This window comes from Streptomyces sp. 17_S59 (assembly GCF_056930295.1).
In genome coordinates this window covers 6,599,085-6,713,849 of record NZ_JBXOWD010000001.1, presented here as the reverse complement: position 1 = coordinate 6,713,849, position 114,765 = coordinate 6,599,085, and the positions used below count along the sequence as shown (strand labels likewise).

At 73.5% G+C, this 114,765-nt stretch carries 91 protein-coding genes, 1 tRNA gene and 2 pseudogenes; 38 read left to right on the top strand and 56 right to left on the bottom strand.

Features of this window, described 5'->3' with window-relative positions:
- Nucleotides 1-138: 138 nt before the first annotated feature.
- From AC1Z4A_RS30295 to AC1Z4A_RS30280, 4 genes are all read right to left on the bottom strand, one after another.
- On the bottom strand, nt 139-831 hold the full coding sequence (locus AC1Z4A_RS30295; protein WP_483683069.1) for a VC0807 family protein: 693 nt from the start codon (nt 829-831) through the stop codon (nt 139-141).
- Nucleotides 832-947: 116 nt separating this feature from the next.
- The gene (locus tag AC1Z4A_RS30290) at nt 948-2,201 is read right to left on the bottom strand and encodes a cytochrome P450 (protein WP_483683068.1); all 1,254 of its coding nucleotides are present in this window, start codon (nt 2,199-2,201) and stop codon (nt 948-950) included.
- 170 nt (nt 2,202-2,371) lie between these two features.
- On the bottom strand, nt 2,372-3,718 hold the full coding sequence (locus AC1Z4A_RS30285) for a flavin monoamine oxidase family protein (protein ID WP_483683067.1): 1,347 nt from the start codon (nt 3,716-3,718) through the stop codon (nt 2,372-2,374).
- A gap of 70 nt (nt 3,719-3,788) precedes the next feature.
- A tRNA-Lys gene (locus AC1Z4A_RS30280) sits at nt 3,789-3,862 on the bottom strand.
- 93 nt (nt 3,863-3,955) lie between these two features.
- Here AC1Z4A_RS30280 and AC1Z4A_RS30275 point away from each other — a divergent pair.
- From AC1Z4A_RS30275 to AC1Z4A_RS30260, 4 genes and pseudogenes are all read left to right on the top strand, one after another.
- Nucleotides 3,956-5,515, top strand: coding sequence for a N,N-dimethylformamidase beta subunit family domain-containing protein (locus tag AC1Z4A_RS30275; RefSeq protein WP_483683066.1), 1,560 nt, complete (start codon nt 3,956-3,958; stop codon nt 5,513-5,515).
- 100 nt (nt 5,516-5,615) lie between these two features.
- Nucleotides 5,616-7,166, top strand: coding sequence for an AMP-binding protein (locus tag AC1Z4A_RS30270; protein WP_483683065.1), 1,551 nt, complete (start codon nt 5,616-5,618; stop codon nt 7,164-7,166).
- Nucleotides 7,167-7,266: 100 nt separating this feature from the next.
- A pseudogene (locus AC1Z4A_RS30265) lies at nt 7,267-7,818 on the top strand (TerD family protein); the annotation flags it as partial.
- A 246-nt stretch (nt 7,819-8,064) separates the two neighbouring features.
- A complete protein-coding gene (locus AC1Z4A_RS30260) occupies nt 8,065-9,186 on the top strand; it encodes a WD40/YVTN/BNR-like repeat-containing protein (RefSeq protein ID WP_483683064.1) in 1,122 nt (373 codons plus the stop codon).
- Between the two features lie 32 nt (nt 9,187-9,218).
- Here the strand turns inward: AC1Z4A_RS30260 and AC1Z4A_RS30255 are convergent, their stop codons facing one another.
- The 8 genes from AC1Z4A_RS30255 to AC1Z4A_RS30220 all read right to left on the bottom strand — a co-directional run bounded on the left by AC1Z4A_RS30255 (nt 9,219) and on the right by AC1Z4A_RS30220 (nt 16,264).
- The gene (locus tag AC1Z4A_RS30255; protein ID WP_483683063.1) at nt 9,219-9,722 is read right to left on the bottom strand and encodes a hypothetical protein; all 504 of its coding nucleotides are present in this window, start codon (nt 9,720-9,722) and stop codon (nt 9,219-9,221) included.
- 56 nt (nt 9,723-9,778) lie between these two features.
- Nucleotides 9,779-11,002, bottom strand: coding sequence for an aminotransferase class I/II-fold pyridoxal phosphate-dependent enzyme (locus AC1Z4A_RS30250; protein ID WP_483683062.1), 1,224 nt, complete (start codon nt 11,000-11,002; stop codon nt 9,779-9,781).
- A gap of 171 nt (nt 11,003-11,173) precedes the next feature.
- Nucleotides 11,174-12,121: a DMT family transporter gene (locus tag AC1Z4A_RS30245; RefSeq protein ID WP_483683061.1), complete on the bottom strand. Its 948-nt coding sequence runs from the start codon at nt 12,119-12,121 to the stop codon at nt 11,174-11,176.
- A 168-nt stretch (nt 12,122-12,289) separates the two neighbouring features.
- The gene (locus tag AC1Z4A_RS30240) at nt 12,290-13,435 is read right to left on the bottom strand and encodes an RNA polymerase sigma factor (RefSeq protein WP_483683060.1); all 1,146 of its coding nucleotides are present in this window, start codon (nt 13,433-13,435) and stop codon (nt 12,290-12,292) included.
- An 8-nt stretch (nt 13,436-13,443) separates the two neighbouring features.
- Nucleotides 13,444-13,851, bottom strand: coding sequence for a YciI family protein (locus AC1Z4A_RS30235; protein ID WP_483683059.1), 408 nt, complete (start codon nt 13,849-13,851; stop codon nt 13,444-13,446).
- A gap of 229 nt (nt 13,852-14,080) precedes the next feature.
- Nucleotides 14,081-14,812 carry an SDR family oxidoreductase gene (locus AC1Z4A_RS30230; protein ID WP_483683058.1) on the bottom strand — a complete coding sequence of 244 codons (732 nt, stop codon included), beginning with the start codon at nt 14,810-14,812 and terminating at the stop codon, nt 14,081-14,083.
- 57 nt (nt 14,813-14,869) lie between these two features.
- Nucleotides 14,870-15,289 (bottom strand): nuclear transport factor 2 family protein, encoded by a 420-nt coding sequence (locus AC1Z4A_RS30225; RefSeq protein ID WP_483683057.1) that lies wholly within the window; start codon nt 15,287-15,289, stop codon nt 14,870-14,872.
- Between the two features lie 75 nt (nt 15,290-15,364).
- Entirely contained in the window at nt 15,365-16,264 is a 900-nt protein-coding gene (locus AC1Z4A_RS30220) for a DUF2867 domain-containing protein (RefSeq protein ID WP_483683056.1), read from the bottom strand.
- A 163-nt stretch (nt 16,265-16,427) separates the two neighbouring features.
- Here AC1Z4A_RS30220 and AC1Z4A_RS30215 point away from each other — a divergent pair, with 163 nt between their 5' ends.
- From AC1Z4A_RS30215 to AC1Z4A_RS30205, 3 genes are read left to right on the top strand one after another with little or no spacing between them, the layout of a single operon-like run.
- On the top strand, nt 16,428-16,829 hold the full coding sequence (locus AC1Z4A_RS30215) for a hypothetical protein (protein WP_483683055.1): 402 nt from the start codon (nt 16,428-16,430) through the stop codon (nt 16,827-16,829).
- A gap of 19 nt (nt 16,830-16,848) precedes the next feature.
- Complete coding sequence (locus AC1Z4A_RS30210; RefSeq protein WP_483683054.1) at nt 16,849-18,720, top strand: glycoside hydrolase family 15 protein; 1,872 nt, start codon at nt 16,849-16,851, stop codon at nt 18,718-18,720.
- A gap of 44 nt (nt 18,721-18,764) precedes the next feature.
- Nucleotides 18,765-19,976 (top strand): FUSC family protein, encoded by a 1,212-nt coding sequence (locus tag AC1Z4A_RS30205; RefSeq protein WP_483683053.1) that lies wholly within the window; start codon nt 18,765-18,767, stop codon nt 19,974-19,976.
- An 11-nt stretch (nt 19,977-19,987) separates the two neighbouring features.
- On the opposite strand, the gene AC1Z4A_RS30200 is transcribed toward AC1Z4A_RS30205, so the two are convergent.
- From AC1Z4A_RS30200 to AC1Z4A_RS30175, 6 genes are all read right to left on the bottom strand, one after another.
- Nucleotides 19,988-22,375 carry a glycoside hydrolase family 65 protein gene (locus AC1Z4A_RS30200; protein ID WP_483683052.1) on the bottom strand — a complete coding sequence of 796 codons (2,388 nt, stop codon included), beginning with the start codon at nt 22,373-22,375 and terminating at the stop codon, nt 19,988-19,990.
- Complete coding sequence (locus AC1Z4A_RS30195; protein ID WP_483683051.1) at nt 22,372-23,115, bottom strand: HAD family hydrolase; 744 nt, start codon at nt 23,113-23,115, stop codon at nt 22,372-22,374. Before AC1Z4A_RS30195 ends, AC1Z4A_RS30200 begins: the two co-directional genes overlap by 4 nt.
- Nucleotides 23,112-24,572, bottom strand: a complete 1,461-nt coding sequence (gene zwf, locus AC1Z4A_RS30190; protein WP_483683050.1) for a glucose-6-phosphate dehydrogenase — start codon at nt 24,570-24,572, stop codon at nt 23,112-23,114. Before zwf ends, AC1Z4A_RS30195 begins: the two co-directional genes overlap by 4 nt.
- Before the next feature lie 93 nt (nt 24,573-24,665).
- Complete coding sequence (locus AC1Z4A_RS30185) at nt 24,666-26,213, bottom strand: CocE/NonD family hydrolase (protein ID WP_483683049.1); 1,548 nt, start codon at nt 26,211-26,213, stop codon at nt 24,666-24,668.
- 203 nt (nt 26,214-26,416) lie between these two features.
- Nucleotides 26,417-27,652, bottom strand: coding sequence for a cytochrome P450 family protein (locus AC1Z4A_RS30180; protein WP_483683048.1), 1,236 nt, complete (start codon nt 27,650-27,652; stop codon nt 26,417-26,419).
- Between the two features lie 275 nt (nt 27,653-27,927).
- Entirely contained in the window at nt 27,928-28,692 is a 765-nt protein-coding gene (locus AC1Z4A_RS30175; RefSeq protein ID WP_483683778.1) for a DUF72 domain-containing protein, read from the bottom strand.
- Nucleotides 28,693-28,783: 91 nt separating this feature from the next.
- Between AC1Z4A_RS30175 and AC1Z4A_RS30170 the strand changes: the two genes are divergently transcribed.
- From AC1Z4A_RS30170 to AC1Z4A_RS30145, 6 genes are all read left to right on the top strand, one after another.
- Entirely contained in the window at nt 28,784-29,206 is a 423-nt protein-coding gene (locus AC1Z4A_RS30170; RefSeq protein WP_483683047.1) for an HIT family protein, read from the top strand.
- A 154-nt stretch (nt 29,207-29,360) separates the two neighbouring features.
- Entirely contained in the window at nt 29,361-30,725 is a 1,365-nt protein-coding gene (locus tag AC1Z4A_RS30165; RefSeq protein ID WP_483683046.1) for a phosphoribosyltransferase family protein, read from the top strand.
- 56 nt (nt 30,726-30,781) lie between these two features.
- Nucleotides 30,782-31,051: a dsRBD fold-containing protein gene (locus tag AC1Z4A_RS30160; protein ID WP_483683777.1), complete on the top strand. Its 270-nt coding sequence runs from the start codon at nt 30,782-30,784 to the stop codon at nt 31,049-31,051.
- A 273-nt stretch (nt 31,052-31,324) separates the two neighbouring features.
- A complete protein-coding gene (locus AC1Z4A_RS30155) occupies nt 31,325-32,317 on the top strand; it encodes a trypsin-like serine peptidase (RefSeq protein WP_483683045.1) in 993 nt (330 codons plus the stop codon).
- 145 nt (nt 32,318-32,462) lie between these two features.
- Nucleotides 32,463-32,747 carry a DUF1876 domain-containing protein gene (locus AC1Z4A_RS30150; protein ID WP_483683044.1) on the top strand — a complete coding sequence of 95 codons (285 nt, stop codon included), beginning with the start codon at nt 32,463-32,465 and terminating at the stop codon, nt 32,745-32,747.
- A gap of 169 nt (nt 32,748-32,916) precedes the next feature.
- Nucleotides 32,917-33,552: a response regulator gene (locus AC1Z4A_RS30145; protein ID WP_483683776.1), complete on the top strand. Its 636-nt coding sequence runs from the start codon at nt 32,917-32,919 to the stop codon at nt 33,550-33,552.
- A gap of 50 nt (nt 33,553-33,602) precedes the next feature.
- Here the strand turns inward: AC1Z4A_RS30145 and AC1Z4A_RS30140 are convergent, their stop codons facing one another.
- Together AC1Z4A_RS30140 and AC1Z4A_RS30135 are read right to left on the bottom strand one after the other, a co-directional pair.
- The gene (locus AC1Z4A_RS30140; RefSeq protein WP_483683043.1) at nt 33,603-35,300 is read right to left on the bottom strand and encodes a sensor histidine kinase; all 1,698 of its coding nucleotides are present in this window, start codon (nt 35,298-35,300) and stop codon (nt 33,603-33,605) included.
- Nucleotides 35,301-35,379: 79 nt separating this feature from the next.
- Nucleotides 35,380-35,832 (bottom strand): Crp/Fnr family transcriptional regulator, encoded by a 453-nt coding sequence (locus AC1Z4A_RS30135; protein WP_483683042.1) that lies wholly within the window; start codon nt 35,830-35,832, stop codon nt 35,380-35,382.
- Nucleotides 35,833-36,002: 170 nt separating this feature from the next.
- Between AC1Z4A_RS30135 and AC1Z4A_RS30130 the strand changes: the two genes are divergently transcribed.
- Nucleotides 36,003-39,677 carry a hydantoinase B/oxoprolinase family protein gene (locus AC1Z4A_RS30130; RefSeq protein WP_483683041.1) on the top strand — a complete coding sequence of 1,225 codons (3,675 nt, stop codon included), beginning with the start codon at nt 36,003-36,005 and terminating at the stop codon, nt 39,675-39,677.
- 7 nt (nt 39,678-39,684) lie between these two features.
- Here the strand turns inward: AC1Z4A_RS30130 and AC1Z4A_RS30125 are convergent, their stop codons facing one another.
- Together AC1Z4A_RS30125 and AC1Z4A_RS30120 are read right to left on the bottom strand one after the other, a co-directional pair.
- Entirely contained in the window at nt 39,685-40,884 is a 1,200-nt protein-coding gene (locus AC1Z4A_RS30125; RefSeq protein ID WP_483683040.1) for a glycosyltransferase, read from the bottom strand.
- Nucleotides 40,885-40,907: 23 nt separating this feature from the next.
- Nucleotides 40,908-42,938: an NACHT domain-containing protein gene (locus AC1Z4A_RS30120; protein ID WP_483683039.1), complete on the bottom strand. Its 2,031-nt coding sequence runs from the start codon at nt 42,936-42,938 to the stop codon at nt 40,908-40,910.
- Between the two features lie 122 nt (nt 42,939-43,060).
- Here AC1Z4A_RS30120 and AC1Z4A_RS30115 point away from each other — a divergent pair, with 122 nt between their 5' ends.
- Nucleotides 43,061-43,483, top strand: coding sequence for a nuclear transport factor 2 family protein (locus AC1Z4A_RS30115; RefSeq protein WP_483683038.1), 423 nt, complete (start codon nt 43,061-43,063; stop codon nt 43,481-43,483).
- Nucleotides 43,484-43,517: 34 nt separating this feature from the next.
- Here AC1Z4A_RS30115 and AC1Z4A_RS30110 read toward each other — a convergent pair whose 3' ends face one another.
- The 14 genes from AC1Z4A_RS30110 to AC1Z4A_RS30045 form a co-directional block, all read right to left on the bottom strand.
- Entirely contained in the window at nt 43,518-43,943 is a 426-nt protein-coding gene (locus tag AC1Z4A_RS30110) for a hypothetical protein (RefSeq protein WP_483683037.1), read from the bottom strand.
- Between the two features lie 121 nt (nt 43,944-44,064).
- Nucleotides 44,065-44,250, bottom strand: a complete 186-nt coding sequence (locus AC1Z4A_RS30105; RefSeq protein ID WP_483683036.1) for a hypothetical protein — start codon at nt 44,248-44,250, stop codon at nt 44,065-44,067.
- A gap of 101 nt (nt 44,251-44,351) precedes the next feature.
- On the bottom strand, nt 44,352-46,916 hold the full coding sequence (locus AC1Z4A_RS30100) for a sensor histidine kinase (RefSeq protein WP_483683035.1): 2,565 nt from the start codon (nt 46,914-46,916) through the stop codon (nt 44,352-44,354).
- A 265-nt stretch (nt 46,917-47,181) separates the two neighbouring features.
- Nucleotides 47,182-49,695, bottom strand: a complete 2,514-nt coding sequence (locus AC1Z4A_RS30095; protein ID WP_483683034.1) for an aldehyde dehydrogenase family protein — start codon at nt 49,693-49,695, stop codon at nt 47,182-47,184.
- Entirely contained in the window at nt 49,695-50,870 is a 1,176-nt protein-coding gene (locus AC1Z4A_RS30090; RefSeq protein WP_483683033.1) for a LuxE/PaaK family acyltransferase, read from the bottom strand. Before AC1Z4A_RS30090 ends, AC1Z4A_RS30095 begins: the two co-directional genes overlap by 1 nt.
- Entirely contained in the window at nt 50,867-52,009 is a 1,143-nt protein-coding gene (locus tag AC1Z4A_RS30085) for an N-acetyltransferase family protein (RefSeq protein WP_483683032.1), read from the bottom strand. The genes AC1Z4A_RS30090 and AC1Z4A_RS30085 overlap by 4 nt, the downstream gene beginning before the upstream one ends.
- Complete coding sequence (locus AC1Z4A_RS30080; RefSeq protein ID WP_483683031.1) at nt 52,006-53,385, bottom strand: MFS transporter; 1,380 nt, start codon at nt 53,383-53,385, stop codon at nt 52,006-52,008. Before AC1Z4A_RS30080 ends, AC1Z4A_RS30085 begins: the two co-directional genes overlap by 4 nt.
- Nucleotides 53,382-54,653, bottom strand: coding sequence for a phenylacetate--CoA ligase family protein (locus AC1Z4A_RS30075; protein WP_483683030.1), 1,272 nt, complete (start codon nt 54,651-54,653; stop codon nt 53,382-53,384). Before AC1Z4A_RS30075 ends, AC1Z4A_RS30080 begins: the two co-directional genes overlap by 4 nt.
- 280 nt (nt 54,654-54,933) lie before the next feature.
- Entirely contained in the window at nt 54,934-55,587 is a 654-nt protein-coding gene (locus AC1Z4A_RS30070) for a response regulator (protein ID WP_483683029.1), read from the bottom strand.
- 46 nt (nt 55,588-55,633) lie between these two features.
- On the bottom strand, nt 55,634-57,343 hold the full coding sequence (locus AC1Z4A_RS30065) for a sensor histidine kinase (RefSeq protein WP_483683028.1): 1,710 nt from the start codon (nt 57,341-57,343) through the stop codon (nt 55,634-55,636).
- A 100-nt stretch (nt 57,344-57,443) separates the two neighbouring features.
- Nucleotides 57,444-57,893, bottom strand: coding sequence for an MscL family protein (locus tag AC1Z4A_RS30060; RefSeq protein WP_483683027.1), 450 nt, complete (start codon nt 57,891-57,893; stop codon nt 57,444-57,446).
- A 142-nt stretch (nt 57,894-58,035) separates the two neighbouring features.
- The gene (locus tag AC1Z4A_RS30055; RefSeq protein WP_483683026.1) at nt 58,036-58,305 is read right to left on the bottom strand and encodes a DUF1876 domain-containing protein; all 270 of its coding nucleotides are present in this window, start codon (nt 58,303-58,305) and stop codon (nt 58,036-58,038) included.
- A gap of 116 nt (nt 58,306-58,421) precedes the next feature.
- Nucleotides 58,422-59,156 (bottom strand): Mut7-C RNAse domain-containing protein, encoded by a 735-nt coding sequence (locus tag AC1Z4A_RS30050; RefSeq protein ID WP_483683025.1) that lies wholly within the window; start codon nt 59,154-59,156, stop codon nt 58,422-58,424.
- 84 nt (nt 59,157-59,240) lie between these two features.
- A complete protein-coding gene (locus AC1Z4A_RS30045; RefSeq protein ID WP_483683024.1) occupies nt 59,241-60,053 on the bottom strand; it encodes a uracil-DNA glycosylase family protein in 813 nt (270 codons plus the stop codon).
- Nucleotides 60,054-60,206: 153 nt separating this feature from the next.
- Between AC1Z4A_RS30045 and AC1Z4A_RS30040 the strand changes: the two genes are divergently transcribed.
- Entirely contained in the window at nt 60,207-61,853 is a 1,647-nt protein-coding gene (locus AC1Z4A_RS30040; RefSeq protein ID WP_483683023.1) for an amidohydrolase family protein, read from the top strand.
- A 19-nt stretch (nt 61,854-61,872) separates the two neighbouring features.
- On the opposite strand, the gene AC1Z4A_RS30035 is transcribed toward AC1Z4A_RS30040, so the two are convergent.
- Nucleotides 61,873-62,925, bottom strand: a complete 1,053-nt coding sequence (locus tag AC1Z4A_RS30035) for an NAD(P)-dependent alcohol dehydrogenase (RefSeq protein ID WP_483683022.1) — start codon at nt 62,923-62,925, stop codon at nt 61,873-61,875.
- A gap of 118 nt (nt 62,926-63,043) precedes the next feature.
- On the opposite strand from AC1Z4A_RS30035, the gene AC1Z4A_RS30030 reads away from it, so the two are divergent.
- Nucleotides 63,044-63,919: a helix-turn-helix transcriptional regulator gene (locus tag AC1Z4A_RS30030; protein WP_483683021.1), complete on the top strand. Its 876-nt coding sequence runs from the start codon at nt 63,044-63,046 to the stop codon at nt 63,917-63,919.
- 15 nt (nt 63,920-63,934) lie between these two features.
- Here AC1Z4A_RS30030 and AC1Z4A_RS30025 read toward each other — a convergent pair whose 3' ends face one another.
- Complete coding sequence (locus tag AC1Z4A_RS30025; protein WP_483683020.1) at nt 63,935-65,008, bottom strand: S1 family peptidase; 1,074 nt, start codon at nt 65,006-65,008, stop codon at nt 63,935-63,937.
- Between the two features lie 336 nt (nt 65,009-65,344).
- A complete protein-coding gene (locus AC1Z4A_RS30020; RefSeq protein ID WP_483683019.1) occupies nt 65,345-65,929 on the bottom strand; it encodes a CGNR zinc finger domain-containing protein in 585 nt (194 codons plus the stop codon).
- Between the two features lie 102 nt (nt 65,930-66,031).
- Between AC1Z4A_RS30020 and AC1Z4A_RS30015 the strand changes: the two genes are divergently transcribed.
- A complete protein-coding gene (locus AC1Z4A_RS30015; protein WP_483683018.1) occupies nt 66,032-67,009 on the top strand; it encodes a phosphotriesterase family protein in 978 nt (325 codons plus the stop codon).
- On the opposite strand, the gene AC1Z4A_RS30010 is transcribed toward AC1Z4A_RS30015, so the two are convergent.
- The 5 genes and pseudogenes from AC1Z4A_RS30010 to AC1Z4A_RS29990 form a co-directional block, all read right to left on the bottom strand.
- Nucleotides 66,979-69,927 carry an AfsR/SARP family transcriptional regulator gene (locus tag AC1Z4A_RS30010; RefSeq protein WP_483683017.1) on the bottom strand — a complete coding sequence of 983 codons (2,949 nt, stop codon included), beginning with the start codon at nt 69,925-69,927 and terminating at the stop codon, nt 66,979-66,981. The two genes, AC1Z4A_RS30015 and AC1Z4A_RS30010, sit on opposite strands and share 31 nt — an antisense overlap.
- Before the next feature lie 58 nt (nt 69,928-69,985).
- Nucleotides 69,986-70,927 (bottom strand): TIGR04222 domain-containing membrane protein, encoded by a 942-nt coding sequence (locus AC1Z4A_RS30005; RefSeq protein ID WP_483683016.1) that lies wholly within the window; start codon nt 70,925-70,927, stop codon nt 69,986-69,988.
- Nucleotides 70,924-72,193, bottom strand: a pseudogene (locus tag AC1Z4A_RS30000) (multinuclear nonheme iron-dependent oxidase). Before AC1Z4A_RS30000 ends, AC1Z4A_RS30005 begins: the two are co-directional and overlap by 4 nt.
- Before the next feature lie 191 nt (nt 72,194-72,384).
- Nucleotides 72,385-73,401, bottom strand: a complete 1,017-nt coding sequence (locus tag AC1Z4A_RS29995) for an isopenicillin N synthase family dioxygenase (protein ID WP_483683015.1) — start codon at nt 73,399-73,401, stop codon at nt 72,385-72,387.
- A 346-nt stretch (nt 73,402-73,747) separates the two neighbouring features.
- The gene (locus tag AC1Z4A_RS29990) at nt 73,748-74,062 is read right to left on the bottom strand and encodes a putative quinol monooxygenase (RefSeq protein ID WP_483683014.1); all 315 of its coding nucleotides are present in this window, start codon (nt 74,060-74,062) and stop codon (nt 73,748-73,750) included.
- A 343-nt stretch (nt 74,063-74,405) separates the two neighbouring features.
- Here AC1Z4A_RS29990 and AC1Z4A_RS29985 point away from each other — a divergent pair, with 343 nt between their 5' ends.
- The 5 genes from AC1Z4A_RS29985 to AC1Z4A_RS29965 all read left to right on the top strand — a co-directional run bounded on the left by AC1Z4A_RS29985 (nt 74,406) and on the right by AC1Z4A_RS29965 (nt 78,500).
- Nucleotides 74,406-74,801 (top strand): rodlin, encoded by a 396-nt coding sequence (locus AC1Z4A_RS29985; RefSeq protein WP_483683013.1) that lies wholly within the window; start codon nt 74,406-74,408, stop codon nt 74,799-74,801.
- A 313-nt stretch (nt 74,802-75,114) separates the two neighbouring features.
- Nucleotides 75,115-75,858, top strand: coding sequence for a DedA family protein (locus AC1Z4A_RS29980; RefSeq protein ID WP_483683012.1), 744 nt, complete (start codon nt 75,115-75,117; stop codon nt 75,856-75,858).
- A complete protein-coding gene (locus AC1Z4A_RS29975; protein WP_483683010.1) occupies nt 75,855-76,484 on the top strand; it encodes a phosphatase PAP2 family protein in 630 nt (209 codons plus the stop codon). Before AC1Z4A_RS29980 ends, AC1Z4A_RS29975 begins: the two co-directional genes overlap by 4 nt.
- Complete coding sequence (locus AC1Z4A_RS29970) at nt 76,481-77,152, top strand: phosphatase PAP2 family protein (RefSeq protein WP_483683009.1); 672 nt, start codon at nt 76,481-76,483, stop codon at nt 77,150-77,152. Before AC1Z4A_RS29975 ends, AC1Z4A_RS29970 begins: the two co-directional genes overlap by 4 nt.
- Before the next feature lie 55 nt (nt 77,153-77,207).
- Complete coding sequence (locus tag AC1Z4A_RS29965) at nt 77,208-78,500, top strand: exo-beta-N-acetylmuramidase NamZ family protein (protein WP_483683008.1); 1,293 nt, start codon at nt 77,208-77,210, stop codon at nt 78,498-78,500.
- Nucleotides 78,501-78,507: 7 nt separating this feature from the next.
- On the opposite strand, the gene AC1Z4A_RS29960 is transcribed toward AC1Z4A_RS29965, so the two are convergent.
- The 3 genes from AC1Z4A_RS29960 to AC1Z4A_RS29950 form a co-directional block, all read right to left on the bottom strand.
- Nucleotides 78,508-79,497: a polysaccharide deacetylase family protein gene (locus AC1Z4A_RS29960; protein ID WP_483683007.1), complete on the bottom strand. Its 990-nt coding sequence runs from the start codon at nt 79,495-79,497 to the stop codon at nt 78,508-78,510.
- 195 nt (nt 79,498-79,692) lie between these two features.
- The gene (locus tag AC1Z4A_RS29955; RefSeq protein ID WP_483683006.1) at nt 79,693-80,769 is read right to left on the bottom strand and encodes a YncE family protein; all 1,077 of its coding nucleotides are present in this window, start codon (nt 80,767-80,769) and stop codon (nt 79,693-79,695) included.
- A 140-nt stretch (nt 80,770-80,909) separates the two neighbouring features.
- A complete protein-coding gene (locus AC1Z4A_RS29950) occupies nt 80,910-81,665 on the bottom strand; it encodes an SDR family oxidoreductase (RefSeq protein WP_483683005.1) in 756 nt (251 codons plus the stop codon).
- 143 nt (nt 81,666-81,808) lie between these two features.
- Between AC1Z4A_RS29950 and fhuB the strand changes: the two genes are divergently transcribed.
- Nucleotides 81,809-84,055, top strand: coding sequence for a Fe(3+)-hydroxamate ABC transporter permease FhuB (gene fhuB / locus AC1Z4A_RS29945; RefSeq protein WP_483683004.1), 2,247 nt, complete (start codon nt 81,809-81,811; stop codon nt 84,053-84,055).
- Nucleotides 84,056-84,283: 228 nt separating this feature from the next.
- Complete coding sequence (fes, locus tag AC1Z4A_RS29940) at nt 84,284-85,519, top strand: enterochelin esterase (RefSeq protein WP_483683003.1); 1,236 nt, start codon at nt 84,284-84,286, stop codon at nt 85,517-85,519.
- Here fes and AC1Z4A_RS29935 read toward each other — a convergent pair.
- From AC1Z4A_RS29935 to AC1Z4A_RS29925, 3 genes are read right to left on the bottom strand one after another with little or no spacing between them, the layout of a single operon-like run.
- Nucleotides 85,496-86,914 carry a DHA2 family efflux MFS transporter permease subunit gene (locus AC1Z4A_RS29935; protein ID WP_483683002.1) on the bottom strand — a complete coding sequence of 473 codons (1,419 nt, stop codon included), beginning with the start codon at nt 86,912-86,914 and terminating at the stop codon, nt 85,496-85,498. The genes fes and AC1Z4A_RS29935 overlap by 24 nt on opposite strands.
- Nucleotides 86,911-87,111 carry an MbtH family protein gene (locus AC1Z4A_RS29930; protein WP_483683001.1) on the bottom strand — a complete coding sequence of 67 codons (201 nt, stop codon included), beginning with the start codon at nt 87,109-87,111 and terminating at the stop codon, nt 86,911-86,913. The genes AC1Z4A_RS29935 and AC1Z4A_RS29930 overlap by 4 nt, the downstream gene beginning before the upstream one ends.
- Before the next feature lie 4 nt (nt 87,112-87,115).
- Nucleotides 87,116-94,348: an amino acid adenylation domain-containing protein gene (locus tag AC1Z4A_RS29925; RefSeq protein ID WP_483683000.1), complete on the bottom strand. Its 7,233-nt coding sequence runs from the start codon at nt 94,346-94,348 to the stop codon at nt 87,116-87,118.
- Nucleotides 94,349-94,503: 155 nt separating this feature from the next.
- Between AC1Z4A_RS29925 and AC1Z4A_RS29920 the strand changes: the two genes are divergently transcribed.
- Nucleotides 94,504-95,634, top strand: a complete 1,131-nt coding sequence (locus AC1Z4A_RS29920) for a M20 family metallopeptidase (protein ID WP_483682999.1) — start codon at nt 94,504-94,506, stop codon at nt 95,632-95,634.
- A 315-nt stretch (nt 95,635-95,949) separates the two neighbouring features.
- Here the strand turns inward: AC1Z4A_RS29920 and AC1Z4A_RS29915 are convergent, their stop codons facing one another.
- The 3 genes from AC1Z4A_RS29915 to AC1Z4A_RS29905 form a co-directional block, all read right to left on the bottom strand.
- Nucleotides 95,950-96,960 carry an ABC transporter substrate-binding protein gene (locus AC1Z4A_RS29915; protein ID WP_483682998.1) on the bottom strand — a complete coding sequence of 337 codons (1,011 nt, stop codon included), beginning with the start codon at nt 96,958-96,960 and terminating at the stop codon, nt 95,950-95,952.
- Nucleotides 96,961-97,158: 198 nt separating this feature from the next.
- Nucleotides 97,159-97,356, bottom strand: a complete 198-nt coding sequence (locus AC1Z4A_RS29910; RefSeq protein ID WP_483682997.1) for a hypothetical protein — start codon at nt 97,354-97,356, stop codon at nt 97,159-97,161.
- 88 nt (nt 97,357-97,444) lie between these two features.
- On the bottom strand, nt 97,445-97,819 hold the full coding sequence (locus AC1Z4A_RS29905; RefSeq protein ID WP_483682996.1) for a hypothetical protein: 375 nt from the start codon (nt 97,817-97,819) through the stop codon (nt 97,445-97,447).
- Between the two features lie 214 nt (nt 97,820-98,033).
- Here AC1Z4A_RS29905 and AC1Z4A_RS29900 point away from each other — a divergent pair, with 214 nt between their 5' ends.
- The 6 genes from AC1Z4A_RS29900 to AC1Z4A_RS29875 all read left to right on the top strand — a co-directional run bounded on the left by AC1Z4A_RS29900 (nt 98,034) and on the right by AC1Z4A_RS29875 (nt 102,941).
- The gene (locus AC1Z4A_RS29900) at nt 98,034-99,248 is read left to right on the top strand and encodes a serine hydrolase domain-containing protein (RefSeq protein WP_483682995.1); all 1,215 of its coding nucleotides are present in this window, start codon (nt 98,034-98,036) and stop codon (nt 99,246-99,248) included.
- Nucleotides 99,249-99,332: 84 nt separating this feature from the next.
- A complete protein-coding gene (locus AC1Z4A_RS29895) occupies nt 99,333-100,691 on the top strand; it encodes a type I glutamate--ammonia ligase (protein WP_483682994.1) in 1,359 nt (452 codons plus the stop codon).
- Complete coding sequence (locus tag AC1Z4A_RS29890) at nt 100,691-101,836, top strand: amidohydrolase family protein (protein ID WP_483682993.1); 1,146 nt, start codon at nt 100,691-100,693, stop codon at nt 101,834-101,836. Before AC1Z4A_RS29895 ends, AC1Z4A_RS29890 begins: the two co-directional genes overlap by 1 nt.
- Nucleotides 101,837-101,984: 148 nt before the next feature.
- Nucleotides 101,985-102,296: a hypothetical protein gene (locus AC1Z4A_RS29885; protein WP_483682992.1), complete on the top strand. Its 312-nt coding sequence runs from the start codon at nt 101,985-101,987 to the stop codon at nt 102,294-102,296.
- A 96-nt stretch (nt 102,297-102,392) separates the two neighbouring features.
- A complete protein-coding gene (locus AC1Z4A_RS29880; RefSeq protein ID WP_483682991.1) occupies nt 102,393-102,680 on the top strand; it encodes a hypothetical protein in 288 nt (95 codons plus the stop codon).
- An 18-nt stretch (nt 102,681-102,698) separates the two neighbouring features.
- Entirely contained in the window at nt 102,699-102,941 is a 243-nt protein-coding gene (locus AC1Z4A_RS29875) for a hypothetical protein (protein WP_483682990.1), read from the top strand.
- On the opposite strand, the gene AC1Z4A_RS29870 is transcribed toward AC1Z4A_RS29875, so the two are convergent.
- Nucleotides 102,929-104,116: an aminotransferase class V-fold PLP-dependent enzyme gene (locus AC1Z4A_RS29870; protein WP_483682989.1), complete on the bottom strand. Its 1,188-nt coding sequence runs from the start codon at nt 104,114-104,116 to the stop codon at nt 102,929-102,931. The genes AC1Z4A_RS29875 and AC1Z4A_RS29870 overlap by 13 nt on opposite strands.
- Nucleotides 104,117-104,303: 187 nt before the next feature.
- On the opposite strand from AC1Z4A_RS29870, the gene AC1Z4A_RS29865 reads away from it, so the two are divergent.
- From AC1Z4A_RS29865 to AC1Z4A_RS29850, 4 genes are all read left to right on the top strand, one after another.
- Nucleotides 104,304-105,848 carry an alpha/beta hydrolase gene (locus AC1Z4A_RS29865; RefSeq protein ID WP_483682988.1) on the top strand — a complete coding sequence of 515 codons (1,545 nt, stop codon included), beginning with the start codon at nt 104,304-104,306 and terminating at the stop codon, nt 105,846-105,848.
- Nucleotides 105,849-105,914: 66 nt separating this feature from the next.
- Nucleotides 105,915-107,159, top strand: coding sequence for a glycosyltransferase (locus AC1Z4A_RS29860; RefSeq protein WP_483682987.1), 1,245 nt, complete (start codon nt 105,915-105,917; stop codon nt 107,157-107,159).
- A 48-nt stretch (nt 107,160-107,207) separates the two neighbouring features.
- Nucleotides 107,208-108,497, top strand: coding sequence for a wax ester/triacylglycerol synthase domain-containing protein (locus AC1Z4A_RS29855; protein ID WP_483682986.1), 1,290 nt, complete (start codon nt 107,208-107,210; stop codon nt 108,495-108,497).
- A 103-nt stretch (nt 108,498-108,600) separates the two neighbouring features.
- Nucleotides 108,601-109,539, top strand: coding sequence for an alpha/beta fold hydrolase (locus AC1Z4A_RS29850; RefSeq protein WP_483682985.1), 939 nt, complete (start codon nt 108,601-108,603; stop codon nt 109,537-109,539).
- A 79-nt stretch (nt 109,540-109,618) separates the two neighbouring features.
- Here AC1Z4A_RS29850 and AC1Z4A_RS29845 read toward each other — a convergent pair whose 3' ends face one another.
- Nucleotides 109,619-110,554: a D-alanyl-D-alanine carboxypeptidase family protein gene (locus tag AC1Z4A_RS29845; protein WP_483682984.1), complete on the bottom strand. Its 936-nt coding sequence runs from the start codon at nt 110,552-110,554 to the stop codon at nt 109,619-109,621.
- Between the two features lie 152 nt (nt 110,555-110,706).
- Nucleotides 110,707-112,326, bottom strand: coding sequence for a phospholipase D-like domain-containing protein (locus AC1Z4A_RS29840; RefSeq protein WP_483682983.1), 1,620 nt, complete (start codon nt 112,324-112,326; stop codon nt 110,707-110,709).
- Nucleotides 112,327-112,640: 314 nt separating this feature from the next.
- Here AC1Z4A_RS29840 and AC1Z4A_RS29835 point away from each other — a divergent pair, with 314 nt between their 5' ends.
- Together AC1Z4A_RS29835 and AC1Z4A_RS29830 are read left to right on the top strand one after the other, a co-directional pair.
- Nucleotides 112,641-113,666, top strand: coding sequence for a tetratricopeptide repeat protein (locus AC1Z4A_RS29835; protein WP_483682982.1), 1,026 nt, complete (start codon nt 112,641-112,643; stop codon nt 113,664-113,666).
- On the top strand, nt 113,663-114,736 hold the full coding sequence (locus tag AC1Z4A_RS29830; RefSeq protein WP_483682981.1) for a polyprenyl synthetase family protein: 1,074 nt from the start codon (nt 113,663-113,665) through the stop codon (nt 114,734-114,736). The genes AC1Z4A_RS29835 and AC1Z4A_RS29830 overlap by 4 nt, the downstream gene beginning before the upstream one ends.
- Nucleotides 114,737-114,765: the final 29 nt, after the last annotated feature.

Below are 114,765 nucleotides of genomic sequence, written 5' to 3'. Positions count from 1 at the left end.
CCCGGCCATCTGCCATACGTATTCACGCACCTGGGCCCGTGCCCGGAGCGCGGTCGGGGTCCAGGGCGGCGGAGCCGCATATCGATACGGCCGGGAAGGGGCGGGTAGGGGAAAGCTCCCCGGCCGCCCCGCCCTTGCCTACGCGGCCACAGCCACCTCGGCCTCCGCCGCGGCCCGCGCCGCCGCGCCCTTCGCGCGCGTCCGCTTCGAGTGCGTGATCGTCCAGGCGATCAGCACGGCCGGCAGCCCGTACGCCAGCACGGAGTTCACTCCGACCATGGCGTCCGTCGACAGCACGTACGACAGGCCGATCCGGGCCACCGCCTCGGCGATGTAGCCCACTCCCCACACCAGCGTGATCGTCTTCATCGAGTTGCGGAACAGCTCGTACTGCCACAGCCCGTTCCAGTGCTCCGCGCCCGCCTTCGTCCCGTCGGTGCCGAACTTGCGGCCCAGGTAGAACATCAGGGGCCGGGGTGCCGCCAGGCTGGCCAGGCAGACCACGCCGAACAGGCCGGTGATGGCCGAGTCCTTGACGAGCAGCAGTCGCGCCGAGTGCGGCCCGATGGCCGTGACGATCAGGGTCAGAACCATGAAGATCATGGTCATGATCGCGAATTCGTCGATCCGTCGGTGCCAGATCAGGTAGATGACCACGTCGACCAGCGGCCACACGCCGGACACGGCGAGGGCGGAGAACTCGCTCCAGTGCGCGTCGGTGAGCTGGTTGTACGTGACGATCGGCAGCACCACGTTGCAGACGATGGAGACGACCAGGCCGGCGACTCTGGTCGCGCCCGAGCTGCGTGATGCGGGTGTGTGAATGGACACCGTTTCCCCCGAGATCAAAGAACCAAAACGGGGGGACCCTAAGCGAAGGGATCATGACAAGCAAAGCGGATGGAAACCCTCCGCTCGGTGCCCGGCGACCGGCCCCGGAGGGCCGCTCACCAGACGACCGGCAGCGTCTCCGGCCCGCGGTTGATCGAGCCCCGCCGCCACCTCATCTCCTCCTCGTCCACGGCCAGCCGCAGGCCGGGGAAGCGGTTCAGCAGCGTCGACAGCATGACCTCCGCCTCCATCCTGGTCAGCAGCGCACCCACGCAGTAGTGCGCGCCGTGGCCGAAGGACAGGTTGGGGGCCTCGTCGCGGCCGAGGTCGAGCCGGTCCGGGTTCTTGAAGACGGTGGCGTCGCGGTTGGCCGCCAGGTACGACACGTACACCACTTCGCCACTGCGAATGACCTTCCCGCCGACCTCCAGGTCCTCGGTGGCGATGCGCGGCAGGCCCACGCCGTTGCGGTGCGGGATGTACCGCAGCAGCTCCTCCACGGCCTGGGGCAGCAGGGTGGGGTCGGCGCGCAGGCGGGCCAGCTGGTCCGGGTGGGTGAGGAGCGCGTAGACCATGTTGGACACCTGGTTGCGCACCGCGTCCATGCCGTTGAGCACGAGCATCACGGCGAGGGAGATCAGCTCCGGAGGGCTCAGCTCGCCCTCCAGCCGGGCCGCGACCAGGGCGCTGAACAGGTCGTCGCCGGGGTGCTCGGCGCGGTGCTCGGCCAGCTCCCGGAAGTAGCCCGCGATCTCGCGCTTGACCGCCTCGCTCTGCTCCTGGGAGTGGTTGCTGGAGAGGATGACGGACCGCCAGCCCTGGAGGCGGTCGAGGTCGTGCTCCGGAACGCCGAGCAGATCGCCGATGAGCTGGGCCGGGAACGGGTCGGTGAGACATTCCGTCAGATCGGCGGGCGGGCCCTGCTGGGCCATGCGCTCGACCATCCGGTCGGCCAGTTGCTGGGCCCGGTCCCGCAGGGACGCCACGCGCTTGCGCCCGAAGGTCTGGGCCACCAGGCGCCGCAGCCGGGTGTGGTCGGGCGGGTCGGTACGGCCGATGCCGCCCGCGGGGGCCACCACGTGCGGGGTCATGCTGGTGACGGGCCGGTCCACGGTGAGGGCGCGGCTGAGCCGGGGGTCCGCCGCCACCGTCTTGACGTCCTCGTACCGGGTCACCAGCCAGGCGTCCCCCTCACCGAAGCGCATGCGGATGCGGGCGACGGGCTCATCGCGCAGCAGCCGGTGGAGGAGTGGGTCGAACTCCAGGGCGGGCAGGTGGTCCACGGCCCAGTCGTGCACCGTCCCGGTGGGCGCCGGTCGGGCGGGGCAGGAGTCCGCGGCCGTGGAGGGCTTCGGAGATGTGCTGGTCATGCGGTCGCTCCCTGTCTCGTGCCGGCATCGGGCCCCGCAGGGGGTGCAGGTGTGCAGGTGCAGGGCGGCAAGGCCCGTACTGATGACTGTTCCCGCCCGGCCGGAACACGTTCGTCCGGAGCGGGAATGCACCCGCACGGGTGAGTCGGCCGTCCGCCCTCGGAGAGCTGTCAGGAAGCCGTCAGAGAGCCGTCAAGGAGCCGTCGTCCCGCCCGCCTCCCGATGATGCGGCGGGCCTCGCGCGCCCCGGAGATCAGGGCGCCGTGCACGGTGCTGCTGTACTCGGCGGTCGTGGCCTCGCCCGCGAAGAAGAGCCGGCCGCCCACGGGAGCCGCCAGGGCGTCGTGGTCGCCGGGGAGGGTGGTGACGGAGGGGAACGAGTAGGAGCCCCGGGCGTACGGGTCGGCGCCCCAGCGGGTGATGCGGTGGGCGACGGGGTCGGGCACGCCGTCGCCGTAGATGCCGCGCAGGGAGTCCAGGGCCGCGCGGACGAGCGCGGTGTCGTCCAGTTCCTGGAGGCGGCGGGCGGCGGGGCCGCCGTTGAGGGCGAGCAGCACGGGGGCGGCCACGATGTGCCGGAGGTTGTACCAGTTGGCGAAGGCGCCGTGCGGGGCGTCCTCCCGGCCGATGACCTCGCTGTCGTCCCAGAACACCCGGGGGAAGCGCAGGTAGAGCTTGTCGTAGAGGCCCATGCCCAGCCGCCCGGCGGCCGCCGTCTTGGCCTCGGGCAGAGCCGGGGCGAAGGTGACCGCGCCCTCCTTGAGCACCCCCAGCGGGAGGGTGAGCAGCACCCGGTCCGCGACGAAGTCGCCCCGGTCCGCGGTACGGACGGTGACGCCGTCGCCGTCGTGCTCCACATGGGTGACCCGGTGGCCCGTCCGGACGTCCAGCCCCTCGGCGAGACGGTCGGTCAGCTGCCCGTAGCCGTGCGGGAAGACGACCTCGTCGCCCTCGAAGTCCTCGCTCGCGGCCATGCCCGCGAGGGACAGCTCCTCGGCGCCCGCGCCCCAGTCGTCCTCGGCCATGCGGCTGTACGAGGCGAGGACCCGGCGGGCGCGCAGCGGGTCCGCGCCGGCGTCCGCCAGCGCCCTGCGCAGGCCGCTCGCCAGGGACTCCGCCGGGTCGGCGGTCCTTGCGAGAGCGGCCAGCCGGCCGCGGACGGCCTCCTGGTCCGCCTGCCGCTCGCGGCACTCGTCCGGACCGAGCCTGCGGCCCCCGGCGCCGTAGGAGACGGCCGCGCTCCGGTCTCCGTAGTCCAGGGTCCCCACGTTGTTGACGACGGTGGCGGCGCCCGCCTCCCCGGCGAGGTCCGCGACCGGGTTGCCCCGGACGCCGTGAATCCAGGACGCACCCAGGTCGATGCGCGTGCCCTCCCACTCCTCGGTCCACACCCGGCCGCCGATGCGGTCCCGGGCCTCCAGGACGGTGACGTCGTGTCCGGCGCGGTGCAGCTCGCGGGCCGCGTACAGGCCCGCCATCCCCGCCCCGACGACCAGGGTCCTGCCGGGCACGGACATGGCGGGGCCTCTCTCTCACGGGAAGATGCGACGAGGGCCTTCACTGATCAGTGAAGGCCCTCGTCGTCAGTGCGCCACCAGGGACTCGAACCCCGGACCTGCTGATTAAGAGTCAGCTGCTCTGACCAACTGAGCTAGCGGCGCGAAAGAAATACTACCCGATCGGAGTAATGGTCATCGCACTGGTGGACGACCGGCGGTTGCGGGACACCCCGAGCCGGGTCGTAATGGGGCGTAATGGGCAAGGAGACGGACGGGCACCCATGGGACCGGCGGCACTTCCTCGGCGCGGCCGCCGGAGTGGGAGCGGGTGCGCTCGTGGCCGGCTGCTCACGCGCCGGACATGACGGGGCGTCGGCGGGCGGCCGGGCGGTGGCCGCGGAGAACGAGCTGCCCGGCGACCGCGACTGGGGGCTCCGGCGGCGCGGCGCCGACCGGGCGATCGAGGGCTACGCCGACCGGGCGAGCGTGCGCCCCGGCGAGGAGCTGCTGCTCAGCGTGTCCAGCACCGCGCCCGGGTTCCGCGCCGAGGCCTTCCGCATGGGCTGGTACGGGGGCGCGCAGGCGCGCCGGGTGTGGGCCTCGGAGCGGGTGCCCGGCACCGCCCGGCCGCTCCCCCGGGCCGCCGGCGACACCCGCACGGTCTCCGCATCGTGGGAGCCGTCGCTGCGGGTCCCCACCCACGGCTGGCCCGAGGGCGCCTACCTCATCCGCCTCACCGCCGACTCGGGCGACCAGCGCTACATACCCGTGACCGTGCGCTCGGCGAGCACCGCGGGCCGGCTGGTGCTGGTCAACGCGGTCGCCACCTGGCAGGCGTACAACACCTGGGGCGGGCACAGCCTCTACCACGGCCCGGGCGGCAAGGACGACTACTCCGGCCGGTCGCTCGCGGTCTCCTGCGACCGGCCGTACGACGGCGACGGCGCACCGCTGTTCATGACGTACGAGCAGCCGGCCGTCGCCCTCGCCGAGCGGCTGGGCCTGCCGCTCGCGTACGCGACGTCCATGGACCTCGACCGCGAGCCGGACCTGCTGCACGGCGCGCGCGGCATCGTCTCGCTGGGCCACGACGAGTACTGGACCCCGGCGATGCGCGCGCGGGTGACGGCGGCCCGGGACGCGGGCGCCAATGTGGCCTTCCTGGGCGCGAACGCCTGCTTCCGGCGCACCCGCCTGGAGCCCTCGGGCGGCGGCGACCGGCGCCTGGTCGTCTGCTACAAGACCGACTGGGAGCACGACCCGCTGTACGGCACGGACGACGCGGCCGTCACCACCGACTGGCGCGAGCCCCCGCACGCGGACCCCGAGAACTCCCTGACGGGGACGCTCTACGAGTCCAACCCGACCACCGCCGACTACGTGGTGGCCGACCCCGGGCACTGGCTCTTCGACGGCACGGGCGTCACACAGGGCTCCGCGTTCCGGAACCTGGTGGGCACTGAGTACGACCGGGCCGGCGCCGGGGCGGCCACGCCGCGCCCCATCGAGGTCGTCGCCCATTCCCGGCTGGTGTGCCGGGGAGTGCGGACGTTCGCGGACTCCGCCTACTACACGACGCCGGGCGGTGCCGGGGTGTTCAACACCGGCACCATGCGCTGGGTGGAGTCGCTCACCGGCAGCGGCGCCCACGGCATACCGCCGGAGACGGCCCGCTTCACCGCGCGGGTGACCGCGAACGTCCTGCGGGCCTTCGCCGAGGGTCCGGCCGGGCGCGAACACCCGGCGCGGGACACCCTGGAGTCCTTCCATCCCTACGACGGCGACCCCATCCAGTCCCGGCACGACCTGTGGTGAGACCGGGGCGGCACGGTATTCCCATTGATCAGGAATACCCTCTTCCATATAATTGCCTCAGGAAACTATTTGGCCTCGACGGCCAAGAGGAGGCACCGCCGTGCAAGCCACCGCCACCCCCGTCTACCGCCACCCCGTGGAGACCGTCCTCGACAGGCTGAACGCCACCCCGGAGCGCGAGGTGTTAGTCCATCAGGACCGGCGCGTGACCGCGGGCGAGTTCCGCGCGCTCGTCCACCGGCTCGCCCAGGCCCTGGAGGCGCAGGGCATAGGCCGGGGTGACACCGTCACCCTGCTGAGCGGGAACCTGCCCGAAACGGTCGCCGTCCGGTACGCGGCCCACCTGGTCGGCGGCCGGGTCAACCACCTCTACAACAAGCTGTCGGCCGAAGCCCAGGCCGCGATCGTCCGGGACGTGGAGACCCGCGCCCTGATCGTCGACCCCCGCTTCGCGGAGCGGGCCGCCGAGCTGACGGCGCAGGCCCCGGTGGAGTCCGTGCTCGTGCTCGGCCCCGCGAAGGAGGGCGCCGACCTGCTGGAACTCGCCGCCGGGCAGTCCGCCGAGCACTTCCCGGGCCGGGGCCGCCCCGAGGACGTCTACAGCATCCGGCACACCGGAGGCACCACCGGCCGTCCCAAGGGCATCTGCATGACCTACGCTCAGGCGAGCGCCTTCCAGAACAGGCCCGCGTCGGACCCCCTGGGCCGCGGGCGCCGGCAGCTCGTGTGCACCACCCTCGCCCACGCCGCCGGCATGTTCACCGACGCCACGCTGCACGCGGGCGGCACCGTGGTGCTCCAGGAGGACTTCGAGCCCGGCGCGGTGCTCGCCGCCGTCGAACGCGAGCGCATCACCCACCTCTTCCTCCTGCCGCCCCTCCTCTACCGCCTCCTGGACCACCCGGCCCTGGCCGCCACCGACACCTCCTCCCTGCGCGCCCTGACCTACGGGGGCTGCCAGGCGTCCCCGGCCCGGATCGCCGACGCGGTGCGGCGCCTCGGCCCCGTCCTGGTGCAGTTCTACGGGCAGAGCGAGGCCGGCGGCATCAGCCTGCTGACCGCCGAGCAGCACGACCTCGAACGGCCCGAGCGGCTGCGGTCGGCCGGCGTCCCGATGCCCGGGGTCGAGGTGGCCGTGCTCGACGGATCAGGGCGGGCACTGCCCCGCGGCGAGCACGGGGAGATCTGTGTGCGATCCCGCTCCGTCATGCAGGGGTACTGGAAGCAGCCCGGCCTGACCGCCGAGGTGCTGCACGACGGCTGGCTGCACACCGGCGACGTCGGATACCTCGACGAGGACGGCTTCCTGACGGTCGTGGACCGCCTCAAGGACATGATCATCGTGGTGGGCGGGCACGTCTACACGTCCGAGCTGGAGGACCTGCTCAACTCGCATCCGGACGTGCTCCAGAGCGCCGTTTTCGGCGTCCGGGACACCGACCGCATGGAGCAGGTGCACGCCGTGGTCGTCCCCCGGCCGGGCGGCGACGTCGACGAGGCGCAGCTGCGCGAACTGGTGCGCCGCGAGCGGGGCGAGATGTACGAGCCCGCCCGCATCGCCTTCACGGAGTCGCTGCCGCTCACCGAGGCGGGCAAGCCCGACAAGAAGGAGCTGCGCCGCATCGAGGAGGAGCGGTCCGCGGACCGCTGAGCCGGTCCCGGCCGAGCAGACAGGCCCTCCCCCGACGGCCGCGCGACCGTGGCACCATGGCCTAACCGGCCGGTGAAAAAGCCCGGTTGACGTCCGTTTCCGAGGAGGGGAGAGCCCGGTGAGCAGTCTCAACAAGGGGATCGGGAAGGTCCAGGTGTCCCTCCGGTGGGACCCGAGCCCCACCGGCGCCCCGGACCACGACCTCGACCTCATCGCCGCGACCTACCCGGTGAACGCCCCCTACGGCGCGCCCGCCTACCTCGTGCACTTCGGCAGCCGCTCCCCGGACGGGACCATCACCCTCAACCGGGACAGCCGGACCGGCAAGGGATTCGGGGCCGACGAGATCATGACCCTGGAACTCGACCGGCTGGGCAGCGGCTACGGGCGCGTCGTCGTGGGCGTGGCCATCCAGCAGAGCGGCGGGCGGACGACCTTCGGCGACGTCGCCCAGGCCGACGTCCGGATAGCCGAGGGGTACCGCGAGCTGGCGCGGGAGGAGTTCGCCGGCGTCGCCGGGGCGACGGCCGCGACCGTCGCGGAGTTCCTCCGCAACGGCTCGGGCGCGTGGGAGTTCCACCGCTCCGTCCGCGGCTTCGACGCCGATCCGGCGTCGTTCGCGAGGCTGATGGGCGGACGGCCCGCCGGATGAACGAGCCACTCCTGCTCCTCCTGTGACGGCTGAGGCCCCCATCGACCGATGGGGGCCTCAGCCGTTTCGGCCGGTTCCCGACGGAACACGGACGTACGGCAAGTTTGTCGTTCAACCTCATTTTTTCCGTCAAGCACCTTTCAGGGCGGAAAGTTTGGCGGCGAAACGCGTTCCGCGCCGCAGGCCCGGCGGTCTAGAACATGATCGTCAACCGACCTCATGCCTGTACCCCACAAGGGAGAGACCATGAAGAAGCGGATCCGAGCGGCCGTCACCACGGCTGCGGCCGCCGCTGCGTTCGTCCTCGTCCAGTCCCCCGGCGCCGTAGCGGCGGGCCCGGCCGGCTGGTCGGCCCCGGCCTGCGCCCGGATCTCGGGCGACGGCGGGGTCACCTTCACGACCGACGACGGCGCGAGCCTGGCACCGACGACCGGCACCCTGAAGCCGGTCAGCTACACCCACGGCCTGGTGGCACTGGACACGCCCAACACCCTGCTCGCCACGCGCAACAGCGAGTTGCAGCGCTCGACCGACGCGGGCTGCACCTGGAGCCGGATCGCGACGCTCGGCAGCGGCACCACGCGGCTGACCGCGGCCGCCGGCGGGCGCGCCTTCGCCTGGGAGCCCAGCGGCACGTACCTCGCCCGGGTGGACGGCAGGACCGTCACCAAGCTGGCCTCCCCGGCCGCGGACATCGCCGGCGTGGGCACCGACCGGAACCGGCCGGACCACGTGCGCCTCGCGGGGAGCGACGGGCAGCTGTACGAGTCCACGGACGGGGGCGCCGGCTGGCGGCGCATCGGGACGAAGCCGTTCGGCGACGGGGCCAGCCTCTACACGGTGTCCTTCGACCCCACCGACCTCGGCCACGCCGTCGCGGGCGGCATGGCGACCGGCGGGGCGGTGACCACCGACGGCGGGGCCTCGTGGACCCCGGCCGCCGGCCTGTCGCGGGCGGGCGGCTCCGCCAACCTCTTCCGGGCGGTGGTGTCCCCGGCCGACCCCAAGGTGGTCTACGCGCTGGGCATCGACCTGGTGGAGGCCGCACCGGGCTCGTCCTCCGAGGGCCGCCACCTCTACCGGTCCGCCGACGGCGGCCGCACCTTCGCGAAGATCGTCGACGACTCGGCGGAAACCAAGCTGACCAACGGCACCATGCTGGCCCCGAGCCCGGTCGATGCCGGAGTCCTGTACTTCGCGTACGGCACGTACTTCCAGAACTACGGCACCGACCTGTTCCGCTACGACTCGGCCACGGGCCGGATCGGCAAGACGCACAACGCGTACGACGGCATCTCCTCCGTCGCCTTCAACCCCGCCCGGCCGTCGGTGATGTACCTGGGCGTGGAGGAAGTGAAGGTCGACTGAGGGCGCCGGCCCCGCCCGAGGGCCCGTGCCGCCTAGGAGATGGACCCGCCCGTGGGGATGGAGTTGACGGCCACGGACGGCAGGATCCTGATCTTCTTCCAGTCGAAGTAGTACTTGTCCATCGCCTGCGGGCTCGTGATCCAGCGCTTGATCCCGTTGCTGAACAGGTACACCTCGGGCCGGTCGGACGACTTGCCGAGGAAGGCACCGTCGGACAGCGCGCCGCCGTCGGTGATACTGCCGATGTCGATGACCGACTGCACGCCGTTCCAGTCGCGGAAGAGGTTGTTGTACGTGGTCGGATTGGGTATCCAGCGCCGCTTGCCGTCGAGGACGAGGTAGATCGCGGGGCTGTTCACGCCCTTGATGCGCAGGCCGTTCAGCTCGGGGTGGGTGCCCTGGAGCTGGACGGCCGTGCCGGGTCTCGCCGATACCTCGGGTGCCGTGGTCGCGGCCAGGGCCGCCGGTGCGGCGGCCAGGCCGGTGGCGGAGGCGAGCGTCAGGGCGAGGGCTGCGCACCACGTGCGTCCGGTCACGGTTCCTCCTACGGGTCGGGGACTCGGCGGGAGGACGCCGGCTCGTGCGGGCCCCCTCACCGCCGATTGACGCTCGGCACACTCGTGCCGGTGACCCCGCTTGTCAATCGGACGGACTGCCGCACCGGCGATTCCCCGCCAAGGCCGGGGAGGCCCAGCTCGCTCCACGTCTGCCGCAGGACCCGCGCGAAGCGGTAGACGTCGACGATCCGGTGCGCCGCGGACGGCGTGACCCGCAGGCGCTCGGTGCCGCGCGGGACGTCGGGGTGACCGACCGGCTGGACGAGGATCCCGTACCGCTCCAGCAGGACGGCGGCGAGCCGCCCGCACTGCCACGGGTCGCCCACGCGGATCGGCACGATGTGGCTCTGCTCGCTCGCCTGCGGAATGCCGGACTGCCGCAGCAGGGAACGGAGCAGGCGGACGCGGGAATTCAGGACCTCGCGCTCGGTGTCGCGGGCCCGCAGGTGCCGCACGGCGGCCAGGGCCCCGGCCGCCAGGACCGGCGGGAGGGCCGGGGTGCCGACCGCTCCCCCGGCGAGGGCGCGCACGGCGGCCACCAGGGGTGCGGGTCCGGCCAGGTATCCCCCGGCCGTTCCGTATCCCCGCGCGAAGGAGCCCGTCAGGACGGTGACTTCGGCGGTGATGCCCAGCAGCGCGGCCATGCCCGCGCCCTCCGGCCCGTACAGGCCGGCGGTGTCGGACTCGTCGACGTGGACGAGGGCGTGGTGCCTCCTGGCGACGGCGCACAGTTCGGCCATGGAGGCGAAGTCGCCGTCCAGGGGGTGCAAGGCCGCGAAGGAGACGGCTTTCGGCCGGCCCGGGGCGATCGCGTCCAGCCGCCGGTCGAGGTCGGCGGGGTCGGTGCCGGTGAGGAACACACAGCCGGGCAGGGCCGTTTCCAGTGCGTGGCGCAGTGTGTCGAGGGCCGTGGACTCGCCGGCGAAGGCGCAGGCGCTCTCCTTGCCGTGCAGCTCGGCGACTTCCCGCTCCAGGGCGGCGAGGCAGGGAGTGGTGCCGGTGGCGGCGGCCGCGCCGCCGGCCGTGGCGCCCGAGCCGTCGAGCGCCCGACGCATGGCCTTCAGCACCTTGGGGTGCTGCCCCATGGCCAGTTGGTCGTCGCCGCACCAGACGGTCACTTCCCGGATGCCCTCGGGCCGGTGGTGCAGGGCCTGCGGGAAGCGTCCCGCGAGGCGTTCGATCTCGGCGGGCGGGCGGAGCCGTCCCGTCCGCTCCAGGCTTGTCATGAGTTCGGCGAAGCAGCCGATGTAGTCGGACACGTGCGATCCCCCGTGGTGAGGCGCGGTTGCCCGCGCCGTACAGCTCAGTGAGCATTCACAGGATCGCGCGCAAGCGGAGCGCGGCGCATCACCGCAGAGTACGGGCGGGACGTCCGCCGAACGTCCCGCCTGCGTCCATGTGGGTGATGACCCTGAGGAGGAGAGCGCGTCTCAGACGGCCGAGCCGGTGCCCGCCCCGGCGTGCTGTGCGCGCTCCGGCGCTTCCGGCTGCTCCGGCCCGGAAGCCGCTGGTCCGCCCCGGACGACGGTCCTGGACGGGCCGGCCGGTGCCCTGCGGGCGGCGGCGATGCCGACTCCGGCCAGCACGATCAGCCCGCCGAGGCCGGCCACCGGGGTGGGCACGGCGCCGAGCAGCGCGGCGTCGAGGGCCAGGGCGGCGACGGGCACCGCGTAGAGGACGAGCGAACTGGTCGACGCCGGGGCCGCGTTCAGCACCCGCGACCAGGTGCCGAAGGCCAGGACGGTGCAGGCGAGACCCAGCCACACCGCCGCGGCGCTCTGCTGCCAGCCGGCCGACAGGGCCTGGGTGGCGGCGTCCGGGGCGAGGGCCAGCAGGGGAAGAAGACCGAAGAGGCTGCCGTAGAAGATGCAGTCGATGCCGGAGTAACGGCACAGCAGCGGCTTCTGGAGGATGAACGAGGTCGCCTGCGCGGCCGCCGCGGCCACGATCATCACCATGCCGGATCGGGAACCGCCCCCGCCGCCTCCGCTCAGGGCGACCACGAGCGCCCCGCTCAGGGCCACGAGCAGGCCCGCGATCCCCCAGGCGCCGGGGCGCTCCCGGAGCACGAGCATGCCGAGCACGGTGGCGAACACCGGGGAGGTGGCCACGAGCATGGCGGCCGTGCCGCCCTCGACGTGGCGCTCGCCCGCGTACAGCAGCAGCTGGTACGCGGTCATGCCGGTGATGCCGAAGCCCGCCATGCGCAGGATGTCACCCCGCCGCAGCCGGCCGACGCGGCCGGTGAGCACGCACGGGAGGAGGAAGAGCAGGGCGAAGGCGAGGCGCAGGACGGCGATGGCCGTCGGGGAGTAGCCCTCGAGCGCAATGCGGATCGCGGGGAAGGCCGATCCCCAGAGAACGGCCGTCGCGGCCATGAACTTCCAAGGAGTCGCCGGTCGGCGCTCGCCCACCACGGAATACACCGCCTGTTCGGGTTGGGGTTCGCTTTGGACCCTGCCGAAGGTAGCGAGCTTTCCATTATAAGTCGAATAATGAATTTGAGCACTTCCCCAAAGGATTCCTTGGGGCCGAGCGCGACCCCGTCAGCGGCATCGGCGGGCGTTGAGCCGGGCGGCCTGGCGCGTCAGGTGGTCGCGCTCGGCGAGGTTGGGTGACTTGTGGGCCGCCTCGGCGTACAGCCGTGCCGCCGTCACCGGATCGCCGTCGCGCTCGTGGAGGTACGCCGCCACCGCGGCGTGGCGGGGCAGTGAGTCGTCCAGCTCCGCGAGCGCCGCCAGGCCGGCGCGCGGTCCGTCGGCCTCGCCGACGGCGACCGCGCGGTTGAGCCGGACGACCGGGCTGTCGGTGAGGCGCGCGAGCTCGTCGTACCACTCGACGATCTGCACCCAGTCGGTCTCCGCTGCGGTGGGCGCGTCCGCGTGGAGTGCCGCGATGGCGGCCTGGGCCTGGAACTCGCCCAGCCGGTCGCGGGCGAGGGCCGCCTGCAGGATCCCGACGCCCTCGGCGATCAACGCAGTGTCCCACCGGCCGCGGTCCTGCTCCGCGAGCGGCACCAGGCTGCCGTCGGGCGCGGTCCGGGCGGCGCGCCGGGCGTGGTGGAGCAGCATGAGGGCGAGCAGCCCGGCCACCTCGGGGTGGTCGATGCGGGCCGCGAGCTGCCGGGTGAGCCGGATGGCCTCGGCGGCGAGGTCGACGTCGCCGGAGTAGCCCTCGTTGAAGACGAGGTAGAGGACGCGCAGCACGGTGGCGACGTCGCCGGGCCGGTCGAAGCGCACGCCGGAGACGGTGCGCTTGGCCCGGCTGATGCGCTGCGCCATCGTCGCCTCGGGCACCAGGTAGGCCTGGGCGATCTGGCGGGTGGTCAGCCCGCCGACGGCGCGCAGCGTGAGCGCGACCGCCGATGCCGGGGTCAGCGACGGGTGGGCGCAGAGGAAGTAGAGCTGGAGGGTGTCGTCCACCGCGGACGCGGGCCCGGGCGCCGGTTCCTCCTCGACGCGGTCCTCACGCCGGCGGCGGGCGGCGTCGGCGCGCGTCGCGTCGAGGAACTTGCGCCAGGCCACGGTGACCAGCCAGCCCTTCGCATCCCGCGGAGGGTCGGCCGGCCAGACGCGGAGCGCCTCGACCAGAGCGTCCTGCACGGCGTCCTCGGCCGCCGCGAAGTCGGCTCCGCGGCGGACGAGGACGGTGAGCACGCTCGGCGTGAGGCTCCTGAGCAGGACCTCGTCCATCGGTGATGTCACTCCGTGATGCAGGGCTTCGCGGCCAGGAACGGGCGCACCTCGAGCCACTCGTGGATCGGCTTCCCGCCCGCCCCGGGGGCGGCCGACAGCTCCCCGGCCAGCTCGACGGCGCGCTCGTAGCTGTTGACGTCGATCACCATCCAGCCGGCGATGAGGTCCTTGGTCTCGGCGAACGGGCCGTCGGTGACCGGCGGGCGCCCCTCGCCGTCGTAGCGGACCCACGCCCCCTCGGGCGCGAGCGCCTGACCGTCGACGAACTCGCCGGTCTTCTCCAGCCGGGCCGCGAAGTCCTTCATGTACTGCACGTGCGCCGAGATCTCCTCCGGCGTCCACTGGTCCATCGGCACGTCGTTGACCGGAGCCGGGGCGCCGCGGTAGTGCTTGAGCAGCAAGTACTTGGCCATCGTGTTTCTCCTCGCTGGTGCGACCCGTTGCGGTCGCGTTCATTGCGGGGACGGAGCCGGTCACGGGTTCTCGACATCGCCGTCCGATTTTGTTCGGGCTCTCGTGGACGAGCCTAGGTGAGCCGTTGCCTGACAAGATCGCTTCTCACTCGAACGGAGCAGTGACCAGGCTCCTGGCAGTGCGCTTCATGATCATCGGTGCGGGCGCCGTCGGCGGGGTCGATCTGGGCTACAGGCCGCCCGCCACGCGCAGAATCGTTCCTGTGGTGTAGGAGGCGTCGGGCGAGAGCAGCCAGGAGACGGCCCCGGCAATCTCCTCCGGCTGTCCGGCCCGGCCCATGGGGATGTTGGCGGCGACCTTCGCCGGCCGCTGCGGATCCTCGTGGAAGCCGGTCCAAATGGTCCCCGGCGCCACGCAGTTGACGCGGATACCGTCGGCCGCAACCTCCTTGGACAGCCCGATGGTCAGGGCGTCGACGGCGGCCTTGGCGGCGGCGTAGTGGACGTACTGGCCGGGACTGCCGAGAGTGGCCGCGGCCGAGGAGATGTTGACGACAGCCCCGCCGCCGGTCCGGGACATGTCGCGGACGGCGCGGCGGGCGCAGAGGAGATAGCCGATCACGTTCACGTCGAGAGCGCGGCGCATGGCGGCCGCGTCGGCCTGGACGAGCCGGCCGTTGGGGCCGCTGACCCCCGCATTGTTGACGAGCCCGGTGACGGAGCCGAGTTCGGCGGCAGCGTCGAAGAGCCGGTCGACGGCGGCCTCGTCAGTGGTATCGACGCGCACGGCAGTGCAGCGGCGGCCGGCCGCGCGGACGGCCTCCGCGACGGCTTCGGCCGCGGAGGCGTCAGCGCGGTAGCCGAGGACGATGTCGTGGCCGTCGGCCGCGAGGCGGGTACAGGTCGCGGCGCCGATGCCGCGGCTGCCGCCGGTCACGACGGTGACGAATTGCTGGTGCAAGGCAGGAACTCCGGTACTTGTGTGATCACCGCGTCGGACGCGCTTGGTTGCCGCTGTTCAGTTGTCCGGTCCAGCCGTTGTCGCACCGATGAGCTCGCCGGGCGCCATCGCGGCCTGCATCGCCACTCCGTCGACGTAGGAGTGCTTCTCCTTCACCGCCCCGTTCTCGACCAGGACGAAGTCCGCGAGGTCGACGTCGAGTGCGGTGCCGGACGCAGACGTTCCGGTCAGCTTGAACTGGACGACCCAGAAGTCCTCTCCGACACGCAGCGAGACACGGTCGAACGTCAGGTCCGGGACAAGCTCGAACATGCCGGCCGCCGCCTCACGGACGGCCGCCTGCCCGCGCGCGGGGGCTTGGCCCGAGTGGAGATGGAACACCGAGTCGGGCGTGTGGAGTTCGGCAACCCGATCAGGGTCACGGGCCTCCCAGCAAGCGTGGTAGCGCTCGAACAGTTCGCGGGTGGTGGCGCTCATCGTCTGGCCTCCGATCCGTAGACAAACAGATAGCCTGATGCAACCTCCCGACCAGTCGAGCGTCAAGATCTCACGCTACATTTGATCGATCACAGAGGTCGGCTCCCGCTCGCCCGCGCTCGGCGTCCTCAGCGCCAGCCTTCGGTGCGTGCGCCGCAGCATCGCGCGGGCCATGAAGGGGTGCACCCGCTTCGCCGCCGCGAAGTAGAGTCGGCCGACCGCGTTGTGCGTCCGCACCACCGTGCTCAGCGTGACACCGTCCCCCTCCACCAGCACCGACGCCCGGAAGTCCAGGTGCCGGGCGTCCTTGCCCAGCAGCACTTCACCCCCTTCGCGCGCCACCACGGGGAAGGCCAGCACGCCCTCCCACGCCCGCGGGTCGCGCGGCATCCCCGGCCGGAGTTCCAGCCGCCACGCGTCCGCGAAGTCCGTGCGGCCGAAGGCCGTCCGGGCCAGCCGGGCGCCCTCGGGGACGGCCGTCGCGACCGGCCGCGGCCAGATGACCCGGTTCACCAGGCGGACCCGCGGGGACCGGCGGACCGAACGGCGCGACAGGGCGCCCGTCGCCGCGCGCTCGAGATTGTCGAGGATTTCCTCGACCACGGTGTCGTGCGTGTGATGGATCGCCAGCACCCAGATCAGCCGCTGCCTGCCCCGCTGCGTCTGCTCCAGGACGTGCCGCACCCGGCAGCGCCCCGGCCCCACGGGCGTCACGGTCAGCTCGTGGAAGCCGTTCGACGGCGGCGTGAAGTCGAAACGCACCCGGCGCCCGGGCTCGTACGCCGTGACGCGGTAGCGGACGAAGGCGTGGCCGCCGTCGGCCCCCACCCCCAGGGGACGGTCGAAGCGCATCGGCGGCCAGGCCGGGGTGGGAAAGGCCGGGTCGTCCTCGGCTGACAGCCGGTCGAGCAGGGCGCCGACCGCTTCGGCGGGAGCCTCGATGACGCGTTCATGGATGTTGCGTACCTTGCGCATTGCCCCTCCATACGCTTGCGTACGGTCCACCATACGCCAGCGTATGGAGGGCGGTACGGCGGCCCCCACGGATGGCCCCGCCACCGCGCCGGGCCGCCCGCCCTCCCGTACCGTCGAAGGAGACCCGGCCCATCGGCATCCCCGACGGCAGAGGAGCACCGTGATGACCGGCCCCGAGACTGCGGACCACGTCAGTGTTCACCTGACCGGCTGCGGCCAGGCGAACGCCGACGCGGTGTTCGGCGCGCTGGAGAGCGCGTTCCCGGCCGTCACCGCGCCCGCGAAGAGCGAGGTCCGCGGCGCGGCCGCCGGCGCGGCGAAGCCCACGGTGTGGTGCACGGTCGTCGACGCCCGGACCCGCGGCGTGCCCGGGGCGTCCGCCCCGGCCCGGCTGGACGGCGAGGTCACGGTGGACCTCTTCGGCGCCGCCGACCCCGTGCGCCAGGTGCAGGAGGAGCTGACGGCGGCCTTCGGCGTCGAGCACCAGGGCACCGTGCCCGGTGAGCACGAACTGGAGGTGCGGCTCGTGCTCACCTCGCACCCGGGCAGCGCGCCGCCCGGCTGACGGCGGGGACGGACGGGCCATGAAGCACCCGGTCGGGCCGCAGCAGCCGGAGCAGCCGAACAAGGCTGCCTACCTGCCGATCGAGGACCACGGGGTCATCGGCGACCTCAACACCGTGGCCCTGGTGGGCGTCGACGGCACGATCGACTGGTGCTGCCTGCCGCGCTTCGACTCCCCGTCCGTGTTCGGCTCGCTGCTCGACGCCGGGCGCGGCGGCTCGTTCTCGGTCCGGGTGCGCGAGGTGGAGCGCACCAAGCAGATGTACCTGCCGGACTCCAACGTGCTGCTGACCCGCTTCCTCGCGCAGGACGCCGTCGCGGAGCTGTACGACTTCATGGTGCCCGACCATCCCTCGTGCACCGGCGCCCGGGAGATCGTCCGTCAGGTGCGGATGGTGCGCGGCCGGGCCACCGTCGAGGTGGCCTGCCGCCCGGCCTTCGACTACGCGCGTGCCCCGCACGAGGTCTCGCTCGCCGCGGGCGTCGGGGCCGTGTTCAGCAGCCCGGCCGGCACCCTGGTGCTGCGCTCCTCCGTCCCGCTGACGGCGGACGGCGACGGGGTCCGGGCGACCGTCGTGCTGGAGCCCGGCCAGACGCTGGAACTGGTCGCCCAGTGGGACGGCGACGTGCGACCGCTCACCCGCGAGGAGGCGCACCGGCTGCTGGACGAGACGCTTGCGTACTGGGACGGCTGGCTGCGCCGCTCCACCTACCGGGGCCGCTACCGGGAGGCGGTCGAGCGGTCGGCGCTCGTGCTGAAGCTGCTCGTCCACCAGCCGACGGGCGCGCTCGTGGCGGCGCCGACGACCTCGCTGCCCGAATCCCTGGGCGGGGAGCGGAATTGGGACTACCGCTACACCTGGGTCAGGGACGCCGCCTTCACCCTCTACGCGCTGATGCGGCTGGGCTTCACCGAGGAGGCCGCCGCGTTCATCGACTGGCTGCACCGGCGCTGCGTCGAGGTGCCGCCGGGCGCCGGGCTCCAGGTGCTGTACGGCATCGACGGCCGGTCCGAGCTGCCGGAGACCGTGCTCGGACACCTCTCGGGCTACTGCGACTCCCGCCCGGTGCGCATCGGCAACGCCGCGGCGACCCAGCTCCAGCTCGACATCCACGGCGAGCTGATGGACTCGGTGTACCTGTACAACAAGCACGGCGAACCCATCTCCTACGAGCTGTGGGAGGCCCTGAGCCGGCAGCTCGACTGGCTGGAGAAGCACTGGGAGGAGCCCGACGACGGCATCTGGGAGACGCGCGGCGGCCGCCGGCGCTTCACCTACTCGGCGCTGATGACCTGGGTGGCGTTCGAGCGGGCGATGCGCATCGCCCGCCACCGCGGCATGCCCGCCCCCGTCGAGACCTGGCGCGACGCCGCGGCCGCCGCCTACCGCTATGTGCAGAACCACTGCTGGGCGCCGGACCTCGGTGCCTACGTCCAGTACCCGGGCAGCCCGACGCTGGACGCCTCGCTGCTGGTCATGCCGCTGGTCAAGTTCGCCGGGCCGTCGGACCCCCGGTTCCTGTCCACGGTGCGGCGGATCGAGGAGCAGCTGGTCAGCGACAGCCTGGTGCACCGCTACCGGTCCGGCGAGGGCGGCTTCGCCGACGGCTTCACCGGCCCGGAGGGCACCTTCAACCTCTGCTCGTTCTGGTACGTGGAGGCCCTGGCCCGCGCGGGCCGGGTCGGCGAGGCCCGGTACATCTTCGAGAAGATGACCACGCACGCCAACCACCTGGGCCTGTACGCCGAGGAGATCGGTCCGGCGGGCGAGGCGCTCGGCAACTTCCCGCAGGCGTTCACGCACCTCGCGCTGATCAGCGCCGCGACGAACCTGGACCGGGCGGTCGCCACCCATCGCTCCGTCGCCGCCCGGCAGTGCCGCCCGCGGTGAGCGCCTGGCGGGAGCGGCCTGAAGTGGCCGGTATCACGGAGCCCTTGACCACCCTGGTCCAGCGCGGCCGGGAGCCCGCGGTCGTCCAGGCCGTGCGGTCCACCCTGGCCGCGGTGATCTCGTACGTGGTCGCCCTCGCGCTGAGCAGCGAGCCGCTGCCGCTGACGGCACCGCTGACCGCGCTGCTCGTGGTGCAGGTCACCCTCTACTCCACGCTCACCACCGGCATCCGCAGGGTGAACTCCGTGGTGGCGGGCGTGCTGATCGCCATCGGCTTCAGCGTCCTGGTGGGGCTGACCTGGTGGAGCCTGGGCCTGATCATCCTGGCCTCGCTGATCATCGGGCGCATGGTCCGCGTCGGGGAGTTCGTCCCCGAGGTGGCGATCAGCGCCATGCTGGTACTGGGCGTGACGCGGGTGGCGGCGAGCGCGTGGGACCGGGTGCTGGAGACGTTGATCGGCGCCGTGGTGGGCCTGTTGTTCGACGTTCTGTTCGTGCCGCCCGTGTGGGTGCAGCCGGCCGGCGAGGCCATCCAGGACCTGGCGCGCCGTATGGGCCGGCTGCTGCAGCACATCGGCGAGGAGGTCACCGGCCACACGCCCGTTGCGGAGGCGGCCGCCCGGCTCCACGAGGCCCGCCGGCTGGACAACGACATCACCCAGGTGGACGCCTCGCTCCGGCAGGCCGAGGACAGCCTGAAGCTCAACCCGCGGGTGAAGGAAGGACTCCTGCTGCGGATCGTGCTGCGGACCGGGCTCGACACGCTGGAGATCGCCGCCGTGGTGCTCCGGGTGATCTGCCGCACGCTCACCGACCTGGCCAAGGAGCGGGAGCGCACCGAGGAGCCGCTGTTCGCCCCGGACGTGGCGGCGGCCCTGGCGGAGGTCTTCCGCCATCTGGCCAGGGCCGTGGAGAGCTTCGCCGTGCTGATCACCACCCAGGTGACCACCAGCGCGGAGCGGGCCGAGGACCGGCTCCTGGAGGAGCTGGCGGAGGGCCGGGCGAGCCGGGACCGGGTCGCCGGGCTGCTGCTGACCGGGGTGCGGGCGCATCCGCGCCACTGGCAGCTGCACGGGGCGCTGCTCGCGGAGATCGACCGGATCCTGGACGAGCTGGACGTGGAGAAGCGCACCGAGCGCCTGGCGGAGGAACTCGACCGGCACTCGCGCGAGCAGCGCGAGCGGCACCCGCTGCTGAACCGCTTCGTACAGCGCCTGCGCAGGAGCGGCTACGGGTGGCGCAGCAGCCGCGGCTGACGCCCGGCTGCTTAGTGGGCGGCCTCGGCCGCCGTCTCCGGGTGCCCGGCCGCGCGGCCCCGGCGGGCCGGGGAGCGGCCGGCCGGCTGCTCCGGCGCCGGCCCCGTGGGGATGGGCGGCACGTCGCGGGACTCCGGTGCGCCCCGGGAGAGGGTCAGCCGCTCGCCGCAGTGCCGGATGCCCAGCGTCTCGCCCTCCAGCAGGGTGTACGTCGCGGTGGTGCCGGTGATCTCCACCCGCAGCCGGCACCGGCGGAACTGCACCGTGAAGGCGAGGCGGCCGAGCTGCTCGGGCAGGCGGGGGGTGAAGGCGACCAGTCCGTCGTCCTCCCGCATCCCGCCGAAGCCGATGACGAGGGCGAACCAGGTGCCCGCGAGGGAGGCGATGTGGATGCCGTCCCGGGTGTTGCCCTCCAGGTCGGAGAGGTCCATCATGGCCGCTTCGCCCAGGTAGTCGTAGGCCAGGCGCATGTGGCCGACCTCGGCGGCCATGACCGCCTGGCCGCAGGCGGACAGCGAGGAGTCGCGCACGGTGAGCTGCTCGTAGTAGGCGAAGTTGCGGGCCTTCTCCTCCGGGGTGAAGGCGTCGCTGCGCAGGCACATGGCGAGGACCAGGTCCGCCTGCTTGACGACCTGCTTCCGGTAGAGGTCGAAGTACGGGAAGTTCATCAGCAGCGGGTACTGGTCGTCCCGGGTGCGGGCGAAGTCCCACAGCTGGTGCCGGGTGAAGCCCTCCGACTGCTCGTGCACGCCGAGTTCGGCGTTGTACGGCAGGGTCATGCGGGCGGCGGCGTCCCGCCAGGCGGCCGTCTCCTCGTCGTCCACGCCGAGCGCGGCGGCGCGGTCGGGGTGGCGCTCGGCCGCCGTGGCGGCCGCCCGCAGATTGTGCTGCGCCATCAGGTTCGTGTAGACGTTGTCGTCCGAGACGGCGCTGTACTCGTCCGGGCCGGTCACCCCGTCGATGTGGAAGTCGCCGTGGTGGTCGTGGTGGCCCAGGGAGCGCCACAGCCGGGCCGTCTCCACCAGCAGGGGCAGGCCGACCTCCTGCTCGAAGACCACGTCGTCGGTGGCGCGGGTGTAGCGCACCACCGCGTCGGAGATGTCGGCGTTGATGTGGAAGGCGGCCGTGCCGGCGGGCCAGTAGCCGGAGCACTCGCTGCCGTTGATGGTCCGCCAGGGGAAGGCCGCGCCCTGGAGGCCGAGCTGGCGGGCGCGCTCGCAGGCCGCAGGCAGGGTGCTGTAGCGCCAGCGCAGGGCCTGCTCCACCGCCTGCGGGGCGGTGTAGGTCAGCACGGGCAGGACGAACGTCTCGGTGTCCCAGAAGCAGTGCCCGTCGTAGCCGGGCCCGGTCAGTCCCTTGGCGGGCAGCGCCCGCGCCTCGCCCCGGGCGCCCGCCTGGAGCACGTGGAAGAGGGCGAACCGGACGGCCTGCTGGATCTCGGCGTCGCCGTCCACCTCGACGTCGGCCCCGGCCCAGAAGTCCTGGAGGTAGCCGCGCTGGTCGTCGACCAGGCCCTGCCAGCCGGTGCTGGCGGCGGCCGCGAGGGCGGCGTCGACCTGGTCGTGCACGGCCGGGGCCGAGCGGACCGCCGACCAGCCGTGGGCGACGATCTTCTCCACGCGCAGCCGGCGGCCGGGCCGCAGCCGGGAGGTCACGGTGACCCGGGCCAGGTCCTCGCTGCTCTCCGACGACGACTCGGTCTTCTCGCCGCCGGTGATGAAGTGGTGGGCAGCCGCGCCGAGCCGCAGACCGCTGCGGGAGGTGCGGTGCAGCAGTCGGATGCGCGGGCCGTGCGCGGCGTGCTGCTCGGGGTCGAGCGGGGACTCGAGCACGGCGGCGGCCCGCGGGTCGCCGCCCGCGTGGGGCAGCTGCTCGTTGGCGACCAGCTCCGACTGGATGACGACGCGCATCTCCGCGTCGAGCGGCTCGACTTCGTAGGCGACGGCGGCCACGGCGCGCTGGGTGAAGGAGACCAGCCGGGTCGACCGCACGCGCACGCTGCGGCCGCTCGGGGAGGTCCACTCGGCGGTGCGGTGCAGCAGGCCGGTGCGGAAGTCCAGCACCCGCTCGTGGCTCAGCAGCTTTCCGTAGCGCAGGTCGAAGGGCTCGTCGTCGACCAGGAGGCGGATCACCTTGCCGTTGGTGACGTTGATGACGGTCTGCCCGGACTCCGGGTAGCCGTAGCCGGCTTCCGCGTAGGGCAGCGGGCGGAACTCGTACACGCCGTTGAGGTAGGCGCCCGGGAGGCCGTGCGGCTCTCCCTCGTCGACGTTGCCGCGCCAGCCCACGTGCCCGTTGGAGAGGGCGAAGACGGACTCGCTCTGGGAGAGCACGTCCAGGTTGAGTTCGGTCTCGCGCAGGCACCAGGGCTCGACCATGTAGGCCGGATGCGTGATCACGGGCGCTCCCCCAGCAGGTCGGCCAGGTCGTCCACGACGACGTCGGCGCCGTGCCGGCGCAGGGCCTCGGCCTGGTCCGCCCGGTTCACTCCGACGACGAACCCGAACCGCCCGGCGCGGCCGGCCTCCATGCCGGCGAGGGCGTCCTCGAAGACGGCGGCCTCGGCGGCCGGCACGTCCAGGGCGCGGGCGGCGGCGAGGAAGGTGTCGGGGTGGGGCTTGCCGGGCAGGTGCTGCTCGGCCGCGACGATGCCGTCGATCCGCACGTCGAAGAGGGCGTCGATGCCCGCCGCGACCAGGACGTCGTGGCAGTTGGCGCTGGAGGAGACCACGGCCCGGGGCAGGCCCGCCGCCCGTACGGCCTCGGCGTAGCGGACGGAGCCCGGGTAGGCCTGCACGCCCAGTTCCTTGATCTTCTCCAGGAGCAGCCGGTTCTTGCGGTTGCCGAGGCCGTGCACGGTGTCGCGGTCCGGGGGGTCGTCCTCGGCGCCCTCGGGGAGGTGGATGCCGCGCGAGGCGAGGAAGGAGCGGACGCCGTCGGCCCTGGGCATTCCGTCGACGTACTCGTCGTAGTCGGTGACGGGGTCGAACGGCCGGAAGTCCGCGCCCTCGTGCCGGCGGAGGAAGGCGTCGAAGGCCTCCTTCCAGGCGGCGGCGTGCACGGTGGCCGTGCGGGTGAGGACGCCGTCCATGTCGAACAGGCAGGCGCGGATCCCGTCGGGCAGGCCGAGCTTCGTCATGCGGTGCCCCTTCCCGGATCGTCCGAGTCGCTGTCGGGAAGGTACCAGCGGTGGGGGGCGACGAGGTCGTCGATGCCGTCCGGGCCCCAGGAGCCGGGGGCATAGGGCCGGACCGGGGGCGGGGCTTCCAGGAGCGGGGCGGAGACTTCCCACAGGCGTTCGATGCCGTCGGCGCGGGTGAAGAGGGCCTGGTTGCCGAGCATGGCGTCGAGGATCAGCCGTTCGTAGCCCTCCAGCCCCTGTTGGCGCTGCACGGAGTCCGCGTAACGGAACGTCATCCGGGCCGGGCTCAGGCTCATGGCCGGGCCGGGCTCCTTCACGAGGAAGCGCGCGGCGATCCAGCCGGGGTCGTCGAAGTCGACGACGAGGGTGTTGCGGCGGAGGTCGCGCCCCCGGTGCGCGGCGAGGGGGAACATGCGCAGCGGCGGGGCCTTGAAGTGGAGCGTGACGACCTGGCGGCGCTGCCCCAGCGACTTGCCGGAGCGCAGGTGGAAGGGGACGCCCGCCCAGCGCCAGTTGTCGATCTCGGCGCGCAGGGCGACGAAGGTCTCGGTGCCGGAGTGCGGGTCGACGCCGGGCTCCGTGCGGTAGCCCTCGTACTGGCCGCGGACGACGTGTGCCGGGTCGATGGGCCGCATCGCCTCGAAGACCTTGCTCTTCTCGTCGCGGAGGGCCTTGCCGTCAAGGGAGGTGGGCGGTTCCATGGCGACGAAGCCGAGCACCTGGAAGAGGTGCGTCACGATCATGTCCCGGAAGGTGCCGGTCTCCTCGAAGAAGGCGGCACGGCCCTCGATGCCGATGGTCTCGGGCACGTCGATCTGGACGTGGCTGATGTGCTGGCGGTTCCAGACGGGTTCGAAGAGCCCGTTGGCGAAGCGGAGGGCGAGGATATTGTCGACGGACTCCTTGCCGAGGAAGTGGTCGATGCGGAAGACCCGGGACTCGTCGAAGACGGAGTGGACCGTCTCGTTGAGCGCGCGGGCGGATGCGAGGTCCGCGCCGAAGGGCTTCTCGATGATGACGCGGGCGTTTTCGGCGAGCCCGGTGCAGCCCATCGTCTCGATCACGGACGCGAAGGCGCTGGGGGGCACGGCGAGGTGGCACAGCCGCCGGGGGCTGCCGCCGACGGCCCGTTCGGCGTCCCGTACGGCGGCGAGCAGCGGCTCGGGGGCCCCGGGGTCGGCGGCGCCGAAGCTCAGTGCGCTCGCGAAGGCGTCCCAGGGCTCGTCGGCGGGCTCGGCCGGGCCGAACTCGGCGATCGCCGCCTTGGCATGGGCGCGGAACTCCTCGTCGGTGAGCGAGGCCGCGGCGGGCGCCGAGCCCACGATCCGGTAGCGGGCGGGCATGAGGCCGGCCCGGGCGAGGCGGAACAGCCCGGGCAGCAGCTTGCGTCGGGCGAGGTCGCCGGTGGCCCCGAAGAGCACGACGACATGGTCGTCCGGCCGGGTGGGCTTCACGTTCCCACCTTCGGGCAGTCCGGTCGCGTGCGCGATTCGCACCACCCGTTCGGAGGAGCCCGGCCGTTCGGAGGAGTCGGGCGGCCCCGGCGGTCAGGGGGCGCGCGGCCGGGTGCCGAGCGGAAGGGTCATCGCCGTGGCCGCCGTGTCGAAGGCGAGCGAGGCGAGGGGCGGGTTCCGGGCGGTGTACATCGGGTCGACGCCGTCGACGACCAGCGCCAGCCGGTGCCCGGCGGGCATGTCGTAGGCGGTTGCGAAGAGGTCGAGGTCGACGTCGAAGCGGGCCCCGGGGGTGCGATGGGCGAACGAGAACGGGGCGTGGGTGACCAGCGCGGCGTCGCCCGAGGGGGCCACGTCGTAGAGGTAGGCGAAGAAGGTGCCCTCCGGGGCCGAGGGGGTGACCGACGTGCGCAGGGTGGCTATGCCGCGCAGGTGCCGGGTCCGGTCGGCGGCGGACGTCCGCCAGACGGCGGCGGCCGCAGGGCCCGTGCCGCCCCGTCGGACCCCCTCCAGGAGACCGGGGACGAACACCGCGCCGGCATCCGCTGCAGAGTTCAGGTCGGTGCGGACGACGGGGCGCGGTCCGGTCAGCGGCTCCAAGGGCGGTGTCTCGGCTCCCGAGGCCGTCGCCGGCAGGCTCTCGTGGTACTCCTCGCGGTGTACCGCTCCCGTGCCGCGGGGTTCCAGGAGCACCGGGGGCTCGCTCTCGAGGCCGTTGCGGACGCCTTTGAGGTGGCAGTCGAACCAGCGCCGGGCACTCTCCGCCATCCGGGCGGGCACCACGGGGAAGCCGGGAGTCTCCAGGGCGGGGCGCTCCCCTCGGCGGAACTCCAGGCGCTTGGGCACGGTGAGCCCGGTGAAGAAGAAGGCGGTGCGGTTGGGGGTCTGCACCGTGTCCAGCCAGGTCTGCGCCAGCAGCAGGCGGGGCCGCTGCGCGTTCAGCCGGTCCAGGTGGGCAAGGGGGGAGCGGGCGCGGGCGAAGGAGCGCAGCCGGGGTGTCGGTTCAGGGCGGGCGGCGAAGTCCGCCATGGCGTCCGTGACTTCCCGGCTGGGCCGGGCCCCGGCGCGCCCGGCCGCGAGCCGGATCAGCGGGTCCCGGAGGCGGCGGGTCCCGCCGCCCTCCAGCACGTCGAGCAGGTCGACCCAGCCGGCCAGCGCGGCCACGGCCTTCACGCGCGGGTCCGCGGCTGCGGCCAGCAGGCCGACGGCGGCCCCGTACGAGACCCCGCACAGGCCCACCCGGTCCGGGTCGGCCGTCGTGTGCCCGAGCGCCCAGGTGATCATCCGGTCGGCGTCCGCCACGTCGTCCGGCCCCGCCAGGCCGAACTCCCCGTCCGATCCAGGGAAGCCGCGCGGCTGGTAGCCGACGACGACGAACCCGGAGGCCGCCAGCAGACGGGCGAGCACGGGGGGCGACCCGCCGGGCAGGAGGAACGGCCCCGGCATCACGATCAGGGGATGCGGGCCGGGCCCGGCGGGCTGGTGCACATGGGTCCGCAGGCGCACGCCCGGTGCGACCTCGACGCCGGTGACGTACGACGCACCGGATGCCGCCCGCCGGGCGGCGGGGGCGGTCACCGCCGACGCCAGGACCACGAAGGCGGCCAGCGCGGCGGCAAGCAAGGACCTGACGGCTTGCATCGAACCTCCCCCTGGTTCGCAGGCACAGCACGGGAGTTCACCGGACGGGCACCATACATTACCCTCCGCATGGTTACGAACACGGAGGGTGACGCGCAAGACGGGGCCCGCAGCTGCCACACGTGTTGGTGAACAACGGCGCTGCGAGGATTGCCGGTTGGCGAACGGGGGCAGCATCGCGGTTCGGCGCAGCGGGGAGCGGGCTACCCTCCGGTGACCGGCACGTGCCGCGGTCCTCGCACCAACAGCCCCGGCCGGTACGGAAGTTCCTCCGGAGCCGCGGTCAGCGCCAGGCCGGGAACCGCTGCGAAGAGGCGGGGCAGGGCGACCGCCGCCTCCAGCCGGGCCAGCCGCGAGCCCAGGCAGAAGTGCGGCCCGTGCCCGAAGGCCAAGTGCGGTGCGGGGCGGCCTTCCCGGGCCGTCCAGCGGGCCGGGCGGAAGGCGTCCGGGTCGGGGAAGTGCTCCGGGTCCCGGGCGGCCGCGGCGAGGACGACGAGCACGGACTCCCCGGCCGGCACGACCGTTCCCCCGCCGACGTCCACCGGCTCCGTCGCCCGCCGCCACGTAGTGCCCTCGAGCGGGCTCGCGTGCCGCAGGGTCTCCTCGACGACCGCCGCCCAGCGCCCGGGCCCGCCGAGGCGGGCCGCGGCCAGCTCCTCGGGGTGCGTGAGCAGCAGCAGGGACGCCGAGGCGAGCAGGTTCATGGTCGTCTCGTAGCCCGCGAACAGCAGCAGGAAGGCCATGGCGAGCAACTCCCCGTCGTCCAGGCCGCCCTCGCCCGCGTCGTGGACGAGGGCGCTGAAGAGGTCGTCGCCGGGTGCCCGCCGCTTCCGGGCTATCAGCCCGGTGAAGTAGCCGTGCAGCCGGGTCCACGCCTCGTCCACCGCGCCCGGCGCGAGCGCGTCGGCGGGCGAGCCGACCCGGTACGTCCAGTCGCGCAGGTCCGCGCGGTCGGCCTCCGGCACGCCCAGGACCTCGCCGATGACCAGCACGGGCAGCGGGAAGGCGAAGGCGTCCACCAGGTCGGCGGTCCCCTCCCGCGCCAGCGTCCCGGTCAGCTCCGCCAGCAGCCCGTCGGTGAGCCGCTCGATGCTCGGGCGCAGGGCGTCGACGCGGCGCGGTGTGAACGCGGCCGTGGTCAGCCGGCGCAGCCGGACGTGGTCCGGCGCATCCGTGTTGAGCATGTGGCGGGCCAGGCAGGCGCGGGCGCGCTGCGCCGGGGAGTCGGGCTTGGGGCGGCCCGCGGCCTGGGCCGGCACGTTCGAGAAGCGGGGGTCGGAGAGGACGGCGCGCGCCTGCTCGTAGCCGGTGACGAGCCACGCGTGCGTCCCGTTGCCCAGTGCCACTCGTGCCACGGGGGCCTCGGCGCGCAGCCGTGCGTAGTACGGGTACGGGTCGCGGGCGAAGGCCGGGTCCGCGGGGTTCAGTGGTTCGGGCACCCGCCCATCCTCACCGATGCCGGTGCGGGCCCGGCACCGGGGTCCCGGCAGTCGCGCGCCCGAGCGGGGCCGCTAGGGGGTGTCTGATGGATCTCCGCGGGGAAGGAGCGGCGTCCGGTGCGTGCTCTCGGCGTGCCGGCCGGAAGCCCTCGTACTGGGCGTACTTGGGCTTTCGGCCGGTGCGCCGAAGGGGGCACCTCCCTGCTCGAGCGAAGCCGAGAGCTTGGGGGCGCGTGCCGGGCGTCGCGACGCCGCGGAGATCCATCAGACACCCCCTAGCCGTGCAGGTCCGGGGTACGGCTGACCGTGCGGCCCCGCGCGCCCGCGGCCCGGGCGAAGACGACCGCGTCGTGGACCGCGGCGCCGCCCGGGTCGTTGTTGAAGTACGCGTAGACGTCGGCGCGGTCGGGCCAGGCGTCGGCGATCCGCCCGGCCCAGCTCGCCAGGGCCTGCCGCCCGTACCGGGGCCACGGCGTGGCCCTGCCGCAGTGGAACCGCACATAGCCCCAGTCCGCGGTCCGCCACAGCGGCGTGACGGGCCGGGAGTCGTGATCGGCCCAGCACAGGGCGGCGTTGCGGCGTTCCAGCACCGCCCTGACCTCGTCCGTCCACCACGAGTCGTGGCGGGGCTCGACGGCGACCCGGGTCCCGGCGGGGAAGCAGGCGAGCGCGGCGTCCAGCGACCCGGCGTCGGCCCGCAGCGTGGGCGGCAGCTGGAGCAGGACGGGCCCGAGCCGGTCGCCCAGCCCGGCCGCGTGCCGCATGAGCCGGCCGACCGGCTCCTCGGGGTCGTGCAGCCGTTTGATGTGGGTGAGGTAGCGGCTGGCCTTGACGGCCATGACGAACCCCTCGGGGGTGCGCTCGCGCCAGTCCGCGAAGGTCTCCGGCGTGGGCAGCCGGTAGAAGGAGTTGTTGTTCTCCACGGTCGCGAACTGCTCCGCGTACTCCTCCAGCCACAGCCGCTGGGGCCGGTCGGCGGGGTAGAGGTCGCCGCGCCAGTCCCGGTACTGCCATCCCGAGGTTCCGACGAGGAGGGGCATGGGTGAGCACTGCCCGGCGGCGCGGGCCGCATCACCGTCATGGCCCAGATTCCAGTCGGATGCCCGTGCGCGCGGGTAGTGGACCGGCGTGGTGAACTGCATCTTCTGTGACATCGTGGCGGGCGAGGTGGCCTGTCATCTGGTCCTCGAGGACGAGGCGGCGGTGGCGTTCCTGGACGCGCGGCCGCTCTTTCCCGGCCATGTCCTGGTGGTGCCGAGGCGGCACGCCGAGACGCTGGCCGACCTGTCCGCCTCGGAGGTGGGGCCGCTCTTCCTCCAGGTGCAGCGGATCGCGGACGCGGTGGAGCGGGGCATGGGCGCCGCCGGGTCGTTCGTGGCCGCCAACAACCGCATCAGCCAGTCCGTGCCGCACTTCCACGTGCACGTGGTGCCGCGCAACCGCAAGGACGGGCTGCGGGGCTTCTTCTGGCCGCGCACGCGCTACGCGTCGGACAAGGAGGCGGCTGGTGTGGCGGCCCGGGTGCGGGCGGCGCTGAGGGACGCCGACCGCTGACGGCGGCGCCGTGCACCGGGGCCGGTCCCGCGCGGCATTGCGCGCGTGGACTAACGATCCGAATCCCGTCATATTGGAAATAAGGCTTCTTGGAGATGCGGCTTTCCTCGTCTTCCGGAGTCCCGGAGCCGGGCCCCGGGGCCAGAGGTGGATCATGCGATTCAGCGACCGAGTGGACGCCGGCCGGCGCCTCGCCGAGCGGCTGGCACATCTGCGTGACGAGCGACCCGTCGTGCTCGGCCTGCCGCGCGGCGGAGTGCCCGTGGCCTTCGAGATCGCCCGTGCGCTGGGCGCGCCGCTGGATGTGATCCTCGTCCGCAAGCTGGGCGTGCCGTACCACCGCGAGCTGGGCATGGGCGCCATAGGCGAGGGCGGGATACGGGTCGTGAGCGAGGACATCGTCCGGTTGAGCCGGGTCGACGAGGACGACCTCGCCGAGGTGCAGCGCAGCGAGGAGGCCGAGCTGAACCGGCAGGCGGAGCGGTTCCGCGCCGGGCGGCCGCGGATCCCGCTGGAGGGCCGCACGGCGATCGTGGTGGACGACGGCATCGCGACGGGCGCCACGGCGGCGGCCGCCGTGCAGGTGGCGCAGGCCCACGGGGCGGGCCGGGTCGTGCTGGCCGTGCCGGTGGCCCCGCCGGACGCGGCCGAGGCGTTCCGCTCACGGGTGGACGAGCTGGTCTGCCTGTCCACTCCGGCCGGCTTCTCCGCGGTGGGCGAGTGGTACAGCGACTTCTCGCAGACTTCGGACGAGGAGGTCGTCGAACTGCTCCGGCGGAACGCGGCGGAGACGGGCAGCGCAGCCGAGACGGGCAGCGCGGCGAAAACGGGCGGCGCGGGCCGCGCCCCCGCGCCGGATCCCCTCGGCACCGGCCCGGTGCGGCTCCCGGTGGACGGCGGCGCCGTCGCCCTCGCCGGGGACCTGACCCTGCCCGAGGAGGCACCGGGCCTGGTCGTCTTCGCGCACGGCAGCGGCAGCAGCCGGCTGAGCCCCCGCAACCGCGCGGTGGCCCGGGCCCTCGCCGACGCCGGCCTGGGCACGCTGCTCTTCGATCTGCTCACCCCGGTCGAGGAGACCGACCGGGCCAACGTCTTCGCCGTGGAGCCGCTGGCCCGCAGGCTGACGGAGGTGACGCACTGGCTGCGCCGCCGGACGCCGGTCCCCGTCTGCTACTTCGGCGCGAGCACGGGCGCGGCCGCCGCCCTGTGGGCCGCGGCGGACGCGACGGACGGCATCGCCGCGGTCGTGTCCCGCGGCGGCCGGCCGGACCTCGCCGGGCCCCGGCTGGCCGAGGTCCGCGCACCGACCCTGCTGATCGTCGGCGGCCTGGACGAGACGGTGCTCGACCTCAACAGGCGTGCGGCGGAACAGCTGCGCTGCGAGAACCGGCTGACCGTGGTGCCCGGTGCCACGCACCTCTTCGAAGAACCGGGAACGCTGGACGCCGTGGCGGACCTCGCCCGGGACTGGTTCCTCCGGCACCTGGCACCGGCCGCGTCCGCCCCGCCGCCGGGCTGACCACCGCCCGGCGCCCTTTTCCCACAACGGCCGACCACGATCTGTAGGTGACCACCATGGAGAAGATCGTCGACTGCAACATCCAAATGGAGTTCCGCGAGATCGACGCCACCACCCAGGCCGACGTGAAGCTGCGCATGCACGACGGCTACCTGGCCTCGGCACAGGGCGTCGCCAGCCGCCACCCCGACGACCGCCGTCAGCAGCGCGTCGGCGAGGAGATCGCGGCGGCCCGTGCGCTCAGCGGTCTCGCCGAGCAACTCCTCGACAAGGCCAGCACCGACATCCAGGAGGTCATGCACGAGGACGCCCACCTGACGCACTAGGGCACGCCCTAGACCTGCGCGGCCCCGCCCGCCGGGAGACCACCCGGCGGGCGGGGCCGGTGTGTGCCCACGCGGGACGGCGGCGCCCGGATCCCGCCTCCGCCAATCGGCCAAATTTGACGCGACCCTGTCAATAGCCTGCCTTCCGTGGCACCCTGCCTCACGCACCACCCCGTATGCGCACCACTCGTCTGCCCGGACCGCCGGCAGCGCGGTCCGGCCCCCACACAGCCCCGCGCAGTCCCGCGCGGGGCTCGGCAGAAGGAGTACCGCGTGAGACGACCCCGCCGTACGACCGCCGGCATCCTGCTGGCCGCCGGTGCCCTGGTCACCGCGGGCACCCAGGCCGCCACGGCCGGCACAGGCACATCCCCCGGGCCGGGGACCGCGCACACGCTCGCGGCCTCGGCCGCGGCGCGGCAGAAGGTCGCCGCCTACTGGACGCCCGAGCGGATGCGGGCGGCCGCCCCGCTGGACCTGCTCCACGCAGCGCCGCTCGACCCGGCGCCCGCCACCGCACCCGGCGGCACACCGTCCACCGTCGCACCCACCACCCCCTCCGGCCCCTCCACCCAGGTCCTGTCCTTCCCGCAGGCCGGCGGGCCGTGGACGGGCGGGGGCTCGGTCGTCCGGACGTCCGGCCGGGTGTTCTTCACCATGCAGGGCCGCAACGCCTCCTGCTCGGCCGACGCCGTGACCAGCCAGAACGCCAGCACCGTGATCACCGCCGGGCACTGTGTGAAGTACCAGGGCAACTGGCACACCAACTGGGCGTTCGTGCCCGGCTACCACGACGGGCAGACCCCCTACGGCACCTGGACGGCGGCCAGGACGCTCTCCACGCCCCAGTGGGTGGAGAGCGAGCAGATGAACTACGACGTGGGCGCCGCCGTCGTCGGACCGCTGGACGGCAAGAAGCTCACCGACGTCGTCGGGGCGCAGGGCCTGGAGTTCAACGGCGGCTACAACAAGCCCATGTACTCCTTCGGCTTCCCCGCCGCCTCCCCCTACGACGGCACGAAGCTCATCCACTGCAGCGGGAACAGCTCCAAGGACTTCCTGCTCACCACCGACCACGGCCTGGGCTGCAACATGACGGGCGGCTCCAGCGGCGGCCCGTGGTTCACGTCGTTCGACGAGGCGACGGGCACCGGCCTCCAGGCGTCGGTGAACAGCTTCGGCTACACGTTCCTGCCGAACACGATGTTCGGCCCGTACTTCGGCGACGAGGTCAAGAGCTTGTACGAGCAGGCGGAGACCGGCTGAGCCCTCGGATATCCCTGGCTCCGGAAGGCCCGGCGGGCCGGTGCGCTCCGGCCCGCCGGGCACGGGGAGAGACGGCGGCGCACCCGAGGTACGTTGAGGGAGGAGGTCTCGCCCGACAGGCCCCGGACAAGACGAGGAGCGGGCAATGACGCATACCACCGAATGGAAGGTTCGCCTTCAGCTCGTCGAGGACGAGGGAAGGACGAAGGCGCAGGCGGTCCTCGAGACCGGGACGACCTCGCTCACGGGCCGGGGAACCGCCCAGTGCGCCCCCGGTGACAAGGACGTACCGGAGATCGGCGACGAGTTCGCGGCGGGCCGGGCCCTGCGCGACCTCGGCGACCGGCTCCTGAGCAATGCCCAGCACGACGTCGAGGCCATGGGCGCGGCGCCCGAGCCCCGGACGTCGCCGATGGGCTGGGCCCTGTGATGGTCCGCTGACGCCCGGGGCCGCGGGCAGGGCCGTTCGGCCCATGGCGCCGCAGGGCCTGCTGGATCATGATCGAAGCGGCGCGACAGCGCGTGGACCGGGCGGACCGGCGGGACGGGAGCGGGCAGTGCAGCAGTCAGGGGCAATCGCCGGGGAGCGGCCGATCCGGGTGTTCCTCCTGGACGACCACGAAGTGGTCCGGCGCGGCATCCGCGACCTGCTGGACGGCGAGGACGACATCGAGGTCGTCGGCGAGGCCGGCACGATCGACCACGCCCTCGCCCGCGGGCCCGCCGTGCGCCCGGACGTGGCCGTGCTGGACGTCCGGCTGCCGGACGGCGACGGCGTGACCGTCTGCCGCGAGCTGCGCTCCCGGATGCCCGGCCTCGCCTGCCTGATGCTCACTTCGTTCGACGACGACGACGCCCTGCTGGACGCGATCATGGCCGGGGCGGCGGGCTACGTCCTCAAGCAGATCAAGGGCTCCGACCTCGTCGCGGCGATCCGCACGGTCGCCTCCGGCCAGTCCATGCTCGATCCCGCCACCACCGCGCGGCTGATGGGCAGCCTGCGCGGCGACGACCGGGCGGAGCCGCAGGACGACCGCCTGGCGGACCTGTCGCCGCGCGAGCGCGACATCCTGGCGCTCGTCGGCGCGGGATTGACGAACCGTCAGATCGGCAAGGAGCTGTTCCTGTCCGAGAAGACGGTCAAGAACCACATCTCGCGCCTGCTCGCGAAGCTCGGCGTGGAGCGCCGCATCCAGGCGGCCGTCATCGCCTCCGAGGCCGCCAGAACGAGCTGACCCGCGGGTACGGTCCGGCTGCGGCGCAGCGGGCCCGCTCCCCCGGGGTGTCACCCCCGCGCCAGCGGCACCCGCCAGGTCAGCGTCGTCCCGCCACCGCGCGGCGCAGCCAGCCGCAGCTCGCCGCCGTGCCGCTCCGCCCGCTCCGCGAAGTTCCGCAGCCCGCTGCGGCGCCGTACTTCGTCCGGCAGGCCGACGCCGTCGTCACTGACGGTCAGCGTCAGGTACGTACCGTCGTTGACGGCGGTCACGTCCACCGTTCCGGCCTCCGCGTGCCGGGCCGCATTGGCCAGGGCCTCGCCCAGCACGGCCACCAGGTCGTCGGCGACCGCGCGCGGCACCTCCGTGTCCAGCAGGCCCTCCATGCGCAGGGCGGGCGCGAAGCCCAGGACCGCGCCGGACTCCCCCACCGTCTCGACCAGCCGGGTGCGCAGCCCGTGCCGCGGCGCGCTCTCCCGGGACCGCAGGCCGAAGATCGTCGACCTGATGATCTTGATGGTCTCGTCCAGGTCGTCCACCGCGCGCCGCACCCGCTCCGCCGCCTCGGGGTGGCCGATGAAGCGGTCGGCGCTCTGGAGGGTCATGCCCGTGGCGAAGAGCCGCTGAACGGCCAGGTCGTGGAGGTCGCGGGCGATCCGGTCGCGGTCCTCCAGGAGCGCCAGCTGCTCCGCATCCGCGCGCCGCTCGGCCAGCTCCACGGCCACGGCGGCCTGGTCCGCGAAGGCCAGCAGGGGCTCGGTCTCCTGGTCCGAGAACCCGGCCCGGCCCGGTGCCCGGACCAGCAGCAGCACGGCACGCACCGCATCCCCGGACCGGATCGGCACCGCCACGGCCGGGCCGCCCGCGCCCCGCCCGCCGTCGTGCACCGGCCCGTCGTCGTACACCGGCCCGCCCCCGGCGAGGCACGCCCCCTCGGTCGTGCCCTCGACCGGCAGCACGCGGCCGTGCAGCTCCTCGCTCCCCGTGCCGACGGCGACCTCCACGGCCAGCGTCGTGCCCCCGGGCAGCGGCCGCGAGACGGTGGCCAGCCCGGCCCCGGTGATCTCCATGGCCAGCTCGGCGATCAGGCGGGTGACATCCGCCCCGGGACCGCCCGACATCAGGCCGGTCGTCACCCGCGCACTGGCCCGCAGCCAGCGCTCACGGCGCGTGGACTCCTCGTACAGGCGGGCGTTGTCGATGGCGACGCCCGCGGCGACGGCCAGGGTGGCGAGCACCTCCTCGTCCTCGTCGTCGAAGTCCGCGCCGCCGTGCTTCTCGGTCAGGTAGAGGTTCCCGAAGACCTGGTCGCGGACACGGATGGGCACCCCCACGAAGCTGTGCATCGGCGGGTGGCCGACGGGGAAGCCGTACGAGGCCGGGGAGTCGGAGAGCCTGGGGAGCCGCAGCGGCTCGGGGCGGTGGATCAGCTCGCCGAGGATCCCGTGCCCGCACGGGATCGGGCCGATGGCCGCGATCTGCTCGGCCGTGACGCCGACGGTGAGGAACTGCGAGAGCGTGCGCCCGTCCGGGCCGATCACGCCCAGGGCCCCGTACTCGGCGTCCACGAGCGCCACCGCCGCCTCGACGATGCGGCGCAGCGCCTGCTCCAGGTCCAGCTCCCGGCCCACGGACAGCACGGCCTCCAGCAGGCTGTGCACCCGGTCCCGGGTCCCCCGCGCGGCGTCCAGCCGCGCCTGCAGCTCCTCCAGCAGTTCGTCCAGCCTGAGCTGCGGTAACCGCACCGGCCCCGCCCCGCCGTCCCGCACGGTGCCTCCTCGCCCGCTCGCCGCGCAAAAGATCTTCACATTCCCGGGGGCACGTTACCGTTCCGCGGAATGCCCCTGGTCAGAGCCCCTTGCTGCCGCGCGGGCCGTAGAGGTCGAGCAGCCGGGTACGGGCGTTGCGGAGGCGCCTTCCGATCACACCGACGACGTAGACGAGCAGCGCGTGGTCCAGTTCCGGGTCCTGCTCGCACAGGCGCAGGACGGCCTCGGCGTCGAATTCCCAGGCGCGCACGGGACTGGTGGCCTCGGCCCCCAGGTGCCACTCGCGCGGCGGGCACAGCCACGACCAGCCCAGCAGGTCGCCGAAGCCCACGGTCTCCAGGACGACCGGCCGCCCGCCGGGTACCCGGAGGTCCATGGCGACCGTACCGGTGTGGATGATCCAGAACCGGTCCGCGCTGCCGCCCTCCTCGAAGATCCGCTCGCCGACCGGGAAGGAGACCTCACGGGCCAGGTCCATGAGCCGTTCCCGGCGGCCCTCGGGCAGCGCGCCGAACACTCCGGGTCGTGCCATGGTCCCCGCCTCCCTCGCCACCGCTGCGCCTTCCTTCAGCGTGACCACTCCGGCCGGTACCCGCACCTCGAGCGGGCGGGAGCGCGCCACGGGGGCGGCCTCCGCCGCCCGGCCGCCGCTTTTTGGTCTCCTGCTGGTGGAGAGGGAACGGCACGGGAGAGGAGCCCGGCGTGGCGGCGGACGGCACGGATGCGGGATGGCGGTTCTGGGTGGACCGCGGCGGCACGTTCACCGACGTCGTGGCCCGCAGCCCCGACGGCCGGCTGCTGACCCGCAAGCTCCTGTCGGAGAACCCCGGCCGCTACCCCGACGCCGCCGTCGCGGGGATCCGCGCGCTGCTGGGCCTGGCGGAGGACCGGCCGGTGCCGGGAGACCTCGTGGACTCCGTACGGATGGGCACGACGGTGGCGACCAACGCCCTGCTGGAGCGGAAGGGCGAGCGGACCGCGCTGGTGATCACGCGTGGCTTCGGCGACGCCCTGCGCATCGGCTACCAGAACCGGCCGGGGCTCTTCGACCGGGAGATCGTCCTGCCGGAACCGCTCTACGAGCGGGTGATCGAGGTCGACGAGCGCGTCACCGCCGAGGGCACGGTGCTGCGCCCGCCGGACCTCGCCGCGCTCGCCCCCGAGCTGCGGCGCGCGTACGAGGACGGGATCCGCGCCGTTGCGGCCGTCTGCCTGCACAGTCACCAGCACCCGGCGCACGAGCGGGCCGTCGGCGCACTCGCCGAGCGGACAGGCTTTCCCCAGGTGTCGCTCTCCAGCGAGGTCAGCCCGCTGATGAAGCTGGTCCCGCGCGGTGACACGGCGGTCGTCGACGCCTGTCTCTCACCGGTGCTGCGCCGGTATGTGGCGCAGGTGGCGGAGCGGATGCCGGGCGTGCGGCTGATGTTCATGCAGTCCAACGGCGGGCTGGCCGGGGCGGGGCACTTCCGGGGCAAGGACGCGATCCTGTCCGGCCCGGCCGGCGGCATCGTCGGCATGGCGAAGATGTCGCAGCTGGCGGGCTTCGACAAGGTCATCGGCTTCGACATGGGCGGCACCTCGACCGACGTGTCGCACTTCGCGGGCGCGTACGAGCGGGTGACCACGGCACAGGTGGCGGGGGTGCGGATCCAGGCGCCCATGCTGGACATCCGCACCGTCGCGGCCGGCGGCGGTTCGGTCCTGCACTTCGACGGCAGCCGCTACCGGGTCGGGCCGGACTCGGCGGGGGCCGACCCGGGCCCCGCCTGCTACCGGGCGGGCGGCCCGCTGACCCTGACCGACGCCAATGTGATGCTGGGCCGCGTCCAGCCCGCGCACTTCCCCCGGGTGTTCGGGCCCGGGGGCGACCTCCCCCCGGACGCAGAAGTGGTGCGGCAGCGGTTCGCGGAGCTGGCCGGGGACATCCGGGCCCGTACGGACGACCGGCGCTCGCCGGAGCAGGTCGCCGAGGGGTACCTCCGCATTGCGGTGGCGAACATCGCGGGCGCGGTCAAGCGCATCTCCGTGCAGCAGGGCCGCGACGTGACGGAGTACGCGCTGACCACGTTCGGCGGCGCAGGGGGCCAGCACGCCTGCCCGGTCGCGGACTCGCTGGGGATCCGCACCGTGCTCGTCCCGCCCATGGCCGGGGTGCTCTCCGCCCTCGGCATCGGCCTCGCCGACACCACGGCCATGCGGGAGCAGTCGGTCGAGGCGCCGCTCGCGGAGGCCGGGGCGGCACGGGTCCGGGCCGTGGCCGACGAGCTGGAGGCGGCGGCCCGCGCGGAACTCCTCGACGAGGGCGTCCCCGCCGGGCGCATCGAGGTCACCCGGCGGGTGCGGCTGCGGTACGACGGCACCGACACCGCCCTGCCGGTCGAGCTGGCCGATCCCACCGCCATGGCCGCGGCGTTCGAGGAGAGCCACCGTGCGATGTTCTCCTTCCTGCTGGACCGTCCGCTCCTCGTGGAGGCGGTGTCGGTCGAGGCCGTCGGGGCGGCTTCCCGCCCCGACCTCGGCGGCCTCGGCCGGGCGCAGGCGGCGGCTGCGGAACCGGGCCGGGGAACGGCGGGCGACGACTCCGGGGACGCCGGGAACGCCGGAACCGTCCGCCTCTGGACCGACGGGGAGTGGGCGGACGTCCCCCACCTGCGGCGCGAACTCATGCGGGACGGCGACACGGTGAGCGGCCCCGCGGTCATCACCGAGGCGAGCGCCACGACGGTCGTCGACCCGGGCTGGCGGGCGGCCATGACCGCGACCGGGCACCTGGTCCTGGAGCGCGTGGCCCCGCGCCCGGGGGCCGAGGCGGGCACCCGGGCCGATCCGGTCCTGCTGGAGATCTTCAACAGCCTCTTCGTGTCGGTCGCCCAGCAGATGGGCGCCCGGCTGGAGGCCACCGCGCAGTCCGTGAACATCAAGGAGCGGCTGGACTTCTCCTGCGCGCTCTTCGACGCGGACGGGAACCTCGTCGCCAACGCCCCGCACATCCCGGTACACCTGGGGTCGATGGGCACCACGGTCAAGGAGGTGATCCGCCGCCGGGCCGGGACCATGAAGCCCGGTGACGCCTATGCGGTCAACGACCCCTACCACGGGGGCACCCACCTGCCCGACGTCACGGTCGTGACCCCCGTCTTCGGCGAGTGCCCGGGCCCCGGCGGGCCCGGGATCCTGTTCTTCGTCGCCTCCCGCGGCCACCACGCGGAGATCGGCGGGCTGACCCCGGGCTCCATGCCCGCGAACAGCCGCGAGATCGACGAGGAGGGCGTGCTGTTCGACAACTGGCTGCTGGTCGAGGACGGCCGGCTCCGCGAGGCCGAGACGCTGCGGCTGCTCACCGAGGCGCCCTTCCCCTCCCGCAACCCGGCCACCAACCTCGCCGATCTGCGCGCGCAGATCGCCGCCAACCACAAGGGCGTCGAGGAGGTCGGCAAGCTGATCGCGCACTTCGGGCTCGACGTGGTGCGGGCGTACATGCGGCACGTCCAGGACAACGCCGAGGAGGCCGTGCGCCGGGTCGTCGACGCCCTCGACGACGGGGAGTACCGGTACGAGACGGACTCCGGGGCGGTCATCCGCGTCAAGGTCTCGGTGGACCGCGCGCGGCGTTCGGCGACGGTCGACTTCACCGGCACGTCGCCCCGGCTCGGCACCAACTTCAACGCGCCGACGTCCGTGGTGGCCGCGGCCGTGCTGTACGTCTTCCGCACGCTCGTCGCCGACGACATCCCGCTCAACGACGGCTGCCTGCGGCCGCTGAGCATCGTCGTCCCCGAGGGCTCGATGCTCGCGCCGGTCCACCCGGCCGCTGTCGTGGCGGGCAACGTCGAGACCTCGCAGGCGATCACCGGGGCGCTGTACGCCGCCATGCGGGTGCAGGCGGAGGGGTCGGGCACGATGAACAACGTCACCTTCGGCAACGAACGGCACCAGTACTACGAGACCGTCGCATCCGGCTCCGGCGCCGGGCCGGGCTTCGACGGGGCGTCCGTCGTGCAGACCCACATGACCAACTCCCGGCTGACGGACCCCGAGGTGCTCGAATGGCGGCTCCCCGTCCTGCTGGAGGAGTTCTCCGTGCGGCGCGGCAGCGGCGGTGCGGGCCGCCGGCGGGGCGGCGACGGCGCCGTCCGCAGGCTGCGCTTCCGCGAGCCGATGACGGTGAGCACGCTGTCCGGCCACCGCCGGATGCCGCCGTACGGGATGGCCGGCGGCGCCCCGGGGGCGCTGGGCGCCAACCGGGTGGAACGCGCGGACGGCACCGTCGTGCCCATGGCCGGGTGCGACTCCGCCGAGGTGGGCCCGGGCGACGTCCTGGTGGTCGAGACACCGGGCGGCGGGGGGTACGGCGCCCCGGCGGGGAAAGGGGAGTGACGAACCGTCAGCCGATCCCGGCCGCGAGCCGCTCCAGGTCGGTCACGACCGATTCGATCGTGGGGAGCGTCAGTATCCGCAGCCGGGCGCGTCGGGCCCGCCCGGTGACCCGGGGGTCGTCGAGGAGCTGCCGGCAGGCGGCCGCGACGTCCTCGGCGGTCGGCGCGGCGCCGAGCAGTCTGCCCAGCCCGAGTTCCTGGACGCGGTCGGCGTTGGCGGGCTGGTCGCCGAACCGGGGCGCCACGGCCATGGGCACTCCCGCGCCCACGGCCTCCCGGATGCTGTTGTATCCGCCGTGGGTGACGAACAACTGGGCGCACCGCAGCAGCAGGGGCTGCGGAATGTGATCGGCGAGGTGGACGTCGCCGCTGCCGGCGGGATGCCGCGGGGCCATGCCGCCCGTCGCCACGACCGCCACGCAGTCCACCGCGGACAGCCCTGTGACAACGGCGTCGAGGAGTTCCCCGGCGTCGAACGCGTCCGCCATGGCGGACGGGACCGGCACGCCGCTGTGGAGCAGCCGGGCCATCTCGGGCAGCACGGTGCCGAGGGCTGCGACGACCAGCGGCCGGTCCGTGGGCAGTTCGGCCATCCACGGGGGCAGGGTCTCGGTGCGGTCGACGTCCACGGGCTGGCGGTAGTTGAAGGTGCGTGCGGCGGGGTGGGAGGTGAAGGAGAACTCGGGCGGCATGCAGTCCATCCGCCCGTGGCGGTGGATCGCCGAGGGCTCGCTCGCGGCGGGCAGCCCCAGGCGGACGCGGTGCGCGTTCAGCACGGGGTGGAGGGCGGCCGGCTCGAGGTGGTTCGCGGCTCCGGAGGGCGCCGACACGTGGGGCAGACCGAGGGCCTCGGCCACCAGGCAGCCGGCGAGTTCACCGCCGTCCCGGACCACGAGGTCGGGGCGGAACGCGCGGGCGACGGGGAGCAGCGCCGCACAGCTGTCGACGAGGTGGTCGCCCGCGAACACCTCGATCACCGGGTCCCGGGGCGGCCCGCCGTCCGTGCCGCGTTCGAACGCCCGGCTCATGTGCGCCTGGAGGTCCGCCAGGACCGCGGCCGTACACACGGGCAGGCCGCCGAAGACCGCGGCGAGCTGCGGCGGGGCGGCCACCAGGGCCTCGTGACCGGCCGCGGTGAACGCCGACACCAGCGGCAGCATGGCCCGCGCGTGGGACGGCGAACCGGTGACCGTGCAGAGGACGCGCATCGCGGCTCCTTCTCCGGGCGGGGTCAGCGGGCGAAGTGGTCCTGGAGTTCGCGGTGCCGGAACTGGTACGCGGTCCCCGAGATGCGCAGCAGGCCGACGCGGTAGGCCCAGTCCAGGAACCGGCCCAGCCGCCAGGGCAGCCGCCGCCGGGTGCACAGCAGGAACGCCACGTACCGGCGCCAGGCGCCAGCCCAGATCAGGCCGCCGACGGCCGCGAAGAATACCGGCACGGCGATGTGTTCCCCGGTGTCGGCAACATGGTCCAGCCAGGCGATCCGGTCCTCGGCCCGGGCCCACACCCACGCCGTGCCGATGACCGCCACCGCGGCGATAAGCGCGACCAGTTGACCGGACCGGATGTCAGAGCGCACCGGATCGTGGGGGTGCTGGCGCCGGGGGCTGACGTCCAGGTTGACCCTGAGCCCGTAGGCGAGCCCGCCGACCAGCCCCAGGGGCACCCACCACACGAGCAGTGTCACGACGCCGACGCCCGGCTCCTTGCCCGAGGAGTCCGGCAGCATCACGGCGAGCGAGAGGGCGACGGCGAGCGAGACTCCCACCAGCAGCGGGACGGCGAGGTGCGGTCCGCCCCGGTCCCGTTTCAGCCGCAGGTCGATCGCCGTGGGGGCGGGCCAGGTCGTCCTGATGGCCGCCACGGCCCACCAGCCGACCAGAAGGGCGGTGAGGACCGCGGGAAGGAGGCGGATCGTCTCCTGGACCGAGAACAAGCCGAACGTCAGCACGGCGACCACCACGATCACCACCGCGTCGACGGCCCTGGGCCGGTTGCCGGCCAGCGGCCACAGGCGGTGCAGGACCAGGTCGGTGCCGGGCAGTGCGCGCTTGCCCACCGTGCGGCGCTGCCGGATGTTGTCGTTCAGGTAGCGGGCCAGGACCGTCAGCCAGCGCTCGACGTCCTCGATCCGGTAGGGAGCACCGACACCGCCGTCGCGCCTGCCCAGACCGGTGGCCGCGGGCACGAACCGCTCCAGCAGCTGGTCCTTGACCTCGTCGGGCCCGGCCTCGGCGAGCAGTTCGGCGGGGTCGCCCTCGCTCTCGTACACGGTGACGGCGAGCGTCAGCAGCCATGGGTTGGACAGCGTCTGCGCCGCCACGCCGCCCGGATCCCGGTCGAGGGCCGCCAGCAGGGGGCTCCAGGTGCCCGGGTCCCATACGCGTGCGTTCACGAAGGAGCGGACCTGGTCGGCCCGCACCTGCTCGACCTCCACCCGGGCCGCGTCCAGCACCCGGATCCGCGGGGCCAGCGCCTCGTACTGCTCGGTGCGGCAGGTGAGCACCAAGGGGGCCTTGGCCCGCCCGGTCTGATAGCGGTTCACACCGGCCAGGGCGGCGGCAGCCCGTGACGACGGTCCCGGTACGGCCTCGGTGTCCATCTCGTCCAGCCCGTCGAGCACCGGGAGCACCCACCGCTGCTCGACCAGCGCCCGCGCCGCCACCCGGCTGAGGCCGTAGGCGGTCACCAGCTCGGCGACGAGCCAGTCCTCCAGCGGCTCCTCGGGGTCCCATCCGGCCAGGGCCAGCCGCACGGGCACGGGGTCGTCGGGGCCGCGCCGCTCCAGCAGGCCCAGCATCAGCTCCATGGCGAGCACCGTCTTGCCCGAGCCAGGCGCCCCGGTGATCACCAGGCGCTGCGGCCGCAGCCGCCGGTAGTAGGCGGTGACCTCGCTCAACCGGCCTGCGGGGGCGGCGTGTTCGGCCATGCGCGAGGGCGCCGAGCGGAAGCGGAAGGCGACGTCGATCGGCTGGTTGTCCCCGCCGAGCAGCTGGGTGCGCTGGGCCAGCTCGTTCGCCTCCACTTCGGCGGCCAGCCGCTTCGCGGCCTCCGCGGTGTCGACCTCGCGGGCGGCCCGCAGCACGCGCAGCGCGGCCGCGCCCACCGGCACCATGCCGGCCATGAGGCTGATCGCCGCAGGCTGCTCTATTTCCCCGCTGAAGAGGCCGTACAGCCCCGAGGCCAGGCCCAGCACGCATCCCACGGCCAGGGCCGCGCCCGCGGCCAGCCGCACTCTGTCCTGACGACCCGTCTGCCCCATGCCTCACATGATCCGCGCTCGCCCCCGGCATGCACGGGAAATGCCCGCGGCACGCCGGGATCCTCACTCCGGACCGGGGACGCACTGCAGTTCGGTCGGCAGTGCGCGCTAGAGTCGGGGCCATGTCCGGCCTGCAGCGGCACCCCAACATCGACACCGCCGTCCGCTACCACCAGGCCGTGGCGCAGTGGGCCACCGGCGACGAACTCGCCGCCTTCTTCCACGAGGACGTGGTCCAGCGCGAGTTTCCCAACGCGCTCTTTCCCGACGGCGCAGTCCGCGACCTGCCCGCGATCCTCGCCGCCGCGGAGCAGGGCCGCAAGGTGCTGAGCCGGCAGCAGTTCGATGTGCTCGACGCCGTTGCGGCGGGTGACAGCGTGGCCCTCGAGGTCGCCTGGAGCGGCACGCTCGCCGTGGCGCTGGGCGCGCTGCCCGCCGGGCACGTCCTGCGTGCCCGTATCGCCGTCTTCCTGGAGTTCCGGGACGGCAGGATCGTCTCCCAGCGCAACTACGACTGCTACGAGCGCACGGGCGCGGACGGCTGAGCGGCTGCCGGGCGCCCGCCCTGCCCGCGCCGCGTCATTCGCCCGCTTCGGGCGCGGTCGCCTCCTCGATGTCGGAGATGAGGCCGGTGCTCAGGTCCGACTGCACGCTGAGGTACGTGTACGCGGGATCCGGCTTGTCGCCCCAGGTGAGCCGGACGCTCGTCCAGGTGTGGCCGGCGCCGCTGTTGTCGTAGGCGACCCGCCAGGCGCGCGGGGTGTTCTGCGCGCGGAAGACGCCGTCGGCGTTGTGGCGGCGCTCCCACACCGCCAGGCGCTCGCGGAACTCCCCGGTGAGGAAGTGCGCGCGCAGGGCGTGCGACAGCGCCGTGTCCGGGGTGCCGGTGCGGGCGTCCACGTAGGCGCCGTAGAAGGCGGCCACCCGGTCCAGGGCCGAGGACGGGCTGCCCTCGTGCACGGGCGGGTCGGTGCCGGGTGTCGCCTGGTTACGGGGTGCGGACATCGGTTTCCCCCCAATCGCCGGGTGCCGGTCGGATCGGCACGGGCTTCCGCTTTCTCACCGTCAAAACGTACGAGCCGGTGAAAGTTCCGTCCAGGGCCGGTCGTCCCGGCTACACGGGTCCTCAATCCCGGGCCTTGCGCGTCGTCCGTGCCCGGTCGGCGCATGGCACTTCCGCGATGTAGCCGCCGTCCGTGCGGTGCACCCGCAGTTCGGGGCCGTCCCTGGACACCGTCGTCACCGCCTTGTGCAGCCGCATGAGGTATCCGGCGACGAGGTTGCGGACGGTCCTGGGGGATGGTCGTGCCACACCCGGTGGACCGGGACGTCCGTGCGAGGTGCGACTCGCGCCTCTCCTGTTCGCGGTGTGTTCGCGGTGTGTTCGCGGTGTGTTCCCGTCGTCCCGTTCGCTCAGGGTCTCCCGCCGGGGGAACAGGCCATCGGTGCCGCGGGCAGCGACACGACCATGGTGAGGCCGCCGCCCGGGGTGTCCTCCGGGGTGAGCGAGCCGCCCATGGCCTCGGTCAGCCCGCGGGAGAGGGCCAGCCCCAGGCCCAGGCCCGTGGTGTTGTCGGTGTCCCCGAGCCGCTGGAAGGGCGCGAACGCCCGCTCCCGGTCGGCCGGGGCCATCCCGGGTCCCCGGTCGATGACGCGCAGCTCGACGCGTTCGGCAAGGACGCTCGCGGCCAGGGTGACGGGCCGACCGGGCGGCGAGTGCCGGGCCGCGTTGGCCACCAGGTTGGCGATCACGCGCTCCAGCAGCGGCGGGTCCGCCAGCACATCCGGCGCGTCCGCCAGGTTCCGGTGGGTGACCAGGCGGGCCGGCGCCTCGGGCAGGCTGTCCAGCGCCGAGGGCAGGACCTCGGCGAGCGCGGTCGGCTGGAGGCGCAGCGTCAGCGCCCCCGCCTGGATGCGGCTCATGTCCAGGAGGTTGTCGACCAGGCGGTTGAGCTTGGCCAGCGACTCGTCGGCGGTGGCGAGCAGCTCCTGCCGGTCCTCCTCGGAGAAGCGGACGTCGCGGCTGCGCAGCGAGCTGACCGCGGCCCAGCTGCTGGCCAGCGGGGTGCGCAGGTCGTGGCTGACGGCGGCGAGCAGGGCGGTGCGCATCCGGTCGGCCGCCTTGACCGGCTCCACCTCCGCCGCCGCCTCGGCGAGCCGGGCGCGTTCGACGGCCGCCGTCAGATGCGCGGCGAAGGCGGTGAGGACGCGGTGCTCGGCGGCGGGCATGCTGCGGCCGCGCAGCACCAGCACGCCGTCCTCCCCCACGGGCACCCTGGTCTCGCGCGCGGCCTCCGGGCCGGGGTCCCCGCGGCCGACGGCGGGGCCGGACTCCCGGTCGCGCGGGAGCAGTTCGACGGATTCCATGCCGAAGGTCTCGCGGGTGCGCTCCAGCAGGACGGGCACGGACTGCTCGCCCCTGAGGATGCCCCCGGCCAGCGAGGACAGGGTCTCGGCCTCGGCCGTCGCACTGGCGGCGCTGCGGCCCAGCCGCAGCGAGCGGTCCACGACGGCCGCCACCGTGACGGCGACCACGGCGAACGCGACGAGCGCCAGCACGTTGTTGGCCTCGGCGATGGTGAACCGGCCGGCGGGCGGAATGAAGTAGTAGTTGAGCAGGAGCGAGGCGGTGACGGAGCCCAGCAGCGCGGACAGCACCCCGCCGATGCAGGCCACCCCGACGACGGCCACCAGGAAGAGCAGGGCCTCGCTGGTCAGGTTGAGGTTGGCGGCGTCGGCGACCGCGGGGAGCCTCAGCAGCGAGGTGAGCAGGACGGGCAGGAGCACCCCGGCCACGGGCCCGGCCACCCGGCGGGCGCGCGGCAGGCCGTGGCCCGGCGCGGGCCGGCCGTGCCCCCGGCCCGCCCGCTCGTGGGTGACCATGTGGACGTCGATGTCCCCGGACAGCTCGACCACCGTTTCGCCCACGCCACGGGAGTCGAGCACGCGCAGCAGCCGGCCCCGGCGGCTGACGCCCACGACGAGCTGGGTGGCGTTCTCGGCGCGGGCGAAGGCGAGCAGCGCACTGGGCACATGCTCCCCCACGACCGTGTGGTAACTGCCGCCCAGGCTCTCCACGAGCCCGCGCTGCTTCGCCAGCGCGGCGGACGAGGCACCGGCCAGTCCGTCGCTGCGGGCCACGTGGACGGCCAGCAGGTCGCCGCCGGAGGAGCGGGCGGCGATGCGGGCGGCCCGGCGGATGAGAGTCTCGCCCTCGGGGCCGCCGGTGAGGGCGACCACGACGCGTTCCCGGGTCTCCCACACGCCTCCTATGCCGTGCTCCGCGCGGTAGCGCTGGAGGGTCTCGTCGACCCGCTCGGCGACCCACAGCAGGGCCAGCTCCCGCAGCGCGGTGAGGTTGCCGACGCGGAAGTAGTGCGACAGCGCCGCGTCGATCTTCTCCGCTGCGTAGATGTTGCCGTGCGCCATGCGGCGGCGCAGCGCCTCGGGTGCCATGTCGACGAGTTCGATCTGGTGGGCCCGGCGGACGACCTCGTCCGGCACGGTCTCGTGCTGCGGCACACCGGTGATCTTGTCGACGACGTCGTTGAGGGACTCCAGGTGCTGGATGTTGACGGTGGTGACCACGTCGATCCCGGCGGCCAGCAGCTCCTCGACGTCCTGCCAGCGCTTGGGGTTGCCGACGCCCGGCACATTGGTGTGGGCCAGCTCGTCGACGAGCGCCACCTCGGGGCGGCGGGCCAGCACCGCGCCGAGGTCGAGTTCGGTGAACTCCAGCCCCCGGAACGTGCGCCGGGCGCGGGGCACCGCCTCCAGGCCCTCCAGCATCTCCTCGGTGTGCGGGCGGTGGTGGCACTCGGCGAAGGCCACGACGACATCGGTGCCGCGCAGCGCCCGGCGCCACCCCTCGTCGAGCATGCGATAGGTCTTGCCGACCCCCGGGGCGGCGCCGAGGTAGACCTTCAGCCTGCCGGGGCGCGGGCCCGGGGTGCCGGGCGGGGCGCTGGCCTGGGCCATGGACTGCTCCTTCGTCAGGGGGACGGCAGCTCACCGCCCGCCGGTCGCTGGGATTCCATGCCCCATCGTCAGGTCGGTCCGGGCACTTGGCGCAGAGCGGCAGCCCGACGTTGACACGTTCCTGACTCTGCGTGCCCGGGCCGTAGGCCGGGACTTGCCGGACCCCCGGTCCTCAAGCGCCGGACGGGCTGATATTCAGCCCGTCCGGCGCTTGAGGACCTTCGGGAAGGGGCGGGGTGGGGGAAAGGAACCCCGGACCGACCGCCTAGCGCCGCCCGTCCACCACCGCCCGCAGCTTCCCGCTCGCTGCCGTCCGCTCGAAGTCCGTCGCATCCACCTCCTCGACCTCGAAGTCGAGCAGCCGCTCCTCGACCGCCGAGCGCAGCTCCGCGTACCCGGCCAGCAGAGCCGCCCGCACCCGGTCCGCCCCCGCCGTGCCCGTGCGCTCCACCCGGACCGTGAGCCGCTCACGCGGCCCGCCGCCGGCGAGCAGTACCTGCAGTTCCCCGGCGTAGCCGCAGTCCTGCTCCGCGATGGTCACGAAGCGCCGGTAGTTGAGGAAGTACGTCGCCACGCGCATCACGTCGCCGAGCCTGCCCAGCAGTTCGAAGCGCGGTGCGAGGCTGCCGCAGGCGCAGCGGCCGGGGACGGCGCGGCCGAGGTCGCCGATGACGTAGCGGTCGAGCTGCTGGCCGCGGCGGGCGCGGGTGGTGAACACCAGGCGCCCGGTGTCGCCCGGTGCCACCGGCCGGTCGGCGCCGACGTCGAGGATCTCCAGGGTGTGGAGGTCGGCGTGCAGGTGGTGGACGCCGCCGGTGCTCTCCGTGCACTGGTAGCCGAGCGGCCCGAGGTCGGTGCTGCCGTAGGTGATGGAGCGGACGACCTCGATGCCGAAGGTCTCGGTGAGGGTGCGGCGCTGCTCGGCGGTGAAGTGCTCACCGCCGTAGAAAATCTTCCGGATGCCGCCGTACGAGCGCAGCAGGTCGGCCTGTTCGTGGAGGAGCTGCCAGAGGTAGGAGGGCATGCCGAAGAGGGTGTCCACCTCGTGGGCCACCAGCGTCTCGGCCGTGGCCCGGTGGTCGGGGCCCGCCGCGATCGGCATCTGGGTGCCGCCCAGCCGCTCCAGGATGGAGAAGAAGCTGATGAACCCGCCGTACATGCCGCCGCAGTAGAAGAGGTTGGCCGTGCGGTCGCGCCCCGGCTCGTACCCGGCGGCCAGCAGGCCGCGGCCGGCGGCGTGCATCTGGGTGTCGTAGTCGTCGTAGCTGAAGAGGGACAGGGCGGGGGCGCCGGTGCTGCCGCCGCTGCGGAAGTACAGCTCGGCGTCGCGCCGGTCGACGGCCCGGTTCAGCTCCTGGACGGCGGCCTTGTCGAGCAGCGGCCCGGCGGGCGGCGGGAACTGCGGCTGCCGGGTCAGGTCGTCGAGGCAGGCGGTGGTGGCGAAGCGCTCGTCGGCCCGGACGGCGACACGGCGGCTGTAGCGCTGGAGGGCGTAGACGCCGTCGTGCGGTTCGCCGGGGTAGCTGTCCAGCATCTCGCCGAGGGGCGTGACCCGGGTGGCGCCCGCCGCCAGCGCCAGGCGGGACAGCTCGGCGACGTCGGCGGGGCTGCCGGCGATGCCCGCGGTCTGGAGGTAGCGGCGCATGGGGCGCAGGGTGGCGAGGAGGCGCTTGCGGGGCAGCGGCTTGACCCACACGCTGCGGTGCAGCGGGGAGGCGGTGAGGGCGGGCCGGGTGTCGGCCATGACGCGCCAGGAGCCGTCGGGCGCGGCGTGCACCCGGGTCAGGTCCAGGTGTTCCTCGAGGCGGGCGATCAGCTCGGTGGTGGTGAGTTCGGCCTCCTCGGCCGGGGTGAGCGGCTCGGCCGGCCCGGCGGGCGGCATGGCCTCGAGGGCCCCGGCGAGGCGCCCGGCGAAGGCGAAGACCTCGTCGGCGTCCTCGGTGTCGAGGTAGACCACCTGGGGGCTGGAGCAGGCCTGCTGCTCGTGCAGGCAGACGTCCCGCGCCAGGGCGGCCAGGGCGGCCGGGTCCTGCCAGGCGTCCCGGGTGAGATAGCCGAAGGAGATCTTGTGGCCCCACTCCACCAGGCGGCAGCCGGGCGGCACATGGGCGGCGACGCCCTCGACGGCGGCCTCGCCGCCCCACACCGCGACGGCGTCCGCGGGGGCGCACATCAGCTTCAGCCACTCCTGCCGGGAGGAGGGGAAGCGCAGCACGACGACGCGCTCGGCGACGGCCCCGGTGGGGTCCAGCGCGGCGAGTTCGGCGATCAGGTGCTGGGCGAGCAGGGTGTCGGAGCTGCTGGTCTTGAGGACGTTGACGTTGCCGGCCAGCAGTCCCTCGACGAGGCTGAGGGGGGCGACGGTGGCGGCGTTGCCGGGGGCGATGTGGGCGACCATGCCGACCGGTGCCCATGCCTCGTAGACGGTCTCCTTGGCGTCGGGGCGGGTGAGCCGCTGCGGTGCGGTGCCGCCGAGTTCGCGGCGCAGTTTGCGGGTCAGCTCAGGCCGGTCGAGGAAGGCGCCCAGCTCGGTGAGGACGGCGTCGTCCTCGCCCTCGGGCAGGTGCGCGGCCAGCCGGGCGCGGGTGGGGTGGGCGGGGTCGCGCAGGGCTGCCGCCAGGCGTTCGCAGGCGGCCAGGACGGTCTCGGTGTCGAGTGGCGTGGCCAGTGCGGCCTCGACGGCGGCGGGCAGGCCGGCCAGACGGCGGCCCGCTTCCTCGTCACCGACGAAGGCGCCCTGCCAGTAGTGGTGGTGCGTCACCGGAGCGGCCTCGGTCATCAGGACATTCCCTTCATCAGTTCGGCGGCGGCCACCGCACAGCTCTTGTTGCGGCTCACCCCGGCACGGCCGTGGACGGTGAACCAGGGGGTGCCGGTCCCGCAGCCGCACTCCTCGCCCGGGTGGAGGGAGGCGAGGTCTCCCATGACGACGCTCTGCGCCGGTACGGACGTGATGTACGGCGAGACGAGGTGCAGGTAGCCGGGCTCGCCGTACGGCAGTGGCTCGAGGGTGCGGGTGGAGCGGATGAACACCCGGGACCAGACGGGCGCGTGGAGGCGGTGGCGGTCGCACTCGATGTAGGGGATGCAGTGCTCCACCGAGCCGAAGGTGTCGCGGATCCGCTCGGCGGGGATGCCCAGCTGTTCAGTGACCCGGGCGTACAGCTCGTCCTTGCCGATCTGCCGGTCGGCGTGGCCCTTCCAGCCGCCGCCGAGGACGACCAGGGAGCCCTCGGGCAGCCGCAGCGGCGGCAGCCCCATGGCCCGCATGCGCTCCAGGGTGAACCAGAGGAACGCGGGGAAGCCGAGGATGCGTACGGGCGCGTCGTCGCGCTCGAAGCGGCGCAGCGCGGCGACGCAGCCGAAGGGGTCGAATTCGTGCCCGTTGCCGGTGTTGCGCAGGGCGTACTCGACCTGGCGCGCGGGGGCGAAGTCGCAGAGGTAGTTGTCGGTGAAGGAGGTGCCCAGGTTGAGGTCGCGGGCGGGCTCGTAGCTGTAGAGCAGGTAGTTGACGGGCTGGTCGGGGGTGATCCAGCCGTTGCGGTCGAAGATGCGGGCGACCATGCGCTGGGCTGCGCGGATGGTCCAGCGGTCGAAGAACATCTGCGACTTCTGGCCGGTGGTGCCCGAGGAGGTGAGGTGGAGGTCGACCCGGTCCCGGGGGATGGACAGCACCTCGTGGCGCTTGAAGAAGTTCGCGTGGACCAGGGGGGCGCCGAACTTCGCGTCGGGCGCGGTGTGTTCGTGGAGCCTGCGGAAGAACGGGGAGCGCTCGGCGTGCCAGGCGTTGATCTCCGCCATGGCGGCGGCGAACAGCTCGTCCTCGGCGGGGCCGCAGGCGTAGGGGTCGGTGAGGTCGCAGAGTTCCTGGACCCGGGGCAGCAGCGCCGGGTCGGGGACCTCCACCGGGGCCAGATGGGGATTGGGCACAGGGGTCGGATCGGTCGGGTTCATGAGGCAACCTCGAGAGTGGGGAGGTAGGTGGCGGCCCAGGCCGACAGGTAGGCGTCCAGATAGGGCTGGAGCGGGGCGTCGACGACCACGCCGCGGAAGTCGATCTGCTCGGCGGTGCGGGTCATCACGACGTAGTCGTGGAAGCCGTCGCCGTCGGCGTCCGGGCGCATGGCCGGGTAGAGGGCGCTGGGGATGAAGCCCTGGGCGAGGAAGGCGGAGAGCAGCCCGTGCTGCGCCAGGGGCAGCAGCGCCTCGACGTAGCCCGCGCCGGCGCGGGTGAGCGTCCGGGTGATGGGCTCCAGGAAGGCGGCGGCGTCGGCCGGGTCGGGGTGGGCCGCGACCAGGGCGCAGTAGCGGCCGGTGCGGTTGAGGTAGGCGTACACCTCGAAGCGGTCGTCGTCCGTCACCAGCAGGGTGTTGGGCGTGTGCAGCGGATAGAACCACTGGGCGGCGTCGGGGAAGCGGTCGCGGAAGCGGCGGCGGACGAAGGAGGGGGCCTCGATCATCTCCAGCCGTGCCGCCGGGGGCCGTTCCGGTGCGGGCCGGGGGGCCGTGGCGCGGGTGTGCTCGTAGCCGATGCCCAGGCCCCGCTCGACGGTGCGCAGCAGGGGGGCCAGCGGGGCGGGGACCTCGGGCACGGGGATGCGCCGGTCCAGCACCCCCGGCGAGTGACGCGCGTAGAGCGCGAGGCTCTCGCGGCTGCTGAGGTCGACGGCGTTGGGCAGCACGCCCATGGGGCGGAAGCCGTTGCGCGACACGACGCGCTGCGGCCCGGCGCTGACGGTGCGCACGGTGGCGTACACCGAGTCGAGGCGGCCCTCGCCGAGGGTGCGCCGGCACAGCTCGTCGGTCAGCGCCCCGGCCAGTCCCCCGGCCCGCCGGTCGGGGTGCACGGCGAGGCCCTCCAGGCGGCCGATGCGGCTGCCGGGCTCGCTGTGGACGGCGGCCGAGGCGGCGAGTCCGCCGTCGTCGGGGCAGCGGGCCACGAGCCAGAGGGTGTGGGGGTCGGCGATGAGCCGGGACATCTCGGCGGGGTCGGTGCCCAGGGCCGTGGGGTAGTGGGGGCCGTAGACGGCGTAGTAGAGCTGGCGCAGATCGGCGATGTCGGCGGGGGTGGCCCGGTCGATCGTGGCGGTCATCGCTCTCCTCCGGTGGTCACGAGCCGTTCGGCCGCGGCCGGTCGGTCCTCGGTCGGTGGGGCGGCGGGTTCGGCGGGTTCGGCGGGTTCACGGTCGCCGCGCAGCAGCGCCAGGGCGCAGGCCGCGGGCAGGAGTCCGGCCGCCTGGAGCAGGCAGAGGGTCTGTGCCGAGAAGTGGTCGCCGAGCAGGCCGAACACCAGCGAGGCGACGGGGAAGGTCGCGCCGAGCACGGCCTGCATGACGGCGAAGAAGCCGGGCTTGTCGGCCGTGGGGACGAGCCGCTGGAACAGCGCCACGAACCGCACCCCGATGACGCCGACGCACCAGCCGGCCGCCAGCAGGCCGCCCGCCATCACGTACCGTCCGGCGGCCAGGCCCGGCACCGCGAGGGCCACGGCCATCACGCCCAGCAGGCAGGAGCCGACGGCGGTGGGCCGGCCCGGGACGCGCGCTCCGGTGAAGGAGCCGATGAGCGTGCCCGTGCCGAGCGACGCCTCGAGCAGGGCGACGGTGCCGCCGCCGTCCTGGAGCACCGACTTGGTGTAGAGGGGGATGACGACGAAGACCGCGGTGGTGAAGAGGTTGGCCGCGGTGAAGCAGACCAGGATGCGGCGGACGAACGGCAGATCCGCGAGGATCCGGCGCAGCGGCCGCGGCCCTGCGCCGCCGCCCGCGCCGTCGGTTGCGCTGTCGGACGCATCGCCGGTTGCGCCGTCGGTCGTGTCGCCGCCGTCCGCGCCGGGCCCGGCCGTGGGGCGGAAGCGGACGGTCGCGATGAGCGCGGCGGCGGTGAGCTGGGCGGCCGCGCAGCCCACGGCGAGGCCCGCGACCCCGGCCCGGTCGACGATCAGGGCGCCGAGCAGCGCCCCACCGAGGCTCGCCAGGGACTGGGTGGACAGCTCGAAGCCGGTCGCGGCCTCGATGTCCTCGTCGTCGACGAGTTCCGGCACGGAGGTGGTCAGGCAGGGGTCGAAGAACGCCTGGCACGCCGCGAGCGTCAGCGTGGCCGCGTAGGCGGCGGCCAGTGGCAGCTCGCTCGCGTACGCCCAGGCGGCCAGGCCCACGGCGGCCGCGCCCGCGGCGCCGGCCGCGGTGCGCAGCACCGAGCGGTGCGCGAAGCGGGCGACGGTCCGGGCGACGACGGGGGCGAGGGCCACCGCGGGCAGCGTGCTGACCGCCATGAACAGCCCGGAGGCGAGCCCGCGCCCGCCGCCGACGGCATAGGCGACCAGCCACCAGGACACGCCGACCTGGAACATCCGCACGGCGCCCTGGGTGAGCACCTGGCCCAGCCAGACGGCTCCGAAGACACGGTTGCGCAGCACGAGGGGCAGGCGGCGCGGCCGGCGCCCCTCGTCCGTGGCGAGGGCGGTCATGCGGTCGGCCTCTCGTCGATGACGCGGACGAGCTTGCCCGAGCGGGAGTTGACGACGAGGTCGCCGTGGCGCACCCACTCGACGGCGAGGGGGTGGACGTGACCGGCGCGCACGCTGTCGGGGTAGAGCGGGCGGGCCTCGTCGAGCCCGGTGACGACCGCCTTGGCGAGGATCTCCAGCTCTGCCGGGTCGTCGTCGCCGGGGGCGGTGGCCAGGCGCAGCACCAGCCCGTCGCGGCCGTCCCGGCGGCGCACCACGAGCTGCACGCCCGTCACGCGGCCCTCGGTGTCCGCTTCTGTGACGGCGGCCAGGGCGTCCTGGGAGTACAGCGAGACGGGCCCGACGCGCACGCCCTCCTCGGCCCGGCCGAGGATGCGGAAGTGCCCGGCCCCGGGGTCGGTCCATTCGGCGCGGTCGCCCGCGGGATAGCGGATGACGGGCATCAGGCGGCGGAAGAGCTGGGTGACCACGACCCGGCCGGGGCGGCCCGCCTCGAGGACGGGTTCGCCGGTGGTCTCGTCGAGGATCTCGACGACGGTGTGCGGGGTGAAGGCGCGGTGCACGCGCGGGTCGGGGCCGGGTACGGGGCAGCCGAGGAGTCCGGCGTCGACGCTGGCGTAGCCCAGGGAACGGGGTTCGGCGTTGGGGAAGGCGGCGGCGAGCAGCCTGCGCTGGTCGGCGAAGAGCGCCTCGCCGCCGAAGAACAGCAGTTCCACGGAGGGCAGTCGGCGGTCCGTGGCCACCAGGTGCTCGGCGAGCCGGCACAGGGTGGTCGGGGTGCCCGCGACGACCTGGGCCGCGAAGTCCTGGAGGGTGGGGACCGTCGACTCCAGCGGTGCGCCGCCGCCGATGGGCAGGCGCACGTTGTCGACGGGCGCATGGGCGAGCGAGTCCAGGATGAAGAGGAAGCTGGCGTACAGCTCGCCGGCGTAGAACAGGTCCGCGACCCGGTGGCCGGGGCGCAGGCCCGCCTCGACGAGCCCCTGTCCGAAGGCGGTGACGAACTCCCGCCATTCCTCGCGGGTGTAGCAGGAGAACTTCGGCGCCCCGGTGGTGCCGCCGGTCTTGTAGACCACGGCCTCCCCGAGGGGTGCGGTCAGGACCCGGTTGTCGTGCAGGGTGTTGGCCGCCCAGAACTCGCTCTGGTCGACGACGGGGAGATCGGCGAGGCGGTCGACGTGCGGCGGCAGGTGTGCGTAGAGGGCCGAGTAAAAGGGAGAGTTATGGCGGCTATAACGTACGATGTCCGAGAGCTGATGGACGGGCATGCGGCCTTTGCCTAAGGGAAGCGGAGAGTGTCGGGGGTCTTCGCGGCACGGCAGTGCATGGCGGGGTTCGCGATTCCCGCAGCCATGTGCCTGTGCCGGTGGAGCGTTCCGTGGGGTGCGTACGCCGCACTCCCACCGTCGTTCCGCGCCGTCTGATCTGACGCGCGGTCACGAAGGAACGCCGTAGAAGATATCGCAAACCCACCGACTATCTGAACACATGTCAGGTAGAAGTGGCCGGAAACCTTGCTTTCTTTACCCTCGGCGCCCTCAGACCCCCTTAGACCCCCAGTCCCGCATCACGGGCCAGCAGTGCGGCCTGCACCCGGTTCTCGCACTCGAGCTTGGCGAGAATCCGGCTCACATACGTCTTCACCGTGGCCTCGCTCATATGGAGCCGCCGGCCGGCGTCGGCGTTGGACAGCCCCTCGCCCAGCAGCGCCAGCACCTCGCGCTCCCGCTCGCTCAGCTCCGCCACCCGGCGGCGGGCCTCCTCGCCGCGGGTGGCGGCCTGCCCGCCGGCCAGGGAGTCCACCACGTGGCGGGTGGCCGCCGGGGACAGATAGGCGTCCCCCTGCGCGGCAGCCCGGACGGCCCCGATCAGCTCCCCCGGCGCCGAGTCCTTGAGCAGGAACCCGGCCCCGCCCTGGCGCAGCGCCCGCAGGACGTTGTCCCGCTCGCCGAAGGTGGTCAGGATCAGCGCCCGCAGGGCCGGGACGGTCCGCCCCAGCTCGGCGAGCGCCGAGAGCCCGTCCAGGACCGGCATCTGGATGTCGAGCAGGGCGACGTCCGCCCGGTGCTTGCGCGCCAGCTCCACGGCGTCCCGGCCGTTCGCCGCCTCCGCCACGACCTCGATGTCGTCCGCCGAGGTGAGGATCATCCGGATGCCGGCCCGGATGAGGGGCTCGTCGTCGGCGATGAGGACGCGGATCACCTGGTCAACTCCCGATGAGTGTGCTGTTCGCCCAGCTGGTTCCCAGCTAGTTCTTGACGTGGAATTCACGCTTCTCGAGCAGTTTCCCGTCCTTGAAGCAGAAGCGGTAAACGGTATCCGTGTCCAGCCCCTGCGAGGTGTCGGTGGAGATCAGGGCGAGGCAGGCGGCACCCGCCGGCTCGGCCGGTATCCTGCTCTTCACGTCGGAGGTGAAGAAGGACTTGCCGGAGGGCAGCTTCTCGCGCACCTGCTGCTCGGGGTCGCCGACGCTCACCGACCGGTAGACGCTGGGATCGATCATTCCCTTGTCGGCCTCCTCGAAGAGCTTGCCCGCCCCGAAGAGCGCCACCACCACCAGACCCACCAGGATCAGCAGGCCGATCCCGCAGCCGATCAGACAGCCGTTGCTCTTCTTCGTGCTCATGATGTCCTTGAACTCCTCGCGCGGATCCAGCCGGTCGATGACCGGTCCACCGTCGCCCGGAGCCCCCGCCCCGATCTGCTGCGGAAAGTCGTTTCCCGCGTCGACGAAGGTCGCGTCGCCGGAGGCGGCGCCGCGCGCCTCCCGGGCCTCCGCCGAGTCGTAGGGCAGCACCGCGGCGAGCCGGAAGCCGCCGCCCTCGGCGGGCCCGGTGAACACCATGCCGCCGATCAGCCGGGCCCGCTCCCGCAGCCCGGTGAGCCCCTGACCGCCGCTCACCGCGGCCGGCCGCTCCGCCGGCCCCTGCGGCGCGGGCCCGTTCGCGATCTCCACCACCAGCGCGTCGGGCTCGTAGCGCAGGCTGACGGCGATGGCCGCGCCCGGCGCGTGCTTGGCGGCGTTGGTCAGCCCCTCCTGCACGACGCGGTACCCGGCGTGGTCGGCGGCGGGCGCCAGCGGGCGCGCCTCCCCCGACCGCTCCAGGGTCACCCGCAGGCCGGCCGTCACGGCGGCGTCGACCAACCCGCCGATGCCGGACACCGCCCGGGCCCCGGCCTGCTCGTCCTCCGCGGTGCCGTCCCTGAGGATGCCGACCACCTCGCGCAGCTCGTGCATGGCGGCCACCGACGCCTCGCGCAGCACGCCGACGGCCTCGCGCTGCCGGCCGGTCAGCGTCCGGTCGACCTCCAGCGCACCGGTCTGCACGGCGATGAGCGCCAGCTGGTGGCCGAGGCTGTCGTGCATGTCCTGGGCGATGCGCTGCCGTTCGCGCATCCGCGCCTGCCCGGCGATCATCTCGCGCTCGCGCAGCAGCTGGGCATTGCGCTGCTGAAGGGTCTGGAGCAGGGTGCGGCGCTGCGTCCAGTAGCGGTTGGCGAGGCCGGGGACGACCGTGGACACCAGGAAGAGCAGGCTGTAGAGCACGGCCATCAGGACGGGCGCCTGATTCGACTGCCAGACCCCCAGCCCCACATAGAGCACGAAGGCGACGCTGAAGGCCGTCAGCGCACGCAGCACCCCGTCGATCCTGCGCCCGGCCGACCAGCCGACCACCGCGAGCAGCAGCCCCGCGCCGCCCACGGCGCCCCCGGAGAGCGCGGCCGCGGCGATCAGCGTGCTCGCGGGCAGGACGCGCCGCAGCAGGGACAGGGCGGCGACGAGCACCGCGACCGCGGACGCCCACACCCAGCCGCGCCCGCCGGCGGTCTCCGCCCAGGCCGCGAGCAGCGCGAGCACGGCGGCGAGCAGGACCTCGCCGACCGTCCGCCGCCGGGACCACTCCCCCGGGTCGGTCAGCCTGCGGCGGAGGTCGTGGGCCCACGATGTCGCTTTCACCCTCGCACCATAGGCAACGCCGACCGGTCGGCACATTCACCGAAGGTCGCGCCGTCACCCGACGAAAGTTGATCCCTCCCGGGGCTCCCCCTACGTGCCGTCAGGTCGCCTTCCGCGGCGCGCCCGCCGCGGGCGACTGCTCCGTACCGCAGTGCCGGCACTTGGAGGCGGCGGCCGGCAGGTCCTCGGAGAGGCAGGCCGGGCAGACCTTCAGGGGCGCGGGCTCGCCGAACACGACCACCCCGCGCCGCGCCTGGACGTGCTTGTACGGCAGGACGATGAAGAAGTAGACGACGGCCATGAAGATCACGAAGTAGATCGCCGCCGAGATGAAGGAGCCCAGATCCAGATAGGTGGCCCGGTTGCCCGCCCGGCCCAGCTGCCAGCCCAGCCCGAGCGAACGCCCGCCCTGCGCGCTGGCGATGATCGGGTTGATCACGAAGTCCGTGAAGGCCTTGATCAGGGTGCTGAAGGCCAAGGCGATGATCAGGCCCACGGCCACGGTGACAATGTCACCGCGCATGACGAAGTTCTTGAATCCCTTGAGCACGGCGGGGCTCCCGGACAGGATCGAAGGGGCGGCGTTCGGAACGCTACCCCTTCCCCGACCCCGTCCTGCGGAAAGGCACGGCGCAGCGGGAGTGACGCGCCGCCTCACCTCCGCGGATGCGCCTCACACCTGCCGGTGCGTCTCACATCTGCGGGTGCGCCTCGACGTGGGTGACTTCCTCGATGTCGTGGCCGGCCTTCTTCAGGAGCTGCCGGGACAGGTCGTTCAGGGCCCTGGCCGCGGCCAGTTCCTCGCCGACCCGTAGCTGCTCGGGGTCGTCGGGGTGCCGGGTGGCGTGGCCGCGGGCCCTCAGCTCGGTCCCGTCCGGGAGCCTCAGCATGCTGGCCGCTTGCGTACGCTTCTCGACTTCCTTGAATTCGACCTCGACGTGCCATCCAACGATCGTCTGCATGGCATCCACCTCCTGCGGTACCCCTCCAGCGTGCACCCGGCCGGCCGAATGCGACACCGGTGGGCCGCCGGCCCGCAGATCGCGACCACCGGCCCGGGGAGCCGGGCCGGCCTCCTTCAGACGGCGGCCACCCCGAATTCCCGCACCGCGCTGTCGACGATGGCCTGCAGCCGTGCGTGGTGGGCGCCCCGCCAGTACACGCGTCCGCAGGCGATGCACTGTGCGAAGACGTCGTACGTCCGCTGCGTCCCGTGCTCCAACTGCTCCCGGACGGCGTCCTTGTCGGCGTCCTGCAGCGGACCGTTGCACGCGGTGCAGCGCGTCCAGGGGTCGAGGCGCGGCGCGAAGCGGCTCAGGACGTCCCGCACCTGCTCGTCGGGCCGGTCGCTGTAGACGTAGCCGCCGGCCCAGATCTCCCGGCGCCGCAGCAGGCCCCGGTCCCGGGAGAGCAGCACCCGCTGCTCGGCCGCCGAGAGCGCGGCCAGCGCCGGGTCGCCGATGTCGTCGCTCTCGTAGGCCGCGTCCACGCCCAGCAGCCGCAGCCGCCGGGCGAGCGTGCCCAGGTGCACGTCGAGCAGGAACCGCAGCGGGGCGCCGGGCACCTCCTGCGGCCGGGTGACGGGCTGCACCTCCACGCTCTCCCCCGCGCCCGGCACATGGGAGGCCGGCACCTGGCGGCCGTCGACGAGCAGCCGGCCGACCTCGGTGAGCGGGACCCCGAGGGACTCGACCACGTGCCCCAGCGTGGAGGCACCGTCGGTGATCATGGTCGTATGGGGCCGACGGCGCTCGGCGGCGATGAAAAGCCGCAGCTCAGGGGCGAAGGTCAGCTGAATCTCGGGTCCGTTCACGCCCACAGCATGCCACTGCGCGCGACCCCGGCGCCCCGGGTTTTCGCAGCCCCCCGCCCCGCCGGTCGGGCCCCCGCCCGCCGGTCAGAAGGGCCGCTCGTCGGGCGGGATCCGCACGGTGACGGTCGCGCGCTTCTCGGCGGGCGTATTGCCTTCCCGGCTCGCCCAGGGCTCGTCGGAACGCATCCAGCCGGGCAGCCCGGCGGGCAGGTCCGCCTCGGGGAGGGTGCCCAGGTCACCGGGGGCGAAGGCGGTGCCGTAGAGGACCAGGGGGCGGCTGGTGTCGGGCGTGATGGTGTTGTGCAGCGCCTGGAGGGCCACGTTCCAGTCGGCGAGCAGGCGGGCCATGGCCTCGGCCGGGTCGGAGCCGGAGGAGGCCGCGCTGTCCGGGTAGGTGGGGTGCAGGACGTGCTGGTAGGCACCGGTGTAGGAGGCGCCCGCGGGTGTCGCGTGCCAGGTGCGGAAGGCCGTGTCGGCCAGGCTGCCGAGCGCGATGACGGCCTGGATCTCGTTGTTCCCGGTCAGGGCGTCGAGCCAGGAGTTGCGGTAGCCGGCGATGGCGGTGTCGGTGGCATGGGCGTTCCCCGCCTGCTGGCCGTAGACGCTGTAGAGATACGTATTGATCATGACGTAACTGCTGTCGATCCCCAGCTTCGCCAGGAAGCCCTGGAAGCGCCGGCCCGCGGTGCCCACCAGGATCCGGCGCGCGACGGCCTCGTGGGCGGCGGGGTCCTGGCCGATGACGAGCACCCGGGCCGTGCCGTCCAGCCGCCCCCGGTGGAAGATCGGTCCCCATTCGACCCGGAAGTCCGTGGCGGGGTAGGTCTCCGCTCCCGGGTAGTTCCGCACCAGCGTGGCGTACGGCTCCAGGGCGTATCCGGCGTCGAATGCGTGCATGCGAGGCTCCTGCTCCCTGCGGACGGTCACCCATGACAAACGGTGCAGGGCGGGTGAAGTCACGGCATCCTGCTGTATGAGGCTGTATGAGACCAAGGCCATGCCTTACTTCTGTGCGGTCCCGCCCGCACGGCCGAAGCGAAGGGACTCGCCATGGCGCATCCCGCAGAAGGCCCGGCCGAACCGCGCTGCGCACTGCGCGGACGGCTCGTCACCCTGGACGCCCACGACACGGTCGTACCCGACGGCCTGCTGTGGGTCCGCGGCCGGCAGATCGAGGCGGCCCTGCCCGCGACGGCTCCCCCGCCGCCGGGCTTCGAGGGCGTGGTGCCGGTCGACACGGGCGGCACCGTCTACCCCGGCCTGATCGAGCTGCACAACCACCTGCCGTACGACGTGCTGCGCCTGTGGCCGGTGCCCAGGCTCTTCGGCAACCGCGACCAGTGGGGCGGCAGCGCCAACCCCGCGTACCACCGTCTGGTGACCGGCCCGATGACCGTGCTCGGCCAGGATCCCGCGCTGATGCCCGCCGTCGTGCGCTACGTGGAGGTGAAGGCGCTGGTCAACGGCGCCACGACCAGCCAGGGCATCGCCCTGTTCAGCAATGCCGGAGCCCGCCGGATGTACCGGGGCATCGTCCGCAACGTGGAGCAGACCGGCGATCCCGAGCTGCCGGAGGCCCTCTCGCGGATCGCGGACGTCGAGGCGGCGCACGCCCAGGACTTCCTCAAACGGCTCGGCGGGCCCCACCAGTTGCTGCTGCACCTGGCGGAGGGCGCCAGAACCGACCAGGCTGCCCACGAGCACTTCCGCGCCCTGAATTACGAGGAGGGCAAGTGGGCCATCACCGAACACCTGACGGGCATCCACTGCACCGCCCTGACCGCCGAGGACTTCGGGATCCTGGCGGGGCACGGCGGCTCCATGGTGTGGTCGCCGCTGTCCAATCTGCTGCTGTACGGGCAGACCGCGGACATCGCCGCCGCCCGGCACGCGGGGCTGCTCATCGGGCTGGGCGCCGACTGGTCGGTCTCCGGCAGCAAGGGGATCCTCGGCGAGCTGAAGGCCGCGCGGCTGGCCTCGGCGGCCGCCGGGAACGTGTTCTCCGACCGCGAGCTGGTGGCCATGGCCACCCGGGACGCGGCGCGGATCCTCCGCTGGGACCGGGTGGTGGGCTCGCTGGAGCCCGGCAAGCGGGCCGACCTGCTCGCGACGTCCACGGCCGCCGGCGACCCGTACGGCGCGCTCATCGAGGCGCGGGACAAGGACGTCGCGCTCGTCGTCATCGACGGCGCCGCCCGCTACGGCACCCGGAGCCTCATGCGCGCCCTCGCTCCGGAGGGGGAGCTGGAGGACGTCGCCACGGGCTCGCCCGACGGCCACGCCCTGGACCTGCGCCAGGAGTCCGCCGACCCCGTCGTGGCCGGGCTGACGCTGGCCGAAGCCACCGAACGGCTGCAACGGGCCCTCGCCGACCTGCCCGCCCTCGCGGCCCGTGCCGTCGCCCCCGCGGGACCGACGGCACGGGCCGAGGGGGTCCTCCACTGGCAGCTGGCCCTCGACGAGATCCGGCCCACGGGCGTGGAACTCCGGCCGCGCCTGCCCCTGTTCGGCCGGGGCGCGCAGCCCGTCCCGTCGGGCCCGCGCATCACCGCGCCGCCCGCCGCGCCGGACGGCCTGGCGCCGCTGACGCTCGACGCCCTGACGGCTTCCGTGGACGGCGACTTCCTCAGCGCGCTCGCCGCCGAGACCAACCTGCCCCAGGGCTACGGGGACCGTCTGCGGGCGCTGCTCGCCTGACCGTCCGCGGCCGGTGGCGTCAGATGGTGGCCGTGTCGATGACGAAGCGGTAGCGCACGTCGCTGGCCAGCACGCGCTCGTACGCCTCGTTGATCCGGTCGGCGGGGATCACCTCGATGTCCGCGGCGATGCCGTGCTCGCCGCAGAAGTCGAGCATCTCCTGGGTCTCCGCGATGCCGCCGATCATCGAGCCGGTCACGGACCTGCGCTGACGGAAGAGGGCGGCGGCGGAGACCGAGAGGGCGTTCTCGGGGGCGCCGAGCTGCACCAGGGTGCCGTCGGTCCTGAGCAGGCCCACCAGGGCGTCGAGGTCCAGGTCGGCGGAGACCGTGTTGAGGATCAGGTCGAACGTGCCCGCCAGGGCCTCGAAGGTGGCCGGGTCCGAGGTGGCGTGGTAATGGTCCGCGCCGAGCCGCAGGCCGTCGTCCTTCTTGCGGAGGGACTGGCTGAGCACGGTGACCTCGGCGCCCATCGCGTGCGCGAGCTTCACGCCCATGTGGCCCAGGCCGCCGAGGCCGATGACGGCGACCTTCTTGCCGGGGCCGGCCTGCCAGTGGGCGAGCGGGGAGTAGAGGGTGACGCCGGCGCAGAGCAGCGGGGCGGCGGCGTCCAGCGGGATGCCGTCGGGGATGCGCAGGGTGTAGTTCTCGTCGACGACGATGTGCGTCGAGTAGCCGCCCTGGGTGAACTCCCCGTCGCGGCCGGTGGCGGCGTACGTGCCGATCAGCCCGGTCTCGCCGGTGCAGTACTGCTCGAGTCCGGCCTTGCAGTTGTCGCACTCGCGGCAGGAGTCGACGAAGCAGCCGACGCCGACCCGGTCGCCGGGCGTGTAACGGGTCACGCCGGGGCCCACCTCGGTCACGACGCCCGCGATCTCGTGGCCCGGAACGATGGGGAAGGTGTCGTGTCCCCACTCGCCGCGCACGGTGTGGATGTCGGAGTGGCAGATGCCCGCGTACTTGATCTCGATGAGCACGTCGTGCTCGCCCAGCGCGCGACGGGTGATGGTGGTCTTCTCGAGCGGGGCCTTGGGGGCGGGTGCGGCGTAGGCGGCGACAGTGGTGTGGTTCATGAAACCGATCCTGCGCCTGTCCGGAACGCCTAGCCAGAACTCCGCTGAGCCTACGCTTGCCGTGCCTACCACTGGCAGGGCCACCCTCGCCGCCACGGGGCGCCGCATACTGGTGGGTATGGATCAGCGCACCGAACTGAGCGAATTCCTCCGCTCCCGGCGGGCCCGGCTGCGGCCCGAGGACGTGGGGATCCTGCCGCACGGCGGGCGCCGCAGGGTGCCGGGGCTGCGGCGGGAGGAGCTGGCGCAGCTCGCCGGGGTCAGCGTCGCCTACTACACCCGGCTCGAGCAGGGCCGGGGGCAGAACGTCTCGGCCTCCGTCCTCGACGCGATCGCCGATGCGCTGCAGCTGGACCAGGCCGAGCGGAACCACCTCGGCAGGCTGGCCAAGCCGGACGCCCGCCGTACGCGGGTGCCCGTCCGTCCGCAGCGGGTCCGCCCCGCGGTGCAGAACCTGATCGACGCCATGGACAACGTCCCCGCGTACGTCATGGGGATGCGTCTGGACATCCTCGCCTGGAACCGGCTCGCCTGTGCGCTGCTGGGCGACTTCGCCGCCCTGCCCGCGCAGCAGCGCAACATGGCCTGGCAGGTCTTCCTCAACCCCGCCTGCCGTGAGCTGTACGTGGACTGGAAGCGCAAGGCCGCCGACCTCGTGGCCCTGCTGCGGGCCCACGCGGGGTCCTACCCGGACGACCCCGGCCTCGCCGCCCTGATCGGCGAGCTGTCGGTGAAGAGCGTGGAGTTCCGCACCCTCTGGGCGGCCCACGACGTGCGCGACAAGTGCTACGGGATCAAGGAGTTCCAGCACTCCGTGGCGGGCCGGCTGACCCTCGCGTGCGAGACCCTGGACCTGCCCGCCGACCCGGACCAGTACCTGGTCACCTATCACGCCGAGCCCGGCTCGGCCTCCGCGGAGTCGCTGCGGCTGCTGGCCAGCTGGACGCTGGGCGAGGCCCGGGGGTCCGAGCGCTCGCCCAGCTCCCTGTCCTAGGCCGCGGGCCGGCGGTCAGGGAATCTGCGCCCCGAACGCCTCCAGGGCGGCGGGCACCGGCTGGAAGAAGGTCTCCCCGCCGCCGGAGCAGTCGCCGCTGCCGCCGGAGGTGAGGCCCAGCGCGGCGTCCCCGTCGAAGAGGGAGCCGCCGCTGTCGCCGGGTTCGGCGCAGACGGTCGTGTCGATCATGCCCTCGACCGTGCCCTCCTGGTAGTTGACGGTGGCGTTGAGGCCGGTGACCTGTCCGCCGTGGACCTGGGTGGTGCTGCCGCTGCGCTGCACCTGCTCGCCGACGGTGGCCTCGGCGGCCCTGCCGATGTTCTGCAGGCTGCCGTTGTAGAGGTCCACGGCGCTGGGGTGGTCCGTCTCGGCGGTGTACCGCACGAGGGCGTAGTCGTGGCCGGGGAAGACGGACTGCTCGGTCGTGCCGATGACGGGGCCGCCCTGGGTGTCGGACCAGTCGGCCGAGGCGTTGCCGCAGTGCCCGGCGGTCAGGAAGTACGGCTGGCCGGACTTGGTGACGTTGAAGCCGAGCGAGCAGCGCACGCCGCTGCCCCAGATGGCGTCGCCGCCTGCGATCAGCGGCCGCAGGGTGCCGGAGGTGTGCTTGAGGGTGACCTTGTCGCCGAGGCCGGCGACGACCTTCTCCAGCCGGTCCCGTGCGGCGCCGGTGACGGTGCTGTCGGCGGTGACGACGATCTTGTTGGTGCGGGGGTCGACCGACCAGGCGGTGCCGGGGACGGTGGCTTCGGCCGCCAGTGTCCGTCTGGCCGAGGCGAGTTCCGCCGCCGAGTGCTTCACCGTCTTCGCCTCGGCCCCGGCCGCCCGCACCGCGGCCGCCGCGGACGGGTCCACGACGTCGACGACGAGCTTCTTCGCCGCGGCGTCGTAGTACGAACCGGCGGTGCCCGAGGGGAGGGCGGTCTCGATGTGGTGCGCGAGCCGGCCGGCCTCGCCGGCGGACAGGGCGGCCGGGGCCGGCCCGGGGGCCGCGTGGGCGCTCTGCAGGGTGAGGGATACCGTGGCGAGGGCCACGGCTCCGGCCACGGCCAGGGCCGCGCGCCGTTCGGGTATGCGTGAGCCGTTCAACTCGTTCGACCTCCTGTGAGGGGGGTGTGCCCAGGGCGCCGAGGGCGCCGGGGCCCGGGAGGATTCACGTGGCACGGCGGCGACCGCACGTCGCGTCCATGCCAAGAGTTGCCGGACCAGCGTCCCCGCGGAGCGAGGTGACGCACAAGAAGACATCCGGTCGGACAGAATCACATATGCGGCAGCGTGAAATACACATGCCTGAACAGCACTTGATGATTCGTCAGAGGTCAGCAGGACCCCCGCACGCAGAGGCGACGGCCCGGCGGGCGAGCGATTAACGGACAGTGAGGGGGGTGACTGTCCGGTACTCGCCCCTCCCCCGCCGGACACCCCCTAGCCGCGGGCCCCTTCCCCGGACCGGCGGCGTTCGCGGAGCGCCCGTACACGACCGCGGCTCGCACAGGCGGGCGAGGGGCACCAGCGGCGGCGGCCCGTGGGGTTGGCGAAGACTCCCCGGCAGTCGTGTTCGGGGCAGACGGCAAGGGTGTGCCGCTCGGCGCCCGTGAGGTGCTCGGCCGCCTGGCGGGCGATGCGGGCGAGGGCCGCGCCCGCGGTCGGCGGGGGCTCGCGCAGCAGCCGGTCCGCGGCCACCAGGCGCACGGGGTCCGGCTCGGCGTCCGCTCCGCCGAGGAAGGCGTTGAGCGCGGCGACCGCCTCGCCCGGGGGTGGCTCCCCGCCGACGACGGCCAGCGCGAGCGCACGCAGCGTCTCGCGCAGTGCGCGGGCCCGCTCGAGGTCGGCGGCCCCGGGCGGCTCTGCGGGCGCCAGCTCGCTGCGGGCCAGCCACTGTGCGAGCCGGTCCGGGGTGGCGATGCGCTCGACCGGGCTCGCGCCGAAGCTGCGGCCACGGGTCGCGAGGAGATTGAGCCAGGCGGCACCGCAGTCGAGGCGGAAGGCCAGAGGGTCGTCGTCCTTCATGCGGGCATCGTAACGCTTCACCCGTTACAGTGATCATCGGTGTAACGCTTCACCCGTTACACCGCTCGTCCCGTACGCCCGGAAACAGGAGGAAACACCGGTATGCGATCGCAGGAAGCCAGCCCGCCCGTCGTCCGCACCGTCCTCGGCGACGTCCCCGCCGAGGAGCTGGGCGTCTGCAACGCACACGACCACCTCTTCCTGCGCAGCCCCCGGCTGCCCGGGCAGGAGCTGGCCGACCCCCGGGCCGCCGAGGCGGAACTGCGGGCGTTCCGGCAGCTCGGCGGCCGGACCGTGGTGCAGTGGACCCCGCGCGGGATGGGACGCCGGCGCGGGGAACTCGCCCGGCTGGCACGGGCCACGGGCGTCCACCTCGTCGCCGCGACCGGGCTGCACCAGGCGGTGCACTACGAGCGGCCGCTGTCCGGGCCCGCGTGGGACGGGCTCGCCGAGCTGTTCGTCGAGGACCTGACGACGGCTCCGGTGCGCGCGGGCATCGTCAAGGTGGCCGGCGCCCTGCACGGCGTCGACCGGCACGCCCGGCACGTCATGACCGCCGCGGCCCGGGCGCACCACGCCACCGGCGCGCCGATCGCCGTGCACCTCGAACTCGGCACCGGCGCCCTCGAAGTCCTCGACCTGCTCTGCGGCACCCTCGCCGTCCCGCCCGCCCGCGTCATGCTGGGGCACCTCGGCCGCTCGCCCGACATCCGGGCGCAGCTGGCGGCGGCCCGGGCCGGGGCGTTCCTCGCCTTCGACGGGCCCTCGCGCGCCCATCACGCCACGGACTGGCGGCTGTTCGACTCGCTGACCGCGCTCGCCCACGCCGGGTACGCGGACCGCCTGCTGCTGGGCGGCGACACCACGACCGCCGCGGCCCGGGCGGCCGGCGGCGAGGGGCCGGGGATGCCGTACCTGCTGAGCACGCTGCGCACCCGGCTGGCGGGCGAGCTGGGCGAGGACTTCGTCCGGCAGGTGTTCGTCGGCAACCCCGCGCGGGCCTTCGCGGCCCACTGGCACCCGGCCCCGCCGACCGACATGACGGTGCATCAGACGGCGGGGCCGGACTCCTCCTCGTAGGAGGTGCCGCAGGAGCCGATGAGCACCTGGAGGTCGTCGGCCTCCGGCATGCCCATGCGCCGCAGGAAGGTGTGCGCGGCCTGCCAGCAGGCGCGGGCGCGGTCGGGGCGCCGCAGCTGGTCGAGGGCGTGGCCCAGGACGTGGAGGGCCTTGGCCCGCCCCCAGGACTCGCCCACCTCGGCGAGTGCCGAGACGGCCAGCTCCGCGTGGATGACGGCCTCCTCGACGTGGCCGGCCCGCAGCCGGGTCTCCGCCATCCGGAAGAGGGTGAGCCCCTCCCACAGCCGGTTGTGCCGTCCGCGGAACAGCTCCAGGGCCTCGGTCAGGCGCTCGGCCGAGTCCGCCGCCCGCCCGATGCCGGCCAGGACGACGCCCAGCCGGTACAGCCCGAACGCCACCCGGTGGCCCCCGCCCAGGCGGCGGTGGGCGGCCAGGCACTGCTCGGCGGCCGCGAGCGCCTCGTCGCCCCGGCCGAGCGAGAGATACACCCGGGCGAGCACCCCGATCGCATTGGCCTCGCCGTAGCGGTCGCCGGTCCGCCGGAAGACGGCCAGGGCCTCGGTCAGCAGCGCGTGCGCCTCCTCGTGCCGGTGCAGGTGCTGCTCGCACCGCGACAGCTGCACCAGGCAGTCGGCCATGACCGGCGTGTCCCCGGCGGCGCGGCTGAGGGCCAGCGCCTCCCGGCCCACGGGGACGAGTTCGTCGATCCGGTCCGCGGCGTAGTAGACGCCGGCCAGGCAGAGCAGGGCGCGGCCGGCGCTCCGCCGGTCGCCCAGGGCCAGCGCACCTGCAGCGACCGCGCGCGCCGCCTCCTCGAACTCCCGCTCGTGGGCGCCGTATTCGACCAGGACGTCCATCATGAGCAGCAGGTCGGCCGCCCGGGCACAGGCTTCCGGGTCCGCCGCGGCCCGGCGCACGGCGGCGAACAGGCCGGGCGCCTCGGCGAAGAGCCAGGCGCGGGCGGCCCCGACCCCGTCGAAGGACAACCCCGGCCCGGTGACCCGCACGCCCAGCCGGTCGGTGCCGGGGCCCGCCAGCATGTGCACCTCCCGCGCCGTGGACAGGTGGAAGCCGAGCAGCCGTCGCAGCGCGGTGGTGCGCTGCGACGGCGGGTCCTCGGCTTCCGCGCGCTCGTACAGGTGGAGTCTCAGCAGCTCGTGGAAGCGGTAGCGGCCGGGCGCCGGGGACTCCAGGAGGCCGGCGTCCACGAGCGACTCGCACAGCGACTCGGCCTCCTGTTCGGGGAGGCCGAGCAGGGCGGCCGCGGCGGCCGACGAGAAGTCCGGGCCGTCCTGGAGGGCCAGCGTCCGCAGTGCCTGCCGCTCCCCGGCGCCGAGCTGCTGCCGGCCCGCCGCGAGGACGGCGTCGACCGCCAGTCCGCCGACGCGCAGCTCGGCGAGCCGGCGCCGGGGGTCGGACAGCCGCTCGTCCAGGCCGGCCAGCGTCCACGAGGGGCGGGTGGCCAGCCGGGTGGCCGCGATCCGCACGGCCAGGGGCAGCAGTCCGCAGGCCGCCACCAGCCGCCCGGCGGCCTCCGGCTCGGCGTCCGCGCGGGCCTCGCCCGCCACCCGCCGGAGCAGGGCGAGCGCCTCCCCGGGGGCCATGACGTCGAGGTCGACGAGGCGTACGGAGGGCAGCCCGGCCAGCTTGGCGCGGCTGGTGACGAGCACCGCGCAGCCGCGCGTCCCGGGCAGGAAGGGCCGCACCTGGTCGGCGTCGCGGGCGTCGTCGAGGAGGATCAGCACCCGGCGGTCCGCGAGCCGGGTGCGGAAGAGGGCGGCCCGCTCGGCCCGGCCCTCGGGCAGCGCCGCGTCGTCCACGCCGAGCGCCCGCAGGAACGAGCCCAGCACGACGGCGGGTTCGGCCGGGTCGCCGGCCGTGCCCCGCAGGTCCGCGTAGAACTGCCCGTCGGGGAAATCCTCGCGTATCCGGTGGGCGGCGTGGACGGCCAGGACGCTCTTGCCCACCCCGCCCATGCCGGAGACGGCGACGGTCGCGACGGCCTGTCTGCGGCCGGGCCGCAGGGCGGCGCACAGCTCCTCGACGATCGCCTCGCGCCCGGTGAAGTCGGCGAGGTCGCCGGGGAGCTGGGCGGGCCGGGGCGGCTCGGGCGGGCCGGCGGTCCCGCTCCGGTCCGGGGCCAGGACGCGCCGCCGCACCTCGGCGAGTTCCCGCCCGGGCTCCAGCCCCAGCTCGTCGGCCAGCACGCGCCGCGCGTCCTCGTACGCGGCGAGCGCCTCGGCGGGCCGGCCGCTGCGGTGCAGGGCCAGGATGTGCAGGGCGCCCAGCCGTTCGCGCAGCGGATAGCGTGCGGCCAGGGCGGCCAGCTCCCGCAGGGCAGCCTCGGGGTGGCCGAGTTCGAGGTCGAGTTCCAGCCGCGCCTCCAGGGCCATCAGCCGCTGTTCGGTGAGCCGGGCGCGGTGGGCGCGCACGGCGGCGCCGGAGAGGCCGGGCAGGGGTTCGCCGCGCCACAACGCCACGGCGGAGCGCAGCAGTTCGCGGGCCTCGGCCGGTCTGCCGCGGGCCCGCGCGCGGACGGCGGCGGTGACCTGGTCCTCGAAGCGGGCCGCGTCCAGTGCCTCCCGGGGCACCCGCAGGGCGTAGCCGTCGGACACGGACACCAGGATCCGGGGCGCCGCGCCCGTGTGCCGCCCGGGCTCCAGCAGTTTGCGCAGCCGGGAGGCGTAGGTGCGCAGGGTGCCGATGGCGCGGACCGGTGGTTCCTCGCCCCACAGCGCGTCCACGATCTCGGCGGCCGAGGCGGCGCGGCCCTGCCGCAGCAGCAGCTCCGCGAGGAGGGTCTGCTGCTGCGGCGAGCCCAGTTCCAGTGCCTCGTCGCCGCGCCACGCACGGAGCCGGCCGAGTACGGAGAACCGCAGCCCGCCGCCGCCGTCGGCGGCGGCATCGGTATCGGTCACGTCCCGATGCTAGGCGCGCGGCGGTCGACGGTTGCTTTACGAACGGTGAACGCGCAGGTCAGGAGGAACAGCTGCTGCCACCGCCGCAGGACGAGGACGAGCAGCTGCCCGACGAGCAGCTGGAGGAGGAACAGCTCGAGGAGGAGCAGCTCGACGAGTCGGAGGAGCTGCCGCACGAGGAGCAGCCGCTCGTGCCCGCGTACGTGGAACTGCTGCTGCGGCGGCGGGCGGTCCGGGAGGTGCCGCCGGACCGGGCGGCCTTCCGCAGCTGCTCCCGCAGTACGCCCTCCGGCAGGTCGCCGGTCCCGCGCACGGCGACGACGCCCGCGAGGCCCTCGGGGTGGCTCTCCGGGACGCCCGTGCTCCAGGGGCCTTCGCGGCGGAGCGACCGCGCCAGCGCCTCGCCCGCCGGGGTGGGCTGGAGCCGCTGGAAGTCGGGATGGCACGCCACACGCAGGACGACTCCGGCAACGGCGAGCACGAGCAGGAGGAACGACGCCCAGTGGAAGCCGTGCAGGACCAGCAGCACGACACCGATCACGAAGGTCGCCAGCACGCCTGCCACCTGGAACCCGGCGGCGACGCGCCACCGGGTCTTGGCCCCCTGGGACATGAGCAGACCGCGCTCGGTCAGCGCGCGTTCCACCGCGTCCACGGCCGAGTCGAACTGCAGCGACGTGCGCATTCTGCGCAGCGAGGTGGTCCAGTCGGCACCGCAGCGCCCCAGCAGGGCGCGTTCGACGGGGTTGTGGGAGACGGCCCTCTCGACCTTGATCTTGCCCGCGGCGTTCACCTCGATCCGCCCGTCGTCGTGCATCTTGGTGATCACCGTGTCCACCAGACGGCCCCGGCCGCCCCGCAGGTAGGCGATCTCCAGCAGCCCGGGTTCGCCGGCCGCTGTGCGGGGTGTGCCGAGGGCCCGTGCCCGGCGGCGGGCCAGGACGAGCAGGGCCGAGGGGACGAGCAGGGCGAGTATCGCCACGATGATGGCAGCGATCATGGTCGATTGCCTTTCGTGCGGCGCGTGAGGCGCCCGGATCGGAGGGCAGGCACCAGGCGGGCCAGCGGCCCCGGGGCGGTGGTCTGCCGGGTGTGCCAGTCGGCGAGGGGCCGCCGTACTGCGTCGGCCAGGGCATCGCCGTCCAGCAGGTGCCCGGCGAAGTCGAGGGCGTCGCGGCGGTGGCCGTCGCGCAGGGGGCGGTGCCGCGCGTACGCGGCGAACAGCTCGCGGAAGTCCTCGCCCAGGATGTGCGGCAGCTCCGGCGCCACCTTGGCGACGATCTGGGTGCGCTTGGCGATCAGCGCCCTGCGCTGCACCTGAAGCCGGGCCCGGTCGAAGCCGGGGGGATCCGGGGTGCCCGCGACGAGCGCGGAGAGCAGGGCGTGCTGCGCGAGCGCGAGCCGCTGCCGGGCGGCGTCGGTGTCGCGCTCAGGCATGGACCGCCCCCTCGGCCACGGCGCGGACGGCCGCGAGTTCGGCCGCCAGCTCGCCCGCCGCGGGGAAGTGGTCGTCCCGTTCGAGGAGCACGCCGGGCGGGGCGGTGCGGGCGCACAGCTCGGCGAGGACGTCGAGCACGGGCCCGGTCACCGGGTGGGCATGGCTGTCGTGCCAGAGCCCGTCCCGCTCGAAGCCGCCGGCCACATGGACGTAGGCGAGCGCTTCGAGCGGCAGCTCGTCGAGGGCGGTGACCGGGTCCTCGCCGCGGTTGACGTGGTTCGTGTGCAGGTTGGCGACGTCGACGAGGAGGCGCACCCCGGTCCGTTCGACCAGCTCGGTGAGGAAGCGGCCCTCGCTCAGCTCCTCGTCCGGCCAGCTCCAGAAGGCGGCGATGTTCTCCAGGGCGAGCGGCACGGGCAGCATGTCCTGGGCGATGCGCACGTTCGCGCACAGCACGTCGAGGGCGTCCCGGGTGCGCGGCACCGGGAGCAGGTGCCCGGCCTCGATGCGCGGGAAGGGGACCAGCGGGCCCCCGGAGCGTACGAAGGCGATGTGCTCGGAGACCAGGGGTGCGCCGAGGGCTTCGGCCGTCCCGGCGAGGGCGGCGAGCCGGGCGAGGTCGGGCCGGTCGGCGCCGCCGAGGCCGAGGGAGACGCCGTGCGGGACCACAGTGGTGCCGCGCTCGCGCAGCCGCCGGAGCCCGTCGGGCAGCCGGCCCGGGCAGACGTTCTCCGCCACGACCTCCACCCAGTCGACGCCGGGCAGGTCCTCGATGTCCGCGGCGATCTCGGGCCGCCAGCCCACGCCCGTGCCCAGCACCACACTCATGATCACGCCCCCCGTGCTTCCCCCGTGGCGCTCCGGCGCCCATGCGAGGGTGATTCCCGCCCCCAACCATATAAATCCTTGGTCAGCGGTTGGAAAAGCCTTGGTGTGATCTTCTCATCAGTGGCGTGGGCGCCCGGCCCGGCCGGCCCCGGTGGCGGGGCCGGTGCCGGGGCCGGTGCCGGGGCACGGGCTCAGCCTGCGGAGGTGCCGGCCTCCAGCAGCTCCGCGTGGTGGCGGCGGGCGACGCCCGGGTGGGCGCGGAGCCAGCCCTTGATCTCGTTCCGCCCGTACTCCGCGAACAGCGGGTTGGCCGCGTCCTGGGTGACGCCGGGGGCGTGGTGGGCGTGCGGGAAGGGGACGGGCTCGATGCGGGCGTCGAGCCGCGGGTTGTAGAAGAACGGCACCGAGTAGCGCTCACGGGTGCCGGGCGGGCTGACCACCCGGTGGTTGGTGGCCTTGAGGTAGCCGTCGGTGGCGACCTCCAGCAGTTCACCCAGGTTGATCACGAACGCCCCGGGCAGCGGCGGCACGTCGATGAACTCCCCGTCGGGCCCCTCGACCTGGAGGCCGCCGACCTCGTCCTGGAGCAGCAGGGTCAGGAAGCCGTAGTCCTTGTGCGCGCCCACGCCCTGGCCGGCGCCGTCGGGGGCGCTGCCGGGGTAGCGGACGAGCTTGAGGTGCAGGTGGGGGCGGTCGGCGAAGGCCTTGTCGTAGAAGTCCTCGGGGGCGCCGATCGCGGCGAGCAGCTCGTGCAGCAGCCGGCCGGCCACCTCGCTGAGCCGGTCGATCCAGTGCAGCGCGGTGGTGCGCAGCTCGGGGAGGGCGTCGGGCCACTGGTTGGGGCCCTCCAGCCACCAGTAGCCGGGCTCGCCGGGGGCGGGCACGCGGGGGGTGCGCTCGGCGCCGATGTCCAGCTGGTCCCGCCAGTCCTGGCTGCCGCCCGTGCGCTCGTCGCCTATGCGGGTGTAGCCGCGGAAATGGGGGGAGTTGAGGTTGCTGATGGCGAGGCGGTCCGCCTCGGGGAGGGCGAAGAAGGCGCGCATCGCGCGCGTCAGGTCCTCGGTCTCGGCAGGGGTGATGCCGTGCCCGGTCAGGTGGAAGAAGCCCACGTCACGGGCGGCGGTGTGCAGCGCCTCGTGGAAGCGGGCGCGGGCCTCGGGCCCGGCGGAGGCGGCGGAGAGGTCGAGGACGGGAAGCTCGTTCGTCATGAGAGGTCCACAGCATGAGGGACCGGCGATCGTCCGGCGGTGGCCGGACGGCCCGCGGGACCGCGGCAGGGTATGCGCGGGCAGCGGGGGCCGGAAAGCGGCTAAGGGTGAGAAGTAAGAAAAAGAAGAGAGAACGCGGACGCGAGGCCCTTGAGAAGAGGGCTGCAGGGGTCCGGTAAATCAGCCGGAGCGGCGACAGGACATGCTGGTGACGCGGACGAAGTCCACGTGGCGGCGCTTGACGAGCATGTTCACACTCCAGAGGGTATACGCCTCCGGCAGTGATCACGCCTCCCCGGCGGGGTGGCACGCGTCACATGCTGTTAACACTCGGGTGCGCCGGCGCTCATCCGCGCCGTTTGTCGACCACCAGCGTGCGCTCGTAGTGCTTCATTTCCTCGATGTCGTCGGCGTACGGGCCGATCTCCGCGAGAAAGGGCGGGAAGTGCGGCCCACGCCGGAACCCCTGCTCGTGATCGTCGACCGAGGTCCACTCGATGCGCAGGACGTAGTGCTCCGGCTCCTCCACGCCGCGCGACAGCTCGTAGCCGAGGCACTGCGGGGCCGCGTACAGGTGCGTGACCGCGGCAGCGTACGCCTTCTCGAAGGCGGTGCGGCGCTCGGGGTCGGCAATGCGGTAGCGGACGTATTCGACGGTCACGGAAGACCCTCCTCCCATCGGCCCGGTGAACTCCGGTGCGCTGCGGCGCACTCCGGCGCACGCACCCGGGGGGCCGCTCAAAAGCCCGCCCGGAGGCAACGTGTGGGGGCGCTGTCCGAGCGGGCCGACGGCCGAGATTCCCGCCGCGCAGCGCACGCTACCAGCCGGACCGCTCCGCGCCGGGCAGCGTCGCCGCCACCGCTGCGGCCAAAAGGAGTTGGCGGCACGACCCGCGAAATGGCTCGCTGGAGCGAATGAGTGAAAGTCCGGAACTTCTTATTTCGCCCGGAGTTACTCAGGTCGCTTCCCGGTGGGAATCATCGATCGATCGAAAGGCATAGACGTGCTCAAGAAGGTACTCGCCACGGCCGCGGTAACCGCCTCCGCTGTCGGCGCCGTCGCCTCCCCCGCGATGGCCATCGGCAACGACCAGGATGTGGCCAACGCCAATGGTGCGAAGACCGGCTACGGCAACACCAAGACCGGGGGCGAGCAAAGCCCGCAGATGAGCCTGATCCAGGGCACGCTCAACAAGCCCTGCATTGCGATCGGCAAGGTCAACCTCCAGTCGGTCATCGCTCTGATCAACATCGGTGTCCAGGACGTGCCGATCCTCACCTCCCAGCAGCAGCAGCAGTGCACGGACAACTCGACGATCAACGACGGCGACGACCCGCTGTCGCACCTCATCGACGAGATCCCGATCATCTCGGGGAACGGCTCGGCCAACGGCGGCTGACGCAGTCCGCACGGAATTCCCTCTGCTCCGGGTGTACGGGCCCCGGGGCAGGGGGGTTCCTTTTTTTGCGCCCGTCCGCCGCCCGTCAACTCCCGCTGCAATTCCGGATCATCAGCTCGCACGACGATTGCGCTGCACCGAATTCACCCTTCCGGCACCGCGGTTGCTCCCACAGGGTGCGGCCGGGCGGCGGCAGGCGGGCGGTCCGGGTCTCGGCGAGTGCGGTACCGCGTGCCCGCGGGACCCCTACAGTCGCGTTGACCGTCTACTGGAGTGCAGACGGTGGGGCCGTCCGGCGGCCCCGCCCTCGACCATGGGAGGCCTCGCACCCGTGCTCGTACCACCCCCCACCCCGCTCGCCGTCAACGTCCTGGACGCGTCGTCCCTGCTCTCGGCCTTCGGCGCGCTCGGCATCGCGGTCGTCCTGTTCGCCGAGACCGGTCTGCTCATCGGCTTCTTCCTGCCCGGCGACTCGCTGCTGTTCACCGCCGGCCTGCTGACCAGGTCCGGCGCGCACCCGGGGCCCCAGCTGGACCTGGCGCAGGTGCTCGCGGCCGCCGTGGCCGGGGCGCTGGCCGGGGCGCAGTGCGGCTTCGTCCTCGGGCGCCGCGGCGGCCGGGCCGTGCTGGTCCGGTCCCGCAGCAAACGCCTGCACGAGGGCGCGACCCGGGCCGAGGAGCTGCTGGACCGGTACGGTCACGGCCGGGCGATCGTCCTCGCGCGCTTCGTGCCGGTGGTCCGGACTGTGCTCAACCCCCTGGCCGGGGCCCTGGGGGTCCCGGCGCGCGCCTTCACGGTGTGGCAGGTGGCCGGGGGGCTGCTGTGGACGGCCGGCCTGGTGCTGGCCGGGCATGCGCTGGGCTCCGTGGTCCCGGACGTGGACCGCTATCTGCTGCCGGTCGTCGGCGCCGTCGTCCTGCTCTCCCTGCTGCCCCTGGCCGTGGAGCTGGCGCGGGCCCGCCGCCGGACGGCCGCCGGGGCACCCGTAGTCTCCCGGGGTGCGGATACGGACGGGGACCTGGATCCGGATCTGGACGCGGACGGAGGACAGCGATGACGGGCATACATCCGGCGCCCCGCCCCACCTTCGACGGCTCGGGCATCGACGGCGGCCTCTACACGGCCATCACCCGGGACGCGGAGCGCGCCTCGTGGCTGCTCAACGACACGGTGGCCACGTGGTCCACGTTCGGCCTCGCCCTGTTCGCCGCGCTGATGCTCACCGGCTGGTGGTGGGCCCGGCGCTCGGACTCCCCCATGATGGCGCGGGCCCTGGCCACGCCGCTGGTGGTGGCGGTGGTGTACGGGGTGGACGTGGGACTGGGGTTCCTGGTGCGTGAGGAGCCGCCCTGCCGGTCCATTCCCCGCAGTTTCACGCTGGAGTCCTGCCCGTCCGCGCGCGACTGGTCCTTCCCCAGCAGCCATGCCGTGATCGCGTTCGCCGCCGCGGCGGCGCTGTGGCTCGTCGACCGCCGCCTCGGCGCGGTGGCGGCGCTGGCCGCGTTCGCCATGGCCGCCTCCAGGGTCTGGATCGGTGTGCACTATCCGCACGACGTGCTGGCCGGCGCGCTGGTCGGCGTCGCGCTCGCCGTTCCCCTGACCGTGGCCGCCACCCATGCCGCGCCCTGGGTGGAGCGCGCCCGCCGGGGCCGGCTGCGACCGATCCTGCTGGCCGCCGCGTGACGGGCCGGCGGCCCGCGGCCCGGGCGGCAGCGGTGTTCGCCCCGGCGGCAGCGGCGCTGTGCGTGCTGACGGCGCTGGTGGTCACCGCCCACGGGGTGCCGCTCCGGGTGGACACGGCACTGCACCGGGCAGTTCTGGAGCACCGCACCGGCACGGTCGACACCCTGGCCGAGGTGCTGACTTCCACCGGCACCGGTGTGGTGCCCTACGCGATCGCGGTGGCGGCGGGCCTGCTCGGCTGCCGGCCGGGGATCCCGGCGCGGCGCAGGCTGCCCGTGGTCCTGGCAGCGGTGGCCGTGCTGGCAGTGGGTCAGCTGGTCCGCATCGGTCTGCGGACCGCCGTGGACCGGCCCCGGCCGCCGGCTGCCGACTGGGTCACGGCGGCCCATGGGGCGGCCTTCCCCTCGGGGCACGCCACCACGAGCGCGCTGGCCGCCGGGTTGCTGGCGTGGGCGGTGCTGCGGGCCGCACCGCACCGCGCGGGCCGGGCGGCCGCCGCCTGTTGCGCCCTGTGGGCGGCAGGGGTCGCGGGCACCCGGGTCTACCTGGGCGTGCACTGGCCCTCGGACGTCGCCGGGGGCTGGCTGCTGGCCGCGTGCTGGCTCGCGCTCACGCTGCTGGCGCTGAGCCGCCTCGCGGAGCGGCGCACCGGGGCCGCGCGGGCGTGACGGGCTTCGGTGCGGCTCACGGCCCCCGGCCCAAGATGCTCTATTTTGCGGAGGTATGACGCTTTCCAGAAGGGCAGTGCTCGCCGGGGGCGCCGCGGGTGCGGTGGGGGTCGCGGCCCCGGCGGCCGCGACGCCCGCGTCCGCCGTCTCCCCCGGCGCGGAGTGTCACGCCTCCCCCGCCGGGACCGTGCGCGTGCGCACCGGCTTCGAGCGGCTCGCGGCCGACGGCTACCGGCTGCTGGACGGGCAGCGGGTCGGGGTCGTCACCAATCAGAGCGGCATCACCTCCGATGCGCGCGGGATCGTCGACGTCATGCACGCCGACCCCCGCGTGCGTCTGACCGCCGTCTTCGGCGGCGAGCACGGCTACCGGGGCACGCCCCAGGCCGGGCTCTCCGAGGGCGACTCCACCGACCCGGCCACCGGGCTCCCGGTGTACGACACCTACCGCAAGAGCGGCCGGCCCCTCGCCGATCTGTTCACCAGGGCGGGGATCGACACGCTCGTCTACGACAGCCAGGACGCGGGCGCCCGCTTCTACACCTGCATCTGGACGCTCTACGACTGCATGGTGGCCGCCGCCCTGGCGGGGAAGCGCTTCGTGGTGCTGGACCGGCCGAACCCGGTCTCCGGGCGGGATGCGTACGGGCCCGTCCTGGACCGTGCGTACGCCACGTTCATCGGGCGGGCGCCCATCGCCCAGGCGCACGGGATGACCGTCGCCGAACTGGCCCTGCTCTACAACGGCGAGTTCGTGCCGGCCGTGGCGGGCCGCCCGGTGGAGCTGGCCGTCGTGACGATGTCGGGCTGGCGGCGCAGGGACTTCTTCGACGCCACGGGGCTGCCCTGGGTGCCGCCCAGCCCCAACATGGCCACGCCCGACACCGCGCTGGTCTACTCCGGCACCGGCCTCTTCGAGGGCACCGTCATGTCGGAGGGACGGGGCACGGTGCGGCCGTTCGAGATGCTCGGCGCCGAGGGGCTCGACGGCCGGTGGGCCCGGGCCGCGAACGCCGCCGGACTGCCGGGGGCGCACTTCCGGGAGGCCTACTACGTGCCCACCTTCGGCCCGCTCCAGGGCAGAACGGTGGGCGGCCTGCACATTCACGTCCACGACCGCGCCGCGTACGACCCCGTCCGCACGGGCGTGGCGCTGCTCATCGCCGCCAAGCGGACCTGGAGCGGCTTCGCGTGGCGCCCGGACCGCTTCGTCGACAAGCTCTCGGGCTCGTCCCGGCTCCGGACGATGATCGACGCGGGTGCGGACGCCGAGGCGGTGGCCGGCTCCTGGCACGAGGAGCTGGCGGCGTTCCGGGCGGTCCGGCGGAAGTACCTGCGCTACCGCTGAGGCGCGGTCAGCACTCCAGCGGGTTCGATGCCTGGTCGGTGACCGGACCGGTGTTGCGGCACACCTGGTAGCCCTGGGCCTGGAGGTCGGTGATGATGCCGCTCAGGGCCTCCGGGAAGTGACTGAACAGGTGTCCGAGGATGACGCCGTTGTGCTTCTCCTCGGGGGTGGCGTCCCGCACGATCGCCCGGATGTCCTCCGCGCTGCGCAGGCTGCCCTCGACCTTCTCCCAGTCGTGGGTGTCGATCGTCCAGTTGCAGATCCGCATGCCCGACTCGTCGGCGATCTCCCGCTCGCGCTCCCCGGCGTCGCCGTACGGCGGGCGCAGCAGATTGCCGGCCAGGCCGTTGTGGATCTCGTCCTTGGCCTCCTGGTCGGTGAGGCCGGGCAGGTCCCGGTGGGAGAAGGTGTGGTTGCCCACCCAGTGGCCCTGCTGGCGCAGCGTGGAGACGATCTGCGGGTACTGGGACGCGTACTGGTTGATGAGGAAGAAGGCCGCCCGGACGCCCTGCGACTGGAGCTGCGCGCCGATGCGCACGGAGCGCTCCGGGTCGTTGTAGGGCCAGTCGTCCAGCGTGAGCAGCACCCGCCCGGAGGTGTTGCCGCACCGTTCGCGGTCGTAGACGCCCTCCTCCTGGGGGGCGCGCGGGGTGGTCGGGAGCGTGCCGCCGTCGTGCGGCACGCCGTCGACGGTGCCGTGCCCCCCGGCCTTCCCGGCCGGTCCGGCCACCCGGTGGTCCGCCGGCTTCGCCCGGCACTCGGCGGCCTTGCCGTTCGCCCGCCCGGGGGTCCGCGCGCCCGCCTTCGCGGGCCCGCACTCCGCCGCGTCGTCGTCCACCGCGGCCGCCACGAACGCCGAGCAGGCCAGCAGCACGGAGGCGGTCAGCGCGGCCTTCAGCCGCGACACCCGGCGGCGGCGCCGGTGGCGGCCGCGGCCGGGCCGGAGGACTTCACGGTATCCGGCTGCACGGTATCCGGCTGCGCGGTATCCGGACATGGACGGCTCCTCACGGGGTCGCGGACCGCCGGTGGCGGTCCGTCACCCCACCCCGGCGACGACGCCGGTTCGATGATCTTGACATCCACCCTCGGGGCAGGTGTCCGCTCTCGCAACCGCGCGCCGTCCCGGGATTCGCCCGGCCGGGTGGTATAAGCGGCCGGGCGCGCGGGCCCCGACGGGCCTGTCGGCCCGTCAGCCCTGGGCGGCGGGTATGTACGCCAGTCCGTGGGCACCGTCATCGCCCACGCGGTCGACATGCAGGGTGTCGAGCACGCTCATCCGTACGAGGTCGACGACGGTCACCGTGGCGGACATGACGTTGGAGACGTAGCCCACCTTGCCGTCCGGCGAAGAGGTGATGGTGAGCGGGAACCGCCCGACCTCGACCTGCCCGACGGGCTCGAGGGTCCCCGGCGCGAAGACCGTCAGCACGCCGTTGGTCTGGGCGCCCAGCGCCCCGCCCTCCCCCTCGGCCATCCGCAGCTCGCCGGCGAGGACCGCCCCGGTGACCGTGGTGTGCACGGGGAAGACCACGCCCTCGGTGGGCAGGGTCCGCACGACCTCGTTCGTGGCCACCTCGATCACGCGGATTCCGGTCTGCACGGCGGGCATGGCGGAGAAGTCCCCCTTGGGGGCGGCGACGTAGACGTACTTGCCGTCGGGCGAGACGTCCAGCCCCTCGCTGCCGGGCACCGTCACCCGCCCGGCGAACTCGTCGCGCTCGAGGTCGAGGACGGACACGAAGCCCGCCTCCTTGTTGGTGGAGTAGCCCCACCGCCCGTCCGGGGTGGTCGCGAACCAGTGCGGCCCGTCGGCCATGACGGGGATCCGGCCGATCCGCTCCCGGGTCCTGGCGTCGTAGACGATCACCCCGCCGGGTGCGGTGTCGGTGGCCTCCACGCTGACGTACAGCCGGGCGCGGGCGCGGTCCAGGGCGAGTCCGTGCGGGGCGTGGTCCGGGGCCGTGTCGAGGACGTCGACGATGCGGCGGGTGTCCGCGTCGATGACGGTGACCTGCCGGGCCCGCCCCTGGTTCGCGTGGTAGTAGCCGGAGACGTAGCTGCTGGTGCAGTACAGCAGTCGGCGGTCGGGGTCGAAGCACAACTCGTGGGGCTCGGCGGGGACTTCGAGGACGTCGAGCCGCTCGTGGGTGAGGGCGTCGAAGAAGGTGACGGTCGGGCCGCTCTGGCTCACGACAGCGAGGACGTCACCGGCCGCGACGGCGGGGCGGGCAGGGGCATTCGCTTCGGTGGAGTACGTGGAATCCATGCCCCGAATCCTGGGCTCCCCCTGCCCGGGGACTCCAGTGCAACGTGGTCAAGGCAGGTGTTCCGCCCGTGCATTCGCCCTGGTGAGGACGGGATCGGCGGGGCGGCTCCGTGACCCGGGTCACGGCGGTGAGCGCGGTGTCAGCGGGTGGTGTAGCCCCCGTTGACGAAGAGGGTCTGCCCGTTGAGCCACCAGCCGTCCGTGAGCAGGAACTTCACATAGGGCACGATGTCCTCGATCTTGGTCAGCTCTCCGTTCATCGAGGACGACTTGTGGAACGCGATCGAGTCGTCGGTCTCGGCCGGATAGAAGAACGAGGTGTCCATCGGTCCCGGCGCAATGTTGTTGACCGAGATGTTGCGGCCGAAAAGCTCCTTGGACAGGGCCCGGGTGAAGTGCTCGACGGGCGACTTGCTGCCCGCGTAGACGGAGTACAGACCGGTGTACGCGGCGAGCAGCGAGGTCACGATGGTGACGATCCTGCCACCGTCCTCCAGCCGCTTGGCCGCCTCCTGCATCATGAAGTAGGCCGCCTTGGAGTTGACGGCGAACATCCGGTCGTACTCTTCCTCGGTGACCTCGGTCATCGGCTTCTTGACGACCATGCCGGCCGTGTTCACCATGCAGTCCACCTTGTCGAAGGCCCCGACCGCGACCTCGAAGAGCCCCTCCACCTCGGAGACCTTGGTCAGGTCGGCCTCGTGGACGACCGCCTCGCCGCCCGCCGCCTTGACGGCCTCGGCGGTCTGCTGCGCCCCTTCCTTCGAGGAGGGGCTGTTGTAGTGGACGACGACCTTGGCACCGTCCGCGGCGACCTCCTTCGCGATGAGGCTGCCGAGGTTCCGCGAGGCGCCGCCGATGACGACGACCTTGTCCTTGAGGCTGTGGCTGGGCATGCGTCTCTCCCCGGAATGGGTTGAATACGGAGATTGCCGGGACTGCTGAAACACGGCCACTTTATTGCGGTGTGACCTGAAGCGCATGACAAAGGCCCGGCGCCCGTTCCGGGCCGCCAATATCATTAGGCTAGCCTTACCTTATGACTGTGTCGCACGTGGACCCCGAGGCGGAAGCCCTCGCCGACGAGGCACCGCCGGCCCCCTCCCGAGGACGCCGGCCCCTTCTCATCGCCTCCGCCTCACTGCTGCTCGCGGTCCTCGTGCTCGCCGCCCTCTCCCTCTGCATCGGAGCGGGCGAGGTCGGGCCCGGCGACGTCCTGGACTACCTCCTCGGGCGCAACGGCGCACGCGACAGCAGCCGGCTGTCCCTGGTCGTGGGCGACCTGCGGCTGCCCCGAACGCTCACGGCGCTGCTCGTCGGGGCCGCCCTCGGCACCTCCGGCAGCCTCCTCCAGGCCGTCACCCGCAACCCGCTCGCCGAGACGGGCCTGCTGGGCGTCAATGCGGGCGCCTCGCTCGGCGTCGTCGTCGGCATCGCCTTCCTCGGCGTGTCGAGCGGCTACGGCCACCTCCTGTGGGCCTTCGGCGGCGCCATTGCCGCCAGCGGCCTCGTGCTGCTCATGGCGGGCCGCCGGGGCGGTGGTTCGCCGATGCGGCTGGTGCTCGCCGGATCGGCGCTGGGCGCCACGTTCGGCGGCGTCACCAGCGTCATCATCGTCAACTCCGCCGAGACCTACGACCGCTTCCGGTTCTGGGTGCTCGGCTCGCTCGCCGGGGTCGAGGGCTATGCCAAGCTGACCGGTCTGCTGCCGGTCCTGGCCGTGGGCTTCCTCGTGGCGCTGCTGGTCGCCCGGCCGCTGTCCGCGCTCGCGCTCGGCGACGACCTCGCCCGCGGGCTGGGCCACCGCCCGTCCACCGTCCGGGTGGTCGTGGCGGTCTCGGTCACCCTGCTCACCGCGTCGTCCGTGGCGCTGGTCGGCCCGATCTCCTTCCTCGGCCTGCTCGCGGGCTTCCTCGCCCGCGCCGTGGCCGGTCCCCGGCTCACCGCGCAGATCGTCCTCGCCGGGCTCATCGGCGCCGGGGTGCTGACCGGTGCCGACGTCCTGGCGCGGGTGGTCTCCCGGCCGTTCGAGGCGCCGGTCTCGGTCATCATCGCCCTCATCGGCGCCCCCGTCCTCATCGGCATCGTCCGTTCCAAGCGGCTGGGCGCGATGGGCATGACCGACCCGGCCACCGAGGAACAGACCGGGCCGGCCCGGCGGTTCGTGCCCCGGCTGCCCCGGCTGCCCTGGCTCCCGCTGCGGCCGGCCGGGCGCGCGGGGCGCGAGGAGTGCGGGAAGCCCGGGGCTCCCGAGAGCCCCGTCGACAGCCTGGTGCTGCGGCGCGGCGCCGTCTCCCTGCTGCTGCCGCGCAGAGCCGCGCTGTCGGCGCTGGCCCTGGCCGCGCTGCTGCTGTGCGCCGTCGTCTGGTCCGCGTACGCCGGCCAGAGCACCATGAGCCTCACCCGCACCTTCAACGCCGTCTTCGGCTCCGGCGACCGCTTCGACGTGCTGCTGGTGCAGAAGTTCCGGCTGGGCCGGATCGTCGCCGGGCTGACCGCCGGAGCGGCCCTCGGCCTGGCCGGCTGCCTCACCCAGACGCTGGCCCGCAACCGCCTCGCCACCCCCGAACTGCTCGGAGTCAACGACGGCGCCACCGCGGCAGTCCTGCTGTCCACCACCCTCACCGGCACCTTCGGCGCCTGGTGGGCGGGACCGGTCGGCGCGCTCGTGGCCGTCCTCGTCGTCACCACGGTCTCCGGCGGGCTCGGGCAGCGCGGCTACCGGGTCCTCGTCGTGGGCCTTGCCATGTCGGCGCTCGCCTCGGCCATCACCCAGGTCGTGCTCTCCCGCCGCTCCCTCAGCTCGGCCGGCTCGCTGTACGTGTGGACGACGGGCAGCCTCAACGGGCGCGGCTATTCCGTGGCCGTTCCCGTGCTCGTCGGCCTGGCCGTGCTGGTGCCGCTCGCGCTGGTCGTGGCCCGGCAGCTCAATGTGCTGCGCTTCGACGACGCCACGGCGTCCTCGCTGGGCGTCGCCCCGGGGCGGGTGCGGATGGTGTGCCTGCTGCTCGCGGTGGGGCTCGCGGGCCTCGCCGTCGGCATCTGCGGTCCGGTGGGCTTCGTGGCCCTGGCCTCGCCGGTCATCGCGGGGCGGCTGGCGGGGCCGCTGCGGGTGCCGGTGCTGGGGTCGATGCTCACGGGGGCCGTGCTTGTCGTCCTGGCGGACACGGTGGGGCGGATCGTCTTCGACGGGGTCGAGGTGCCGGTGGGTGTCGTGACGACGGTGCTCGGGGGGCCGTTCCTGCTGTGGGTGCTGCTGGGGCGGTCGGCGGCGACGCGGGTGTAGGGCCTCCGGCGGGTTTTCCCCACCCCGCCCCTTCCCGTAACCGGGGGCTCCGCCCCCGGACCCCCGCTCCTCAAACGCCGGAGGGGCTGGAGTTTCAGCCCGTCCGGCGTTTGAGGACACCGCGCGAAGCGCGGTCCGGGGTCTGGGGCGAAGCCCCAGGAAACGGTGAAAGGGCGGGACCGGGGCACCCCCCTCCCACCCAACGACGTGCCACCGAAAGGAAGTCACATGGAAACGCAGAGTCCGATACTCCGCAATCTGGCCGCCGCAGGCGGCGAGCCCGGCGCCGTCGACGCCTTCTGGAAGCGCGCCGCAGCGCACGGCACTCCCCTCGTCGAGCCCGATCCCGACGGCAACCCCGCCTACCGCCTCGTCACCTTCCTCTGGCGCGACGAACCCGGCGCCCCCGCCACCGACGTCCTCGCCCTCCTCCACACCGTCACCGACAAGGACCGCCACGCCCGCGACCTCGCCCCGCACCTTATGAGCAAGGTCCCGGGCACGGACGTCTGGGCCATCAGCCACCGGCTGCGCGCCGATCACCGGGCCTCGTACCAGTTCTCCGTCCACCGCGGCCCCCGCGAGGAGACGCTGCGCACGGACCGGGAGGCATGGCTGCGCGTGCTGGACACCGCCGTGCCCGACCCGTACGCCGGCGGCCCGCTGCTGCCCTCCCGCGACGGCCGCAACCCCTCCTCCGTGATGGAACTCCCCGACGCACCCGCGCAGGAGTGGGCGCCGCACCTCGGGTCCGTGCCGCGCGGCGCGCGGGTCGCGGCGGAGGTCGACGGGCGGCGCGTGGGCGTCCACCTGCCCGCGGGGCACGCGCCGGACGGCGGCCCGTACGCCGTCGCCGTGCTGCTGGACGGCGAGATGTGGGGGCCGGTGCTGGACTTCGGCTCCGCCATGGACGGTCTGCTCGCCGACGGGCGGATCCCGCCCACGGTCACCCTCATGGTGGAGACCATGGGACGCGACCGGCGCATGGCCGACCTCAGTTGCAGCGAGGAGTTCGTGGGCTGGCTGGCCGACGCGCTGCTGCCGTGGGCGGCGCGGGAGTACGGGGCGTCGGCCGACCCGGCCCGCACGGTCGTGGCGGGGCAGAGCGCGGGCGGCCTGACAGCGGCGTTCGCCGCGTTCCGCCGGCCGGAGCGGTTCGGGAACGCGCTCTCCCAGTCGGGTTCCTTCTGGTGGCCGGACGGGACCGAGTTCGACAGCGGCAGCGAGTGGCTGACCCGGCAGTACGCGACGTGCGAGAAGCTGCCGGTCCGCTTCCATCTGGAGGTGGGCCTGCAGGAGTGGATGCTGCTCCCGCAGAACCGGCACCTGCGCAATGTGCTGGAGGCACGGGGCTACGACGTGACGTACGACGAGTTCAACGGCGGCCACGACTACGCCTGCTGGCGCGGCGGGCTCGCCGTCGGACTCGTCGGACTGCTGTCAGGCCGCGGCCGACCCCTCTGACTCCTGGGCCCTGTCGTCGAAGGGCGGCGGGGCGGGGGCCTCCTTCGGCATCCGCAGCGCGCAGAGCGCGCCGAGGGCCACCAGGCCGGCGGTGGCGAGGATCGCCGACCGGTACGGGCCGGGGGCCTCGTCGTGCGGGCCGGAGCCCAGCGCCGCGATGACCGCCGCCACGGCCGCGATGCCGAGCGCACCGCCCAGCGTGCGCACGATGGTGAACAGCCCCATCGCCTGGCCCATGGCCGGGGGCGGCACGTCCGCGAACCCGGCGATCTGGACGGTGAGCACGGCCGTGCCCAGCACCAGGCCGACGCAGAACATCAGCGCCCGCACCGCCCAGGCGCTCTCCGCCACCCCCGGCACGGCGAGGGCCGCGAAGACGGCCGTGGCCAGGACCAGCGCGGGGACGGCCAGCAGCCGCGGGCCGAGCTTCGGCAGCAGCCGGTCGACCACCTGCGAGGCGAGCATCAAGCCGAGCGCCTCGGGGAAGACGCTCAGGCCCGCGTCCATGGCCGAGGCGCCCAGCGCCGCCTGATAGAGCAGCGGGAAGGCGAAGAGCACACCCATCAGCCCGGCCGAAGTGAGCAGGGCCAGCACGGCGGCGGACCCGAAGACCCGGTCGCCGAGCAGCTTCAGCTCCAGCAGCGGCGTCTCGATCCGCAGCTGGTGGGCGACGGCCGCGGCCAGCAGTCCCAGGCCGAGGAGGCCGGCGACCACGACGGCCGGGTACGTCCAGCCGTGCGCGGGGCCGAAGCCCAGCGCGTAGGTGAGGAGTCCGAGCGCCGGGGTGGCGAGCAGGAAACCCGTGCGGTCGAAGGGCCCGTCGGTGCCCTCCATCTGCTCGCGGACCCCCAGGACGCCGCACAGCACGGCGGCGGCGCCGATCGGCACGTTGACGAAGAACAGCCAGTGCCAGGAGAGGTGTTCGGTGAGGAAGCCGCCGAGCGGCGGGCCGAGGGCGGGCATCAGTGCCGTCGGCACGATGAGCACCTTGGACAGCTTCACGCGCTCGTGCGGCGGGAAGGTGCGGAAGAGCAGGGTCATCCCGACGGGCGTGAGCAGCCCGCCCGCGATGCCCTGCACGCCGCGCGCGAGGACCAGCTCGGTCAGCCCCTGTGCGAGCCCGCAGGCCGCCGAGGCCGCCGTGAACACGGCGAGGGAGCCGAGGAAGACCTTCTTGGTGCCGAAGCGGTCGCCGAGCCAGCCCGCGACGGGCAGGGCGACGGCGAGCGCCACGAGGAAGGCGACCTCGACGGTGTTGGCGGCCGACACCGGTTCGCCGAAGTCCCGGGCGATGGTGAGCAGCGCCGGGTTGACGATGGTCGAGTCGAGCCCGTTCATGCACATCGCCGCCGTGTAGACGATCACGACGGCGATGCGCGGGTTGATCCCCCTCACCGGGCCGCCGGGGTCAGGTCGGTCCAGTGCTCGGTGATCCAGTCGAGGGCCGACTGCCGGGCGCACGGCCCGTGGACGGCGGTCCAGCCGTCGGGCACGGCGGCGAAGCCCGGCCACAGGCTGTGCTGCCCCTCGTCGTTGACGAGGACGAGAAAGTCCCCGTCGCCGTCGAAGGGGTTGGCGGGTGCGTCGCTCATGGGGTCAGTTCTCCAGGTTCTGCAGGTGGTCGGCGATGACGCTCGCGATGTGCGCGATCGGTTCGGGCAGGGTCATGTCCTTGTGCGAGCAGGCGACGTTCGTGTTGTCGATCCGCCCGGTCACATAGGGGGTCCAGGTCTCCGGTGTGAGGGTGTCGTCGATGGTGTCGACGGTGGCCCGGAAGAAGAGCGCGTCGCCCTTGAAGACGCGGTGGTCGAAGGCGCGCACCAGGTGGTTGGTGTTGAGGTAGGTGCGGTTGAGGGCGTCGAAGGTGGCGTCGTCGAGGCTGGCCAGCGGGGAGCCCTCGCGGCGCAGCACCTCGATGACGTGGGCCAGCTCCAGCGGCTTGCCCTCCAGGCTGTCGGGGCCGTAGCCGCCCATGGTGAGCAGCGCCTCCAGGGCCTCGGCCTGGTCGGGCACGGGCAGCTCGCGGAAGCCCTCGGCCGGGTAGGCGTCGAGGATGGCGAGCAGTTCGACCTCGGCGCCGAGGTCCTGCAGCCGGGTGGCCATGGCCTGGGCGATGATGCCGCCGGTGGACCAGCCCAGGAGGCGGTACGGGCCTTCGGACTGAACCTCGCGGATCCGGTCGACGTAGTGCGCGGCCAGCTCCTCCAGGGTGCCCGGCAGCGGCAGGGCGGCGGTGGCCGTGCCGACGCCCTGGGCCTGGAGGCCGTAGATCGGCACGTCGGCGGGCAGGTGGCGGATGAGGCCGGCATAGCACCAGCTGAGGCCGCCGGCCGGGTGCACGCAGTACAGCGGTGCCTTGTCCCCGTCCTTCGCCGGGCGCAGCGGCAGCAGCACGTCGAGGGCGTCCGTGCCTTCCGCCGCGTCCAGGGCGGCGTCGAGGGCGGCCACGGTGGGCGCCTGGAAGACGGTGCCGATGCCGACGTCGGCGCCGAGCGCGGCCTTGATACGGCCGGCGAGGCGCACGGCGAGCAGCGAGTGGCCGCCGAGGTCGAAGAAGTTGTCGTCCACGCCGACCCGGGGCAGCCCCAGGACGTCCGCGAAGATCGCGCAGAGCTGTTCCTCGCGGGGGCCGCGCGGGGCCCGGCCCTCGGTGACGGCGGCGGCGAGGTCGGGGGCGGGCAGCGCCTTGCGGTCGAGCTTGCCGTTGGCGGTCAGCGGCAGCCGGTCGAGGAGGACGACGGCCGACGGGACCATGTGGACGGGCAGTTCGGTGCCGGCATGCTCGCGCAGCAGGGCCGGGGTGGTCTCGCGGGCGGGCACCGCGTAGGCGACCAGGCGCTTGTCGCCGGGGGTGTCCTCGCGGACCACGACGGCCGCGTCGGCGACGTCGGGGTGCTCGGCCAGGACGGCCTCGATCTCGCCGAGTTCGATGCGGAAGCCGCGGATCTTCACCTGGTGGTCGGCGCGCCCGAAGTACTCGAGGATGCCGTCGGGACGGCGGCGGGCGAGGTCGCCGGAGCGGTACATCCGGCTGCCGCGCTCGCCGAAGAGGCGGGCGAAGGGGTCGGCGACGAATCGTTCCGCCGTGAGGGCGTGCCGGCCGAGGTAGCCGCGGGCCAGGCCTTCTCCGGCGACGTACATCTCGCCGGTGACGCCGGGCGGCACGGGCCGGAGGTGCTCGTCGAGGACGTAGACGCGCAGGTCGGGGATGTTGACGCCGATGGTGCTGGAGGTTCCGGCGGCGGCGCTCGCGCGGTCGAGGGCGACGTACGAGACGTGGACGGTCGTCTCGGTGATGCCGTACATGTTGACGAGCGTCGGCGCGTCGTCGGCGTGGCGGGCGTACCAGTCGTCGAGGCGGCCGAGTTCGAGGGCCTCGCCGCCGAAGACGACGTAGCGCAGGGCCAGTTCACGGCCCGGATTTGCGCTGTTTTGTTGACTGTCTGCGGCCATCAGCTGGTAGAACGCGGACGGCGTCTGGTTGAGGACGGTCACGCGCTCGTCGGCCAGCAGGCCGAGGAAGGCCGCCGGGTCGCGGCTGACCAGGTGCGGGACGACCACGAGCCGGCCGCCGTGCAGCAGCGCTCCCCACAGCTCCCACACCGAGAAGTCGAAGGCGTAGGAGTGGAAGAGCGTCCAGACGTCGTGCTCGTCGAAGCCGAACCAGTGGTCGGTGGCGGAGAACAGCCGGGCGACGTTGTGGTGGGTGACGGGCACGCCCTTGGGGCGGCCGGTGGAGCCCGAGGTGTAGATGACGTACGCGACGTCGCCGGGCCGCTGGGCCCGGGTGCGGTCCGCGTCGGTGAGGTCCGCGGGCGCGTACGCCCCGGCCTCGGTGCCGTCCACGAGGACGGTCGGCAGGTCGTGGGCAGGGATGCGGCCGGCGGTCGCGGTGTCGGTGACGACGGCGGCCGGGGCGGCGTCGGCGAGCATGTAGGCGAGGCGGTCGGCCGGGTAGTCCGGGTCCATGGGGAGGTAGGCGGCGCCGGACTTGGCGACGGCCAGCAGGCCGGTGACCAGTTCGAGGGAGCGGGGCAGGGCGAGCGCCACGATGGCGCCGGGGCCGATGCCGCGCGCGGCGAGCAGCCTGGCCAGGCGGTTGGCGCGGGCGGACAGCTCGGCGTAGGTGAGGGATGCGCCGTCGCAGGTCACGGCCGTGCGGTCCGGGTGGCGGCGGGCGGCGTCCTCGTACAGCTCGACGAGGGTCCGCTCGGCCGGAGCGGGGGTGGTGGTGCCGGTGTTCCACTCGACGAGGGTGCGGTGGAGTTCCTGCTCGTCGAGGAGCGGGAGCCGGCCGACGGGGGTGTCTGGGTGGGCGGCGGCCGCGGCGAGCAGGCGGGCGAGGTGGGTGGAGAGACGTTCCGCCGTGCCGGCGTCGAAGAGGTCCGTGCGGTACTCGAGGAAGCCGGAGATGCCGCCGCCGGGCTGCTCCCCCGCGTTGAGGGTGAGGTCGAACTTGGCGGTGCCGGAGGGGACCGCGGTGGTGCGGGCGCTCAGTCCGGGACCCATGGCGAACTCGGTGTCGGGCAGCGACTGCCAGGCGAGCATCACCTGGAAGAGCGGGTGCCGGGCGAGGGAGCGGCGCGGGTTGAGGTCTTCGACCAGCCAGTCGAAGGGCAGGTCGGCGTGCTCGTGGGCGGCCAGCGTGGAGGTGCGGACGCGGTCGAGCAGGGTGCGGAAGGTCGGGGCGCCCGAGGTGTCGGTGCGCAGCACCAGGGTGTTGACGAAGAACCCGACGAGTCCGGCGGTCGTGTCGTCGTCGCGTCCGGCGACGGGCGTGCCGATGGGGATGTCGGTGCCGCAGCCGTAGCGGGTGAGGAGGGCCGCGAGGGCCGCCTGGACGACCATGAAGACGCTGCTGCCGGTGGTGCGGGCGAGCGAGGCGACGGCGGCGTGCGCGGTGGCGTCGAGCCGGAAGGGGACGGTGTCGCCCTGGTAGGAGGCGACGGCCGGGCGGGTGTGGTCGGTGGGGAGGTCGAGCAGGTCGGGGACGCCGGCCAGGCGCTCCCGCCAGTAGTCGAGCTGCGGTGCGGCGAAGGCGCTGGGCCGGTCGGCGGAGGCGCCGAGGAAGCGCTGCTGCCAGAGGGTGTAGTCGGCGTACTGGACGGGGAGCGGCGCGAACTCGGGTGCGCGGCCTTCGGCGCGGGCCGCGTAGGCGGTGGCGAGGTCCCGGGCGAGCGGGGTGGTGGAGGCGCCGTCTCCGGCGATGTGGTGGAGGAGCAGGAGCAGCGTGTGGCTGTCCGCGCCGTCCGTGAACAGCGTGACGCGCAGCGGCGGTTCGGCGGCCAGGTCGAAGCAGTGCCGGACGGCCTCGGTGAGGTTCGCCGACGCGGGCGCGACGTGCAGCTCGGGGCGGGCCTGCGCAGGGGGCAGGATCCGCTGGCGGGGCTCGTTGTCAGTGGCCGGGTATACCGTCCGGAGTGTCTCGTGACGCTCGGTGAGGTCGCCGAGGGCGAGGCGCAGCGCGTCCCGGTCGACGGGGCCGGTGAGGTTGAGGAGGAGCGGGATGTTGTACGTGGGGCTGGGGCCTTCGAGGCGGTGCATGAACCACAGCCGCTTCTGTGCCGGGGAGAGCGGCAGCGGCTCCTCGCGGCGCGCGGGGGCGAGTTCGGGGCGTTCCGCGGCCCCGCCCGGGGCCGGGCCGCCGGCGGCGAGCGCGGCGAGGGCGGCCGGGGTGGGGTTGCGGAAGACGTCGGCCAGGGTGACGGCCCCCTCCTGGCGGTGGCCCTGCCGGCCGCGGATCGCGGCCGCGAGACGGCCCGCGAGCAGCGAATGGCCGCCCAGGTCGAAGAAGTTGGCGTCCGCCGAGACGGGGGTGTCCGCATCCAGGCCCAGCACCTGGGCGAAGAGTTCGCACAGGTCGGCCTCCGCGCGGGAGGCGGGAGCCCGGTGGGCCGCGCCCGCGGCCGTGCCGGTGGGCTCGGGGTCGGGCAGCGCCCGTATGTCGAGCTTGTCGTTGGCGGTGCGGGGCAGCGCGTCGAGGACGAGGATGTGGGCGGGCACCATATGGCCGGGCAGCCGGCCGGCGAGGTGGTCGGTCAGCAGGCCCGGATCGGCGGTGGCGCCTTCGGTGAGGACGGCGTAGCCGAGGAGCCGCTTGCCGGTGGCGGTGTCGCGGGCGATGACGGCGGCCTGGGCGACCTCGGGGTGCTCGGCCAGGGCGGCCTGGATCTCGCCGAGTTCGATGCGGAAGCCGCGGATCTTGATCTGGTCGTCGGCGCGGCCGAGGAATTCGAGGGTGCCGTCAGGGCGGCGGCGCACGAAGTCGCCGGTGCGGTACATGCGGGCGCCGGGCTCGCCGTGCAGGGCGCCGAAGGGGTCGGCGGTGAAGCGCTCGGCGGTGAGGTCGGGGCGGTTCAGGTAGCCGGCGGCCAGGCAGGCGCCGGCGATGTACAGCTCGCCGGTGACGCCGGGGGCGGCCGGGCGCAGGGAGCCGTCGAGGACGTACGCCCGCGAGCCGCGCACGGGGCGGCCGACGGCCGTGCCGTCGCCCTCGGGGCCGGTGAGCCAGTAGTAGGCGTCGACGGTGGTCTCGGTCGGGCCGTAGAGGTTGATGGGGCTGAGGCCCTCGGTGGCGGCCAGGCGCTGCCACAGCGGCTCGGGCACGGGCTCGCCGCCGACGACGACCAGGGCGGGGCGGTGCCGGTCCGCGTCGAGGAGGCCTTCGGCGACGAGGGCCTCGACGTAGGAGGGGGTGGCGTCCAGGTAGTCGATGCGGTGCTCGTGGACGTAGGCGGTCAGGACGGCAGGGTCACGGTAGGCGGTGTCGTCCAGGAGGTGCAGTTCGTGGCCGTGGACCATCCAGATGACGGGGTCCCAGGAGGCGTCGAAGGCGAAGGAGGCGCTGTGCGCGATCCGCAGCCGGTCCCGTCCGGTGCGCTCCAGGGCGGGGGCGACGTGGTCGCTGCCGTGCCCGGCGTGGAGGTTGGCGAGGGAGGCGTGGGTGACGAGGACGCCCTTCGGGCGGCCGGTGGAGCCGGAGGTGTGGATGACGTACGCGGGCTGCCGGAGCGCCGGGGCGGCGGGAGCCGTGCCGGGCCGGGCGTCGATGCGGGCGCGGGTGGCGGGGTCGTCGAGCAGCAGGGTGGGTATCCCGTGCTGCGGCAGGCCGCGCACGGCGTCGGCGGTGCCGACGATGCAGCCGGGCCGGGTGTCGTCCAGGACGGCGGTGATGCGCTGTTCGGGGTGGCCGAGGTCGAGCGGCTGGCAGACGCCGCCCGCCTTGAGGACGGCGAGGAGGGCGACGACCGTGTCCGTGCTGCGGGGCAGGGCGAGCGCCACGGCGCTCTGCGCGCGCAGGCCCGAGGCGAGCAGCTCGTGGGCGAGGCGGTTGGCGGCGGCGTCGAGTTCGGCGAAGGTGAGGGCGTGCGCGCCGCTGCGCACCGCGACGGCTGCGGGGGTGCGGGCGGCCTGCTCGGCGAAGAGTTCGGGCAGGGTGCGCTCGGGGGCGGGCTCGGTGCGGCCCGCGGTGGCGGCGCGGATCTCCTCGGCGTCCAGCAGGTCGATGGTGCCCACGGGCCGCTGCGGGTCGTCCAGGAGCAGGCCGGCCAGCCCGTCGAGGTAGCGGCGCAGGCCGTGTTCGTGCTCGGCGAGCGAAGGGGCGTCGTAGCGGGCGGGGTTGGCGTCCAGACCGAGGCGCACGGAGCCGTCGGGCGCCGGGGTGACGGCCAGGGCGAGGTCGTCGACGGGGCCCGCGGCGAGGTTGCGCACCACGCCGGGCAGGCCGCCGAACTCCAGGTCGCCCTCGAACGCCTTGATGTTCACCATGGGCCCGAACAGCGGCTGCTCGTCGACGGTGAGGCCGAGGTCGTGGCGCAGGTCCTCCAGCCGGTAGCGCTGGTGGCGGCGGACGGCCCGGACCTCGAGGACGACGCGGCGCAGGAGTTCGGCGCCGGTGTCCTGGGGGCGCACGGCGATGCGCAGCGGCATGACGTTCACCATCATGGCGGGCGTGCGCAGCGCGGCGGGGCCGCGGCGGTTCATCAGCGGAAGGCCGAGGACGACGTCCTGGGCCCCGGTGACGCGGTGCAGATAGCCGGCGGTGGCGGCGATGAGGAGTTCGGCCCAGGTGGCCCGGACGGCGTGGGCGGCCGCCTCCAGGCGGGCCAGGGAGCCGGCGGGGAGTCCGGCGGTGTGGCGCAGGACGGCTCCGGCGGCGGCCGCCGGGCGGTCGGAGAGGGAGACGGGCTCCGGCCGGTCGGCGAGGCGTTCGCGCCAGAAGTCGCGGTCGGTGGCACGGCGTTCGCCGGAGGTGTAGCCGGCCTCGTCGTCGACGAGTTCCCGCAGGGTGCCGAAGGGGTTGGGAGTGGGCTCGGCCCCGTCGGCGAGGGCGGTGTAGACCTCGGCGACGCGGCGGCCTATGAGGGTCAGGGCGTAGGCGTCGACGGCGAAGTGGTGGACGCGCTGGTACCACCAGTGGCGGTCGTCCGCGACGCGCAGGAGGGCCTGGGTGACCAGCGGGCCGCGGGTGAGGTCCACAGGGTGGGCGAGGTCGGCGGTCATCCACGCCTCGGCCTCCTCCTCCGGCCGTGCGGTCGTGCGGAGGTCGAGGCGGTGCAACTGCCAGTCGTGGGCGGCCACGCGCTGCGCCGGGGTGTCTCCCTCGGTGACGGCGAGGAGCGCCAGCGTCTCGGCCTCCCGGACCGTGCGCCGCAGGGCCTGCTCGAACAGTGCCTCGTCGAGGGGGCCGGTGATCTCCACGCAGTCGCCCGTGTTGTAGACCGGGCTGTCAGGAGCGAGTGCCTGGGCGTAGAGGATCCCGGACTGTGCGGCGAGCAGCGGAAGTTCGGGCAGTTCGGCAGGAGCGGTCTCGTCCTGGTGGTGACGCATGGCGTGGGGACTCCCGATATGAGGCAAACGTTCCTGGTCACACCGGACCCCCCGGTGCGTCAGCTTAGGTAAGCCTAAGCTATTTTTTGATCGCTTGTGAGAGCAGCCCCGCGCAGTGCGGGCGCGCCGGGACACAGTAGACACAGGAGTCGGACATGACAGTGAACGAGCGCTTGAAATCCGCCATGCGCGAGCGGGTTTCGGCCCACCGTGAGCAGCTCCTGGACCTCAGCCGCCGCATCCACGCGCACCCCGAGACGGCGTTCGCCGAGCACCGGGCGGCCGGTTGGTGCGCCGAGGTCCTGCGCGAGCACGGCTTCGCGGTCACGGCGCCCGCGTTCGGACTGGAGACGGCCTTCTCCGCGACCGCCGGGTCCGGCCCGGTCACCGTGGCCATCGCCTGCGAGTACGACGCGCTGCCGGGGCTCGGCCACGCCTGCGGCCACAATCTGATCGCCGCGGCCGGGGTGGGCGCCGCGCTCGCCCTGGCGCCGTACGCCGGTGAACTGGGGCTGACCGTCCGCGTCCTGGGCACTCCGGCCGAGGAGCGGGGCGCCGGAAAGGCGCTGCTGCTGGAGGCCGGGGCCTTCGACGGGGTGGACGCCGCGATGATGGTGCATCCGTGCCCGTTCGAGGTCGCCGAGTTCCGCTCGTTCGCGCTGGGCACCCTGTCCGTCGAGTACCGGGGCAGGGCCGCGCACGCCAGCCTCAACCCCTACGAGGGCCGCAACGCGGCCGACGCCCTGACGGTGGCTCAGGTGGCGCTGGGGCTGCTGCGCCAGCAGTTGCCGCCGCACTGGAAGGTGCACGGCGTGACGACCGGTGCCGGTACGTCCCCGAACACGATCCCCGACCGGGCCACCGCGGAGTACGAGATCCGGGCCTCGGCCGCGGAGGACCTGCGGGAGCTGCGGGAGCGCGTGGAGGCGTGCTTCCGTGCGGGCGCGCTCGCCGCGGGCTGCGAGGTGACGCTCACCCGCCCGGAGCCGGACTACCTCGACTTCCGCACCGATGCGGAGCTGGTCTCCCTCTGGCGGGCCAACGCCCGCGCCCTCGGGCGGCCCGAGCCGGAGCGGCGGGAAGCGTTCGCCTGCACGGACATGGGGAACGTGTCGCACGTGGTGCCCTCGATCCATCCGGTGCTGGACATCACGGGTGGCGCGTGCGGGCCGCACGAGGCGGAGTTCACGGAGGCCGCGGTGTCGGCCGAGGCGGAGCGGGCGATTGTGGACGGGGCGGTCGGGATGGCGTGGACGGCGGCGGACTTTGCGAGCGGTCGGGCGTAGAGGGGTGCCGGGGGTTCTTTCCCCACCCCGCCCCTTCCCGAACTGGGGCTTCGCCCCAGACCCCGGACCGCGTTTCGCGCGCCACGCGGCGGAGCCGCACATCGAGCGCAGCCTCAAACGCCGGACGGGCTGGAAAATCCAGCCCGTCCGGGGGCACCTCCTGGGGGCACCCCCAGCGGTAGCTGGGGGAGGTAGCTGGGGGAGTTTGAGGACCGGGGGTCCGGGGGCAGAGCCCCCGCCCTGCGGCGGAGCCGCATATCGGATACAGCGGGAAGGGGCGGGGTGGGGAAAGGCCCGCCGCAGGCGCCCACCGCGTCAGGACTTCTTCAGCGCCTTGCTGATGTCGTCGATGACGACCTGGCTCGCCAGCGGGCCCCCGCGCGTCGACCACACCGAGCCGTCCACCGTCACCGCGTGGTTCTTCTTCACCGCGTTCAGCTCCTTGAACGCCGGCTTCTCCTGCACATCCTTCAGCGCCTTCTCGCCGTCCGAGGTGAGCGTGGAGAGGAACAGCCAGTCGCCGTCGATCTCGTTGATCTTCTCCAGGCTGAGCGGCGGGGTGTGGGCGTTGCCGTCCTTGTCCTGCGTCTTGGGGCGCTTCAGCCCCATGTCCAGGGCGACGCCGCTCGCGAACTGCTTCTTCTCCATCCAGCTGGGACCCTCCGGGTTCCAGCGGACGATGCTGACCTCGGCGCCCTTGTTCTCGCCCAGCTCCTCGCCGGCCTTCTTGGCGTTGGCCTCGTAGTCGGTGATGACCTTGTTGGCCTTGTCCAGGCTGTTGACGGCGTTGCCGATGCCCCGGAAGGAGAGCTTCCAGTCGTCGGTCGGGGCCATCGTGACCAGCGTGGCCGGAGTGATCTCGCGGAGCTGCTTGAGGACCTGCTCGTCCTGCATGTCGCCGGCGAGGATGAGGTCGGGCTTGGCGGCCAGGACCTTGTCCATCACCGGCTGGAGCAGGTTACCGACGACCGTGATGCCCTTGGCCTTGTCCTCGAGGTAGGCCGGGGGCTTGTTCAGGCCCTGGCCGTTGGTGATGCCGACCGGCTTGATGCCCAGCGCGAGGACCGCGTCCAGGTCCTCCTGCGTGAGCGTCACGACCCGCTTGGGGTGCGCGGGCACCTTGACCGTCGTACCGGTCGCATCCTTGATCGTGCGCGTCTCACCGGAGCCGGAGCCGGATCCCGAGTCGCTCGCCGCCTTGTCGGACCCGGAGTCCGAGTCCGAGCCGCAGCCGGTCAGCAGCAGCGCGGCCGCACCCACGGCGGCAAGAGCCTGGGCCGCACGGCGCGGGGCGGACAGCAGAAGGCGGCGATGGGACGAGGTCATCAAGAACTCCGGGCGTTGAAAGGCGAAAAGGCGTCAGGACGTCGGAAAAGAATCAGAAAAGGCCGGGCATGCGTCCGGCTGTGCGAGGGATCGCTCCCACAGCCGGACGCCATGGATATTAGGTTAGCCTTACCTTAAAGTCACCCCGCAGCCGGGGGCCCGCCCGCCGCCACCTGCCGAGGAGCGGGCCCCGGGCCGCTACCCCCGGCGCAGCAGCCGGGCGAGTACCCTCGGCCGGCGCCCCGCGGACCGGTCGGCACCCCTCTCCGCCGAGGGGGTTTCCCCGCAGTCCTCGACCACGACGGGGGCCGGTTCGGGCTCGGGCTGGGGCCGGAAGGCCCGGTATGCCTCGGCGCGCACATAGGCGCCGAGCGCACGCGCGGTATCGATGCGCATGACGTCACTCCTGCTGTCCATCTGTCGGCATGCCGAAAAAGAACGCACGACGCCCCGCCCCCGGCGACGGGAGCGGGGCGGGGCCTTCTCAGCAGCGCAGAACGGAGTGACGGGCGCGATCGGCGGCGGCGATGGCGCCGCCCGGCCAGGACGGCACGGCCTGCCGCCCGGAGAGTCCCCCGGTCTCTCCGGCGGCAGACACAAGGGCCGGCGGGCGGTCGCGCCCACCCGCCGGCCTCCCCACCCTCCCGGGCCGCGGAATGCATTGCTCCGGTACACAGACGACACAGTCGTCGGAAACGAAGTCCGTCACGGGAGCGGAGGCGGGGGCCTCGTCCCGCAGCGAGGCGTAGCCGATCGCGTCGGACACCGCACCGGACAGGGTCAGCAGCAGGGCAGCCAGCATCGCAACCGCGACCCGCACGACGGGCTGCGGTGCAGCAGGGCGGCCCCATACCGACACACACCAAGCGTAGTTGGACAATTACCTTGGGTGCATTCCGTCGTTCGGGTGAGCTTGCCCGCGCGTCACACCCCCGGCCGTCCCGTCACGTTGTGAAGATCCGATGAAAGGCTGTCCGAAACTGACTCTCCGCCCGAAGCCCGGCTCAACGCCGCAGCCGCCCAACGGAGTCCTGGGTGGCGTATCCGATCCGTCGAGCGGAGAGGCAGGGCACATGACCGTACGGACCGTACGCAGAGCACTGGTGGGAGCAGTGGCGGCAGCCGCGCTGACCGCCACCGCCCTCACCACGAGTGCATCGGCCGGCACCGACGCCGGGCACGGCCGGCACGGCGCCACCCGGGCCGCGCTGGAGGCTCAGGTGGAGGCCGGGGTACCTGGCGCCCTCGGTCAGGTTCAGGACGAACACGGCACCTGGAGCGGCGCCGCGGGCGTCGCCGACCTCACCAACCGGCGGCCGCGCCTGCCCGAGGACCGCTTCCGGGTCGGCAGCATCACCAAGGCCTTCGTGTCGACCGTCCTCCTCCAGTTGGAGGCCGAGGGCAGGGTCGACCTCGACGACACGGTCGAGCAGTGGCTGCCCGGCGTGGTCCACGGCAACGGCCACGACGGCAACTCCATCACCATCCGCAGGCTGCTCAACCACACCAGCGGCATCTTCAACTACACCGAGGACCCGGCCCTCCGCGAGCAGTTCTCGACGGGCTTCTACGAGCACCGCTACGACACCCGCACGCCCGCCGAGCTGGTGGCGGTCGCCATGACCCACGCGCCCTCCTTCCGGCCCGGCGGGGGCTGGCACTACTCCAACACCAACTACGTCCTCGCCGGGATGATCGTGGAGAAGGTCACCGGCCACACCTACGCCTCCGAGATCGAACGGCGCGTCATCGACCGGGCGGGGCTGCGCTCCACCACGCTCCCCGGCACCTCCCCCCGGATGCCCTCGCCGCACGGCCGCGCGTACAGCAAGCTCTTCGCCACCGCGCCGGACGCGAAGATCCACGACACCACCGAACTCAACCCCTCCTGGGCCGGGGCGGCAGGCGAGATCGTCTCCACCGCGGGCGACCTCGACCGGTTCTACCGCGCGCTGCTGGGCGGCACCTTGCTGCCGGAGCGCCAGCAGCGGGAGCTCCTCACGACCGTACCGGTGAAGGCCGATGCTCAGGCGGGCGACGGCTACGGGCTGGGCATCTCCTCCTCGACGCTGTCCTGCGGCCGGACCGTCTGGTTCCACAGCGGCGGCATCCACGGCTCCACCTCCCTGGCGAGCGCCACGCCCGACGGCCGCCACACCGCCGCCTTCAACCTCAACGGCGACTGGGCGGGCAACCTCGGTCAGCTGCTGGAGGCCGAGTACTGCGGCAAGCCGCCCGCCGCCACCGAGGCATCGGCCACCGTGGCGAAGCTCACCTCGTTGCGCTGAGTCCGCCCCGTCATGAGGTGTAATCCGGGCGGTTCTTGACCAGAATCTCTCGACACAACCGTCTTCCCAGGTGAGGAGCGAGCCGTGGACAGGTCGGAACGGGAGCGCGCGGAGTCCGCCGCCCGGCAGCAGGCCGCGCAGCTCACCGCACAGAACGTCCGCGGCATCGCACTCACCTGGGTGGACAACGCGGGCATCAGCCGCGTCAAGGCCGTCCCCACCGCGCGGCTCGCGCACGCCGCCCGGTGGGGCGTGGGCATGTCGCCCTGCTTCGACGTCTATCTCGTCGACGACTCCAGCGTCACCAGCCGGCACATCGGCGGACCCGACGGGGACCTGCGGCTCTTCCCCGACCTCGACCGGCTCACCGTCCTCGCCGCCCAGCCGGGCTGGGCCTGGGCGCCCGCCGACCGGTACGAGCAGCACGGCGGCCCGTACGCCGCGTGCCAGCGGCAGTTCGCCCGGCGCATGGCCGAGCGGGCCGCGGAGCGCGGGCTCCGGCTGACCATGGGCTTCGAGACCGAGTGGGTGGTCACCCGCGCGGACGCGCCGGAGAAGGAGATGCGCTATCCCTGCGCCGGACCGGCCTACGGCATGACGCGGGTCGCCGAGCTGTCCGACTACCTCCTGGACGTCCTCGACGCGCTCACCGCCCAGCAGGTGGACGTGCTCCAGATCCATCCCGAGTACTCCCCCGGCCAGTTCGAGGTGTCGGTCGCCCCGGCGGACCCCGTCGGCGCGGCCGATCTCTCCGTGCTGGTCCGCGAGACCATCCGGGCCGTGTCCCTGCGGCACGGCCTGGCGCCCTCCTTCGCCCCGGTCGTCGAGCCCGGCGGCGTCGGCAACGGCGCGCACCTGCACTTCGGGCTCTGGCAGGACGACCGCAACCTGTGCCGGGACGGCGACGGCCCCTACGGCATGACGGCCCTGTGCGAGGGTTTCCTGGCCGGGGTGCTGAGGGAGCTGCCCGCCCTGCTCGCCCTGGGCGCGCCCACGCCCGCGAGCTATCTGCGGCTGGAGCCCTCGCGCTGGGCCGGGGCCTACCAGTGCTGGGGCCTGGAGAACAGGGAGGCGGCCCTCCGTTTCATCGCGGGGGCGCCGGACGACGCGGGCGGCGCCAATGCCGAGGTCAAGTGCTTCGACCCGGCGGCCAACCCCTATCTGGTGACCGGCGCCGTCATCGCCGCCGGGCTGGCCGGCGTCGACCGCGGTCTGACCCTGCCGCCGCCGGTCGCGGGCGACCCGGCCGTCAAGGGCGGGCAGCAGCGCCTGCCCACGTCACTGCCCGAGGCCCTGGACCACTTCGAGCACTCGGTGCTGCTGCGCGAGGCGCTCGGGGACCCGCTCTTCGAGGCCGTCGCCGCCGTCCGCCGGGGAGAGACCGCGCTCTTCGACGGCGTCCCGCCGCAGGAGATCGCGGCCGCCACCCGAGGGCGGTACTGATGGCCTCCGTTCCCGTACCGCCGCTGGTGGACCAGCACTGCCACGGAGTGCTCCGCGGCGAACTCGACGCCGCCGCCTTCGCCTCGTTCCTCACCGAGTCCGACGCCCCGGCGGCCCCCGGCACCGATTACTTCGACAGCCAGCTCGGCTTCGCGCTGCTCCGTCTGTGCCCGCCGCTGCTGGACCTGGAGCCGCACTGCCCGCCGGAGCGCTATCTCGCCCGCCGCCGCGAGCTGGGCGCGGAGGAGGTCACCCGGCGGCTGCTCGCCGCCTGCGGCATCGCCGACTTCGTGGTGGACACCGGGCTGCCGGGCGACCTGCTGGGCCCCCGGGAGACAGCGGCCGCGAGCGGGGGCGCCGGACAGCACGAGACGGTACGGCTGGAGAGGCTGGCCGAATGGCTCGCCGACCGCGCCGGCAGCCTCTCCGCCTTCCTCGACGACCTGGCCGGCGCCGTCCGGGAGGCGGCCCGCACCGCCGTCGGCTTCAAGTCCGTGGTGGGGTACCGGCACGGACTCGGCTTCGAGCCCGGGCCGCCGGCCGGGGCCGAGGTGCGCGCGGCCGCCGACCGGTGGCTCGCCGGACGGGCCCCAGGCGGCCGGCTGGCCGACCCGGTGCTGCTGCGCCACTTGTTGTGGTCCGCCGCGGAGACCGCGCTGCCCCTCCAGCTGCACACCGGCTTCGGCGACCCCGACCTGCGCCTGGACCGCTGCGATCCGCTGCTCCTCACCGACTTCGTCCGGGCCGTGCGCCCCACGGGCTGCACGCTGGTCCTGCTGCACGGCTACCCCTTCCACCGCGGAGCCGGCTATCTCGCCCACGCCTTCCCGCACGTGTACGCCGACGTCGGGCTGGCGCTCACCCACACCGGGGCGCGGGCGACGGCCGTGCTGGCGGAGATGCTGGAGCTGGCGCCGTTCGGGAAGGTCATGTTCTCCACGGACGCGTACGGGCTCCCGGAGCTGTATGTCGTGGGCGCGGAGCTGTACCGGCAGGGGCTTGCCCGGCTGCTGGCGGGCTGGGTGGACGCGGGCGAGTGGTCGGCCCGGGGCGCCGAGCGGGTAGCGGCCATGGTCTCGGCGGACAACGCCCGCCGCGTGTACGGGCTCCCCGGCGGGCCCCCGCCCACGTCATTATTCGAATAAAGCAGCGCTGTTCGGATAAAGCAGCGTCGTTCAGGTGAAGCAGCACCGTTCGTGTGAAGCCGCCCGGCTGTCTGCCCGGCCTCCGCGCGATCGCGGTAGCTTCGCGGCGGTCCGTACCCGAAGCCGTGGCAAAGGGGCATTCCGCAGCATGCGACATCCGATCCGCGCCCTGGGCGCGCTGGCGTCGGCCGGGGCCCTCGTCCTCCTCGCGCCGCCCGGGGCACGGGCCGCCACGGGGACGTTCACGTACTACACGCTGCGCGGTGCCATGGCGCACGAACTGGCGAATCCCGTGGACGGGCAGTGCTACCCGGTCGGCGAGGCCCAGGGCGTCACCGGAAACGAAACGGACCGCAACGCCTATCTCTACGACACCCCCGACTGCCGGGGCGCTGCTGCGTATTTCCCGGCCGGGTTCTACCGGGTCGAAACGTTTCAGAGCGTGCTTTTCCTGCGGTAGTTCCGCGCGGGCGCACGTGCCCGCGCGGTTTCCCCTGATACTGCGGCACGATTTCGCTACTCTGTGGCGGTCGAGCCGCCGAAGCGGGGAGGACCCATGGGCACCGGACAGGCGTGGAGCATCGAACGAATTCACGACGCCCTGGGCAGTCCCGGCCTTTCCGAGCGTTTTGCCGGTGAGATCGGCCAGGCCCCGGCCCACGAAGTGCTGACCGTATTCGCGAAGTGGCAGGGCATCGCCGAGCGCACGCTCGCCGCGGTCGAACGGGGACGGCAGGCCGCGGCCGCCGAGGCCGCCGGCCGCGAGGTTCCCGGCGAGTGGATCGACATCACCCAGAAGGTCCAGGAGGACGCCGCCCTCATTCGCGCCCGCGGTGCCGCCTAGAGCTGCCACGCTGGGCCGGTGTATGCGCTCAAGTACGACGCGACGATAGCGGCCGTCTGGGATTCCCTCCCGCAGCCGGTGAGCGAACAGCTGAGCGACGTCCTCGCCGCGGCCTGCACGGACCCGTTCGCGGCGACCGTGCCGTACGGCGAGGACGACGGAATCATGCGCATGCTCGTTCTGGACGAGGTGTTCGTCGTCATCTATCTGGGGCACCAGACGAAGACCCTGCACATCTACCAGATCGACTACCTGGGCTGAGGCTGCCGTCCGAGGGCGGCGAGGACGGCCACGGCCCGGTCGATCTCCTCCTCGGTGTTGTAGTAGTGCGGCGAGAGTCTCACCAGCGGGTGGACCCCCCGCACCTCGGCGTCGAATTGCGCATATTCGGGCAGGGTGGTGCTCACGTTGATGCCCTCTCGGGCCAGCGCAGCCTTGACGTCGTCGGCCGCCACCCCGTCGAACGCGGCGGTCACGATGGCGCAGCGCTCGCTGCCCAGGTCGTGGGTGGCCGCCCCCGGCAGCGCGTCGATCCGCTCCCGCAGCGCGGCGCCCAGGGCCACGGTGCGCCCGCCGATCGCGTCGAGGCCCAGTTCCAGCGCCTGGCGCACGGCGCTGCCCAGCCCCAGGACGTTGGCATAGCTCATCTCGAACGTCCCGAACCGCTGTGCCCCCGCCCGCCAGGCGAAGCCGCGCTTGCCGTCCCAGATCGCCGCGGAGGTCTCGGCGAAGGGCGGCTCGAGGCGGTCCAGCAGCCCGGTGCGCACCCAGAGGAATGCGGTGCCGCGCGGCCCGCGCAGGTACTTGCGGCCGGTGGCGGTGAGCATGTCGCAGCCGATCCGCCCGACGTCCACGGGGAGCTGACCGACCGACTGGGTGGCGTCCAGCAGGTAGGGCACCCCGGCCCGGCGGGTGATGTCACCGATGGCGGCGGCCGGGTTGACCAGGCCGCCCGCGGTGGGGACGTGGCAGACGGACACCAGCTTCACGCGCTCGTCCAGCAGCTCCGCGAGCGCGGCGGTGTCCAGCCGGCCCGAGGCGTCGTCGGGGACCACGACGACCTCGGCTCCGGTGCGCTGGGCAACCTGCAGGAGGGCCAGCACATTGCTGCCGTACTCCGCACGCCCCGTCAGGATCCGGTCGCCGGGCCCGAAGGAGAAGGAGCCGAAGGCGGACCGCCAGGCGTGGGTGGCGTTGTCGAAGAGGGCCACCTCGTCGGCGCGCCCGCCCACGAGTTCGGCGACGGCGGCGTACGTGTCCTCCATGGCCGCCAGTTGTTCGTTCGCGGCCTCGTAGCCTCCGATGCGGGCCTCCAGTGCGAGGTGGGAGGTGACCGCTTCGAGGGTCTGCCGGGAGAGCAGCCCGGCTCCGGCGTTGTTGAGGTGTACGCGGTGGGCGCAGCCGGGGGTGTCGCGGCGGAGTGCGGCGATGTCCATGGCGGGTGGACCTCCTGTCGGCGAGGGGTCGGTCGCCGGTCGACTCCATCACGGAACCGTGCCGGGCGACAGCCCTGTTCGAGGGGTGGTACCAGTGCCACCCCCGATTCGGATACTGGCGGGATCGATCGGGACCCCCTGTGCGCCGGAACATTGATCCCGCAAGCGCACCCGCCCAGGAGGATCGATGTTCAAGTTCGCGAAGTCACGGCGTACGGCGTCCGCTCTGTCGACCGCGGTGATGGCCGCCATAGCCGTGACGGCGCTGCCGGCGTCCGCTGCGCACGCCCAGTCGCCCGTCCCGGGCCGCTACGCACAGCAGAAGCTGGACTGGCAGCCCTGCCAGGACTCGTCGCTGGAGTGCGCAACGATGGCAGTGCCGCGTGACTGGCACCACCCCGGCGCCGGCCCGGACCTGACCATCGCGGTCTCCCGGCACAAGGCGAGCGACCCGGCCAAGCGTCGCGGCGTGCTGATGATGGCCGCAGGGGGCCCGGGCGGCCTGGGGCTGAAGAGGCCCCAGTACCTGGCCGGAGGCTCGAAGGCGGTGGACTCCGCGTACGACGTGGTCAGCTTCGACCAGCGCGGGGTCGGCCGCAGCACCAAGGCGGTGTGCGAGAGCGACGCGGAGTTCGCGGACTTCCTCACCGGGGACTTCCGGGACCGCTCCCCCGCCGACGTGCAGAAAGTGGTGAACCGCTCGCGGAAGTTCGCCGAGGACTGCCGGAGCCGCAGCGGAGACCTGCTCCCCTACCTCACGACCGAGCAGACGGTGCGTGACATGGACCTGTTCCGGTCGCTCCTCGGGGAACGGAAGATCTCGTACTACGGCGCCTCCTACGCCACGATGGTCGGCGCCTACTACGCGACGCTGTTCCCCGAGCACGTCGAGCGCGCGGTGCTGGACAGCAACATCGCGTTCAACGGCACCTGGGAGAGCTTCATGAAGGAGCAGCCGATGAGCTTCCAGCGCCGCTTCGAGCAGGACTTCCTCCCCTGGATCGCCAAGTACGACGACGTCTACCACTACGGCACCTCGGCCGCGGAGGCGAAGGCGAAGTGGGAACAGCGGCGCAGTGCCCTGCGCGAGCACCCCATCAAGGCCGGTGACACGGTGATCGGGCCCAACCAGCTGGACAACGGCACGATCCAGGCGATCTACAACGCGGGTCAGGGCTTCCAGCCGCTGGCCGGGGCGCTGGCGGCGCTCGACCACTGGGACACGGCCCAGCCGCAGGAGAAGGCGCTCGCCGGCAAGGTCTTCGGCTCGTACTCCAACTCCGACTTCTTCGCCGAGTACTTCTCCGTGACCTGCAACGACACCCCGTGGACCCATGACATGGACTACTGGATCGCGCGCAGCGCCAAGGACACCGCCGAGCGGCCGCTCGTCGGCGCCCGCGAGCTGGCCTTCTCCTCGGTCTGCGCGGCCTGGCCCAAGTCGTCGGCGCCGAAGGTGAAGGTCACCGGGGCAGGCCTGCCGACCACACTGATGGTCAACTCGGTGCACGACCCGGCCACCTACTACGAGGCCGCCGTGCGGGCGCACCGCGCGCTGCGCGGCTCCCGTCTGGTCACGGTCACCGGCGACGGCGACCACGGCCAGTTCGAGAACGGCAACGCCTGCGTGGACGACATCGTCAATGGCTACCTCGTCTCGGGCACGGCGCCGCAGCACGACACGACCTGCGCCGCCAAGCCGCTGCCCGTCCCCGCTGGGGCGGCGAAGTAGCGGCGTGCCGTATCCGGGCCGGGTCCGCTCTCGTTGACCCGGCAGGGCGGCGGAAGGGCCGGGGAGATGCGCATCCAGATCATCACAGCGGGCACCACGGGGTCGGTGGCCCCCTACACCGGCCTCGGCCACCGGCTGCTGGCCGAGGGGCACGACGTGGAGATCGTCGCCCACGCCAGGTTCGCGGAGCTGGTGGAGTGCTGCGGTCTGCGGATGCAGGTCCTCGCGGCGGATCCGTTCGAGGAACTCATCGGGGCGCACAACCGCCTGCAGGGCGCGGGGCGTTCGCCGCGCGCCCTGCGTGAATTCGTCCGCGCCACCGAGCGGGCGGCGCTCTCGCTCGTCGACGGGATCCTCGCGGCGGCCGATCCCAAGGCCGATCTGATGCTGCTCTCCTCGCTCGCCGCGCCGATCGGCAGGGTGGTCGCGCAGTACCACGCCGTCCCGAGCATGGGCGTCTTCCTCCAGCCCGATACCCCGACGGCGGCCTTCCCGCCGTGCACGACGGCCTGGCGGCCGCCGGGCCAGGCCAACCGGCTGCGGGGCATCGCCGCCAACGCCCTCCTGGACACGCTGTACGCCGCCGCCCACCGGAGCCTGCACACGCGGCTGGGGCTGCCCCGGCTCGGCGGGCACCGGCTGCGGCGGGAGCGGGAGCGGAGCCGGTGGCCCATCTGGCACGGCTTCAGCCCCTCGGTGGTGCCCCGGCCCGCGGACTGGCGCCCGGGCCTGCGCATCGCGGGCTACTGGTGGCCGCACGAGTGCCCGGACTGGCAGCCGCCCGCGTTCGTCACCGACTTCCTCGCGGCCGGACCGCCGCCGGTCTTCGTGGGCTTCGGCAGCATGATGCCCGGCGATCCGGAGCGGCTGGCCGCGGTCACGGCCCGTGCGCTGCGGCAGGCGGGGCTGCGCGGAGTGGTCCAGTCCGGCTGGGCCGGGCTGTCCGTGGTGGACGACGACGTCATCACCGTGGGCCCGCTCCCGCACGGCTGGCTCCTGCCGCGCATGGCGGCGGTGGTCCACCACGCCGGGGCCGGGACGACCGCGGCCGGGCTGCGGGCCGGGGTGCCGGCCGTGCCCGTACCGGTCTTCACCGACCAGCCCTGGTGGGCCGCCCGGCTGGTGCGGCTGGGCGTGAGCCCCGGGATCCTGCCCCATGCCGGGCTGACCGCGGACCGGCTGGCCACCGCGCTGCGGCACGCCACGCGCGACGGCCGGTTCGCCCGGCGGGCCGTGACGGTGGCGGGCCGGCTGGGCCGGGAGGACGGGGCCGGGACCGTCGCCCGGGCCGTCGCGGAGCTGGCCGGCTGACGCCGCCCCGGCAGCGCACCCATTCGAGCACCCCCGGGAGGACGACCCGTGACACCGCATCCCGTGCTGCCCCAGAGCGGCGGGCAGGCGGCCGGCGCCGCCATGCCGCCCCTCGACGCCTGGCTGTACCGGCACCAGAGCAGCGGGGCGATCTGCATGACGGCAGGGGCGGTCGCCTGGTTCGAGGGCGCGCCGCCGTCGCCGGGCGCCCTGCGCGAGCGGGTCCGTGAGCGCTGGGGGACGTACGAGCGGCTGCGCCTGGTGCCTAGTGCGCCGTCGGCGGGCCGGGACGCGTGGCCGGAGTGGGCGGCGGGCACGGCCTGCGATCCGGGGGAGCACGTCGTCACGGAACCGGAGCCGCCGGGCCCGGCGGAGGGCGGGCTGGAAGGCGTGCTCGCGCAGCTGCTCGGCCAGGCCTTCGGGCCGGGCCGGCCGCCCTGGCAGCTGCGGCTGCTGCCGTGTGCCGGGGGCTTCGCCCTGGTGCTGCGCGCCCATCACGCCCTGCTCGACGGGGCGTCGCTCGTCGCGCTGCTGCACACGCTCTGCGACGCGGCGGGGCCCGTGGAGCGGCAGCGTACGATCCCGGCCCAGCGGTCCGCCCCGCCCCGGCTCCCGCTGGCCCGGGCCCTGACGGACCTGCTGCCCCGGGCCCGGCCGCTGCCGTTCCACGGGCCGGTGGACTCCCGGCGGGCCCTGTCGTGGTGCCGGGTCCCCGCGGCCGAGCTGAGCGCGGCGCGCGACGCGCTGCCGTCGGGCCGGGCCTCCGCCAACGCGGTGTTTCTCGCCGCGGTGGCCGGGGCGCTGCGGTCGGCGGGCGTCACGGGGCGGGTGCCGCTGCCCGGCGTGTGCGCGATGGTGCCCGTGGACGTCCGCGCGGACGGGGCGGAGACGGTGCTGGGCAACCACTACGCGACGGTCCGGGTGCCGCTGCCCGTGCACGGCGGCACGCCGCTGCGGAGGCTGGCCGCCGTGGACCGCTTCACCCGGCGGGCGGCGCTCAAGCAGCGGGCGCAGGCCCAGGCCCTGCTGGTGGCCTCGCGGCCGCGGCGCCACGGTCCGCTGAGCGACGTGCTCGGCCGCTACGCGGACTCCCCGCTCTACTCCTCCCTGCTGTGCAGCAGCGTGGCCACCCATGCGGGCCCGCTCGCCCTGGGCCCGGCGCGGATGACCGCGATCGCCGGGCTGCCCTGCCTCAGCCCCGGCCACCCGCTGGCCCTGACGATGTTCCTCCACGAGACCGGAGCCGTGGTGAGCGTCGCCACCGACCACGCCCACCGCCCCCTTGCGGCCCGGCTGTCCGCGCTCGTCGGCGAGGAGATCCGTGCCCTGCGGCCGTGAAACCGGGGCCGCGCCGTCCCGGCGGTCGAGGGCCACGAGGGCAGTAACGTCACGCCACTGCTCTCGTTCCCCTGATGAAGCCCCCCACGAACGGAGACCGGACGTGCCGACGCGCACCGCACTCTTGGAAGAGGTCATCCCGCTCACCCTCGACGGGTACGCGTACAGCGGCCGTGTCGTCCACCGGCCGAACGCCCGGCTGGCGCCCATCGTCTTCGTCGGCGGGGCGTTCCAGTACCAGAACGCCTGGGGCCGCCTGGAGCAGGGCTGCCTGGAGGCGGCGAGCGTCATCACGGTGGACCTGCCCGGCTGGGGCGGCGCGGACCGGCTGCCCGCCCGCTTCGGCTTCGACTTCCTCACCGAGGCGCTGGACCAGCTGCTGTCCAAGGTCGCGCCGTACCCGGTGAACGTCTTCGGAGCCTCCTACGGCAGCGCGGTCGCCTACCAGTGGGCCCGCGACCATCCCGAACGGGCCGCGCGGGTCGCGCTGTTCGGCACGATGTCCCATCTGACGCCCGCCGCGCGGGCCCGGGTGCGGCGCACACTCGACCTCGTGGAGCAGGACCGGCACGAGGAGTTCGTGCAGTGCGTGCTGGAGGGCATGATGTGCACCTCGCCGCGGGTCACGGTCTCCCGGCGGGCCACCGTCTCCAGGTGCCTCACCCGCGCCCTGCACGAGATGACCGCGGACGACCTCGTCAAGTACCGCGATAACTCGCTGCGCCTGCTGGCGAACGCGAAGCTGCCCGCGGGCCCGGCGGTGCGGGTGCCGGTGCTGGTCGCGACGGGCGAGCACGACCCGCTGAGCACCCCGGCGCTGAGCCGGGCGGCCGCCGCGCAGTGCGCGGACGCCCGGTTCACCGCGTTCAAGAACGCCGACCACCTGCTGCACCTGGAGTGCCCGGCCGAGGTGGTCGACCTGCTGGTCCGTTTCTTCGCCGGGGACTCCCTGGCCGGCCTGGACTACTGCTCCCCGGTCGAGCGCATCCGGCACCGGGTGCCCGGCGCGCTGCCGTCGCCGCGCCCCTCCGAGGACGGCTGAGCGGCAGCCGAACCGCGCTTGCCCGCCCGTACGGTGTTCCCCCGGCCCCGGGGGAACACCGGCAGGCCGGTCCTCCGGGTCAGTCCTCGTGGGCTCCGTAGGGCAGCTTGCGCAGCTTCAGCGGGGTCTTGACGTGGTAGGCGTAGTCCAGCATCTTCGCCGCGTCCGGGTAGCGGCCGGTGGCGTCGTTGAGGATGACGCCCACGACCGTGCGGCCCTCGCGCAGGGCGGCGAACACAAGGCACGGGCCCGCGGATTGCGTCGATCCGGTCTTGATGCCGACCACGCCCCGGTAGGAGCCGAGGAGCTTGTTGGTGTTGTACCAGGTGTAGAGCCGGTTGACGTTCGCCGCCTTCTGCTCGGTGCTCGTCGACTTCACGATGCCCTGCAGCACATTGCTGCGGAGGGCGTGCCTGGCGAGCTTGGCCAGGTCGCGCGGGGTGGTGTAGTTGTCCCCGTGGGCGGAATTCCCGTCGAACGAGTCGTAGTGCGTATTGCGCAGGCCCAGTTCGCGGGCCTTCTCATTCATCTTGGCGACGAACGACTCGGTGCGTTCCTCTTCCGTGTCGCCCTCGCCGAAGGTGTCGGCGAGGGCGTACGCGGCGTCGCAGCCGGAGGGCAGCATCAGCCCGTAGAGCAGCTGCCGCACGGTCAGTTCGTCCCCGGTGCGCAGGTCGGCCGTGCTCGCCTGCTTGCGGGCCACCCAGTCGCGGTAGGACTGCTTGACGGCCACCCGGCGGTTCAGCTCGGCCGAGTGGCCGTCGAGGACCACCACGGCGGTCATGACCTTGGTGGTGCTCGCCATCGGCCGCCTGGTGTCCGCCTCCTTGGCCCACAGCTGGCGGTCGGCGCCGCCGTCGAGCAGGTAGGCGCCCTTGGCGCCGATTCCCTTCGGGCCGTCCGCCGCTTCGGCGGTGGTGGTCGGGAGGGCTGCCGCGACGGCCGCGGCCGTCGCGGTCAGCGCCGCTCCCCAGCGGCGGAACCGCTGCTCGGCGCTGCCCGGGGAATTCTCCATGAAGTCTCCAGAATTTCTTGCCGGTCGGGTGAGGCGAGCGCATGGTTGCACCTCGCACGGGGCAGGATGAAATTCCGTTCACTCATCAGTGAAGACAGTCGGATAATTCCCCGATATTCGAACTTGTTTATGCAGCGCCTGGGTTACCTGCGTCAGGCCGAGCAGACACCCCGTGTGTGGTCGACCGTGGCGGTGGCCTGCGAGTACTGCCACTCGGGGTCGAGCACCTGCGTCTTCAGCTGCTGGGCCGCCTGCGGGCTCTCCACGATGTAGCCGAAGTCCTGCAGCCACGAGGGATAGAGGTTCTTCGAGCCCACGTAGAAGGCGGAGTCGTCGACGGACACCAGCTTGTGGTGCAGCGCGTACGGCTTGCCGTCGGCCCACCGTGCGCCGGGCGAGCTGCGGAAGGTCCCGAGCTGGAGGTTGGAGCACAGCGCGGCGCGGGCCTTGTCCCGGTCGCCCCCGGTGACCAGGGCCAGGCGGTTGCGCAGCGTGTCGCTGATCTCGGCCAGGGACTTGATCTGCGAGTAGCCGCCGCTGCCGACCGTGCCGCGGTTGGCGGGGTCGCTGACGACGATGCGGACCTTCACGCCCGCGGCGAGCTTGGCGGCCAGCGCGTCGTACAGCCGGATGTCGTAGCGGGCGATCGGCGGGCAGGTGGCGTTGAGGTCCTGCTGGGAGATCTCGATGTGCCGGGTGGCGCTCCCCACCAGCGCCCGCAGGGCGCTCTCCTCGGGGTTGACCGTGTCGTAGTCGCGGTCGCCGTTGGTCCGGTCCGGCACACCGATCACGCACTTGGTGTCGGGGGTGGTGGGCAGCTGCGGGCGGTACGGGGAGGTGGGATCGCTGTCCTCGATGCCGACGCCCAGCCCGCCGACGGCGATCACCGGGACGTCGCCGGCCGGACCGGCGGGCGCGGGGTTGGCGTCCTTCTCCATCGTCGGCATGCAGCCGCCGCCCGACGAGGTGAACCAGACGTTCGCGATGTTGCCCTTGTTCCGGCACGTCCACGTCCAGAGCCGGTCCAGGTAGCGCCCGGCGGAGTGCGCGGCGGGGCCGGTCAGGGCGAGGCCGGCGTCCGTCACCGGGTGGGACGTCTCGATGTAGTCGTCCTTCCAGTCGTTGATGCCGCCGGTGATCGCGGAGCGGCCGTCGACCACGAGGAGCTTGGCGTGGTTCCAGGAGAAGGCGGTCTTCGAGGTGGTCATCGACGCGACGTTGAGCGTGATGTTGTCGGCGGCCTTGCCGAGCCTGGCCCTCAGGTCGTCCTTGTATTTCGACGGCAGGACGTTCATGTGGTAGACGGGGGCGGCCCCGACCAGGACGCGCACGCGCAGTTTGTGCCCGGACTCGACGGAGGCCTTGAGGCCGGCGGCTATCGCGTCCTGGAACGCGCCGTTGGGGAACGGCGCGAGCGTGGATATGTCGACCGTGCGCTCCGCCGCGGCGATGTTCTCCGTCATCTTGGCCAGCAGCCGCTTGGTGCCGGGGCGGTCGGCGCACTTGTCGTCGCCCCAGCAGCCGGGGGTCTGCATCAGCCAGTCCGACGGGTCCGTGGCGGAGGCGTCCAGCTTGTTGCCGCTGGTGCGCTGCCACACATCCCCTTCGAGCCCCGGGGAGACCTGGCGCAGCGCCTGCTCGACGGCGTCGAGGTGCGGGGTGTCCGAGGGGCTCGCGAAGGCGGGGGCGGCCGGGAGCGCGGCGAGGACGAGGGCGGCGACCGCCGTGCCGCCGGTCAGGCGGGCCGGGCGGCGGAGTCGGGAGCGGACCAATGTGCATCCTTCGGGGTGAACGGAAGATCGACGGGCAGAAGCTACCAGCTGACGGAGCGTCGAATTCCCCTGCTTCGTGGGCGATACGGCGGAATCGCGCCACCACGGGGCAGCACCTCCCCCGCTCTGAGCAGCCGTCCCGTACGTCTCACGTATGACCCGGCGCTGCGGCGCCCGTCTCCAGAGGTACGGCGGACGGGCTCGGCGGTGGATTACACCCACCAGTCATTGGCCATAGCTTCTTGATCGTCGACGGTGCGCGCCGGGACTCGTCCCGGGACCCGCCCGTCGGACCGTGACGACGAGAGGCAGACATGTACGGCAAGGCATTCGCCCCCGAGTACCGTGGCGCGCTCGGGGAGCTGTCGGTGAACTCCTCCCTCGAGGAGGTGCTGGAGAAGGCGGTCGAGCAGTGGCGGCGGGCCGAACTCGCCGCGGACTGGCTGGAGTCGGCCCACGCGGGCCTGGCCGTCGCCGAGGCGAGCCGGCGCCTGGGCCGGGTCGCCGACGCCGAGCGGGCCTGGCGGGACAGCTACCGGGCGGCGCGGCGGGCCGGGGACCGGGGGGCGATGGCCTGGGCCGTGTGGAGCGGGGGAACGCTCGCCCGGCAGCGCGGCGCCCTCGCCCTCGCCCGGCGCCTGCTCGCCCTCGCCGCCGAACTGGCCGAGCACGGCGGGGACGTCGTGGCGCGCGGCTACTCCCTGGCCGGACTGGCCGAGACCGGCCGGATCCAGGGCGACTACGCGGCCGTGGCCGAGCTGCACGAGAAGCTGCTGGCCGAGGCCAGACGGCGGGGCGAGGCGCGGCATACGGTGTGGGCGCTGGAGGGCATCGCGCAGATGCACCGCAACACGGGCTCGTACGACACCGCCCTCGCGATGTTCGAGGAGGCCGCCGCGATAGCCGGGAAGGCCGACGACGCCCGGGGCCGGGCGTGGGCGCTGCGCGGCATAGCCGACGTGCTCTCCCTGCGGGGCGAGACGGGCCGGGCACTGGAGCTGCTGTCCGAGGCCGAGTCCACCTGCCGGGAGATGAACCTGGCGAGCGCGCTGGCCTACAACCACAAGATGCGCGGGAACGTGCTCTTCCGCGCAGGACGGTACGAGGAGGCGCAGGCCGCCTACGGGGGCGCGCTGGAGGAGTTCCTGGAGATGGGCGAGCCGCGCGGCGCGGCCCTCGCCCGGCTCGGCCTGCTCAAGGCCCGGGCACGGCTGGGCCGTGCCGCGGCGGAGACCGCGGCCGATCTCGACGAGCTGTACTGCACGCTCGACCGGCTCGGGCTGCTGCACGCCCGGGACATGGTCGACAAGGCCCGTGCGGAGCTGGGGGTCGGCGCGTGACGACGCAGGCGACGGAGCAGACGACGACGCAGACACGGCCCCGGACGTCCCCGCCGCCGGCCCTGGCGCGCTCCCGCGAACTGGTCGACCCCGCCCTGCGGGCGGCCGTGCGGCAGCTGCACCCCTGGCCGCGGCGGATGGCCTCCTTCGCGTTCGGCTGGTGCGATGCCGACGGCGCTCCGGCGGCGGCCGGGGGCGGGAAGGGGATCCGGCAGGCCCTGGCCGTCCTCGGCGCGGAGGCGGTGGGCGCCCCGGGCGGTGCGGCCGTCGCCGGGGCCGTCGCCGTCGAGCTGGTGCACGCGTTCTCGCTGGTGCACGACGACGTGATGGACGGCGACGAGCGGCGCCGGCACCGGGACAGCGTCTGGAAGGCATTCGGCACCGGGCCCGCGGTCCTCGCCGGGGACGCCCTGTTCGCGCTCGCGGTCGAGAACCTGGCCCTGGCCGACGGTGAGCACTCCGCTGCCGCCGTGGCCCATCTGTCCCGTGCACTGCGGGACCTGGTGGCGGGTCAGGCCGACGACCTGCTCTTCGAGTCGCGGCCGTGGACGGGCCCGGAGGCGGTGGACCTCGCCGAGTACGCGGCGATGGCGGCCGGCAAGACGGGCTCCCTCATCGGCTGCGCCCTGACGCTCGGCCCGGTCCTCGCGGGTGCGCCGCCGCGGGCGGTGGCCGCGCTCGCGGAGGCGGGCCGGCACCTGGGGGCGGCCTTCCAGGCCGTGGACGACGTGCTGGGCATCTGGGGCGACCCGGAGGTCACGGGCAAGCCGGCCCATGGCGATCTGCGCCGCGGGAAGAAGACCCTCCCCGTGCTGGCGGCCCTGGCCGCGGGCACTCCGGCCGCGCGCCGTCTCGCCGAACTGCTCGATGCGCCGGTGCCGCTGGATGCGGACGCGGCGGACCGGGCGGCCGTGCTTGTCGAGGAAGCGGGTGGGCGTGCGGCTGCGCTGGCGGAGGCGCGGCGGGGGGTGGAGGCGGCGCGGCAGTGCCTGGTCGGGGTGCCGCTGGAGGGGGCGGCTCGGGAGGAACTGGTGGCGGTGGCGGAGTATATGACGGTGCGGCAGGTTTGACCGAGGGTTTCTTTCCCCACCCCGCCCCT

What these genes read in the sequence shown, in the direction of transcription:
- AC1Z4A_RS30290 (WP_483683068.1), bottom strand. Translation starts at nt 2,201, where the DNA reads ATGACCAGCACATCTCCGAAGCCCTCCACGGCCGCGGACTCCTGCCCC.
- AC1Z4A_RS30285 (WP_483683067.1), bottom strand. Translation starts at nt 3,718, where the DNA reads ATGTCCGTGCCCGGCAGGACCCTGGTCGTCGGGGCGGGGATGGCGGGC.
- AC1Z4A_RS30275 (WP_483683066.1), top strand. Translation starts at nt 3,956, where the DNA reads ATGGGCAAGGAGACGGACGGGCACCCATGGGACCGGCGGCACTTCCTC.
- AC1Z4A_RS30260 (WP_483683064.1), top strand. Translation starts at nt 8,065, where the DNA reads ATGAAGAAGCGGATCCGAGCGGCCGTCACCACGGCTGCGGCCGCCGCT.
- AC1Z4A_RS30245 (WP_483683061.1), bottom strand. Translation starts at nt 12,121, where the DNA reads ATGGCCGCGACGGCCGTTCTCTGGGGATCGGCCTTCCCCGCGATCCGC.
- AC1Z4A_RS30240 (WP_483683060.1), bottom strand. Translation starts at nt 13,435, where the DNA reads ATGGACGAGGTCCTGCTCAGGAGCCTCACGCCGAGCGTGCTCACCGTC.
- AC1Z4A_RS30235 (WP_483683059.1), bottom strand. Translation starts at nt 13,851, where the DNA reads ATGGCCAAGTACTTGCTGCTCAAGCACTACCGCGGCGCCCCGGCTCCG.
- AC1Z4A_RS30225 (WP_483683057.1), bottom strand. Translation starts at nt 15,289, where the DNA reads ATGAGCGCCACCACCCGCGAACTGTTCGAGCGCTACCACGCTTGCTGG.
- AC1Z4A_RS30220 (WP_483683056.1), bottom strand. Translation starts at nt 16,264, where the DNA reads ATGCGCAAGGTACGCAACATCCATGAACGCGTCATCGAGGCTCCCGCC.
- AC1Z4A_RS30215 (WP_483683055.1), top strand. Translation starts at nt 16,428, where the DNA reads ATGACCGGCCCCGAGACTGCGGACCACGTCAGTGTTCACCTGACCGGC.
- AC1Z4A_RS30210 (WP_483683054.1), top strand. Translation starts at nt 16,849, where the DNA reads ATGAAGCACCCGGTCGGGCCGCAGCAGCCGGAGCAGCCGAACAAGGCT.
- AC1Z4A_RS30195 (WP_483683051.1), bottom strand. Translation starts at nt 23,115, where the DNA reads ATGACGAAGCTCGGCCTGCCCGACGGGATCCGCGCCTGCCTGTTCGAC.
- AC1Z4A_RS30185 (WP_483683049.1), bottom strand. Translation starts at nt 26,213, where the DNA reads ATGCAAGCCGTCAGGTCCTTGCTTGCCGCCGCGCTGGCCGCCTTCGTG.
- AC1Z4A_RS30175 (WP_483683778.1), bottom strand. Translation starts at nt 28,692, where the DNA reads ATGCCCCTCCTCGTCGGAACCTCGGGATGGCAGTACCGGGACTGGCGC.
- AC1Z4A_RS30165 (WP_483683046.1), top strand. Translation starts at nt 29,361, where the DNA reads ATGCGATTCAGCGACCGAGTGGACGCCGGCCGGCGCCTCGCCGAGCGG.
- AC1Z4A_RS30160 (WP_483683777.1), top strand. Translation starts at nt 30,782, where the DNA reads ATGGAGAAGATCGTCGACTGCAACATCCAAATGGAGTTCCGCGAGATC.
- AC1Z4A_RS30150 (WP_483683044.1), top strand. Translation starts at nt 32,463, where the DNA reads ATGACGCATACCACCGAATGGAAGGTTCGCCTTCAGCTCGTCGAGGAC.
- AC1Z4A_RS30135 (WP_483683042.1), bottom strand. Translation starts at nt 35,832, where the DNA reads ATGGCACGACCCGGAGTGTTCGGCGCGCTGCCCGAGGGCCGCCGGGAA.
- AC1Z4A_RS30125 (WP_483683040.1), bottom strand. Translation starts at nt 40,884, where the DNA reads ATGCGCGTCCTCTGCACGGTCACCGGTTCGCCGTCCCACGCGCGGGCC.
- AC1Z4A_RS30120 (WP_483683039.1), bottom strand. Translation starts at nt 42,938, where the DNA reads ATGGGGCAGACGGGTCGTCAGGACAGAGTGCGGCTGGCCGCGGGCGCG.
- AC1Z4A_RS30115 (WP_483683038.1), top strand. Translation starts at nt 43,061, where the DNA reads ATGTCCGGCCTGCAGCGGCACCCCAACATCGACACCGCCGTCCGCTAC.
- AC1Z4A_RS30110 (WP_483683037.1), bottom strand. Translation starts at nt 43,943, where the DNA reads ATGTCCGCACCCCGTAACCAGGCGACACCCGGCACCGACCCGCCCGTG.
- AC1Z4A_RS30100 (WP_483683035.1), bottom strand. Translation starts at nt 46,916, where the DNA reads ATGGCCCAGGCCAGCGCCCCGCCCGGCACCCCGGGCCCGCGCCCCGGC.
- AC1Z4A_RS30095 (WP_483683034.1), bottom strand. Translation starts at nt 49,695, where the DNA reads ATGACCGAGGCCGCTCCGGTGACGCACCACCACTACTGGCAGGGCGCC.
- AC1Z4A_RS30090 (WP_483683033.1), bottom strand. Translation starts at nt 50,870, where the DNA reads ATGAACCCGACCGATCCGACCCCTGTGCCCAATCCCCATCTGGCCCCG.
- AC1Z4A_RS30085 (WP_483683032.1), bottom strand. Translation starts at nt 52,009, where the DNA reads ATGACCGCCACGATCGACCGGGCCACCCCCGCCGACATCGCCGATCTG.
- AC1Z4A_RS30080 (WP_483683031.1), bottom strand. Translation starts at nt 53,385, where the DNA reads ATGACCGCCCTCGCCACGGACGAGGGGCGCCGGCCGCGCCGCCTGCCC.
- AC1Z4A_RS30075 (WP_483683030.1), bottom strand. Translation starts at nt 54,653, where the DNA reads ATGCCCGTCCATCAGCTCTCGGACATCGTACGTTATAGCCGCCATAAC.
- AC1Z4A_RS30055 (WP_483683026.1), bottom strand. Translation starts at nt 58,305, where the DNA reads ATGCAGACGATCGTTGGATGGCACGTCGAGGTCGAATTCAAGGAAGTC.
- AC1Z4A_RS30045 (WP_483683024.1), bottom strand. Translation starts at nt 60,053, where the DNA reads ATGCACGCATTCGACGCCGGATACGCCCTGGAGCCGTACGCCACGCTG.
- AC1Z4A_RS30040 (WP_483683023.1), top strand. Translation starts at nt 60,207, where the DNA reads ATGGCGCATCCCGCAGAAGGCCCGGCCGAACCGCGCTGCGCACTGCGC.
- AC1Z4A_RS30035 (WP_483683022.1), bottom strand. Translation starts at nt 62,925, where the DNA reads ATGAACCACACCACTGTCGCCGCCTACGCCGCACCCGCCCCCAAGGCC.
- AC1Z4A_RS30030 (WP_483683021.1), top strand. Translation starts at nt 63,044, where the DNA reads ATGGATCAGCGCACCGAACTGAGCGAATTCCTCCGCTCCCGGCGGGCC.
- AC1Z4A_RS30020 (WP_483683019.1), bottom strand. Translation starts at nt 65,929, where the DNA reads ATGAAGGACGACGACCCTCTGGCCTTCCGCCTCGACTGCGGTGCCGCC.
- AC1Z4A_RS30015 (WP_483683018.1), top strand. Translation starts at nt 66,032, where the DNA reads ATGCGATCGCAGGAAGCCAGCCCGCCCGTCGTCCGCACCGTCCTCGGC.
- AC1Z4A_RS30005 (WP_483683016.1), bottom strand. Translation starts at nt 70,927, where the DNA reads ATGATCGCTGCCATCATCGTGGCGATACTCGCCCTGCTCGTCCCCTCG.
- AC1Z4A_RS29995 (WP_483683015.1), bottom strand. Translation starts at nt 73,401, where the DNA reads ATGACGAACGAGCTTCCCGTCCTCGACCTCTCCGCCGCCTCCGCCGGG.
- AC1Z4A_RS29980 (WP_483683012.1), top strand. Translation starts at nt 75,115, where the DNA reads ATGGGAGGCCTCGCACCCGTGCTCGTACCACCCCCCACCCCGCTCGCC.
- AC1Z4A_RS29975 (WP_483683010.1), top strand. Translation starts at nt 75,855, where the DNA reads ATGACGGGCATACATCCGGCGCCCCGCCCCACCTTCGACGGCTCGGGC.
- AC1Z4A_RS29965 (WP_483683008.1), top strand. Translation starts at nt 77,208, where the DNA reads ATGACGCTTTCCAGAAGGGCAGTGCTCGCCGGGGGCGCCGCGGGTGCG.
- AC1Z4A_RS29960 (WP_483683007.1), bottom strand. Translation starts at nt 79,497, where the DNA reads ATGTCCGGATACCGCGCAGCCGGATACCGTGCAGCCGGATACCGTGAA.
- AC1Z4A_RS29955 (WP_483683006.1), bottom strand. Translation starts at nt 80,769, where the DNA reads ATGGATTCCACGTACTCCACCGAAGCGAATGCCCCTGCCCGCCCCGCC.
- AC1Z4A_RS29950 (WP_483683005.1), bottom strand. Translation starts at nt 81,665, where the DNA reads ATGCCCAGCCACAGCCTCAAGGACAAGGTCGTCGTCATCGGCGGCGCC.
- fhuB (WP_483683004.1), top strand. Translation starts at nt 81,809, where the DNA reads ATGACTGTGTCGCACGTGGACCCCGAGGCGGAAGCCCTCGCCGACGAG.
- fes (WP_483683003.1), top strand. Translation starts at nt 84,284, where the DNA reads ATGGAAACGCAGAGTCCGATACTCCGCAATCTGGCCGCCGCAGGCGGC.
- AC1Z4A_RS29930 (WP_483683001.1), bottom strand. Translation starts at nt 87,111, where the DNA reads ATGAGCGACGCACCCGCCAACCCCTTCGACGGCGACGGGGACTTTCTC.
- AC1Z4A_RS29925 (WP_483683000.1), bottom strand. Translation starts at nt 94,348, where the DNA reads ATGCGTCACCACCAGGACGAGACCGCTCCTGCCGAACTGCCCGAACTT.
- AC1Z4A_RS29920 (WP_483682999.1), top strand. Translation starts at nt 94,504, where the DNA reads ATGACAGTGAACGAGCGCTTGAAATCCGCCATGCGCGAGCGGGTTTCG.
- AC1Z4A_RS29915 (WP_483682998.1), bottom strand. Translation starts at nt 96,960, where the DNA reads ATGACCTCGTCCCATCGCCGCCTTCTGCTGTCCGCCCCGCGCCGTGCG.
- AC1Z4A_RS29910 (WP_483682997.1), bottom strand. Translation starts at nt 97,356, where the DNA reads ATGCGCATCGATACCGCGCGTGCGCTCGGCGCCTATGTGCGCGCCGAG.
- AC1Z4A_RS29900 (WP_483682995.1), top strand. Translation starts at nt 98,034, where the DNA reads ATGACCGTACGGACCGTACGCAGAGCACTGGTGGGAGCAGTGGCGGCA.
- AC1Z4A_RS29890 (WP_483682993.1), top strand. Translation starts at nt 100,691, where the DNA reads ATGGCCTCCGTTCCCGTACCGCCGCTGGTGGACCAGCACTGCCACGGA.
- AC1Z4A_RS29885 (WP_483682992.1), top strand. Translation starts at nt 101,985, where the DNA reads ATGCGACATCCGATCCGCGCCCTGGGCGCGCTGGCGTCGGCCGGGGCC.
- AC1Z4A_RS29880 (WP_483682991.1), top strand. Translation starts at nt 102,393, where the DNA reads ATGGGCACCGGACAGGCGTGGAGCATCGAACGAATTCACGACGCCCTG.
- AC1Z4A_RS29870 (WP_483682989.1), bottom strand. Translation starts at nt 104,116, where the DNA reads ATGGACATCGCCGCACTCCGCCGCGACACCCCCGGCTGCGCCCACCGC.
- AC1Z4A_RS29865 (WP_483682988.1), top strand. Translation starts at nt 104,304, where the DNA reads ATGTTCAAGTTCGCGAAGTCACGGCGTACGGCGTCCGCTCTGTCGACC.
- AC1Z4A_RS29860 (WP_483682987.1), top strand. Translation starts at nt 105,915, where the DNA reads ATGCGCATCCAGATCATCACAGCGGGCACCACGGGGTCGGTGGCCCCC.
- AC1Z4A_RS29845 (WP_483682984.1), bottom strand. Translation starts at nt 110,554, where the DNA reads ATGGAGAATTCCCCGGGCAGCGCCGAGCAGCGGTTCCGCCGCTGGGGA.
- AC1Z4A_RS29835 (WP_483682982.1), top strand. Translation starts at nt 112,641, where the DNA reads ATGTACGGCAAGGCATTCGCCCCCGAGTACCGTGGCGCGCTCGGGGAG.